Here is a 115,343-nt window from a genome sequence, read left to right as displayed (position 1 = left end):
CACTGCTGGGGGATTGATCTCTTGCCGGACGGTACCGTGTATATGGGAAGCACGCAGGGGTATTTTTACAGACTGAAGCCTGGCTCCTCTGAGTTGGAGAATCTGGGGTTGGCGCTTGAGAGCGAGAGCTTCATTTGGCGGGTAAAGGCAGATGTCGATGGAGTCGTATATGGGGGGACTTTTCCGAACGGAAAATTGTTTGCCTATGACCCGAATGCGAACAGCTTCCGGGATTACGGTCAAATAGTGGAGGGGGAGAAGTATCTTCGCAGCATCGCCATTATCGGAGATACATTGCTTGTTGGGATCGGTACGCAGCGCGCAGCATTTGTAGCGATTGACAAGCTAACCGGGGAAAAGACTGTAATCCCTCTGCCTGTTGACAAAATAGATGGTGAGACGGTTTATGACCTAAATGTAATTGGTGACCTGGTATTCGTTAAGCTTAGTCCTTCCAATGTGCTGTTGGTCTACAATTGGACAGAGCGGCAGTGGGTGGATCGAGTGGAAGGCGCAATGGGCTGGGATGTATCCAGACCGCATCCGGAGACGGGGCAAGTGTATTTTGTTCAGGCTGGACGGTTGGCTGCGTACCATATAGCGGAGCGAAAAGTAACCCAGACCTCGCTTGAATGTGATCAACCTGCCAGAGATTTCGGCTGGATCCAGTGGCAGGATCAGACGGTATACCCGGGCTGGAGCTTGATCAGCGTCATGCAGGACGGCAACTATTGGATCTATAATCCGCAGACGGATCGCGGGGAGATTCGGGAGACAAAGGTTCCCGGGCAAGAGAACAAACTCCAGAGCTTCGCCATCGATCAGCACGATCGCCTGCTTGTCGGGGGATTCTTCGCTGGGGGCTTCGCGATCTATGATCACAAGCGGGATGAAATAACCGAGTATAAAAGCGTAGGACAGCCAGAAGGGTTGGTCGAATTCAAGGGCCAAGTGTATCTCGGCGTGTATCCCTACGCGAAGATTTACCGATACGATCCAGGAAGCGAGTGGCAGCTGGGCAGCAACCCATCCCTGCTGTTCTCGCTGAAGGATCGGGATCAGGATCGGCCGTTCGCGTTCGTACCGGCTGGAAGAGAGCTCGCGATCGGGACTGTGCCTTTCTATGGCCATCATGGGGGAGCGCTCACCCTGTATGACCCTGAGACTGGGGAAGTGGACTTGCACCGGCATGTGGTGGAGAATCAGAGCTTGATCAGCCTCACCTACAGAGAGGGGATCATCTACGGAGGCTCGTCCATCCACGGAGGATTGGGAACGAGTCCAGTGGAATCGTCTGCCCGAATTTTCGCTTGGGATACAGAGACGCGTAAGAAAATCGGAGAGGTCACCCCCGTAGAGGGCTCTAGCTCTATATATGCTCTTACCTTTGATGATCAAGGCTATCTGTGGGGACTCTCGGAAACTCATTTGTTCAAGGTGGACCCGGCGGGATTGTCCGTCCTGGAGACGATCGATCTGAACAGCTTCCTTCCGGAAAAGCCCAAGCAATGGTACGGCTGGCATGCCGGCAACCTGTGGTTCCGATCAGACGGTTACTTGTACGGCAACATTATTGGCTCCTTGTTCCGATTCTCTCCGGCCACACGTGATGCGGCCCTGCTGCAGGAGAATGTCGGTCTTAGTATAGCGGATCGAGCCGGGAATCTGTACTTCAGCAGACAGACTGAGCTGTTCGTGATCGATGCGTTAGAGCAGTAAAAAGGGGTAAATGGTTAAGGCTCATCCAGATGAATGGATGAGCCTTATTGTGCATGGGATGCACACTTGTCGCACATAGGCTGATTAGTTAGCAGAAGTGTTGCTGCTTAGGTCCTGCCTCTTATGAGCTCCTGTTCCTGGCTGCGCCTGCGGCCTTGCTAATCGTGGCCAGTTGGATAATAGTGGCTCGCCGCCAGATAAGCCATGTTACTATTGGAAATTTGGGCCATTTCATCACTCGGGCACTAATTAGCCAATCCCACTATCCCCAATTTCCACATTGGGAACCAATTTTCCTCAAAACCAAGCTAATAACCAGTAGTAAAACAGGCTATCTTAGAAAAAGTCGTCTTTTCCGCTCCTATAACCTATACTAGCACTGGCTAACTGATCTCCTCTGGAACTAATTAGTAACTAATTGATTCGTAGATCGAGAGACATCTTACTTGTGCTGCGAAACTTCCGTCATGAGTCGGGCACTTGTTGTGCCGCTCCGGACTTGAACATGAACGCGCCCGGCTGCAGTCAGGAAGGAGAGGTCGAGATCCGGGACATTCGGTGCCACAGCAGGATCGATCATGAATCCTGTCCAACCGGCATCCGACGGACGCAGACCCAGAATATCTTCAATCAGAACGGGAATCGGCGAGCTCGCCCATGGATGACACAGGCTGGTATTGGCCTTCAGCTCCTTGGACCAGCTCTCGTAGCAGGTCGTCGCTCCTTCGCGGAGCATTTGTGTCCAGTAACCGTAAATGGTCACTGGTCCGTACGGCCCTTGCAGCTCGTGCGGCTCCTCGGTGACGAATAGCGAATAGACGAATTCCCGCTCCCCCGCTTGGGCTAATGCCTTCAGGTAGAAGAAGGAGAAATACACGCCGCACGATAGCCGTTTCTGTTTAAGGAAGCGAACCACGCTATCGCTCCCGCCTGCTGGAAGCATGTCGAATAGCAAAGGCAGCGTATTAGCGTGCATGGAGCTGTGCTGCGAGTGCTCTGCGTCCGCGAATAGTCCTGTCTCCGGCCGCCAGAATACAGCTCGGAATGCTTCTAGTACGCGCTGCTTCTCCGCTTCTGCTTGAGGTTGCCCAAGGAGAGATCTAATGGCGTCATTGGCACACAACGCACCGTAGTAAAAAGCGTTAACCACATTATGGCATCCGTCCGCTACAGGCTTCGTCAGCTCAAAGTCGTAGCCGTCCCGCTGGTTGAACGGCCAATCGACAAGGTTCCATTTGTCGCCTACATTCTCCAATAAGCCGTCGCCCCGCTGATAACGGGAGAAATAGCGGAGGATCCCCTCGGATATAGGCGCCATCTCTCGTAAAAATTCCATGTCGCCGCTATGCTGATAGTAGGTCAACAGCTGCTGCGGCCATTGAAGCGAGTAGTCGGCAATTTCTTGCATAAAGTGACCCGGTGATACGGCCATCATCCCTTCACAAATAACCGTACTTGCAGCGAAATCCTCAAGAGCTTTGCGATACATGCCCAGATCGCCTGTCAAATACAGGTGGGAGAGGGCTGTTACGGTATTGTCACCTAGATATTGTCCCTTTTCGCGTGACGGGCAATCGGTGTAATGCTCCTGTGTGGCGTACTGAACGCCTTTCCGGCAAATCGCCCATACCTCATTCAAGGTAGGGTCATTCGATGAGAAATCACAGGCTTGCTCCGGAAATGGATAATGACGCACAATGGCCGCAAAGCTCTCTGGTACAATAGATTCCCCAGAACCAAGCACCTCGACATAGCGAAATGCTTTGTAATCATAATACTCCAGCTCATCACCCTCATCCCGCCCCGATAACGTCCAGGTTTCCCGGTAAATGCAGTTGCATCTTAGCTCATCCCGCACATCCAGTTTGCAATCTTCCTGCAGCTCTTCGCCGCAGCGTATCTCAATCTGTTCACCGGCTACACCGCGAGCGCGCATGGTGAAGCCGCCCGTAATTTCTTGGCCAAAATCAATCCAATAACGATTCGGCTCCCGCTTGATCACCTGTTCAGGATTAACACGGTACACAGCCACAGTTGGGGTGTGCTGCATGACGAGCGTGTGATCGTCATCCAAGCGCTCGCTCACAGATTTCCAACTGGAGTCATCGAAATGAACTTGCTGCCAATCCAAGAGCTGCTTGCGGGCATCGATCGACTCGAGAAACTGTGTTTCATAGCCAATGGTGGGGGCATTAGGACCTCCATACTGATCGGCCTCGGTATAACACCAGCTAGTGTCTGTACCTAGGAGAACATCACCATCACAATTGACAAGCTCAGCTAGTAGACCCTGTCGGTAATCCCCGCTTGTGAAGGCCCGGTTCACCAGCCCCTGATAGTAGACATGGACCGCGATCACATTCTCTCCTTGCACGAGCACCTGCGAAAGGTCATACCTATTATAATAGTAACGGAAATGATAGCCTTGCGAAGGCCCTTGTCCAATGAATTGCCCGTTCACATACAGCTTGTAATAGTCATCGGCCGTAATGTCGAGCCACAAGCCGCCATTCTGCTCCGATAGGTGCACCGTTCTGCGAACCAACATATGGACATTGCGAAGATTGGGATCATGCTCGGGTGCCGTCCGGGGCTCCATTTCCTTGCGCAGCAGATCCAGTGGGGGGAGTGCAGCGAATGCGGGATGTGTAATCCAGCGTGCAACCCAGTTTTTCTCTTTCATGTCATTAACCTCCGCTCGCGGTTTTGGTTTCTTTCTTTTATAATAACCTGACTTTATACTAAGGGAAGAAGAGTACGAATTCTAGAATGATATGGCTAAAATAATAGGATGATCTGCCAGCGGAGGTGATGCGCCCTGCATCGATATGAGAATGTGCAATTTATGGATCACGATGATTTCTTGTTTCATATTTTCCAGCATCGCATAAGTAACCGTACAGTTGACCCGCACTGCCACGAATTTGTGGAGTTCATTTACATTTATAATGGTAAAGGCAAGCATGAGTACCAAGGGACAACGTACGAGGTAGCTGCTGGAGATGTCTTGATCATTGAGCCGGAAGCCGTACACGCTTATCATGTGGGAAAGAATGAGCGATTGGAAATATTCAATGTTCTGTTCCATCCTTCTTTTTTCTCCAAAGAGCTGGGTATTCTGGCCAAAGAGTCTTCATTCGTGCAGTTCTACTTCCTGGAGCCTTTCCTGCGCGCCTCGTCACCTATTCCGTCTCACCTGCACCTGATTCCTACGGAGCGAATAACCCTGCAGCTTTTAATAGAACAAATGATGGCAGAGTATAAGGATAAAAAGCATGGCTACAAGGTCCTGTTGAAAACGAAGCTGATGGAATGTTTCATCTATTTGAGCCGCTGTTACTTACGCCGCGAGCAGGCCTCCTTAACCAAAGAAGCAAACGAGCAAGTATTAATGGAACAGGTCACACGTTTTGTACAGGCCAATTTCGATAAATCTATTACGCTGGAACAGATGGGGCAGTTGTGCGGAATGAGCGAGTCTGGGCTTCGTCATAAGTTCAAAGCACATACCGGAATGTCGCTTCTGGATTACCGCAATAGCGTACGGATTGGAGTCGCGAAGCAGCTTTTACAGCAAACAGACTGGCCCGTCTCCGAGATTGCGTTAGAGATCGGCTTCAACGACATTAGCTTCTTCAACCGGGTATTCAAGCATTATTGCCAACAGTCACCGAGACAGTACCGCATGCAAGTGCTGGCTGTTGGTGCTGATGAGAATGAATAAAAGCTAGAGCAGGTGACAGACGAAAGACACCGGATCATGAGGCATCCGGTGTCTTGTTAAGTTATAGCAGATTAACAGGTTATGCTAGTAACCAGACTAGATAACCCGATGAGCTGGGTCGTCTGGAAGTTTCCTCCGATGTTCTGATTGTCATAGGAAGTCAGGTAGAACGATACCTGAGAGCCGTTTGGCAGGGTGAGCTGAGTCCATTGATTGAGACAGGGTTGTGCTTGCTGCTGATTGGTGATTGCCACACCATTGCATACTAATGACAAGGAGGCGTTTCTCGGCAGGTAGCCTGTTGCGTAGCTGAAATCGACGGAGGTTAGGTTAGCCTGCAGTGAGGTACCGTTGGTGAATTGAATCGTTGCCCATTTGTTCACACATCCGAGGATATCCGTTATGTTCTGGCGTTGCCCGTTATAGGGCTGTGAGTAGTAGTTATTCGACAAGGATAAGTCTCCCCTTTAAGTTCCATGATAAATTCTAATAACTGCAAGTTAACGCATCAATTAATCGCAAATCGATCACATAGTACATCCATATGAAGCCGTTCCACCGGAAGCCTCCGATCGAATTAGCGCCTATGAAAATCGGGAAATACCAGAACTGATCGCCATAGGTAAGCCATACATAAGTAAAGCGGAACATACAGCGAATGGTAGCGCCAGGGTCTATTATGGCATTTGCGGATAGGTTGGATTGGGAACGCGTCTTGACTTTTTGGCAGGCATTGAGATGGTCCTCCTTGGTAAAGCATATATGTTATTTCTATGCAGGAGGGTAGACGAATGTCACGCATGCTTAATTGAAAAACAAATGAACGCGGATACCAAAAAACCTTAGACCCTTGCTTGGGAGTCTAAGGTTTATATGTGTGGGGAGTTCGGAACTGAATCATGATTAACAATCAAGAACAGATAATAAGTTCTTTAATCAACCTTCGGAACAGCTAATCCAAGCCCATCAGCTATGCGTTGTCCGAAATCCGGATCAGCCTTATAGAAGTGGCTAATCTGTCTGAGCTTGATCTCATCCTTCTCAACAGGACTCATTGCACCTACAATATTGTTCACAAGACGGGTGCGCTCATCCTCACTCAATAGACGGTACAGGTCACCTGGCTGCGTGTAATGATCATGATGATCGTAAGCGACACTGTCTGCCGTGCCAGAAACCGCAAAAGGAGCAGGCTTGTGCTGCGGTGCTTCAGTCGGGCCGCCGTAGCTGTTAGGCTCGTAGTACACAGAACCGCCGCCGTTCGCATCATGACGCATCTGGCCATCCCGCTGATAATTGTTCACTTCATTATGAGGACGATTGATCGGCAACGACTGATGATTGGCACCGACCCGGTAGCGATGAGCATCTCCGTAGGCGAACAAACGGCCTTGCAGCATTTTATCAGGAGAAACGTCGATTCCAGGTACCAATGTTCCAGGGGAGAAGGTAGCTTGCTCCACTTCTGCAAAGTAGTTCTCAGGGTTGCGGTCCAGCACCATACGACCAACCTCTTGAAGAGGGTAATCCTTCTGAGACCATACCTTCGTCACATCGAACGGATCGAATCGATAAGTATCGGCATCCTCAAGCGGCATAATTTGCACATATACCTTCCATGAAGGGAAGTCGCCGTTCTTAATAGAGTTGAATAAATCCTCTGTATGATGATCTGGGTTCTCACCTGCTATACGTGTGCCGACTTCTTCCGTTAAGTTCTTAATTCCTTGCTCGGTCTTGAAATGATATTTGATCCACACGCCCTGACCCTCCGTATTCACCCATTTGAAGGTGTGGCTGCCGAAGCCGTGCATATGGCGAAATGTTGCTGGTATGCCGCGATCAGACATCAGAATTGTAACTTGGTGCAAGGACTCCGGGGACAAGGACCAGAAGTCCCATACGGCATTAGGATTTTTCAAGTGAGTGGCGGGATGACGCTTTTGGGTATGAATGAAGTCAGGGAATTTGATCGCATCGCGAATGAAAAAGACCGGTGTATTATTGCCAACCAAATCATAGTTGCCTTCCTCAGTATAAAATTTCACTGCGAAACCGCGCGGATCACGGACGGAGTCAGCCGAGCCGTTCTCTCCGGCCACGGTGGAGAAGCGGACGAATAGAGGCGTGCGCTTGCCGACCGCGGATAAGAAATTTGCTTTTGTATATTTCGTTAAGTCCTGCGTTACTTCAAAATAACCATGAGCACCTGCACCTTTGGCGTGTACGACGCGCTCAGGCACACGCTCTCTGTTGAAATGAGCTAGCTTCTCTAGAAGGTGGACGTCTTGAATTAATGTAGGGCCGCGTGAACCTGCTGTCATGGAATTCTGGTTATCACCGACAGGTGCGCCAGAGCTTGTAGTGAGATCGATTTTGTCGTTACTCATAATACAATTCACCTCATAAGTTAGAATAGTTACAATACATACTATGATAGCAAGTAACAAAATAAAATCAATACTTATTTATAATAATTCTAATTTAATAATTATTTCATAGTACTCTACAGCAGGACAAGGTCCCTTTTTTGCACCCAGACTGAGTGAGAAATGTACGAGTTTTTTACATAAATTTTGCATTAATATAATAGGGAGGTGAGACAATAAAATCCAGATAGTTGCAGCAACAGCAGCACCTATAGCCATTTCTGTTAACAAAATATCGCAGGTACACGGTGACTTCATTTTACAAACTATGGTATGATTATGGACGGAGTTTCAATTCAGAAATATAAAGGGAGAGTCATATGGAACAGTCAGCCGTTCTGCAAAGAAGAAATCGACTCATGGTGTTTATTCTATGGTTTTCATTAATGCTCGGCATTGCCGTTAACCTTGCAACAGATTCTTTGCCCATGAATACGATTGTTCTAGTCGTCGTAGGCGGAATTATCGCCATTCTTGTAACGGTGCTCGTCTGGCTACGCATTTTGGTTGAAGGCCTCAAGTATCTGGTAGCATTATCGCTAGGCGTTATATCCTTCCTCATGATCTCTACTACAGATAGCTTCGCAACCTACTTGCTTGTGTATTACAGTCTTGCTGTGACCACGCTTTACAACAACTACCGACCCATCTTTCTTTCAGGCCTGTTCGCCCTATTCTTCACTAACTATTTTTTCATTACGGAACGAGATACTTTATTCGCAGGGTTCAATGATGAGAGTCAGTTGACATTCAATCTATTCGTAGTCTTAATTACAGGAGCGCTGATGGCTTCAGGAGTGTTCGGGGAGCGGCTGCGTAAAAGTGCATTTCAAGGCTTTCAGGAAGCAACTTCAGCGCAGGAAAGAACGGCTAGAACTTTGCATGTAGTGAGCCGCACTGCGGAAGCATTGGATCGATCGAGCAGCGGTTTGAAGGAGAATGCAGATTCCGTTGGGATTATATCGAGGGAGATGACCACGGCATTCACGGAGGTTGCGAGCAGTACGGAACAAGTGAATGCGAATCTATCCTCGGCGAATGGTTCCATGCATAAGCTGAATGAAGGCACAGCCTCTATTGTAGATTCCACGGCCGTACTCCGAGAATTGTCGGCTTCGAACGCGGAGTTGACGGATTCCAGTATGAAGCAGGCGAATTTGTTAGGGGAGCAGATGAGCAAGGTCAAGGGAATCATGGATACCACGGTAGTTCTGATGGGCGATCTGAATGAACAGAACCGCTTGATCGGGGAGTTAGCCAACACGATTAGCGAGATTACGAATCAGACGAATCTTTTGGCCTTGAATGCAGCCATTGAGGCTTCACGCGCAGGAGAGCATGGCCGAGGTTTCGCGGTGGTCTCCTCCGAGATTCGTAAGCTGGCTGAGAATGCCAAGCGATTCACCGAAGAGATTACCGGCATTCTGGAAGGCATCTCCAGCAAAACCGAGCACGTAACGAGTCAAGTGCTAGCGGGTCAATTGTCAGTTACAGCCGGTCGCGAGGCATCGATCGAGATGGAGCAGTCGATGCGTGAAATGGTGTGCAATACCAAGGAGTTGGCGGAGCGTTCGGGGCTTGTTGCGGATTCGGTCAATAATCTTCGAGCATCGTCCCAGCATATTTCCGCTGAGATGGAGTCGATCTCGATGCTGACCGAGCAGAACATGGCGACCGTCGAGCAGATTCTGGCAGGCATGGAGAATCAGGATCGCAGGATTCGCGGCATTGTCGACGGAGTGCATGAGGTCGATTCGACAGCGAAGGATTTGAAGGAGAAGACGGCTTGAGCCAATGCTGTGTAATACTGTGGGTGATTTATACATAGGCGGACCGATTGCGGTAAGACTGCTTCATGCGGAGCAGGCTTGTGCGCAGTCGGTTTTTTGTTTTAACGTCACAACTTAGCTCATGTGGAAATCAGTTAGCCAGTGCTACTATAGGTTATAGGGGCGGAAAAGACGGCTTTTTCTGGGATAGCAAGTTTTACTACTGGTTATTAGCTTGGTTTTGAGCATAAATGGGTAACAATGCGGGAATAAGGGATAGTCGGATTGGCTAATTAGTGTCTGAGTGACGTAATGGCCCAAATAGCCAATAGCAGCATGGTTTATCAATAAGCGGCGTGTTATTAGCCCTCCCTGAATCAATAATTGGTAAAATAATGTGCTCTAGGTGATAATAAGAGATGTAGGCATTAAGAGTGGAAAGGGTGTTTCAAATGTCCTCCATCATTCATTCGGATACGAATATCGGATTAGTGAAGTTAAGAATAACGGATCTCAAGCGATCCCTTGCATTTTATCAAGAAGTAGTTGGTCTTAAGGTTCTCAAGGTTGAAGGTCATACCGCGGAGCTTACAGCAGATGGCTTGAAGCCGCTAGTGCTGCTAGAAGAGATTGCAAGTGCAGAGGTACCGCCTCGAAGAAAATATGCAGGGTTGTATCACTTCGCGATCCTCGTGCCGGATCGGCAATCGCTAGGATTAGTACTAAGGAATCTGATCAGCAGTAAGATCCATATCGGGCAGGCGGATCATCTGGTGAGCGAGGCTCTATATATTGCAGATCCTGATAACAACGGAATCGAGATTTATTACGATCGCCCTCGGAGCACGTGGAAGCGTGATGCTAACAATCATTACATGATGGCGGTTGATCCCATTGATTGGGACGGCTTACTTGCGCTGGCTGGGGATGAGGCTTGGAATGGACTGCCTCAGGGTACGACGATTGGGCATATTCATCTGCATGTTTCCAGTCTGAGCGAAGCGAGAAAGTTCTATACGGAGGTGTTGGGATTCGAAGTGGTAGCACACATGGAGAATTCGGCCCTTTTCGTGTCTGCGGGACAATATCATCATCACATTGGGTTGAACATTTGGGCGGGAGTAGGTGCGCCATTAGCTCCAGTAAGCGGGGCGGGGCTTGCCTATTATACGATTGTTGTGCCAGATCACGAGGCGTTAGAGGCGGTGCATAACCGGTTGACGAACGCGGGCGTCGCAGTAGAGAAGAGCGGGGGATGGCTAGTTTTCAAGGATTCGACTGGAATTGAGCTCCACCTCGGGGTAGCAGGAGCTTAGATACCTTATAAGCTCTCCGACAAAAATAATAGCGCCTCGATTGGATTAACGAAGAAGCCTGTCCCGTTACTCCAATCGATGGCGCTATTTGGCGTGCTGAACCTTACTTCTGCAGAGCTTGTGCCACCGTTTCCTTAAGTGGGGTAAAGGAACCGATCAGCTTCTGCAGATCATCTGAAGTCCGAGCTGTCTCACCGTCTGCAATCGCCTGATAAATGCTCGCGAATAACACGGCAACAGGCTCAGGCAATCCGACACCAAGCAGAATGTTCTTCTGTTCTTCGAAGGAAACAGCTTGATGCACGACAGCTGTACCCGTAACCTCCGTTACTACACCAGCAAGCTCATCGAAGCTCCAAGGCTGATTGGAAACAAGATTGTAGATCTGGTTCTCATGGCGGGCGCCAGCCAACACCGCTGCTGCTGCTTTGGCTAGATCACTTCGAGTGGCCGTATTGAGCGTGCCGCGTCCAGTATTTGTGACGATGGCACCATGCGCTACGGATGCGGCCAGATCTGGATTGACGAACACGTCTGTATATAACGAGTTGCGAAGGAAAGTATAAGGGATGTTCGTAGTGCGAATAGCATGTTCGGTAGCGAGATGCACCTGTGCCAGTGAGACTTTGGAATCCTCAGCAAAGGCATAGCTCGTGTAAAGGATATGCGGTACCCCTGCATCACGTGCGGCTTTGACCACATTAGCATGCTGCACAATTCGGAGCGTATCATCCGTGTTAGGACTGGAGACGAAGAGCAGCTTGGATGCTCCGGCAAAAGCCTTCACCAGTGATTCCGGGTTCTCATAATCCCCATAACGTACTTCAACGCCTTGCTCAGCAAGAGAGGAAGCTTTCTCTACATCGCGAGCGACAGCAACGATTTGACTAGCTGGGACCTTGTTGTTCAGCAAATGCTGAATGACTTCTCCTCCAAGCCCGCCTGTAGCACCAGTAATTATGATTGACATTGTAATCATCCCTTCTTAAATTAGATTCGATTCGAGAGGCTAGAATATAACCAGCCAAGTGTTTCAACGAGGCGCCTGTACCAGCTAACTATTCGAATTGTTGTAACCAACACGATTACAACAGTAGCAAAAAAATTAGCTCTTTGCAGAGCCGATTTTTTCAGTTAATCCATCCACCAGATGCTGGAGCTTCGTTTGAGCCAAATGCTGTTCCATGAGGAATTGCGCTTGACTCACATTCGTGCGCAGAACCGATTCGATATTAGCGCCAACGGGGCATACCGGATTAGGATGCTCATGAATGTGGAATAGCTCGTCTTTCTCGACAACCTCAACCGCACGATATATATCCAAGAGCGAAATCTCACTCGGTTCTCGCCGCAGATAAGTTCCGCCGATGCCTGCTTTTACATCCACTAACCCTGCTTTCTTCAAACTGCTGATGATTCTGCGAATAATAACAGGGTTCGTATTCACGCTCTCAGCGATGAAATCAGATGTAAATGGCGTCCGGTTCATGGCAATGAGTGACAAGATATGAACGGCAATGGAGAAACGGCTGCTTATCTTCTTCATAGGTTTTCGCCCTCTCGATGTAATCATTATAGTTACAACATCATGGAGAGTCAATTCACAAACTTTCCCTGCAGTAATCCTGAGCATTTATTTTCCGAAAAGAGACTTGTATTCTCCATAGCCTTCCGCTTCCATTCGATCCAAAGGAACGAACCGCAACGCCGCAGAATTAATGCAATACCGCAGTCCATTAGGCTTCGGACCATCATGGAACACATGCCCCAAATGGGAATCTGCATCCTTGCTGCGCACTTCGGTGCGAATCATATTATGCGTAATATCTACATGATCCGAAACACGATGTTCTTCTACTGGTTTCGTGAAAGAAGGCCAGCCGCAGGAAGAGTCGAACTTATCCAATGAGCTGAACAGCGGTTCGCCCGACACGATGTCTACATAAATTCCGGCTTCCTTGTGATCCCAGTACTCATTCTGAAAAGGACGCTCGGTACCATTATTCTGGGTCACTTCATATTGGAGCGGAGTAAGGCGTTTCTTCAATTCATCGCTTTTCTTGTTATCCTTCCAAAGGTCCTTCAGGAATTTCTCACGCCCGGATCCCGAAAAGTAAGCTTTATAGCGGACAGGATTTGTTTTGTAATAATGTTGATGGTAATCTTCAGCCGGATAAAAGGGATGCGCGGGTACAATGGGCGTAACAATCGGTTGCTTGAACACACTGCTGTCAGCAAGCTGCTGCTTGGATTGCTCGGCTAATTGTTTTTGCTCTTCACTATGATAAAAAATAGCGGTCTTGTAAGACTGTCCCCGATCATTGAACTGCCCGCCGGCATCAGTAGGATCTATGGACTGCCAGAATAGCTCCAGAAGCTTTTCATAGGAAAATTGGGCGGGATCGTAAGTGATTTGTACGGCTTCATAGTGTCCTGTCGTTTCCGAGCAGACCTCTTTATAAGTAGGATTGACTACATGTCCGCCAGTATAACCGGAAATCACCTTGATAATTCCAGGCTGCTCATCGAAAGGCTTCACCATACACCAGAAACATCCGCCAGCGAACGTAGCTAATTCGTAAGATTGATTCTCGGAATTCATATTGCAATCAGCTCCTTTACTATTAATACAACCATAACATGGACAGAATGTAAAATAAGCAATCTGCCTAAACGCTTGATGTTGACAATGTGAACTGTAACAAATATAATAACAGTAAGCAAGCGGAAGGAAGAGGTGAGCACAGGGTGAACAGTGAATTTACGATTGCGGTACACAGCATGGTATATCTTACTTATAGACCGGATCGTATGGCCACTAGTGATAGCATAGCCCGCAATGTGAACACTCATCCGTCGCGTGTGCGCAAAGTTATGAGCTGCCTGCGAAAGCACGGCTATATTGCTACGAAGGAAGGGATCGGCGGTGGATATATTCTTAACTGCAGCCCGGAACAGGTTACGTTAGCCGAGATCTATCAGGCAACCTCGATCGGCTCTATGAAGCCGGGATGGTGTTCAGGCAATGAGGATGAAGCTTGTGTGGTCGCCTGCAATATGTCAGAGGTGATGGATCAAATATTTTGTGAGAGTGAGCAGCATCTGCTTCTGTATTTGCAGCAAATGACGATTCTAGACGTGCATGAGCGAGTACGTATGGCGCAATTGCACAAGCAATAACCTTTTTTTGATCAATCTGTCACTTATTTAATGACAGTTGAAATAGATTTCAATTGAGAGGGTGAATGAGAATGGAAGTGACAACGTTGATAAGAGTAGGGGATTGGGTTAGCGGTACGTCTTCTTTGGATGAGAAATTTATTGGTTTCGTCGAGTCAACGAATAATGGCGGCGGTTTGAAAGTGTGGGTGACTCAATGTGACTTGGAGTCTACGGTTGGAACATCGATCGACGCCGTGTTTGCCAAGGTAAAGAAGCTGCCAGACTCTTCACCTGAGACTCCGGATGAGCTGCGTGCTCTCATTGAACTTGCCTTGATGACGCATGATCAGGAATGGTTTCAGGAGCTTAGTGCTAAGCTAAGTACACCTGCATTTAACACGACTCCTGGCAAACATTTTGTTGGATATAATGATACGGTTACAAACCCAATTACAAATAGATTAAAAAACTAAGGAGCGGATTAGAATGGCTATTGTAAAAACTACAGATGCATCTTTTAAAGAAACGGTAAAAGAAGGATTAGTATTAGTGGATTTCTGGGCGCCTTGGTGCGGACCTTGTAAAATGATTGCGCCGGTTCTCGAAGAATTGAATGACAAAGTAGGCGATTCGGTAACGATAGCCAAGCTGAACGTCGATGATAACCCGCAAACCGCGGGCGAGTTTGGAATCATGAGCATCCCGACTTTGAAATTGTTCAAAAATGGGGTCGATGTAGCTACCTATGTCGGGTTCCAAGGGCTTGCCCAGTTGGAAGCGGCTGTTAACGAGCACCTGCAATAATACAAAGAGAAAGAGTGGAGAGGACTACAACGAGTGAACCCAAAATACAATTCTTTATTCGACGGATTCGTCTTTAAAAGCGGCGTGAAAGTAAATAACCGCATCTTGATGGCACCGATGACCAACTTCGCCTCTAACGAAGATGGATCGGTGTCGGATTCCGAAGTAAACTACTATGCTCGCCGATCGGGCGGGGTCGGCATGGTAGTTACAGCCTGCACATATGTAACCCCGAGCGGGAAAGGATTCCCCGGTGAATTCGCCGCGGATCGGGATGAGATGATTCCGAGCTTACGACGATTGGCAGCATCCATTAAGGCACAGGGGGCCAAAGCAGTCCTGCAAATTTTTCATGGGGGTCGAATGACTCCTCCGAATCTGGTGCCTGATGGTGATGTAGTGAGCGCGAGCGCCGTTGCTTCGGAACAAAATGCGGGCGTAGTGCCTAGAGCGCTAACGGATTCGGAAATCGAAGCGATCGTTCGTGACTTTGGTGAAGCGACCCGACGGGCCATTGAGGCCGGGTATGACGGGGTTGAGATTCATGGAGCTAACGGGTATTTGATTCAACAGTTTTTCTCCCCGCATTCTAACCGTCGTGAAGATCGATGGGGAGGCGATGTGCACGAACGGATGGCTTTTCCGCTAGCTATCGTAGAAGAAGTGAAGCGGGTAGTATCAGAGCACGCCAAAGAGCCGTTCCTTGTTGGTTACCGATTCTCGCCTGAAGAAGTGGAAACCCCTGGAATAACCATGGAGGACACATTACTGCTTGTGGACGCATTATCCGATTGCGACCTTGACTATCTCCATGTATCCTTAATGGAGTTCTGGTCTAGTCCAAGACGTGGAGTAGACGAGTCCAAATCACGTTTGGAATGGATTGTTGACCGCGTAGGGGGTAGGGTACCTGTTATCGGTGTAGGTTCGATCCGTACAGCGGACGATGCTCTTAAAGCTTTGCAGACGGGAGTTCCGCTGATCGCGCTTGGTCGAGAGATCATCATGGAGCCCGACTGGGTTCAGAAAATAGCTGATGGCCGGGAGTCCGAGATCAAGACCTCATTGACGCCAGAAGATCAGGACCAACTCGTTGTCCCTGACGCATTATGGAAAGCTATCGTAAATGCGCCGGGATGGTTTCCAGTTGTTCGTGAAGAAGCTTCCAAACTATAAATCGATCGTTAGACCGTTCTCTGGGAACGGTCTTTCTCTTTTTTAGCCATTAACCCCTCAGAATTTCATAATCTATTTACATAAACATGACAAACTTCACCCCCAATTAATGAAAATTGTCACTATTCCAAATGTCTTTTTTTCGTTATACTGAGAAACGTTAAAATAATATCCATAGTTTGGAAGGGGAAACGGAAGGAAATGACTTGGCTTACGAAATGGTCTTTTACGAACAAAGCAGCAGTAGGATTACTGGTAGTAATGGCGCTTATCATTGGTGCCTTCAGCTATACGACGCTGCCCATGGAATTCATGCCGGAGGCAGATAATCCGCAGGTTACGATAACGGCGTTGGGGCAAGGACAAGATGCCCGATCGATGGAAACGAATGTAACGAAACCCATAGAGAATGCGGTCCAGCTTGTTAAAGGCAAGAAAGAAATGCTCTCTACATCCGGAGATGGTTACGCGAGCATTAATCTATTCTTTGATGGCAAAACCAATATGAAGGAAGCGGCGCAAGAAGTGCAGAAAGCCGTGGACCAGCTGCAATTCCCGCCTGGAGTGATGAAGCCTTTCGTGCTTCAATTGAATACCTCCATGATCCCGGTATCCCAGCTCACCATTGCATTCGAGGATGGGCTGAGCGATAAAAACATCAAAACAGCAGAAAATAACATCATCCCGGAGCTGCAAAAAGTTAAGGGTGTAGCAAGTGTAGCCTTGTATGGAAAAACAGCACCAGAAATTACGGTAAATGCAGATCCGAAGAAACTGGCGGACAAAGGCATTCCTCCTCAGGCGCTAATGGGCGTGCTGCAAGGCCGCAACGTATCCGCTTCGATCGGTGAACAGACGATTGGCGGGCAAACAGGCAACATCCACGTGAGTGCAGAGATCAACAGTATCGATACGTTGAAGAAGCTTCCGATCGTTCCAGGTGTTGCTTTGCAAGATGTAGCCACTGTGGAGCTGAAGCAAGATCAAGAAAGCATCAGCCGCTCCAACGGCAAAGACGTTCTTTTCGCGGTTGTGACTAAAGAAGCTGACGCCAATGCGGTAGATGTCGGTAATAAAGTACAAGAAACCATTGATCGGATCAATGAGGAAATTCAGAACGTAGAAACCGCCGTAGTGTTCAGCACCTCAGATATGGTCGTAACCTCGGTCAACAGTATGATGCAGGAAGTATTGCTGGGTGCATTATTCGCAACAGTTGTCATTCTCTTGTTCCTGCGTAATTTCCGAGCTACGCTGATCACCATTGTATCGATTCCGCTTTCTCTAGCGGTAACGTTATATTTGTTGAAAGTTTCGGGAGTTACATTAAACATTGTAACGCTTGGCGGTGTCGCGGTAGCAGTTGGGCGGCTAGTCGACGACAGTATCGTAGTGATCGAGAATATTTACCGTCGTTTGCAAAAGGAGCCTTTCACGCGTGAAATGATTATCAGCGCAACCAAGGAAGTTGCAAGAGCAATCACGTCTTCCACGATTGTAACGGTCGCCGTATTCTTGCCCATGGGTCTGCTTCGCGGTGGATTGCAGGCTTTCTTGCTGCCTTTCGCGTTGACCGTAACCTATTCCTTGCTTACTTCTCTAGTTGTAGCTCTAACCGTAGTTCCTTTGCTAAGCTCCTGGCTGTTGAAGAATTCGCAGATGAAAGAGCATAAGCCATCCAAACGGTTTACCCGCATCTTACATTGGAATCTTCGGTACAAATGGCTAACGTTGGTGCTCACTGCAGTTGTGTTCGTTGGTTCGATCGCAGCCTATACAGCTATGCCAAAAGGCGCACTCAATGCATCCGATGCCACACATGTAGCTGTTCAGTTAATATATCCGAACGATGTACCGGTTGAAGAAGTGCATACGAAGGGCAAACAGCTTGAGCAGGAGCTTATAAAGCAAGAGCAAGCCCAAATTGTCATGATGCAGTCCGGTAACAGTGCAGATGGAGCCAAATGGGGGGCTGCCACCTCTCCGACGCAGGTCGATTTCACGGTTGAGATAAAGGAAGGCGCGGATGCACAAGTATTTATCGATTATGTAAGGTCTCAGAAAGATAAATATGTGAATGCAACATTGACCGCTAATGAAATGACCATATTCGGGGCCAGCTCAACCAACGAATATATAGATATCGTCGGGGAAGACCTGACAGCGATTCGTACCGTTGCGGAAGAAGTTATGGCTAAGGTGAAAACGGTAGACGGAATTACCAAAGTCACAAGCAACATGGACCAGACGAAGCCGGTATTTGCATTCCGAGTAGATCCGATTCAAGCTAATGCTCAGGAAATCGCGGGACAGCTCAGTTCTATGATGAGTCCAATGCCGATCGGTCAAATTAACCTTAATGGGACCCAAGCAGGTGTTATCCTTAGCCCTATGCTTCAACCGAAATCCGAGAAGGATTTGACTGGGATAACCATTACGACCGCAAGCGGCCCTACGCCGATAACGAATGTAGCAAAATTCGAGATTCGCCAGGAACCTACCATGCTGTATCACAAAGAAGGAAAAACTTACACGAGGGTTACAGCTGAAGCAGATCCGAAGAAAGTATCCGAGATTGGGGCAAACATCAAGAAGGAAATGGATACAATCACCGTTCCTAAGGGTGTGGAATTAATCGCAGGCGGGGCCTCTGTCAGTCAGGGAGACGACTTTGCTGATCTTGGGTTGACAGCACTTATTTCCATCGGACTGGTCTATCTGATCATGGTGCTTACCTTCAAGACCCTTCGCGCTCCACTCGCGATCATGTTCTCCTTGCCGCTAGCTGCCATTGGCGCCGTGCTTGGATTGATCGTGTCAGGGGTTAACCCGGACTTCACCGCTATGTTTGGCGCGCTGATGCTGATCGGGATCGTCGTGACGAATGCGATCGTATTGATCGACCGAATCAAACAAAACGAAGAGCACATGTCGATTCGTGAAGCGATCGTCGAAGCCGCGGCGACACGGATGCGCCCGATTCTGATGACGGCCATCGCTACGATCTGTGCCATGCTGCCACTAGTGTTCGGTCACTCCGAGCAAGGCAGCATTGTATCGCAAAGCCTGGCGATTGTAGTGATCGGCGGCTTAACCGCTGCTACGCTTTTGACGCTTATAGTTATACCTGCGATTTATGAGTTGTTCTACTTCCGCAAGTCCGCGAGACAACGTAAGCAGCCTGCTCAATCTTCGACTCACACTGCTGCATAATCCTAATAGCAGCAGCTCCGTAGCGCCCTGTGCATATTCTTTGCACGGGGCGTTTTTTTTATAGAATTAATAAGTTTTTCGGGCGGAATGATTGCTGTAGCGCGGAAAATCCGCTTTGCGAGGTGACTCAGAGGGCGGAACGATTGCTGTAGCGCGGAAAATCCTCTTTAGAGGTGACTCAGAGGGCGGAATCTTTGCTGTAGCGCGGAAAATCCGCTTTACGAGGTGACTCAGAGGTGGAACCGTTGCTGTAGCGCAGAAAATCCGCTTTACGAGGTGACTCAGAGGGCGGAACGATTGCTGCAGCGCGGAAAATCCGCTTTACGAGGTGACTCAGAATGGTAGGTGAGACGTGCAAATAGATGCTAGTGAGGTGCTTGGTAGAGTTAGTGACTGGCTGGATCACTTTAAGAGGAGAAACATGAAGGATTCGCAGGTTCAGGACGTAAGTAGTGGAGATGGACGAGTTTTAATGCGTTGAATTGCTTTAATGAGCTAAAGTAGATGTCGAAGAATTATACATAGATAGGCAAAATGAGCCTCTTTTCAGCTGTAGATGTATAAAATTTCGACATCTAAGCCAGAAAAGAGCAAGGAATGGGGGTAAATAAAGCTGATTCCAATCAAATGCAGCGTCAGATGTACAATTCTTCGACATCTAGGCGCTTAAATGAGTCATTTTTAGTCGTCTATGTCGAATTTTTATACATCTAACCTTATAGTTGGGTATTAGAACCGATTTAAAGATGTGCCTCTAGTAAATCTGGAGGCAGAGCACATGGGAGAACGTAACTCCTTTGATCCAAAAGTCGAACAAAAGGGGCAGGAAGATGGAGTGGAAAAGCGTCAGCGGTCGCATTTGAATCTTGGGTTCATACCGATAAAAATATAATCAAGGAACCGAAGTTCAAGAGCGATTGGAGCCCATCTTACTGCCCTCCCGCGCGCACACCTGAACTCAATCGCTTAGGAATGCTGGAGTGATCTTCTCCAGCTAAATTTAATAAATATTTTTTGATATTACGAGCCTTGTAGTTGGGTGTTAGAACCGCTTTGAAGATGTACCTCTAGTAAATCTGGAGGCAGAGCACATAGGAGAACGTAACTCCTTGATCCAAAAGTCGAACAAAAGGGGCAGGAAGATGGAGTGGAAAAGTGTCAGCGGTCGCATTTGAATCTTGGGTTCATACCGATAAAAATATAATCAAAGGAACCGAAGTTCAAGAGCGATTGGAGCCCATCTTACTGCCCTCCCGAGCACCAAATTGGACTCAATCGCTTAGGAATGCTTAGTGATCTTCTCCTGCTATTTTTCTAAATTTAATAATTTTTCTCTGATATCACGAGCAGGGTATTGATAAATGATGGAGTATGAACTTAAAATGAACATTAATGAGAATTTGCGAGAAAAGGAAGGAATAGCGATTGTATAGAACCTACACCACTTTGCTTCAGTCTATTTTCCACCTGACCTCGGATGGTATTGTCGTCGTAGATTTAGAAGGACGTGTTCTGGAAATTAACAAAAAATTTGAAGAGCTCCACGGGTGGACAAGGGAAGAAGTAATAGGGAAAGTGTTGCCCATGACTCCGGAGAATTACAGGGCAGAGGCATATGAATTATACAAACGTATAATGAATGGAGAACAATTCTCGGGCTTAGAAGCGGTCAAACTACGAAAAGATGGAAGTACGTTCTATGCGGATGTCACGATTTCGCCTGTCAAGGACGAGTCGGGAAACATCATCGCTTTTGTGGGTGTAGAGAGGGATATTACAGAGAAGAAAAGAGCAGAGCAAGAATTGAAGGAAAGTGAGGAACGCTACAGGATTTTGGTGGAAAGCTCGCCAGAACCTATTCTCGTTTACACGGATTTTAGGATTGTTTTTGCTAATTCTGCCGCGGCGGCACTTATGGGTACGGAGACACCTGATGTGCTGATCGGTCAACCCATATACCGCTTTGTACATCCTGACTATTTGGCTAATTTGGCCGAGCAGGACGTAGAGTTATTCAAAGATGGCAAAGCAAGTGAATTAAGGGAAAAGAAAATGATCCGGTTTGATGGAAAAGTAATAGACGTCGAGGTAAAAACGGTAGCTGTGAATTTTGAGAAAAACTTGTCAGTCCTTTTGTTATTCCGAGATGTAACGGATCGCAAGCGTGTAGAAATGGAGCTCTTGGAGCGTGAAAGGCAGTATAAACGTGTACTCAAGCTATCCCCGGAACCTATTGTCCTGCATAGGGAGGGGATCGTGCAATTTGCTAACGATATGGCCATTAAGCTTTTTGCTGGAAACAGTTTAGAAGATTTTGTTGGTCGTTCGATATTTGATTTTATATGTCCAAGCTATCATTCTTTTATAACGGAACGTATGAATCAACTGGTTCAGACGGATGATTACCAGGATTTTATTGAAATGAAAGTTATACGGCTGGATGGTACTTTATTGGATGTTGAGGTATCGTCAATTTATATTCACAAGTATATTGGTTATCCCATCATTCAAATTGTAATTAGAGATATGACGGAACGTAAAAAGACCGAAGAGATGATTCGAAGATCGGAAAAGCTGTCTGTGATCGGTCAATTGGCTGCTGGAATTGCACATGAAATTCGGAATCCCCTAACTTCTCTGAAGGGGTTTACTCAACTGTTGCAATCAAGAAACGCGCCCTATGTCGATGTCATGATGGGGGAGCTAGAGCGGATCGAATATATCGTGAATGAATTCATGACGCTTGCCAAGCCGCATATTGCCCGACACAGTGAAATCAATATTCAAAGTTTGGTTGAGAATGTAGTTCTTTTCATGCAGCCGCAAGCTCTTCTATATAACGTGCAATTTAGCCTTATTATGGAAGAGAACATGAACCCCATTCGCTGTGATTCCAATCAGATCAAACAAGTTGTCATGAACATCCTGAAAAATGCCATGGAATCTATGCCGGAGGGCGGAACGATCCAGGTCACTACCAGACGTACAACCAATCAAGGCATACTCATACAAATAGTCGATCATGGGACAGGTATACCGGAAGATAAGCTGTCTAGATTAGGGGAGCCGTTTTTTTCAATGAAGGAGAATGGCACTGGTCTCGGTTTGATGATTTGTCAGCGGATTATCGAAGCGCATCATGGTAAAATGTCCATACAAAGCAAGCTGGGTCAGGGAACCGCGGTAAGGATTGAATTTCCCAGCCAACCGATCGAGTAGAAAAATCCGAAGATTTGCGTTATGTCTGGGATTATAAGACAATAGAGTGGAACGCAAGTAGAGAACTAGTATAGGGCAGGTAAATGATCATGAATGATATGTTGAATAAATATTGCGCCAAGACATTCGGCAAGACGGGGGTTATTATCGAGATTGGGAAGGTGAGCAAGATAACGAACCGGACGATACATGTCGATTGGGGCACGAAGACATGGATCTATCAGAATAAAGACTTTCGTTGGACTCCTCTTACGAAGGAAGAGTTCGAAGAGAGGTACAAGAAGCCTAAGTTTTCTGATGGGGCGCTAATGCGAGCTCAGGAGCTTGGTCTGGAAATCACATACAAGTAAACATGAACGGCGAGAGTCCTGAGCGAACAGGGCTCTCGCCGTTTGCTGTGGGGCGTGTAGTCGCCAATAACTGCGGAGAAGCAGACTGTGTGAGATCCACGACCGTACCGCAATCAGATTAAATTTCCCTTATCGAATACTGGGCTATTTCGGAGCTTTCACTCCCGCAACCGCTGGACACAACGGTTCCTGATATATACACATCCACTTCATATTCACCTGTCCGGGTACCGTCCTGCGACTTGTATTCCCAACGCACACGCGCCTCATCGTTTACTCTTTTGAGCACGGTTACTTTTTTATGATAATCAATCCACGCCCAGCCTTCCCGGATGAACAGCTCCCTCTCCGCTACTTGACTGAAAGCATCGATACCTGCTAATCCCCGATATTTACCAGCGATATCCGAGAAATCTCCTTTATGAAGCAACACGTGATCAAGGACCTCGACCGTAATCTGACCCCAATAACGTCCCTCTGGAAAATCAATCAGTGTAGGCGCATGCCGATGTCCGCCTATATGGCTAGTACGCCATACTCGGATAGGATTCTCTAGAGAGGAGGTGTATTGATGCTCTATTTCCTTATAAATCGTATACCCGAACTTTCCACAGCACTGATCGTGACTGCCATGGGTGCAGACGAATATTTCCCTGGCAGAGGCGGTAGAGGGTCGTGCAAATTCCCCGAACTCAGGCAGTCTGGATTCGTCTATTAGCAGCACTTGCACCAACTCGTTCAGTCGATCATTCGCTACAACAAACTCTAATTTGTCATATCTTGCGCGAGGCTGCTCTGTAAGACGCATATCAAATACTCTTGTGAACCCTGAAGGTGTAGATTGTGAATCGGAGCAGAAGGCCTGCAGACGGAACTTGCATCCTTGATCGGCGCAGTGCTTCAGAGTCTCGTTTAGTCCTGCCGGGAAATGAGCCGATTGCTCCACATTATGGCTCCAAGGTAGAGGTACTTCAACGAATATATAACGGGAATGACCTGGCGCGGAGCCAATGGGATCTTCCAGATTGTGTCTGGATCTGACCGAACAATAATCAGGCTGTATAAAAGGATTCGCTGTATTTGAAGAAACAGCCGCTTTCTCATCGGGGGTCATAAAAGGACAACTCCTTGTTTGAATGTCCGCGTGGGCACTCGGTTTCATATATAACTATACCATGAATGGTGCTTCATTCGTATGGTCGTAAGTTGGGTTGTAAAATAGAAGTATTTTAACGGATATTTTTTGTTGGTTGAAAATCTTTTTTACAGGTTGATCATAAGCCGAGTGCTCTAGTACAATATGAGAGGAAAGCAATAGGAGTAGGAGCGAGGGGAGTCGAACGGTGGACAATAGAATTGTCACAGAAAATAGGTTACCTGGAACATTGGATTGGCAAATCACACAATTTCATTACGATTATCCCGCGTCCATGCAAGCAAGCCCGATTATTCGCGGACTTCGGTCCTCTGCAATTGAAGGATTTGCTTCAAGAACCAGTGTATATCCAGGAGAGACGATTGATTTCAAAATAAGTGTAAGTCAGAGCAATAGGTTCGAAATAGATATATACCGATTAGGTTATTATCAGGGATTAGGCGGAAGGCATATGACTAGCCTCGGGACATTCCAGGGCCAGACGCAGCCTGTGCCGATGGAGTCGATAGAACGATTGCGTGAATGTGAGTGGGAGACCTGCACGACTTTGCGAATTCCGGATGATTGGATAAGCGGTGTATATTTGGCCAAGCTCACTCTTCATGCTGCTATTCAAGCGCAAAGCTACATCGTCTTCGTTGTCAAACAACAAAGGCAACAGAAGACGGATATTCTGGTGCAGGCAAGCGATCTGACCTGGCAGGCTTATAACAAATGGCCTGGAATGAACTCGATCTATGACGATGGCTCACCGGATATGTGGTACCAAGGCACGAATGTGCGGGTCAGCTTCGATCGGCCTTACGCGAAGTATTGTCAAATTGTCGAGGCCCCCTTGTCATGCGGATCGGGAGAATTCCTGTTATGGGAATTTCCACTCGCTTACTGGTTGGAAGCCGAAGGGTACGAGGTCGCTTATTGTTCCAATCTGGATACGCATTATGAACCAGAGCTCTTGAAGAGCTGCCAGGTGTTCATATCCGTCGGTCATGACGAATATTGGACCCGTCAGATGTATGAAAATGCGACTAGCGCAAGAGATGCTGGCGTTAGTCTGCTCTTCCTTTCCGGGAATGCACTGTACCACGAAATCGCTACTTATGAGAAGCCGGCAGAGGACAGGTTCCGTTCCTTTGCTCGCGGTCGCTATTTCACAGATGAGCGTGAGCTGATGGGATCGAGCAGCTTCGGCCCGGGGTATGGAGACTGGACGGTCAGTAAGCCGGAGCACTGGTTGTTCGAGGGGACCGGCATGAAGGCGGGGGACAGTATTCCAGGGTTGATTGGATGGGAGTATCACGGCTATCCTTTCAAAGATATAGAAGGGTTAGAAATCGTGGCTTCCAGCCGCTTGGTGGGACAAGCTTTCTCTGATGTCGAGATTCATGGATTAGGGGTACGTGAGCAGGGAGACGGATTACATTCCGCCGTTATCTACCCGGGTCCGCATGGCAATTGGGTGTTCAATGCGGGTACGATCTGGTGGGCGGAAGGGTTAAGCAATCCGCCCGGGCATGTCCCGGCAATGGGCTCTTATGGTCGGACACAAGGACTTGATCGTCGAGTTCAGCAGATGACTCGCAATCTGCTGTCCCATTGTTTGAAGCGATCATAATCCGCGCTGAATTGTTTCACTTCCCTTAGATACGGGTAATAAGAGTGGCTAGTCCAAACCCTTTTAAGGAGTGATTCAGAATGGCACAGAACCAAGACAGGAACCAGAACGACCAAGGTATGAACCGGGATCGGAACCAGAATGGGAATATGAGCCGGGAAGAAGCAGGACGCAAGGGCGGAGAAGCTACATCGAGCAATCATGACCGTGAATTCTATCAGGAGATCGGTCAAAAAGGCGGGCAATCCCGCGACAATCAGAACAATCAGCAAAAAGATGATAAAATGTCTCGCGAAGAGGCAGGTCGTAAGGGAGGCCAATCCCAGGACAGGCAGCAACGCTAGGCCTCTATACTTAGGCAGCGATCGTGCAGGATAAGAAATGAGAATACAAACAGAAGCCTCCTACCCGCAATTCAGCGGGCTTGGAGGCTTCTTGGCCGTTCCTGTATGTTCAAGCGATATCGGCTTGCAGCTCCTTCATGGACGGAGCTTCTCGATAGATCGCTAGTGATTCCATTCTAATCGTGTGTAGAATTCCTTGCTCCGGCTCTGCTGATAATAACCGTTCTGCATACAGCCAGGCATTCTCTTCGATCTGCAGCATGGTAAGTGTGCGTTCCGATGGCGTCAGATCTTCATCGAGCTTGCAGCAGAGTTGGTCCAACTGTAAATCCTCTGCATGGCCTAACTCGTGAGCGAATATGACACTGATATATTCCTCCAACCGATCCAAGGAACCGAATAATCGGAGACACTGCTGTCTGATCGTATCCTGATATAAGGTGATGCTGTGTGTTGCCATGCGGTACTTGCCGCCGATCAGTCTAGAATTGGGGAAACGTCCTTCGAGGTTCACGCTCACCTGGCTTCCCGATCGAATCAGAAGCCTGTTGACCACCCGAACGAATAACTCTTTATCCAGTCTTGCTCACCTGACTCTCTAAGAAGTTAAAGTGCTGTATGCGGTAGACGAAGGGAACACCATTAGTCCAGCTTTGATTAACGTATGTTGCTCCTATTATCTTATCAAATTTCGTGCGAAAGTAAAGGAATGATCCCTGTTAGAGATCAAATTGTTCAGGAGGCTTATGTTTTTCTAGAAACGCCAAGAACCTCTGGATGATCTATCCAGAGGTTTCCTGATTTTAAACACAAGGAACATTTATTCGCTTGATAAAGTTAGCTAATCCGATCAAGACCCTTGCTTCGGAGCATCGAACGAATGAACCTTCGTCCAAGTGGCCCCACCATCTTTGGTTGTATACATAACCGAAGGCTCCTTGTTATCAGTGACAATCCACCAGCCTTGCTTGGGATCGGCAAAAGCAATTTGAGCGTCCCCGTAGCCCGGGAATGAGGCAGGTCCATTGGTCCATGTTTTACCGCCGTCGAGCGTCCATCCGATTGTATTCGGATTATCGCAAGCAGGGCAGGAGCCGCCCATGAAGGCCGCTTTTGGATCGATTACATACAGAGGACCGGGTTTCGATCCTGTGTTCTTCGGCCCATCATTGTAATTAAGCGGAAAGCCTGGTGCTGGTCCGCCCCCCGCAGTAGAATTCGCAAGCACCGCCTGCCATTGCCCACCCCCATCTAATGTGTGGAACAAAGAATAGGATGTTTGAGTCATACCAGAACCGCCTGTTAATTGTACCCAAGCATCTTCCTTGCCAGCCGAACGAATGACCACTCCGTTAATCGTAGCAGCGGTTTCCCGAGATAGGACGGTCTTCCAAGTTCGACCGCCGTCAATCGTGGCTTGCACTTCGAATGTATTCAAAGAATTGGGACTTTGCGTAACCGTCCAGCCATGCTCTTTGTCATGGAAGTAAGCGTCTCCTATGGTCTGATCAGGCGTTATAAGCTTGTTCCATGTTTTCCCGCCATCTGTAGTTCGTGCGTCCGCGCTGAATGCTTCATCGGTAGATACGAAGTGCAGGAATCCGCCATTCGGCATACTGCCTACAAGCGACCATTGCTTGCCGCCATCTATTGTGTGCAGTAACTGGCGTAACTCTGGCTTGCTCGGGTCAGGACTAATGGTTGCCCAGGCATCCTGGCTGTTCAAGGCGAAGATTTGCTGGATCGTTCCCTTCCCCTGATACTGCTTCCGCCAAGTTACTCCGCCATCATCGGTTCTGGAGATCCAGCCTTCGCCGCCTGTCCAACCGGACTGGGGATTAGCAAGTCTTATAGCGGTAACTTTACCTGTTGTCTGACTAATAACAGTAGAGCCTGCAGGTGTCGCAATAGGGGTTGAAGTCGGAGACGCCGAAGTTGTAGGAGTCATAGCACTGCCGGAAGGACTTGGCGAGCCAATGGGTGGACTTGCTGTATTTTCTCCAGTATTCGGCCCTGTCTGCTCCCCATCACTTGTACAACCTGCCAATAGGATGAACATCACACTTAACATCAGAATGGCCATTTTTTTGTAAATGCGGATCATGGGGGTTCCTCCATTCTATTTGTCTCTTATACTTTTATAACCTTACAGACGGGTTTTTACTCACATTAGTTGCTGTATTCGAACCCAATCCTGTCTCTACATCATTGCTCACAAGATCTAATTCGCTTATAAGTGTTTGACTAAACTATAAACAATATTGTAAAATGTCTATAAAATAACTACTAAATGATAAGGTGTGTTTGGTATTGGATTACTCGGAGTTGTTCTGGAATGCCTCGATGGAGGAATTGAAACGCGGTTATGTGCAGACGGATGACCATTATATAAGCTTGTTATGCGGCAAAACCATAGAAAAGGGCATCATCTATCCCGAGGACGGGGTGCTGTATGAAGCAGAGAAATACATGCAGGTCTATATCCGGAAGACGCATGGATCCGTATTCGACTATTTGACGAAGCTGGATAAGAAATTGACTGGGCTTACCGAGCATCAGAATAGCTTGCTTCGTTTATTTTATCAAGGGAAGCACGATGCAGAGGTTCAGAAAGAGCTTGGCATCGGCAGCGCCTCAACGATTCGCAATCACCGTTTTGTGCTGAAGGAGAAGGAGAGGCAATCGAAGGTGTTCCTGGTCATGATGGAGCTGCTGAAGGAGAAGGACGATCACGCTCCTGCATTTGTGAATCTGCACCAGACCGCCAAGATGGTGGATCAGCGTTACAATGTGACGGCAGCGGAGAAGCAGCGAATATTGCAGAAGGCTTTTCCTGATGGACTAGACGGTCCTTTGAAGACATTCGATTTGCAGGAAAAGCATAGATACATTGTACTGCGGGAGATTGCAGGCCGTTTCCAAAGAGAGCACCAGTACACAGAGAAAGAAACGAACGAGATTATAGCGCCTATTTACGAGGACTACGCCATCATTAGAAGATTCCTGATCGAATACGGCTTCATGGACCGGAAGGACGACGGTAGCGTGTATTGGCTCAAGACCTAATTATAAGAGAAGAGGAACGTGTTATGAACCGAAGAAAAGAGTTGCAGCAGCAGTATAAAGAAACGAAGATTGAAGCAGGAATAATCCGCATAACGAATACGAAGAACGGGAAGGTGTTTCTGACAGGAACCAAGAATACCCGAACGATAAACGGCATTGAATTCTCCCTTGGTATGGGGAGCTATATCAATAAGGAGCTTCAGCAAGAGTGGAAGGAATATGGTGCGGATGCCTTTGTGATTGATGTTCCAGAGATTCTGGAGATCAAGGAAACCGGCTACTTCGACCTGGAGGACGCATTGAAGAAGCTGGAGGACAAATGGCTGGAACATCTGCAGCCGTATGAAGATCGAGGCTACAATAAGCGCAAGCCCTAAACCAACGAATCACCCCTGTTTGTAGCGGATGGCTGCGACAGGGGTGTTTTTTTTAAGTTTTCTACAATTGCCAAAATGTTCTATACTGAATACAAAGAAGACTGTTGAATGTGAGGTTGGGGGAACTAAATGAATCTTAGGAAGTTTCGTTATTTGCATATTGCTGATGATATTCGCTCGCAGATCAAGGCAGGGTATTTGAACCCTGGGGATTATTTAAGCTCTGAGAAAGACTTATGTGTGAAATACGATTCCAGCCGTAATACACTCAGACAAGCCCTTGATTTACTTATGAAAGAAGGGCTTCTGATCAAGATGGTCGGGAAGGGGACGATTATAGCCGATCTGCCGAATCGTGTGGAGAAAGATCAACAATCGCTGCTTGTTCTGTGCCCCAGTTCCTCCAAATTTGCCGATCAAGTGCTGTATAAGCTGATAAAAGATTTCACAGACGCTTATCCCCGTGTAACAGTTAATGTCTTCCGTACGGATGAGATGAACCGAATGGATGTGAAGCGATGGCTGGAGCTTGGAATTCATCCTGATCTGTTCCTTATCTGGGACCGGGATTATTTCGAGGCGGACTTGAATGACTATTTGCCGCTTGCGGAGGTCAAGAATAATCAGACGACAGACTATGGCCGGTTAAACGAAGCCTTCGTAACAGATGGTGTACCGTATGCAATTCCTGTAACGTTCTCACCTGTGTTTCTGGCATGCAACCGCGAAGTATTCCAAGAGCAAGGCATGGCGCTGCCGAATAAAAGATGGTCGTTTGATGAATTTGTGGAGGTGGCCAAATCTCTGAATGAGGATTGTAACAGTGATGGCATCATAGACCGATATGGGTTCGGCATGTCAGACTCGTGGAGCAGATGGCCTGTGCTTGCTTTTGCCAATGGCTTCCGATTCGAGCGAACGGCAGAGGGGGAACTGGCTGAACGAGGTCTTGTCAGTTCACTCAGATTGTTGCAGCGCATGCTGTATCAGGACGGTATCGCACCAATTGCCGCAATTGGCGACTACCAGTTCATCCATGACATGTTCGAGGAAGGAAGAATCGGGATGCAGCTCGCCACGATCTTCACTACTCCAATATTCAAACAAAAGGACCGGTATCACGTTGCGCCGCTTCCTTCAAGCTCCGATAATCAAGGAGAGCAAGGCGGAAAGCTGCTTATTGCCAATGCCTTTATGATCTCGAGATATAGCAAGAATGCGGCCATGGCCAAACATTTTATTCGATTTGCGGTATCCTGGGGTTTTCAAGAAAAGATGATTGAGGAAACAGGATTTCTTTCCACATGGGACAAGTTGAATCAAAGAATGCTCTCTGACGAAGAGGCAGCAGCCCTAAGCGTAAGTGAAGAAGGGGTACAAGCTTCCCTTTTCTTGTCTCAGATTCTACCGTCAAGCAGAGCATTTGCAGTTATCAGCCGCAAGCTGAAGCCGTTCTGGGCAGGGATGCAGACACCTGAAGAAGCAGCACAAGCCATTCAAGACATTTATTTGCAAGAAAGTGAAATCTGAACATTGACGGACCTTTTGAAACCGTTTACTATGGGTATAGGTACCAAACCTATACCATTTTTGTGTTCACAAAAATATGTGGGGGGAGCGGCGGTTGTGTTCTTCAAAACGATTGGAATCAAGTAAAGGGAGGATGGAAGAAAATGAAGAGATTTATGATCAGAAAAGCTCTTATGTATTTCTTATGTATTTGTATCATGATGTCTGTGGGCTACACAGGCGGTGTAACTTCAGTGGCGGCTGATAGTCCCGCCCCACAGCCTGCTCTGGTTAATCCGGGTTTTGAGCTGCCAGTAGTGGGAGAAAGTATTCCTGGTTGGAGTAAAACCTTGGGAACTACTGGAAGCGTTTCCGTAACTTCTGCATTATTTCGTAGCGGAGCGAGCAGCTTGAAGATTACGGATAATGATGCTGGAAGCTTTAAAGTGGAAAGCGATAAGGTGGAAGTAACAGCGGGTACTGTCTATTGGTTTTCTTCCTGGGTTTATTTAGAAAGCTCAGCCCCTGGCATACAATTGAAAGTAAACTTTTACGATAGTCTAAATAATCCTTTACCGTTGAGCACATCGATGAATAGTCAAAACATGACAGCTTCTAATTCTGGTAAATGGCAAAGATTTGCTATAAAAGCAGTAGCACCCCTTAATACTAATTATGCTGCAATTGAGATACTTACTGGTGTAGCACCAGTAGGAACTATTTACGTGGACGACATTTCATTTGAGCGTGTGATATCTGTTTCGAAAGAAATTCCGAACGCTGGATTTGAGGAACCTGCAACAACAAGTGTTCCCAACTGGACACCTCAATTTGGGGGGGCAGGCAAGCTAGGGACCGTGAGTGTGGATCAAACAACGAAATTTTCGGGAACATCTAGTTTGAAGATCGATGACAAGGATACAACCGCTTTATTTGGTTCAATGAGCGACAAGGTGGACGTTACCCCAAATACTAACTATTCTGCCTCTGCCATGTTGTATTTGGAGAAGTCTTCCGTACAGTTGCAACTCGTATATTTTGATACTAATGGAGTGAACCTCAATCCTAATCCTCCAACTGCTATCTTTGAATATGTGGGTCCATTCAAGCAATGGCAGCAAATCTCTGTTAGCTCAGTTGCACCGGCTAATGCAGCAAAGGCAGCTATTGTAATAGCATCGGCAAGAAGTGGTACAGCATATAGTTACTGGGACGATTTCAAGATCGAAGAATTGAAACAACCAGTAGCAGCAGTGGAGCCGCCTCTCGGAACTTTTGCTGCGCTACAGAATCCGAACTTCGAGCTTCCGCTTTCTGACGGCTTCGTTCAACACTGGAAGAGCTTGAATGGAACCCAAGGAATTGCTCTGGATTCGAACACGAAGCTTGAAGGCGTTCAAAGCTTGAAGCTCGACAATCCTTCGAGTCAGCCTATAGGCGTCATGAGTAACTACGTTACCGCAAATGTCGGCAGGAATCAGACTGTTTCCGCAATGGTATATGGAACAGGTGTAGCAGCAGCTGAGATTCAATTGAACTTCTATGATCAGGCAAACCAGTTGCTGGATCAAGCCAATCAGACGTTGACTCCTGCGATCGGCAGCTGGACCAAGCTGTCGGTTACTAAAGCAGCCCCGGCTAATACGGTAACAATAGCCGTTACCTTGAAGAACTCCGGACAAGGCACACTTTATTATGATCAAGTGGAATGGACGGAAGAAATTCCTCCTGCACCTCCTGCGCCAAAGTATTTCGTACCGAATGGAGGCTTTGAAGCTCCAACAACGGGCAGCAGCATTCCCAACTGGAAAGTAAACTCAGGGTTAGCATCGGTAAGCAGCTTGGAAAAGAAAGAGGGACAACAAAGTCTTTTTGTGAGTAATGTAAAGACAACCGGTGCTGGTATCAACATGGAAAGCGAATTAATTGATGTTCAGGAAGGGGCAACTTACCGTCTCGGCACTCAATTCTACCTGGAAACAGGTGCGCTTGAGGGGTTGTATGTGTATGTGTATGATCAAGCAGGGAAAATCGTGAAAAGTGCGGACGCAAAAGATTTTCACACTTACTTAAGTGCCTCGACACCTGCGGGGGAATGGGCTTACACAGAGAAGCTTTTCACCGTTCAGCCTGGGGGTGTAAAACTTAAGATTTCGTTGATTTCGGGGAATAAGAAGACATACTCGTACTACTTGGACAACATTAGTGTGACCAAAGCTGTCAATAATGGAGATTTCGAGCAAGCTGTTGTTGACAATACGATCCCAGGCTGGAAAAAATATGCCCCTGCAACAGATGGCAGTACATTCGGAATTACAGGGGATATGTTTAAAACCGGCGCGAAAAGCATGTATATTCAAAATGAACCAGGAAAGTTCCTTAATGTCATTAGTGATTTGATCGAAGTGGAACCAGGTGCGGTTTACACAGCATTAGCTGATACGTTTATCGACTATGGTTCTGCAGATATGTATGTGCGTTACTTTGACAAAGACAAGAAATATCTTAGCAAGCAAGCATGGAGCATTAAATCAGATCCGGCGGCCTCATGGTTCACTAATACGGTTACTGCAGAAGTCCCGGCTGAAGCAACTTATGCTGCCGTCATGTTCGCTGGCAGCGCTAATAAAACGTTTAAGTATTACGTAGATAACATTAGATTGCTAAGAGGGACTCACGTCGTAGCAACGACTATTCCTCAGAATTCGATTGTAAAAGTAGGCCAGGATGTTGGCGTTCAAATCCGGAACGTTACCCTTATGAGGGGGGATACTGGAAAAGATACGAACGGGCGTGACGTCATTTATTCGGTAGCGGTAGGCGTACCTGCCATATTCACGGTTATAGACATCGAGACTCAGCAAGTGGTCAAGAGTATGCCAATGCCGGACGTGACTGGAGCTTGGTCGGTTACGGTTGCCAATGATGGTACCGTCTATCTAGGCGGATACAATCTGGGACTGCTGTATCGTTATTTCCCAGCGACAGGTGAGCTGAGGAATCTAGGTCATCCATTACCGACCAAGGATTCGGTCTTATATCCAATGGCAAACGGTAAAGACGGTAAAATGTACGGAAGCACTTATCCTACTGCGAATTTGTATGAATATGATCCGGTAACGAATAAATTTACTGATTTCGGGACGTTGTCCTCACAGAGCAGCGGTGAACGTTGGACTCGTGTCGTTGTATACGATCCAGATACGCATAAAGTTTACGCTGGGGTTGGGAACCAGGCGCGGCTGGTCGAGTATGATTTTGCAACTGGCGTAAAGAAGGATTTGCTCCCATCCAAATACAGCAATATTATCTCGGTGTACGATCTCAATCTGGTAGGCGGCAAGCTCTTCGCTAAGAAGGAAGCAAACAATGCGAATGAGATGTTCGTACTGAATGCGGCGACCGGAGAGCAAATTGAGGTTACAAATGCCGATACTGGCGCCAAGATGTATGATGTGCCCATGTTCTCCAGAGGCGTTTCACCGAAATCACCGATTGCAAACAAGATTTATTATGCAGCTGCTGCCGGAGCCCTGTATTCGTACGATCTGGACACCGATACGATTCAATCCTTAGGAGCTAGCATAGATGGTGCAGCAATTGGATATGATTTTGTCCAGCTTCAGGAGGAAGGCTTCCCTGGGTACAGTCTGGTCGGTTTGACTGGAAATGGCGGCAAAATGTACAAATACAATCTGCAGACGGGTAACGTTAAAGTTACCGAAATCCAGATTCCTGCAGAGCCCGTGAACATTCACGATATTGAGAAAGGTCCAGATGGAAAAATCTACACATCGGGATATTTGTCAGGCAATGTTGGTGTGCATACTCCTTCTTCAGGTCAATCTATGTATCTTAATGGCTTGGGTCAGCAAGAGGGAATTACGGTTATCGGGAACAAAATATATTATGGGCTTTACCCAGATGCAAAAATTTACGAATATGATCTTTCCAAGCCTTGGAATCGTACGAATTCAGATAAGTTGAACCCGGTTGTTATTTTTGATCTTAAAGAGAACGCAGCCATACCGGGATATACGCTTCAGGATCGGCCATTCGGAATGGCAGGCTCGGAAGACATGAATAAGCTGTTTGTGGGTACTGTTCCGAAAAATGGACTATTGGGTGGCGTCTTGGCCGTCTATGATTTGAATACGCGAGGCAAACCGGACGTGTATTGGAATCTGGTTCCGAATCAAAGTATTATTTCGCTAGTGTACAAGGATGGCAAATTGTATGGCGGTACTTCCATTCATGGAGGACAAGGCGGCACCCCTTTAGCGAATGAAGCGGTACTCTTCGTCTGGGATGTAGCTAGCAAACAGATCGAGCATCAAGTTGTTCCGGTGGCTGGCAAACAGGCTATCACAGCTCTACACATCGGACCAGACGGCAACATCTGGGGATTGGCCAATGGAGCGTTGTTCGTCTACGATCCAGTACAGAAGCAAGTGATTTACAGTAAGAATGAGTTTCCTGATGCAAGCGGCCGTTGGATCGACGGATCCATGGAGACAGGGACAGATGGTAATGTATATGCAACTGTGGCCGGAAGGTTTTTCAAGGTAGACGCAGCCACCAAAGCAGTTAGTGTGTTGGCGACTCAAGTAAAGAAGCTCGCGCAGGATGATTTCGGAAGCTTCTATTTATACAGGGATCCAGAAGGGCCGAACCTTTATAAGTATAGTGATCCTAATCTTGTTGTGAAATTGACAGGAGCGGAATTGACTGTTCCAACTACTAATCTCAAAGTTGGCGAACATGTACCTGTTGCCTTGAAGGGTATACTCGAGAAGGGCAGGACCACGAAGGAATTATCAGGTGCTGTTGTGACGTATACAATCAGCGATCCGACTTCCGTAACGATTGCAAACGGACAAATCGAAGCTAAACGCTCCGGCACTGTGCAGGTTACGGCTCATGTAACGATGGCCGATCGAAGTGTGCAGAGCAACAGCATAACATTGACCATATCGGGCATCGCCACTTCGATCTCCGTAGACAATGCCGTAGGCGTCTACAGCGACGTAAGCGAGCTCCGGGCCGTTCTAACAACTGCCGAGGGAGATCCTATTACCGGTATGCGGGTCGAGTTTACCGTAGCGGGTCAACACGCAGGTGATGCGGTAACCGATGGTACAGGAACGGCAGTCGTTCCTTACTTCGTAAATGACGGCATCGGCTCCGGATCGGAGACCGCAAGTCTAAATGTACGTGCGGTGTTTATTGATCCGGCCGCCTATTACGAGGGCAGTTCGGCTGAAGGCACGTTGACAATCAGTAAGGAAGAAGTCGCAATTGAATATGCGGGCGAATTGGTACAACCGACTAGCGGTAGTGTAATGCTGACTGCGAAGATCGTCCAACAGGCAGACGGAACGCCAGGCATTGTGACAGGGCTTCCTGTACGTTTCGATGCGGTCGTAATTACACCGGACGGATCGAAGGTGCCGTACACGAGCGATGCACTTCGCATGGTGTATACAGCAGCTGCGGATGGAGTTGTCACGGCGAACCTCCCATTGCCTGAGGGTGTTTATGAAATTACGGCAAAGCTTGAAATGAACGGGTATTACAAGACTGCGTCGTCGATGGCAGCAACTGTAGCCGTATTCGACCCGAGTCAATTGAATACAAGTGTTAAAGCTCAACTCGATTTGTCTGCCGGGAATGCCACAATCGGTGTCAAGGCTATGAAACTCCACGTAGATCTTGATGTCGCTTACGATGGATCGACCTCGAAAGCGGTTGTGACCGGCCGGATGTTCGCGACGCCTCAAGGGATCAGCCTCACGGTAACGGGGACCCAATGGGCTGTCGTAACGAACTCAGGACTGTTTATGCAATTTACGGCTTCAGATGAAACCGGAGCCATCTACACCGTACAAGTGACAGGCGCGAATGTGAAGGGCGGGAACAACAAATCTCTGCATGTTAAAATATGGAATGGTGTCCAGGTTAACGTGCCCCCTGCCTTCGAATTTTAAACAAGCATAAGCAAACCTCTACAGTCCCATTTCTCAGGGGAGATGTAGAGGTTTTTTTCAAAATATCAGAAAGTATAAAATTCATCCTTTTCTGATATTTCTTCGCCAAACGGACGCCGCCTTATAGGACGGCAAAGCCGTTTATGCTTGTGGTATAATGAACACAGGTAAACTCTAGGAGGCATATTAACGCATGAGAAGGCAAAGTAATTCCAGCTCCAACCCATCCAATCGCAAGCAACAACGCGGCCCAAGCAAGCCCACCGCGCCACCAAAACGTTACACAGTCAAAGAACCATCCGAATTGCTTACCTTCCTGCTTGCTAACATCACCAATCAGGGGCGGAATGCAGTGAAATCCTTGCTGGCACACGGTCTTGTAAAGGTAGACGACAAGATTATCAAGGTATACAACTATAATTTAATCCCTGGGCAGACGGTATCCATTGTAAAGGGACAAGCGGCTGCAGAAGAAGCACAGAAGATGATCGGACTGACCATCCTGCATGAGGATGCCGACATTCTGGTCGTGCAGAAGGACGCAGGCCTCCTGTCCATCGCTACAGCGGAAGAGAAGGAATTAACGGCCTACCGTCAGCTTACGGCCCATGTGCGCAGTAAAGGGGATTCCAATAGCCGCATTTTTATTGTACATCGGTTAGATCGGGATACATCAGGGGTGATGATGTTCGCGAAAAGTGAGAAGGTTCAGCAGATATTGCAGGATTCGTGGCAGGAGCTCGTAAAAGAGAGGACTTACGTAGCGTTGGTGGAGGGCGCCGTTAAGAAATCGGAAGGAACGATAAGCTCATGGTTGAAGGAGAGTAAGACACTTAAGATGTATTCAAGTGCTTACCCTAATGATGGGCAGCATGCAGTGACTCACTATAAGGTCATTCAATCGAATCGTGAATTCTCCTTGCTAGAGGTTAACCTGGAGACGGGGAGGAAGAATCAGATTCGCGTCCATATGGAAGATATCGGGCATCCGATCGTAGGGGATAAGAAGTATGGTTCCAAAAGCAAAGCCATTGGGAGGCTCGGTCTTCATGCGCGCGTGCTTGCCTTCCAGCATCCAGTATCAGGGAAGCTGCTGCGCTTCGAGACCGCTATACCCAAAGTGTTCCAACGTCCATTCAAAGAGATCTGATTCATTCTGCTAAGGGTACATGAACTTGTAGCCGATCCCCCAGACGGTCTTAATATAAGTAGGCTGCTTGGGATTGTCTTCGATCTTCTTGCGCAGATTCGTCACGTGAACGTCAATGGAGCGTTCGTTGACATAAGAATCGATGCCTCGAATGGAATTAATCAGATCGTCACGGCTGAACACCTTACCGGGATGCTGATAGAACAGCTTCATGATCTCAAATTCGGAGAATGTAGTCTCAATCACCTGATTATGGATATAAATTGAGCGGCGCTCCAGATCGATGCGAATCCGGTTAGGGTTCTGGGCCTCAACCGTCTCTTGAGCGACCGCCAGCTGAGAGAGCGATGAGTTGTACAGCTGCGCTCGGCGGCTTGTAGCCATAATACGGGCCTTCAACTCTTGCATGCTGAACGGCTTACATAAATAATCATCCGCTCCTGCAGTTAAGGCCTGAATTCTGTCGCTGACTTTGGAATTCATGGAGATGATGATGATAGGAATATTCGTCATTTCGCGAAAAGTGACACATAAATCCATTCCATCTGCGTCCGGAAGGACGAGATCGAGCAGAATGATATCCGGCATGAATGTATGAAAAGCGAGCAGCCCTTCTTGACCCGTGGCCTCTCGTTGGACAATAAAATTCTCTTCTGCAAGGTACATACTTAACATGTCGCCAAAAATAGTATCATCTTCTATTATTAGAATCTTCATTTGGGTGACACCTCAATTTGTTTAGAAACTTAATTCTTTTCTAACATTTCCCTCTTATGTTCTCATTATATAGACTCTTGGTAGGATAGTCTATCGAAAAACAGTCAGGTATCAGTAGAGTGTGAAGGAAGTGTTAGGAGTGTTGGGGCTATCTTCACCATAAAAAAGCTGCTCCTGGGAGCAGCTTATCATTCAAAAACTAGCTTATTGTCGAGTTAGAAATTGGACGCATACGGGCTTGGACACCTTTAGGACATCGCCAGTCGGCTGCAGTTTTCCGGTCTCCGCATCTCTTGCGAAGGTAATGACGTCATCTGTGTCACGATTAGCAACCAATAGAAACCGGTTATCCGGAGAAAGTCCGAAGTTGCGCGGATGCTTGCCGATTGTAGCTGCATGCTCCACAAGGCTCAGCTTGCCTGAGGATGCTTCTATCTCATACACCGCTATACTGTCATGACCCCGGTTGGAGCCGTATAGGAAGCGTCCGTCGGAAGAAATGTGAATGTCGGCGCAAGCATTGTCCCCTGTATAATAGTCCGGTAAGGTCGGGACAGTCTGAATTTCGGATAGCTGTCCCAGCTCGGCATCATAGTGGAATACGGTAATAGTAGAATTAAGCTCGTTAATCACATAACCGCAGGATAGTGTAGGATGAAAAGCGAAATGACGCGGACCAGCGCCCGGTGCTAATGCAACCTCTCCATGCGGGATTAGCTTGAACTGCTGTAGATCTAGACGGTAAATCACAATGCGATCCATCCCCAGATCGGGGACAAGGACAAATCGATTGGCGGGATCCGCGTAGGCCGAATGAGGATGAGGCCGATCCTGCTGAGGTCGGATGCTGGAGCCGCTATGCTGATGAACATCTACATGGGGTCCGATCCGTCCATCTTCCTGTAAGGGGGACAAACCGACAAGACCGCCTGAATAGCTCGCAACAAGAGCAAATTGTCGGGAACGGTCCAAGCTGATATGACAAGTTGGAGCCGCAACACTAGCTTCATCATTGAGAAGGGATAGCTTGCCCGTCTCAGACTCGATGTCATAGGCCCGGATTGCCCCGCTGCGTTTCCCGTCTGTAATATGCTCAGACAACGCGTACAGCTTCTGTTTGGGCTGATCAATAGCAAGGAAAGTAGGGTTTTGTAAGCCGCTTGTTTGTTCAATAAGAGTCAGACTGCCGGTTTGCTCGTTGAATGTGCAGGTGTATAATCCTGGATTGGCAGCCTCGGCGTAGGAGCCGATATAGGCGAATAGGGTAGAAGATTGCGGTTGTTGTACACTCATGAGATCACGCTCCTCCAACAGTTGTGTGCAAGTTCATTATCGCAAATCCGGCTTTTTCAAGCAAATATGGTATACTTTCCAATGAAAATCAATTCAGAAAAGACATACGCAAGAAGAAAGGAACGAAACATGATACGTTTTGGTGTGATTGGCACGAATCGCATTACGGAAGAATTTATCAAAGGTGGTTCAGAGAATAGTGATTTTACTCTAACTGCCGTATATTCACGGACAGAGGAACGTGCCCAGCAATTCGCCAGGAAGTTTAACGTCCCTAACCTATATACGCAATTAGATCAATTTGTCGCCAGTGATGCCTTTGATGCGGTTTACATAGCTAGTCCGAATTCATTCCATGCTGAACAGGCTATTCTTTGTATGAACCATGGAAAGCATGTATTGTGTGAGAAGCCAATTGCCTCTAATGCACAGGAGCTGCGCAAGATGATAGAGGCGGCCGAGCATAATCAAGTGTTGTTGATGGAAGCAATGAAGTCTACACTGTTACCCAATTTCATTTCGATTCAAAAACATTTGCACAAGCTCGGACCGATCCGTCGTTATTTTGCAAGCTTCTGCCAATACTCTTCTAGGTATGATGCCTACAAACAAGGAACGGTGTTGAATGCGTTTAACCCTATCTTCTCAAACGGATCATTAATGGATATTGGAATCTACTGTATTTATCCCTCGGTAGTGTTATTCGGCAAGCCTGATTCTGTCCAAGCCAATGGCCTGCTATTAGAATCGGGTGTAGATGGAGAAGGCAGCCTGCTTCTTAAATACGGGAAGATGGAGGGGGTGATCCTGCATTCGAAAATATCGCAATCACATGCTTCCTCCGAGATTCAGGGCGAGGAAGGGACGCTGATCATCGATAAAATCAGTCAGCCCGATAGGGTGGAAATCCGTTATAGGGATGGTTCAGTAGAGGAGATCACCGAGCCTCAATCTGCTCATAATATGGTTTATGAGATTACGGAATTCATTGAACTACTCAAGCAGGGGAAGCAGGAGTCGCTCACTAACTCACATGCCAATTCAATGGCAGTCATGGAGATTATGGATGAGGCTCGTCGACAAATGGGACTTGTTTTCCCGGCCGATTCACGATAAAGTTGATGTAGGAAAAAGTTGTCTCCTGGAGACCCTATGATGGCATAATAGGAATAGGTGAGGTGATTACAATGTCAGAAGAAACGAAACAACCACAAGCTGGACAAGATACGCAGGACGGACAAGCAGCACAAGAGCCTAAGAAGAAGTCGCTTGCAGAAGCCGCCAAGGAAATGTTGGCCCAGAAGAAGAAGGGCAACAGCGGTCAGACGAATCATCAGAAATCGGGAAGCAGTGGCGGTCCAGTGATGAAGAGTCAACACACGAACAAACCTACTAACACTCGTCGTAAGATGGGCAGCTCCTAGATCGAGGGCTGGAATAAGTATGAAGAACCGAAGAGTGGCTGAATCGAGGATTATATCGATGAGGCTGCTTTTTTTTGAACAATATTTATAAGTATATGGGCTGAACTCAACCAACAAGAACCTGGCGGACAGCCAGGTATCTTAATAAATAGGCTATGTTATACTTTGTTGTTGATTTTCTTGATTAAGCTCCCTCGGTATGATTTGATTTTCTCTATGCACTATGAGCAGTTAGATATGATCATCGATATTGCTAAACGCTATGCACAAAAAATTTCGAATGGCTTCCTACAAGATCAAGGGCAGGATAAGTGCAATAAGGAAAGTAAACATACAGTACAGAACAATAAGATATGATTGGAACCCTTATACAGTCTTGTCTAATTGGAAACTATAGCTAAAAACCACCATCGGCAGCCTTAGAACATTATTTTCATGTTTTAGGCTGCCGTATTTTGTTGCTTATTGCGTTGTTTGTAATTTTTCTGGGTCCAGCATATTGACAATATAGGGTAGGGGGCTATACTATTATTTCTGTCGATACATAATCGTTGCGTAAATTATTGGGCTCGGAAAGACGGCCGTCACGAGCTTTTTTATAAACATAACTATTATGTATCTAAAAGAAAAGGAGGTAGTTATTATGGCAAATCAAGCACAAGTGGCAGGCGCACCCGACGCTCGTCGATGGAAAGCCTTAGCGCTATTATGTCTGGCCAATTTCATGGTTATTATGGATACGTCCATTATTGGGGTAGCATTACCTGCTATTAAAGACGCTCTTGGGTATACACAAGCAAGTCTTCAATGGGTTTTTAACGCCTACGTAATTTTCTTTGGAGGTTTTTTGCTACTTGGTGGTAGACTATCCGATTTATTCGGACAACGTCGCATCTTTATGCTTGGATTCCTTATCCTTACTGCAGCGTCATTACTAGCAGGTTTAGCGTGGAATGAAGGTTCCTTAAATGCAGGGCGTGCATTACAAGGGTTCGGGTCCGCATTAATTGCACCGGCTGCACTAACCATTGTCATGATTTTATTTAACGGGAATCCGAAGGAACTCGGTAAAGCACTAGGTTTTTGGGGAGCATCGGCAGCTGCGGGTGGAACAGCAGGTGTGTTCTTAGGAGGTGTGATTACAGAATGGTTAAGTTGGCAATGGACATTCTTAATTAACGTTCCGGTAGGCATCATTGTTCTCTTGGTTTCATCTGGCCTCTTGTCTGCTGGAACACGGAGAAAAGGTAACGTCGATATTATGGGTGCATTGTCGGTGACGGCTGCCCTAGTACTTGCGGTATATGGGATTGTAACTGCAGAGCATAACGGGTGGGGATCCTCGACAACTTTCTGGATATTAGGTATCGCAGTAGTTTTATTTATCTTGTTCCTTATCATTCAATCGGTGAAAAAAGATCCCTTAGTGCCTCTCCGTATATTCTCCATTCCAAACTTGTCAGCCGGTAATATAGCGTTGATCGCACTTTCCGGTGCCTGGATCCCGCTATGGTTTTTCCTCAACCTATACTTACAGCAGGTGTTAAAGTTCTCTGCTTTTGCAGGGGGACTTGGCTTACTCCCAATGACGGTTTTAATTATGATTCTCATGGTAGGTCTAATGGGGAAAATGATAGCCAAATTTGGTTTTAAATTCAACCTTGTACTAGGGTTAATAGCTCTTTCCGCTTCATTGTTCATTTTTGCAGGGAATACACCAATTGACGGAAATTTCATCTCACATGTGTTGCCTGCTTCATTGCTTGGTGCTTTGGGAATGTCACTTGCTTACATCCCAGCAACTATGGCTGCAATGTCAGGTGCGAAACCAGAGGAAGCAGGTCTCGCATCAGGTTTGGCGAATACCAGTTATCAGATAGGATCTGCGATCGGTCTGGCGGCTATGGTTGCAATCGCAGCTGCAACAACCTCATCAAACGACGCTGTGGAACAGGTCGCCGCTTTAAATATCGGATTTCAAGCAGCGTTTTTCTGGTCTGGAGTAGTGGCTGCAGTAGGTGCATTGCTTGTTGTATTGTTTATTCGAACTCCAAAGAGTTAAGACAACAGTCCCTCTGACGGTATGTAATACAATTACAGGCTAAATTGGTCAAACTTATGTTTGGCCTCTTTTTTATTTAGGTGTTGATGGAATAAAGTAACCCTATACGGAAATTGAGGCACATATACACGTATGGTATAGTAGAAAACAAAGGGGAGTGATACTCAATGGATAAAGATATAGAGCAGTCGCATGGTAACAAATCCGATGAAGAAACCCATTGTTCTACTGATGGGGCAGGACGTAAAAGCCATCATTCCGATAAAGTGAAGGCCAGTCTTACGAATCGATTGAAGCGCATCGAAGGACAAGTTAGAGGAGTACAAGGTCTTATTGAAAAGGACGCGTACTGCGATGATATACTGAACCAAATTTCATCTATACAAGCTGCGTTAAATGGAGTAGGAAAGCTATTGCTGGAACATCATTTGAAAAGCTGTGTGATGGAAAGAATCCAAGGGGGCGATACAGAGGTCATTGAAGAATTAATGACAACCATGAATAGGCTCTTGAAATAATCGTGCAGAACAAACATCAGAAATGATGTTTTTTAATCCAATCATTAATAGGGTACAGGGGTATACTAAATTATTGTTGACTTATATAGGGTAGTGGGGTATTCTATAGTCAAAGGAAAACATTATCTAAAGAAATGGAGAGGTCAAATGAAGAAGACTATTATTCTGTCAGTTATACTCGCTGTAAGCTTACTTTCCGCTTGTGGCAACACAAGCTCAAAAGAAGGAGTGAATCATGGTTCTGGGCATGGGGGGGAACATAGTGAAGGAAATAAGACGGAAAACAAAAACACACAACCGGATAACTTAAATGCTAAGTTCATGCTCCCCGCCGGACAAACAAAAGCAAACGAAGACACGGAGTTAAAGATTCAAATAACGGATGATAAAGGAAATCTGGTCAAACAGTTTAAGGAGACTCATGAAAAGCTTCTGCATCTCATTATCGTTGATGACAATTTAGGATACTTTAACCATATTCATCCGGAGTACAAGGGGGATGGAAATTTCATAATAAAAACCCAGTTTCCGGCAGGTGGCAAATACAAACTATTTGCTGATTTCGCCCCAATGAATGGCTCAACAGTTACCAAAAGCGAATGGGTGAATGTGGAAGGGAAAGCAGGAGAGCATGTTTCATTGAAGCCTGACACTAAAATGGTCAAACAAGTGGCGGGCAAAGAAATAGAACTCCAACTAAGCGGAACTAAACCGAATCAAGATGTGAACTTGAATTTTAATATACGGGATGCTCAAACCAAGCAAGGCATTCAAAATCTGGAGCAGTATCTAGGTGCTGTAGGTCACGTGGTAATTATATCTCAAGATGCCAATGAGTATTTGCACGTACACCCATTGGAGGAAAAAGCGAAGGGGCCGGATGCCAAATTCGGAACATCATTCCCGAAAAGCGGAGTATATAAGATTTGGGGACAGTTCCAGCACAAGGGAGAGGTTTTTACAGCTCCTTTTACAGTTGATATAAAATAACGGAGATCAAGCTGGAGGGAAGAAATCATGGGAGAGAAAACAAAGATAGCCGTTTCACCATCCATTCAAGTTGGGGGAAGTTTGTTTACTCCAGAGCAATTAGCTATGATTGGGACTTTAGCTGGTCCGAACAGCAAGATTGAAATGACTCCTTTCCAACAACTGTATATAGAAATCGAACAAGATCGAGTCGAAGATGTAAAGAAAAATCTTGAAAAGGCCGGATTGGGGGTTTACCCGTCAGGATTTACCGTAAAAAGGCTTATCGCTTGCAATTTCTGTAAGGGGGCTGAAGAAGCCGGTTTATTGACAGCATGTATATTGAATAAAGCAATCGTTGGAATTGAAACTCCAACTCCTATCAAAGTAGGCTATGCAGGCTGTGCGCTCGGTACCAGTGAGCCGCTGCTCAAAGATATTGGAGTTGTAAAAATGAAGAATACATTCGATATCTATGTTGGCGGTGATCCTAAAGGACTTAAGGCATCGTTCGCGAAGTTGCTTTTGTCTGGAGTCGCTGAGGAGCAGATCGTGCAAGTTGTTACTAAAATCATAGCTTATTATAAAGAACATGCTAAAGGTAAAGAAAAGTTCAGTAAGTTTGTTGACCGCATAACACTGGAAACTTTAAAGCAAATCATGGATTAAGAAAAGCTTATTAATAAGACACACGTTGCCGCGGTGATAAGACATTTCACTTGCATAGGGTAGTGGGGTATAGTATAATGCTATTGAGGAGGCGAGAAAAATATCAATTCACATGAAGTCCATAGCTGTTGTAGATACGGATCCTCATTGTTGCTCCGTAACTGAAGAAAGACGAAGTCATCATTCAGATAATATTAAGGAAAACCTAAATGTCCGTTTAAACCGTATAGAAGGACAAATAAGGGGAGTTAAAAACTTAATTGATAAAGATACCTATTGTGATGATGTGTTGAATCAAATTGCTGCGGTTCAATCTGCATTAAACAGCGTCGGTCGTATTTTATTAGAAGGTCATATGAAAGGCTGTGTGGTAGACCGCATCCAATCGGGTGATCAGGAAGTTATTAATGAATTGCTTATCACTGTAAACAAACTTATGAAATAAACCAACTTTCAGGAGGAATAAACAATGAATAACGTTATATTAAAAGTTGAAGGAATGTCTTGCCAACATTGCGTGAATTCTATTGAAGGAGCTTTAAAAACGATTGGGGCTCAGGGCAAAGTAGACTTGACTTCTGGTTCTGTTGCCGTGGAATACGATAATGCTAATCTGGAGTTAAATAAGATCAAAGAGGCCATCGAAGAACAAGGGTATGATGTTGTGTAAGAAGTAGTTAACAGCAAGTAATATTCAGTTGGGTTATCGGATGGAGGAGTTAGAAATGGAAAAGATACAAGCCATAGAACAACAACAAACGACTTTGCAAATCACTGGTATGACTTGTGCAGCTTGTGCAAACCGGATTGAAAAAGGATTGAATAAACTGGAAGGCGTCGCTGACGCTACAGTTAATTTTGCTCTTGAGCAGGCTTCTGTTACATTTGATCCAGCGAAAACGGATTTAACACAAATGGAAAAAAAGATTCAGTCGCTCGGATACGACACGGTAAAGGAAAGCATTGAATTTCAAATTACCGGCATGACCTGCGCTGCCTGCGCTACCCGCATCGAGAAGGGGCTGAATAAGCTGCCGGGTGTAGGAAAAGCAACAGTCAATCTTGCGTTGGAAACCGCTCATGTGGAATATACGCCGACCCGCGTGTCTGCTGAAGATATGATGAAAAAGGTGGCGCAGCTCGGATATCAAGCGGCTCCGAAGCAAGAACAAAAAGCCAACGGGGATCACCGGATTAAGGAAATCAAGAAGCAGAAGCGCAAGTTGATCGTTTCCGCCGTTCTTTCATTTCCGCTGTTGTGGGCCATGGTCAGTCACTTTTCATTTACTTCATTCATCTGGTTGCCCGATTTGTTTATGAATCCCTGGTTTCAACTGGCTTTAGCTACTCCTGTACAGTTTGTGATCGGAAAACAGTTTTACGTAGGGGCGTATAAGGCTCTTAGAAACGGCAGTGCCAATATGGATGTGCTTGTTGCACTTGGAACATCCGCGGCGTATTTTTACAGTCTTTATGTAACGTTTCAAACTTTGGGGGGACAGGGTCACCATCAAGTAGAGCTTTATTATGAAACAAGTGCCGTACTTATCACGTTAATCCTTCTTGGAAAAGTGTTTGAAGCCCTCGCCAAAGGTCGTTCTTCCGAAGCTATCAAAACATTAATGGGCCTTCAAGCAAAGACCGCTCTGGTGATTCGCGGCGCTGAAGAGTTGATCATACCGGTAGAAGATGTTGTGGCCGGGGATATCGTCGTTGTGAAGCCTGGCGAAAAAATACCGGTTGACGGAGCAGTCGTAGAAGGTGTCTCAGCAGTGGATGAATCGATGCTGACAGGTGAAAGTATCCCGGTAGAAAAACGCGTAGGCGATACCGTAATCGGTGCTACGATTAATAAAAACGGGGTTCTCCGCATCAAAGCGACTAAGGTCGGTAAAGAAACCGCCCTGGCTCAAATCATCAAAGTGGTGGAGGAGGCTCAAGGATCTAAAGCTCCTATCCAACGAGTAGCTGATGTGATTTCAGGCATTTTCGTCCCTATCGTCGTAGGAATAGCTGTCGTTACATTCCTCGTCTGGTATTTCGCTGTTGATCCAGGAAGCTTCACAGGCGCCCTGGAAAAGGCAATTGCAGTTCTTGTAATAGCTTGTCCTTGTGCACTTGGGCTCGCAACACCGACATCCATTATGGCAGGTTCAGGCCGTGCAGCGGAGTTAGGGATACTCTTTAAAGGCGGAGAGCATCTGGAAGCTACACACCGAGTAGATGCCATAATTTTGGACAAAACAGGTACGGTAACAAAAGGTAAACCAGAGCTAACAGATGTACTTCCTGCAGACGGTGTTGAGAAACTTACGCTTTTGAGATACGTAGGTGCTGCAGAAAAAAATTCCGAGCATCCGCTGGCTGAAGCGATTGTGGCGGGTATCAAAGATCAAGGCATTGAAATTCCTTCTGCCGAACATTTTGAGGCTATACCAGGTTTCGGAATACGAGCTGTCGTTGAAGGCAAAGAACTGCTCATCGGTACACGCAAATTGATGGCCAAGTATGATATTCAAGCGGAGTCTGCTTTTGATACCATGAACCGTTTGGAGGAATCGGGCAAGACGACGATGTTGGTCGCTATGGATGGGGTCTATGCCGGCATGGTTGCCGTAGCAGATACGATCAAAGAAACATCCAAAGAAGCCGTGCATCGCTTGAAAGAGCTTGGAATCGATGTGATTATGATTACCGGAGACAATGAACGAACTGCCAATGCCATAGCGGCACAAGCGGGGATCGATAAAGTTCTCGCAGAAGTACTACCGGAGGGTAAAGCTGCTGAGGTAAAGAAGCTGCAGGATGCAGGTAAAAAGGTAGCAATGGTCGGAGACGGGATCAACGATGCGCCTGCACTGGCTACTGCTGATATCGGGATGGCAATCGGAACAGGTACAGATGTGGCAATGGAGGCCGCTGATGTTACGCTCATGCGCGGTGATTTAACCAGCATTCCAGACGCCATATTTATGAGCAAGAAAACGATGGCCAACATTAAACAAAACTTGTTTTGGGCGCTGGCCTACAATGTCATCGGCATACCTATTGCTGCACTGGGCTTTTTGGCCCCATGGTTAGCAGGAGCAGCAATGGCCTTAAGTTCTGTATCCGTCGTATTGAATGCGCTAAGACTACAAAAAATCAAACTTCGAAAAGTCTAAAAGTAGACTAGATAGAAGGCATTAAAAAGAAAACCGGGAGGGAATCCTGTGGTGATTGATATAACAGACCAATCTTTCCAGGAAACGATTCAACAAAAAGGGTTAGTCATCATTGAGTTTTGGGCCCCATGGTGTACCTATTGTAAACAACTTGAACCTATACTTGATGAACTGGACTTAGAATTTGCGGGAAAAGTTCGAATTGCTAAAATCAATGTAGAGACGGATTCAGAAATATCTACACGTCTGAATGTGTTAAGTTTACCAGCTTTGTTTATTTATAAAGACGGCACTCTTGTGGGGAATGTTACGGGATTTGTGCCTAAGAAAACACTTGAGGAAGCCATTCATTCTTTGATTTAATTGATTTATTCTCAATACTATTTGTTAGTTGGAAAAGGGGACAAGAACGAGCGGTCCTCTTTTTTGTATTTGAGATAATGAAACGATTTCTACATCATTTCTACACATGTTTTTGATAAGGTCAGAATGGGTAAATCGATTCCCGCGGAGGACTGCAATGAAAACAATATTAGTTGTTGATGATGAAGCTAAAATAAGAGATGTCGTGGTCTCCTACCTTAAGAAAGAAGGATATACATTGCTGGAAGCTGAATCAGGACATGAAGCGTTGAAAATGATCCAAACCCAACCGGTCGATTTTGTTATTCTGGACCTTATGCTGCCGGATATGGATGGGGAACAGGTTTGTCAAACCATTCGTCAAATCAATTCTGTCCCCATTCTCATGCTAACGGCTAAGGTATCGGAGAACAATCGGATCCGGGGGTTGTCCATAGGGGCTGATGATTATTTAATCAAGCCCTTCGACCCACGGGAGGTTGTGGCACGGGTCAGAGCTATCTTGCGCCGATCAGACGATAATCATTTACTTGCAGATCGCATGGAGTTCAACGGTGCACATTTAGTGATTGACTCCCAGAAGCACAATGTATATTGCGATGGGCAACAGGTTAATTTAACCCCGAATGAATTTAAATTGCTTCTCGTGCTGGCTAAATATCCTCAGCGTCATTTTTCGAGAGAGGAGCTAGTAGAAAAAGTGCTTGGTTACGACTTTGAGGGTGATAGTCGAACGATTGACCAACACATCAAAAATATCCGACAAAAAATCGAGCGTGACCCGAAGTCTCCGCAATATATTGTGACCGTATACGGAACGGGATACCGCTTCGCAGGTGGGATTACATGAATAAGCGTCTGCATACCCGTTTAGCTTTTATCATCATTGCCATAGCCGCGGGAATTGTCATCATAACAACGGTCAGTATCATTGTGGAAACGCACTATCATTTCTCCTTGTATCAAGAGCAGACTACGGGCATGAATCATGATCTTCCACAGTTAGATTATCATTTGGAACAAGCGTTAATCCAAACGATTCTATTGACTTGTGTTTTCTCTATCATCCTGGCTTCTTTGCTTGGCTTCTATGTGGCCAAACGGATCTCATCTCCGCTTGTTGATATGAAACGTGTCGCACAAAGAATGACAAAAGGCCAATTGGGGGCACGAGTCGTTATTACTGGAAGAGACGAGTTATCGGATTTAGGATCGTCTCTAAATGAGCTGGCCGCGCAACTACAAACACAAGAAAATTTGCGGATGACCATGACAGAAGACATTGCTCATGAACTTCGCACTCCTCTAACAACGTTGAAAAGTCATATGCGCGCACTGGAAGATGGGGTATGGGATCCGACTCCGGAACGCATCCATTCCTGCTATGAAGAAATCGAACGGTTGACGCAACTGGTGACGGAGCTTGAAGATCTTACCCATGTGGAATCACCGGTCTTTCGATTAAAGCTAGAAGAAGAGTCGTTAGAGGTGATAATTGAAAAAGGGATAGCATTAGTTTCAGCGTCCTTTGCAGAGAAAAATGTCCGACTCATTTCAAGTATATCGGATATTCGGCTTAAGATTGACCATAACCGCATGATTCAAATACTGGTTAATATCCTTAGCAATGCTCTTCGATACACGCCTGAACAGGGAGAGGTGCGAGTCTCTGCAATACTAGAACAACAGCATGTACTCATCAAGATCCAGGACACAGGTCCAGGCATTTCCCAGAAGGATTTACCGTATCTATTCGAGCGTTTTTACCGCGGGGACAAGTCACGAAATCGGAGAACAGGCAGCAGTGGTTTGGGATTAACTATTGTCAAACAACTTGTTTCTGCACACGGTGGGCAGGTTTGGGCGGAAAGTAGCGAAGGTGCCATTTTCTATATTCGACTGCCCAAATAAAATTAGTCTTATCTACACAAGATCTTCAAAAGTAGTTGATACACTTAACCAGAGTATGGTTTAGAAATATGAGGAGACATTCGTAGAAGGTCTTTTTATTTTACAAAGGGGGGGACTTATCCTGAAAAAAATGATCCTGCTAGTCTTAATTTTTGTGTTTTCTATAGGAGCCACGGCATGTTCGAAGAAGAACATGGAAGAACAACATGAGTCCCATGATGCGGAAAGCACCAGCACAGCTTTTATGCATATCCATGGCTTGGGCTATTCCAGTGATGGGAAACAACTTTTTATTCCGGTACATGACGGGTTAAAAATATACGCAGATGGCAAGTGGACGGAAGCTCCGGGAGAGAAGCATGATTACATGGGCTTCTCCATGGCAGATAACGGATTTTACAGTAGCGGTCACCCGGCACCAGGTACAAAATATAAGAATCCCTTAGGGCTTATTAAAAGCACTGATCAAGGCAAGTCGATTACGGTTCTCGCACTAGAAGGAGAAGTTGATTTACATGGTATGAGTGTCAGCTATCAAACCCATACCCTCTATGTGCTTAATCCTGAACCCAACTCTAAAATGAAGCAGGCAGGCTTGTTCTATAGCAAGGACGAGGCAAAAACATGGACGAGCAGCCGCATGGCCGGTCTTCAGGGACAGGTTACTTCTCTCTCGGTGCACCCGACACAGGATTCTATGGTTGTCCTTGGTACCTCATCCGGGGCATATCTTTCAAAAGATTATGGTCAAACGTTTTCCGTTGTATATGAAAGTCCGGTTTCAACAGTTGCCTTTACGAAAGCAGGGGATTTATTGATCGGTACTGCAAAACCTCATACAGGACTTGTGAAAGTAAATGTTGAGACAAAACAACCACAAGTTATCATCAAAACCCCTGTACAAGAGATCGAAAGCATAATATACGTATCAGCAAATCCCGTAAGTTCAAATGAACTCGCTATAGCAACGGAAAAAAAAGATGTATATATCTCAAGCGATAGTGGCGTCACATGGCAGCAAATCGCAATCAAAGGAAAACCTAGTAACATAAAGTAGGAGGGCATTTTATTATGGAAAAGTTAATAAAAGTCGGGATCGTCTCCTTGGCTACTGCTTTAGTTTTATCGGGTTGTTTTAACAAAACGGATTCTACTTCTCAACACAATATGGGGGATATGGGCAAGCAGGCAGGTTCTGCGAATAGTCAACCAGCCGCAGCGGCGAACACACCATGGGTGGCATCGAAAAATACGACACGCATCAATACAAATGACCCGGCCGAGGCTGCCGTTCTGATTTCGAAAACCTTATGGATGGCAACAAATGACGATAATCGTCCTGGAGGCGTCGTACTTGCGAATCCGAAAGACTGGCAAACAACACTTGTTAGTGCAGATTTAATTCATCATCCTAATAACGGCCCTGTTCTTTTCGTGAATAAGGACGGCATCCCAGATGTGACCCTTAATGAGTTGAATCGTTTGAAGCCCAAAGGCGTGGAAATGAATAAGGGCATCCAGGTTGTTCTAGTAGGTGATCTGGATCCAAAAGTAGAAGAGCAAGTTAAAGGACTGGGATTCAAGACCGATAAGATAGAAGGCGGTAACCCCGCATCTGTTGCAAAAGCGGTTGATGCCTATTATACCAATGTAACGAAGGAAAATCCGCCGTCAGTAATTGTAGGTTCACTGGATAGTCAAGAATATACGATGCCGGCAGTAAACTGGATTGCCCACATGCCTGAGCCGCTGCTTTATGTAAAGAAGGATGAAATTCCTCAAGAAACAGTGGATGCATTAAAGACACGAGACGGAAAAGCAAATATTTATGTTCTTGGTCCCGAATCTGAAATATCAGCAAATGTGATAAATCAGTTGGGCCAATATGGGAAAGTGGTTCGTATTGCTGGCAACGATCCCTATGAAAATGCTATTGCATTCGCGAAATATAAAGATCCCGTAACCGGATTTGGATGGGGGATCACAACACCTGGACACAATTTCTCTTTTGTCAGCAAAGATGCTGCAGCTTTGGCCCTTGCTGCTGCGCCATTTTCCCATCTAGGAAAACATTCGCCACTGCTATGGACGAATAAAGATAAGATGCCAGATTCCGTAATGACGTATGTAATGTCCGTTGAACCGAAATATAAAAACTCCCCAACGGAAGGACCTTATAATCATGCCTGGATTACAGGTAGTGAAGATAGTCTGTCCGCAGCGGCACAAGGAGAAATCGATTCAATGCTTGAGATCATATCCGAATCTGGAGAAAGCCACGGGGGAGGCCACGGCGGCAGTACAAATACGGAAACACCGCCAAATACTAGTGGAGGAACCGGCGGTCAAGATATGTCTACCATGCCAGGAATGAAGCATTAATTTCGGTAGACTATAACTAAAGTGGGTAATATTGAAGATGTCCAATAAAAGGAGGAATTCCAATATGTCACATGAACAATATCAAGCTTGTATTGAAGAGTGTATCCGGTGTATGCAGGCTTGTAATCACTGTTATGATGCTTGTCTCAACGAGGATCATGTATCCATGATGAAGGAATGCATTCGATTAGATCGGGAATGCGCGGAAATTTGTGCTTTTGCGGCACAGGCTATGTCCCTTAACAGCTCTTATGCTAAGGAGATCTGCCGTATCTGCGCCGACGTTTGTGAGGCATGCGGGAATGAATGTAAAAAGCATGACCATGAGCACTGCCAACGATGTGCTGATGCCTGTTTCTCCTGCGCAAAGGCTTGCCGGTCAATGGTAGGTTAGAGCAGGATAGTGGTTTCGATGAGATGAAGCCAAAACCATAAAACCGCTCAATCGTTTGAAGTTATGTAAACAATGTATTACAAGACTCTAAATAAAATAAATGCAAGCTTATGTGGACTTTGCACATAGTGCTTGCATTTATTACTATAAATGATTCTAGTGACACGGGAACGAAGGCAGCAACGTGATTTCCGGACACGAATGCTCATTCTCCCAATTGCTCACGGCTTGATAGCTGACACCTAACCGACTGGCCAGTTGCCCCTGCGTCAGTTAGTTGAATCAGCAAAAGAAAAACTCAACCAAAAGTTGAGTAATCAAAACTCTTTATAATATCTAAAACTTGCCGTTACAGACAGTGCGGAGAACCGTACCACAATTCATTGAACTAACGGATGACGATAGTTTAGAAACAACCGCCTTATGATACGGCGGTTGTTCTTTTGGTCAGAAATCAACAATCAAAGATAACAGAGCCAATAAATAAATAAATTCTTTCCAATAAAAGCAGACCGCATCTGTTCCCGAAGCTGGACCTAACACAAAAGAACCGCTGGAGAAATCGCCCAGAAGTTCTTTTGTTTCTTGTGTACCTCGCTTCATGAGTGCACGGCCGCATACAGCTGTGCCCACAAACCGAGTCCCATCTGTGACAGCACCCGGTAACCGCCGCGCTGAAGCTCCACGCCGCCGGCATTATGTTGAGCGACTCCCGAGAGGAGGCCATCCGGCGTCAGATACGCCTCCAACGCTTGAAGGCTCTCTTCTGCAGCAGTTATATAGGCCGGAGGCAGCAGCCCGCGATTAGCGCCGAGTGCCAACGCCGCTGCTATTCCTGCCGAGCCGGACGTGTCGATGCCCGTATCCGGTTCGTCAAGGAAGCACGACCACAGGCCGTCAGGTTGCCGCCAAGAGACGGCTGCTTCGGCAACGCGGGTTATTTCGAGCGCTAGACCGCTTGTCTCTAATAGATGGGCATATTCGGAATCCGCCAACTCAATCCACGTCCGCGTCATTCCTAGCATATACCAGGCGTATGCGCGCGCCCAACTGCGAAAGGAATGCGTCCCCGACCGTTCGTCGTACCGCAGGTAGACATGTCGGTCCCGAACCAGCGCATCGCGGCGTATCAGCAGCTGGCGTATGGCTTGCTGTGCCAGATCCTCGCGGCCCAATCGCGTGGCGATCGCCGCGAGCGGATAAGCAACCGTGTAAGCCCCCTCCGCCGTTACCATATGGTCATCGATCACAGCTCCTTCGCCGCCGTTCATGCCTCTCGCATCCCAGAAGGCCACCGCCTCTTGTACGACCGGATGATCCGGACGGTGCTTGACGATGACGGCGAGCGGCAGCGTCGCCTCGATCGTCGTGAATGAACCGTCTGCCCGGCGGCCATGAAGGTCCTCGTAGATCAGCCGTCCCTGCGGATCGAGATATTGGCGCAGATGCGCATCAATCGTCGAATCCATCCGATCCGCGCCGAGCACCTGCCGCAGCGAGTACAGACCGTCCAGCACACATCCTTCCAGCCAACCGAATGGCTGCAGCGATGACAGCGATGTGATGCGATCCAGCGCTAGTTCCATTCGTTGGGTGCTTCTGTCCGAGTCTACCAGCAGATGGGGGGCGAACAACGCGCGGTCAGTGTCGCCGCCGAGCTCGTTGAATATCCAGAGCGGCTGATCACCTCCGCTCAGGTTGAGCCGCACGCCTTGTCGCAGCACAGCCTCTGTCTGCAGGTCGGTCAGGACAAGCTCGAAAGGCTGGAACGTGTATGCATACCGGATATCCAACGAACCAACAAGCTCCCCGGAGCCGCGTAGGTACACCTCGACATATTGTGCTTCTCTATAATCCAACGCGACCGTTACCCGCAACCGGCTCTCCATAAGGATCGGCCGCGGGATAGCCGAACCTTCGCCTGCGACTTCAGGCCAATCGAGCTGCAGCCCATCTCCGCTGTCTCCCACCGGAACAGCCGACCATCCCTGCGGGAGCCGCTTGCCGTCCGGCAATCGAGCCATCGACGGCTTGACAAGCCGCGCAGCCAAATACATGGGTGAATCCATATGCTTCACTCCTATTTGGATTGCTCCCGATACTGACTGGGAGTTACCTTCACTATTTTCTTGAATATGCGATTAAAATTCGAAGCTGTACTATACTGCAGCTTCTCAGCAATATCCGATATTTTCATATCTGTATCCTTCAGCCACTTTTTGGCAATCTCGATTCGGTACTGGGACAAATACTCTGTGAAATTGATGTCAGTATCTTTTTTGAACACCCGGCTTATATAACTCGGGTGATAATTCAGCCGTGAGGCGAACAACTCGATGCTAAGATCCTGATCATAATTCCGATGAATTTCGTCGATTATCTCCTTGGAAATATTGATTTCCTGCTTCCGCTGACGTTCCTCCATCCAGACCAGCAGCGGTGTTAGAATTTGCCTCTCGAACCAATCCTGAATTTGTTCGGCAGAATGCATCCGCAGCAGCATGTCAGTTGCGAAGATGTCAGTATGGAACACTTCTTGTACAGATGCCCCGGCATCCTGTACAATGCCCGTCAAATTGTTGAACAGTCTACCCAGGAACGTTTGGTAGTCATAGTGATTAACATGATTCTCACAGAGCCTCGCCACAATCTGATTCAAGCTGTCGATTGCTTGTCCCTTGTCCAGCTGCCGGACCGCCTCTAATAGCCGGAATTCCAATTCCTTCGGATAGCGGAAGTGATGCGATGTATCTGGCTGCACCTCATCGATAAACAGGATCGATTCCTGTCCGAGCCGGGTGCGGTACGCCAGTGCATCGAGACATTCCAGGTGGGCCTGAGGCGCCTGAACGAAATTGCTGTAGCTTCTGCTAATTCCTATGCTCACCTTTAATTTCAGATAATGCTTGACGTTGTAACGGATGCTCTCTGTATGGTGGAATACGGTAACCTTGAACGGTGTATCGCTATCCGTCGGAGCGCCGATGAACAGGAGCAGACACTGGTTCTGTATGACCGGACTCAGCCTCATCCCTTGCGGGATAATCTCCTCCATCATATTGTGAATCGCATAAAGAAGCAGATCCAGATCTTTCTCTGAATAGGGGGTGTCATCTAATGTATCTACTTGAAGGGCGATCAGGCACCATTGATCCCAGTTGACCGGATATCCGTATTTCTCCAGTTGCTCTTCCAATTCATGTGGGCGAATACTGCCTAGCAGCAGCTTGAAGACGTAGAACTCGCGAGCCTGCCTGTTGAGGCTCTCGACCTGATCGGTTAATCGGGTCTGCGACTGGACCATATGAATGACCTGATCGTTGATATATTGCAGCTCGTTGCCCTTCTGTTGCCGGATATCGGGCTTCATGAAACGATAAATGCGGTGGATCGGCGAGTACATTCGATGCGACACGGAAATAGAGACGATGACGACGAGCAGGATCAGAATCGCAACAGAAATAATCGTATACCCTTTGATGTTCTGAGACTTCTCCATTAGACTGTTCAACGGTGTGAGAGAGATGTACGTCCAGTTGGTGTATTGTGAGCGGTTATAGATGACCCCATACTTCTCGCCATCAATGTCATAGGTGAACAGTCCTTCTGGCTCCTGTCGGTTCGATAGCTCCACATAGTATGGTTCATCCCTGACATTCGTCCCGATCCGCTCAGCATCTAAGTGGGACAAGATATATCCGTCGGTATCGAGAATCATCACCGCTCCTAATTGTCCGCCCCCGGTCAACCGTTTGCTGATTTCAAGCATGGGAATGTTCACCGCAACCAGTCCATAGGGATCGGATGAATTTAGTGGAATATGCTTGATTAACTGCAAGGCATAACCCATTTCCTGATCCCTGACCATCTTCCAGTAGGAGAGCTTCCGATCGTCGCGATAGGCGGTCAGACGATCCTTCAGCCGTAGCAGATTCTCATCCTGTGCACTCGATGCGCTCCGATTCTCCATGGGGTAGACCACGCCGCCATCGATCAGCCAATTTTTGCGGAAGCTGATCAACTGCACATCGTGGACGCCGAGCTCGAACACTTGGATTTGCACCAGCTTATAGATCAGGCTGTCGAACAGCTTTTTGTTCTCATACTCATAAGGAAGGTCCAACACCGTCGGCATGGACACCGCACTCGTCGTAACCGGTCCGCCGATCATCTGGGTCGCTAGAGTATCGATCGTTTTGAGACTGGACTCCGCTTGTTCCTTATTCTGTTGCAGGATTAGCCGGTTGCCGGTTGTTACTTCGTCCTCCACGATGTCAGCAGACTTGTTGTAGGACAGGTAGCCGAGCAGCAGCAACGGTATAATTCCAATGATGCAACTGATCAGAACAAGACTCATAAAGAAGCTTGATGTCTTCCATCGTTTCATACCTGTCTCCCGCCTCGCCATGAACTGATCATAAATTTAGTGACACCATCATACCACATGCAGTGAACAGCACGGAGGGGATTGCTCCGAATGTCGCAATCCCCACGGTGAGCTGCTGCTTATTTCTGCTTATACAGTCCCGCCAGCTCTGTAGCGACTTGAGTGCCGCCGGCTTTTTTCCATTGCTCAATAGCTGCATCCAGCCCGGCTTCGTCGATCTTACCCAGCACATACTGAATCCTTGCATCAGTCAGGATCGTTTTCAACTGCTCGCCTTTCTCCATTTCCGTCGGTGAGATCAGTCCGTTGGATGGATCCGCCACGCTAACGGCAGCATGCTCTTCCATTCTTTTTTTGAGCATAGTGTTCAGCTTGGAGTCTCCTGGAGGATACATGGCGGCGTTGTTCACGATCAGGTTCTTCAGGTCGTCGATATTGAACTTTTGATCGCTTGGCTTCACTTCATTCTCGCTGACCAGCTTGGTGAACTCCGCCGTCGCCGCGGGACTGTTCTGCGTGTCGAAGTAGCGCAGCACCTGCTTTAGTTCGGCTTCCGTTTTCACACTCGTTTTGGGAATCATACCGCCGCCCCAGTGCCCGGTTCCGGAGAAACTTTTGCCTGCGATCGGTTGTCCGGCTGTAAGATCAAAGAAGTTTTTGGTTTCTTCCATCTGGAGGTAATAGTACGGTACGACTGCGTCCAACGCTTCAATGGTCACCCCGACCTTGTTGTTATAAAGGTCTTTTCTCGCCTCGTTGCGGACAACCACAGGAAAGTTTTTGTTTACAAGGTCTTCCTCATACAATTTTCGGACGAATTTCAAGCCTGCCCGATATTCAGGAGTTTCCATGTCCTTGACGAATTTACCGTCTTGGTTTTTCCAGTTGTTCGGAGCCCCGTGCCAGGCGAATATATCCGGTGGGATTACCCCCTCGTAGAACAAGATGCCATAAGTGTCATTCTTGCCGTTGCCGTCCGGGTCTCGATCCTTAAACGCTTTCAGCATGCTATAGAATTCATCGATGGTCGTTGGCACTTTCAACTGCAGCTTGTTCAGCCAGTCTTCGCGGATGACGACACCATTGCGCACGAGCGGGCGGGGGCGGGGAATAATGTAGGTCTTCCCGTTGATCTTAAGATTGTCTATGACTTGCTTGTCGAATTTCTTCAGATTGGGAAATTCGTCCATATATTTGTCGAGCTCCCAGAACATGCCGGATTTAACGCCGTTCAGGACCGCTGTCGTGAACGGGTTGTCGACCATAATAACCTGCGGCATCTCACCGGACGTCATAGTCACATTGAGCTTTTCGCTGTATACATTGTGTGGAACATAAGTAATATTGAGATCAGACTTGGATATGCGCTCCGTTTCCTTCACGACGGCTCCGTCGTCCTTAGGTGCGGTGTTGGAGAGGTAGGCATTCATCATTGAAACCTTTACAATTTCCGGTATCTGGGCTTTATTGGCCGTCGCAGTCGGTGTGGATGTGCTGACTGTGTTTGTTCCACCCGAATCGCTGCAGCCTGACAGAATCGCAGTACCGGTCAGCAATACGCTTAGCGGCAACCCCCATATTTTAACCCCTGTTTTTCTTTTCACTGCTAATTCCTCCCCGTGTTTCTATTGTATCAAAGCGTTGAAAATGTATCAAAAGATGAGGACGATGAACGCCGCCATCCGATGACCCTAGTTTAACCAGAGGTAGAGATTGTCTGCTTGCATCTCCAGCTCGCCTTTCTCCAGGTTCTCGTTATTCGCTGCGCCCTGCTCGAGCTTGCCCCGCCGCAGCTTTACATCTGGATCGACGAGATGCTCGCCTGTGAGCAGATCGAACTCCCAACCATGCCACGGACAGCGCAAAATCTCGTTTTCCCGGCCGACCCGGTATTCATAGACTTGCGAGGGCAGGCGCGTTCCGGTTATAGCTCCCTTGCATACCGGAGCAGCGAAGTGCGGACATACATTTCGCCAAGCGAAAAATTCGCCCCGTACCTTGAATATTCCGAATTCAATGCCTTTCACTTTAACTATTTTGCAAGTACCTTCGGCAATTTCGTCCCGCTTGGCTACCCAGTGTTTCTCCATTGTTTATATCCTCCTATCCATCATCCCTTGACCGAGCCCAGCAGAACTCCCTTGGCGAAATGCTTCTGCAAGAACGGATACACCATCAGGATCGGGAACGTAGCCACCGTGATGACCGCCATCTTGACAGTATCGGGTGGAATCGACTGCTCGCCCTCCACTACTCCTTGTTCCACGAATCCGGCCTGAGATACCATCACGATTTGTCTCAGCAGAACCTGTATTGGCCACTTCTCTGAGTCATTCATGTAGAGGATGGCGTGCATATAAGTGTTCCAGTGGAAGACTGCGTAGAACAGAATCAGCGTTGCAAGAGCAGGCATTGACAGCGGGATCATGATTCGGAAAAGCATGCGAAGATCGCCGCAGCCATCAATTTTGGCCGATTCCTCAATCTCCTCCGGCAGACTCTTGAAGAAGTTGATCAGGATGATCAGATAGAACGGGATGATTGCACGCGGCAGCATGAGGGACCAGTAGGTATTTAACAGCCCTAACTCCTTGACCACCAGATAATCCGGGATAAGTCCCCCTTGAAAAATAATCGTGAACACGACTAGAAACATAATTACCCGGCGAAAGTGCATCCGGCGTCTGGACAGCGAATACGCGGTAAAGGCTGTGAACGCCAGACAGATCAGTGTCCCGATGACGGTGATAAAGACGGTGATGGCTAAGCTTTTCGGCAAGGCATTGGTTGTAAAAATGTATTCGTAGGCTTTCAGTGAAAACTCGGTCGGGAACAGCAGGAAATCAGTCCGGTTGTATTCGGCTGCAGACGCGAACGAGCTGGAGATAACATGAATGAAAGGCACAATCGTCACAAGTGAGATGAGAATGAGCAATATTCCGTTGATGGAGTCGAATAATCGACTGCCGAGACTTCGGTCTATCATTAGAAAATACCCTCCTCACCGAATTTTTTGGCCATCCAATTGGAGATCGTCACCAGAATCAATCCGACGATTCCTTTGAACAGACCTACCGCCGTCGCGTAGCTGAGCTGGCCGTTGATCAGACCGACCCTGTACACATAAGTGTCGAACACTTCGCCAACCTCGCGATTAAGCGAATTAAGCAGTACGTAGACATGCTCGAAGCTCAGATCCAGCACATCGCTCAGCCTAAGCAGCAACAAAATTACGATTGTACTGCGGATGCCGGGAAGCGTGATATGCCAAATCTGGCGCAGCCGATTCGCCCCGTCGATTCTGGCGGCTTCATATAACTCGGGACCGATACCCGCTAGCGCGGCCAAATAGATTACCGTCCCCCAGCCGCTGTCTCTCCAGATTACCTGCAGAATGTACATTGGTCGGAACCAGTCTACATCCATCATGAAAGAGAACTTCGCAAATCCCCACGTGGAGATGAGCGATTGGAACAAGCTGTCCTCCGATTCGAAAATCACAAAAAACATGGAGACGACAACGACCCAGGACATAAAATGCGGGACGTAAATCAACGTCTGAATGGATCGTTTGAACCACTGCAGGCGCAGCTCGTTCAACATAAGAGCCAATATAATCGGTGCCGGAAATCCGATAACCAGATTATATAAGGACAGCATGAGTGTGTTGCGAAGCAGCTTGAAGAATTCCGGCTCGCCGAACAATCGTTCGAAATGCTTGAAGCCGACCCAGTCGCTGCCCGTAAATCCCGTGAACGGATGATAATCCTGAAACGCGATTATGATGCCGCCCATTGGTAAATACTTGAAGAGTAAAAAGTAGAGCAGACCCGGCAGGACGATAATGTAAAGCCAACGATCCCGCCGTATATCCTTCAGCATCTGGAGCATATTTGCATTCATGGCGATTCTCCTTCATGCGAAGAAGGGCGGCCTTGAAGCCCGTATAGCTGGGCGGCGTTGAGTGCCTGCACTTTCACTCGGATATCGCGGGGCAACGGCGCCAAAGCCAGCTTGGGATGGTCAAAATCCCAATGCGGATAATCGCTAGAGTACATGACCATGTCTTCGCAGCGGCACATCCGGAAAATTTGCTCCAAATGCTCCGGCTTCTCCGGCTCTTCAATCGGCTGTGTGGTCAAGTAGATATGCTCCCGAATGTACTCCGAGGGCAGCTTCTTCAGCCAGGGCGTTGTATCCCGAAGCGCTTTGTAATTTTTGTCCATGCGCCACATGAGATGCGGCAGCCAGGCAATCCCGCCTTCGATCCCTACGAATTTCAGGGCGGGGAATTTCTCGAACACCCCTTCGCATACAAGGCTGTTGATGTGCCCTATATAGTTGGTCGGCAACCCATTATGCCATTCCATATAGCGCGACGGATAACCGGAGGGCGTCGGGGATCCCGAGATGCCTCTGCCCTCGGTGCCCGGATGGATAGCCACCGGTAATCCGTGTCGTTCTGCTGCCTCATAGATGGGATGATAAAATCGTTGGCCGAACAGGGAGCGCGCCCCGCTGCACATTACAATTTGCACGATATCCGGATGACCGCCCATCCGTTCGATCTCCTTGGCTGCGGACAGAGGATCGGCATGGTTGATTACGATTGAGCCCTTGAATCTCGGACTCGCGGACAGCCAACGGTCCACCAGATAATCATTGTAGGCGGACACCACGGCATTGCCATAGTCCACATCTGGATTCAATGACATTTCAAGCGTGTTGGAGCCAGTCAATATGGCATAGTCGATGCCGTATCGATCCAGATGATCCTTCACCATATAGTCCGGATCGCTGCCGGATGGGCCGCCGCTGTCGGGGACAGCGTCTCTGCGCAGCACGCCTACGGTCGAGAAGTAAGGCTGGCCGACACCTGTGCCCACCCCCAACCATTGTTGATGCCACGGCTTCGCCATATATGGCAATAGATCCTTTGGATTCTTAATGATGTTATGAACATCCGTATCGATCAATTGCGGCAGCTCGCCCCCATTAATGGAATCCGCACTCATCGTTTGCACCTCTTTCCCTGTGATGTTCATCACTTTCTCCCTCATCGTAGTGGAGAGAATCGGTTGCAGGCTATAATCAATTCGTGACAACCTGCAGTTCCTTGCCAGTATTGGACTTTTGCCCGTTCACTAATCAATTGCGACACCGGAAGAATCAATTTGTGACAACATGTGTGACCCTAACCAGGTTGCATGTTCTTCTTCAAATTGCATTTATCCATCTATTTTCAGTATAGTCAATAAAAAAACGCCCCTGATTCATCGGATGATGAAAGAGGGACGTGCTTAATATGCGAATTCGATAAACGCCATTAAACTTGGCTAACTGCAGTGACAGGGTCCGAATACTGATCCCGGATCTTCAATATTTCTTGCAGGTTGTCGAAAAACACTTCCACCAGCATCGGATCAAAATGTTGACCTTGCTCCTTGCGGAAGAAAGCCAATATATCCTCTAGCGGCCAAGCCTTCTTATACACCCGGTCGCTGCCTAGCGCATCGAATACATCGGCAATTGCGGTAATTCTTCCGTAGATATGGATTTCTTCGCCTGCCAAACCGCTCGGGTAGCCCAGGCCGTTATACTTCTCGTGATGCTGATGGGCGATAATGGCCGCGGCCTTGATAATATTGCGGTTCGAATGGTTCAACATGGCATACCCGTGCGTGGAATGCTGCTTGATGATCTCGAACTCTTCCTCTGTGAGCTTGCCCGGTTTGTTCAAGATTGCATCAGGTACTGCTACTTTTCCGACATCATGCATGGAAGAGGCAAGTCGGATCAGCTCCGCTTCTTCTTCAGAGAGTCCGCAGCCTTGTGCCAGGAGCTTGCAGTATTCCGCAACACGTTTGACGTGATAGCCGGTTTCCTTAGATCTGGTCTCGGCAATTTCACCCAAAGTAAAAATGATTTCCTTCTGGGTAAGCTCGACTTCCTCATTCAAATATATATTCTCAAAAGCAACCGATACATTAGAGCAATAAATCTCAATTAAATAACGGTTCCATTCGTTTAACTTCTTGGTACCTTCAAAGTAGATGACATTTTCCATGCCGGTTTTGCTTTGGAAGTAGCAGCAGAAATGATCATCGTAGAAAATGCTTTTCTTTTGCCGGAAAGTTTCATCAATACTTCTAACGACATGGGCCGGGACCACATCCTTGACATTATCGGATTCATTGATGGAATAATCGCCAATTGCGGCGAGGACGTAGAATTGCTCATGGCCTTTGGTAACGGCAAAGCTGTTGCAATGCAACGCATTTTTGCACAAATTCAAGATAGAGGTGAGCTGCGTTAGAACGCCAGAGGCGAAGTTTTTCATCGATTTTGGTTCGAACAAGTCTGCAGAGGACTGGATAATTTTCTCCAGACCGATCTTGTTATTCTCAATGACCATAATATCGCGATAAGAACGTAATGAGGCCATAACGGTCGTAAAAAGCTTCTGCGTTGTAAGCTCTGTTTTTTCCTTGTAATCGTTGATATCGTAGTTGGTTATGACCAGCCTTTCCGGAGCTTGACCAGGCTGGCCCGTACGAAGAATGATGCGAACCGAGCTGTATTTTAGTTCCTCGCGAATGTATTTCACAATTTTTAGTCCGGAATCGTCCTGATCCATCACTACGTCCAATAAAATGATAGCGGTATCAGGATTGTCGCGAATAACCGTAATGGCATCTGCTTCAGAGTAGGCGCTAATAAATTCCAGACGTTTCCCGTCAAATTCAAAATCACTCAAGACCATCTTGGTCAAATGATGAACTTCATGGGCATCATCGACGATAATTAGCTTCCATTTCTCTTTTTCAAGACGACTTCCTTCCAGATCATTCTCGGCTTCCTCATCGGCAAATGTAAGCAGATCCTCTTGTTGATCACTGACCATGGGCTGTGTACTCCTCACGAATTGGTATTTGAATCCGGAATATAGTGCCTGCTCCTTCGGTGCTTTCACATTCAATCGTTCCATCTAGAGACTGAGTAACAAGATTATACACAATATGCATACCGAGACCCGTTCCGCCGCCGCCGCGATTCGTGGTGAAGAATGGATTGAAGATTTGACTCACGATCTCAGAAGGCATACCCTTACCGTCATCGGAATAATGGATGGTTAATGCAGCAGCTTGTTTGGTAATTGTGATTGAAATATGTCCCTCATCATGGTCGTCAAAGGCATGGATAAGCGAGTTCATAATAAGGTTGGTTATGATCTGAGACACCGCACCGGGATCTGTGTATACTACAATGTTCTCCTGGCCGTGAACCGTTACTTGATGCTTCGTTTTCTTCAGGTTGGGCTGGAGACTTTTAAGGACTTCTTGTACGTACTCTTTCATAGAAAAGCTTCGCTTCGTCTCAACCGATCGATCAACGGCAACCTGCTTGAAGCTTTTGACAAGCTCGGAGGCGCGCTGAAGATTCGTTTGAATCATCCCGGTAGTTTCACTTACGGTCTTAAGGTATTCGTCCAAATCGGATCGTTTCATCTTATTGGACTGATAGACGGATAGAAACTCCTTGGACTTCTCATCCAGATACGAAGCTGCCGTGACGCCAATCCCGATTGGGGTGTTGATTTCGTGGGAGACACCTGCAACCAGATTCCCAAGGGCAACCATTTTCTCAGATTCAACGAGTTGCTTTTGCGTCTGCTTAATCGTGTTCATCGCTTGTTGTAACTCGGTGTACCGACTTTCTTGATTATGTACCATGTCATTGAAAGCCGCCGCTACTTCATTAATTTCGTGGCTCGCATTCAAGTTGATTTTCTTATACGGCGAACCTTGTTTGACTGAAACGGCTGCATGACGAATGTTCAGCAAAGGGTGTATAAGCAGCTTGCGAATGATGAACCACAGGGTGAGCAGAAGCAGTGTTGTAATGGCCAGACCTACCAGTACGATGAACTGGATGCGATTCTTGATAAGCGCCGCATTGCCCGAAGTGTTAAGAAGGAGCTCGATCGCTCCTACGGTAGCACCGTCTTCTTTTAGTGGAGCAGTAAGCAGACCTTTGGGAATACCGTCCTCATCTCTATAGAAATTCGACACCTGTCCAGCCATATCCGGCAAGGTAGTCAAAAGATCTGGAGGGGATGGCTGCCCAATCCGATTCCGATCGGTCGAGGCGAGAATGGTTTGTTTCCCGTATAAAGTGAGCTGCAGAACATCTTGATTCTTATATTGAATATAGTCAAAAATTTGCTGGACGTCTTCGACGGAGTGAGATTCCTCGTATCTACCATTGATAGCAATCGTCATTCCATTCAGCTGGCTGACATAGGTTTCCTCTACGGATTCCTGCAAACTGTAGGAGTCGAAGGAGACGATGATGGACATCAAGAGGACCGTCACGCAAGTGACCAGAATTATGATCCGGGTTTGTAGGCTTAAGTTACGAAACACAGCTGCTCTCCTAGTCGCCATTATTTGATTTCGAAATCGATTTCTTTGGTTACATCAAAAGGTGTATGGTCGTTATTATGTAGGGATAGTTTAATATGGTGTTTGCCGGGGGCGAGATCCTTGAACACGGTATCTACGTGCGTTAGCAAGACCTTTTCTCCATTGTCCAAATACATATGCGCATGCCCTTCACCCTCTTTGCGCGCCTTACCCATATGCTCTTCAGAGATATGTATATCGGTAATGACTTTCACTGTGACTTGATTGCCGGACACAGTAAGCTGAACATCCAGCTTCGGCTTGTGATCGTGCTCGGCCGCCGCTCCTGAGGTAGGTGAATTGTTACTGCTGCACGCTGTTAGTAAAAGACATGTGATGGCGAAAACCACATACCATTTTCTCAAGGTTGACCCCCCAATCAGATGAATGTATAGGTACTTCGGTGCAATGCTTAAGTACTAAAGTTATGTATATTACTAATTATAAGTCCTAACAATCTATATGCCAAGCAATCGTTTCCAATTGGTAGAGTTGGTTTGTAACATGTGAAATAGTCCTTTTGTTGGAGGGCGGCTTTTCTTAAAGTAGGTGAAGGCTGGCATGTTTCTCATGGAGCCGGAAGGTTCTAACGCGTTGCACACCGCTGGCTTCGACTAGAAATTGTTTATCGACCAGTCGACCCAGAAGTTTTCGGGCATATCTGCGCTCGATGCCTAGCAACTGGCAGACGTCGGAGGAGGTGAGAGGTGTATTCTGCTTCATTGTATATCGCAGGATTTCCTTCTCTAGTGCAGGAAGTCCTGTCCACTCTTCACGCTCACCAAGGAATCGTCCTGCCCATTGTTGAACAATTTGCTGGCAGCGTCTTGGACGATCTTTAATATCATCGTAGGAGAATCTGATCACAGTCCAGCCATCCAGGATAAGATGATTCTGACGCATCAAATGATCGGCGAATTGACCTCGATTAATATCGCGCCAATGTGGACCGTACCCATCAATTTCAAAGCATGCTCGAAAAGGCGGACGAAGAAAGGCAAAGTCTAAGTAGCGTAGTCCATCCTTAAAATCTTTAATTTCAAACTCGGGATATAGATGATCAAAATGTCCAAAGGCAGGCCACCAAACATGCTCCAGAAACATTTTCTCGGCGTGACCAAGTCCTTGTTGCAAGCGGCGTAAGTTTTCACCATCGCGGTTGATTAAGTGCTTCTGTAAGAACTCCTGGTAAACCACTTCAAAATAAGTTTTTTTGTCCATTTGTACCATAATCAATTAGCCTCCATATACTCGATTGGTTGGGAAAAATAAAAACACCACTCAATCCCTGCTAAATGCAAGGATTCAAGTGGTGTGTGCTTCACGACCAACAAGTATTAAATTTGTTAATTGTTATTATATGGAATTCCGGGAGTGGAATCAATGTTTTAATGATACTTTGTCGGATTATTTTTAAAGTAGGTACCTGCGAGGTACCTAACGGACGCCAAGTGGTGGGTGAAACATCGAATAGGTGCATGGGAGGTACTTAACTAATCAGATTAGTGCAATGAAGGGGGGGGATGAGACATTAGGTACCTGAGAGGTACCTAATGGTCGCCGAATGGTGGGTGAAACGTTGAATAGGTGCATGGGAGGTACTTAATTGATCGGATTAGTGGAATGAAGGGGGTGGAATGAGACATTAGGTACCTGAGAGGTACCTAATGGTCGCCAAGTGGTGGGTGAAACGTTGAATAGGTGCATGGGAGGTACTTAATTGATCGGATTAGTGCAATGAAGGGGGTGGGATGAGACATTAGGTACCTGAGAGGTACCTAATGGACGCCAAATGGTGGGTGAAACGTTGAATAGGTACATGGGAGGTACTTAATTGATCGGATTAGTGCAATGAAGGGGGTGGGATGAGACATTAGGTACCTGAGAGGTACCTAATGGTCGCCAAGTGGTTGGTGAAACGTTGAATAGGTGCATGGGAGGTACTTAACTAATCAGATTAGTGGAATGAAGGGGGTGGAATGAGACGTTAGGTACCTGAGAGGTACCTAATGGTCGCCAAGTGGTTGGTGAAACGTCGAATAGGTGCATGGGAGGTACTTAATTGATCGGATTAGTGGAATGAAGGCAGAGAAATGCAGCAATAGGTACCAGAGAGGTACCTATTGGATGCCGAATGGTGGTTGAAACAGCGATTAGGTGCGCGGAGGTACTTATTGCTTAAGGATTGTTCAGCGCAATTCGGCGAGGTCGAACTCTGGCACAAGGCCTTCCTTCATGGCGCGGCCGAGCAAGGAGGTTATAGCTGCGTAGCCGTTGTCGCCTAGGTTAGCGGTAAACTCATTAACATATAAGGCAATATGGGCTTGAGCCACTTCGCGGGACATCTCCTGAGCATGATGCATCACGTATTCTTGTGAGGCTTCAGGGTGTGCCCACGCGTACTCGACTGAGGCCTGGATCCAATCCGTGATTGCAGATAGATCTAAGGAGCGCTTGGCGATAATAGCTCCGAGCGGAATAGGGAGGCCGGTATCGGATTCCCACCAGCTGCCTAAGTCTGTCATGAGAGTTAAGCCATAATTCTGGTATGTGAACCTGGCCTCGTGAATAACCAGTCCAGCATCAATCTTCCCATCGCGCACGGCTGGCATAATCTCGTGAAATGGCATGACGACGATTTCACCAACGCCACCCGGCACATTCTGAGCAGCCCACAGCCGGAACAGGAGGTAGGCAGTGGAACGCTCGCTGGGCACAGCAACTCGCCGGCCGGATAGCAGCGATGGGTCGCTTGATTTGACAGCACTGCTTAAAGTTAACAATGAAGAGTCGCTAGATCCCGAAACTCCGTTGCCGATCAACACGAGGGGACCGCAGCCTCTGCCCAGCGCTCCTCCGCAAGGCAGCAATTTGTACTCGGGGAGCATCCAAGGGAGCGCCGCATAAGATACTTTCATTATATCGAGTTCATCGGATGATGCCGCAAGTGTATTCGTAATATCGATGTCTGCATATGTAACATCGAGCTCAGGCGCACCGGGAATTAACCCATGGGCCCATGCATGGAAGACGAAAGTATCATTCGGACATGGCGAGTATGCAATCTTCATTCAAATACCTCCTTTATGGACGAACTCGCTGCTGCAAGCGCGTCTAAAGCATCTTTGATCCGCCAGGCGGACCTGTCGCGCGGTCCGACGGCATTGGAGATGCCGCGGATCTCCAGCACCGGCAGCCCGTGCAGCTCGGCAGCTATGGCCACGCCATAGCCCTCCATCGCTTCGGCTAGCGCCCCCGGCACGCGCGCCGCGAGCCTTGCCGCGGTCGCCGCGGTCCCCGTTACGGTCGTGACCGTAACGATGGGCCCTAGGCGCGCCGGCAGCCCTGCCGCTTGCAGCGCGGCCAACACCTGGGCAGCGAGGCTGCCGCAAGCTTGCACGCGTGACGAGCCGAAGCCCAGCTCGTCCACGCTGCAGAAACCCTCCGGGGTCTCCGCCCCCAGGTCAGCGGCAATGATCTCACTCGCCACAGCGAGTGAGCCGACTTCCGCCTGACCGGCAAAGCCACCCCCGATCCCCATGCTCACCACCACGTCATACGGGTGGTGGCGGTCAGCAGCAAGCGCCTTCGCCGTGCTTGCTGCAGCCGCGGCCGCCCCTACACCGCCGGCCACAACAGCAAACTTAGGCGCGCCGTCAAGTCCGCGCAGCACGGCATCCCTCTCCGCCTCGACGGCAGTCATGATGAGGATGCGCTTTTCTTTTGGCATAACAATTTCAGTCATTTTGCCCTTCGAATCTATAGTCATCATTAGAAGCTCCTCAATGAGTGTAAGCTCGACATAGGATTAAATTTTGAAATTAGTATAGTGCAGCCTATGAGTTTATGCAAATAGATTACATATGTAAGACTGCTTTTGTATAAGGATTTACAACCTATTGACATCTAAATTACGAACATAATCACCAGAAATCATACTTCCTATAGGGATTGATGGCACAATTTAATTATGGTAAGCTTTCTTCCAAATGGATTCAATGAGGGGGTCTCACCCATTCTTCGCCGCCGCAAAAGTGTTTTTGTGACCTTATGGCTTTCTTATATATTAATTTTGCTTATTCCGGTAATCGTATCTGCTGTACTGTACACAAGCATGGAGAAAACAATGGTGGATAACGCCAACCGTTCGAATCTGGCCATGTTGGAGCAAGTGCGTCAAGTAATGGACAATCATTTGCTGGAAATTGACCAGATGACGGTCCAAATCGCTACCCATCCGAAGCTGCAAACGCTGTGGAACATTAAAGAAGCGGAGCAATACATCCAGTACAACGATGCCGTCCTCGCCCTCAGAAATATTCGCAGCGGTACGGGCTTTATTGACGAGTTCTATATCCACATGCGGGATACGGATACGATTATTTCCCCTTCAATGAAGACAGATGCAAAGACGTTTTACACGGATCTGTATCCTTATCAGAACAAGGATTTGGCGCAAGTTCGTTCGGAATTGTTGTCAGGGTATCATTTCAAGACATTCTGGCCGGCAACGTCTATTAAGATGGGCTCCGTCACGAATGTAATTGCAAGCGCTGTCTCCCTGCCGCTCGGAGAGAACGAGAATGTGTGGGGAACGTTGGTCATGCTCATTGAAGAACAGCAAATATTTGATTTGCTTAAACAAATCGAATGGGTCAACAGCGGGGATATGTTCATATTGGACTCTACCGGGCAGGTTATCACTTCGACCAATCGAGTGTACAAGCTGCCTGACGGGCTGCGAGAACAGATCACCGGCTCGAACGGCTATAAGTCGTATGATGCCAAAGACGAGAGGGTCATGCTTTCGTATACGACGGGAAATAGCGGATGGAAGTATGTATCTCTTGTTCCTGAGGCGGTTGTACTCGAACGAGTGAATGAAATCAAGGGTTGGGCGCTTGTGATGTTAGGACTTGTCATCTTTGCAGGTACGGTAGCTGCTTACTGGATGGCGAACCGCAGTTATAGTCCGATTCGAGATATGGTCTTCACGCTTATGAGTGGCAAAAATTCGGGGAATCCCGTATTGAACGAATATGAGTTTATCAAAACCTCTATCGCAGAGACGATTGCCGAAGGGAAAGAACTGAAGGAAAAGCTCGTGGGTCATATTCCTGTTGTCCGCGCTTATTTTCTTACCCGATTGTTGAAAGGTCAGGCGGAGCCGTCCTCAATGGATGATCGTTCCCTGGAATTTATGGGGGTGCGTTTCCCTAGTGATCATATGTGTGTCATCTTGATAGAGGTCGACGACAGCAGCCAATTCCGGATTAGTGACAGCGAGCAGGACTGGGCGCTTACCCGGTTCATTCTGTTCAATTTGAGCAGCGAGATCATTGGGGATCAAGGGTATGTCATTGAGACCGATCGGAATCAGCTTGCTCTTCTGATCAATATGGTGGATGCGTCAGATCTGGCCAAAAAAGATCGAGATGAACGCATTCTCGAGATTAAGCGAATTACTGAGGATCGGTTCAAGATGAAAATCTCTGTGGCGGTCAGTTCCGTTCGTCAAGGAATATCGGAGACAGGGCGTTGCTACAGCGAAGCGCTCAACGCGTTGGATTACAGAATTATTCACGGGATTAGCTCGATCATCCATTTTGAACAGATTGGCAATATGGAACGGACATTCTACCATTACCCGATGGAAACTGAAACGCAATTGATGAATTATGCCAAAAGCGGAGATTATGAAAGCGCTGTAAAGGTGCTGGATGAGCTGTATCAGCAAAATGTTGTCTCGCATGGGGTCACACCTGAGCTGGGCAAATGCTTGTTTTTTGACCTGTTAAGCACGATGCTGAAGGTCATGAACGCACTCAAAATCGATGAAAAACGTTTATTCGAAGACGTATCCGATCCGATCAAACATATTGTGAATAGTCCATCTGTTGAAGTGATGATGAATAAGATTAAATCCCTATGCCGATTCATATGCGACAGCGTACGCGAAGCGAGAACGGATCAGAACGAACGGCTGATTGATCGGTTAATGCGTTATATCCAGGACAATTACGCTGACAATTCTTTAAGTCTGACTTCGATCGCGGATCATTTTGGGATGACTCCGCAGTATGTCTCCGGTTTTTTCAAGAAGCAGCATGGCCAGAACTTGACGGATTATATGGTGGAAATCCGAATGAATCAAGCGAAGCTCCTGTTGGCTGATCCTGGGCTAAACATTCTTCAAGTCGCTCAGCAGGTAGGGTATGCAACCGATATCGGGTTCATTCGAGTGTTCAAGAAAATAGAAGGCATTACCCCAGGAAAGTACCGTGAAATGCGGCTCCAATCGAACAATCTGAAGGATGGTTAGTCGCGTGTAAATCGGTTTATGCAGAATCTGAAGGTTGGTTTATTAGTCGGTACAACAGATAATAGGCATACCTCGCGTGATCTTTTATAGTGAAAATGCAGACGGCGATCTGCAAATCGAAATCATTATCCGGGAGGGTCATCAAAAGTATGGTAAAGAAAATGAAAGTGCTTACAACATCTGTTATAGCGGCTTCACTTATGGCAACATTGTTGGCGGCTTGCGGGGGTAAAGAAGCAGCTCCTAATGCGTCGAGCCCAGCTCCATCATCCGGAACCAACACAGCAGCTCCAAAGGATGTTCCGAACCCGAAATCACTGACTTATTGGGTAGCATTGAATGGTAATGCAGCAGCATCGATGAAAAGCTTCAGCGAAATCGGAGCCTATAAAGAACTAGAGAAAAAAACTGGCACTAAGGTAGAGTTCCAGCACCCGCCAGTCGGCCAGGAGAAGGATCAGTTCAATCTGATGATTGCCTCCGGCACATTGCCTGATGTAATCGAGTACGGCTGGGGCTCTGCACCCAAAGGCCCGGATAGCCTGATCAAAGATAAGCGTATTATCCGTTTGAATGAATTAATTGAGAAGAACGCCCCTAACTTGACTAAGCTTCTGAAAGAGAAACCGGAATTCCGCAAAATGATCACAACAGACGAGGGTAATATATATGTCATGCCGTTCCTGCTGGGCGATGATTTGCTCGGAGTCGTTAACGGCCCAGTGTTCCGCAAGGATTGGCTGGATAAATTGAATTTGCAAGCGCCTAAGACCATTGCGGACTGGGAGAAAGTACTGACTGCATTCCGCGATGGCGATCCGAACGGCAACGGTAAGAAGGATGAAATTCCGTATTTGTACAGCCTGGGGGATACAGACTTCAATAACAACCTCATCGGAGCATGGGGCATTACAAGCGAGTTCTACCATGAGAACGGTCAAGTGAAATATGGTCCGGTCCAACCACAGTTCAAGGAATATGTAACCACCATGGCCAAATGGTACAAAGATGGGCTGATTGACAAAGACTACGCAACTACGGACGGTAAACTGAAGGATGCCAAAGTATCGAACAATCAGCTTGGCGCATTCACTGGGTATGCAGGCAGCGGCGTAGGAAAGTACATTGACTTGATGAAAACGACTAATCCGACCTTCAAACTCGTTGGCGTGCAATACCCTGTGTTGACAAGTGGCGGCAAGTCACTCGGTCAATTCACATTCCCGTTCTCCGGGATCGGTGCTGCTGTAACGCCGTCTGCTCAGAATCCGGATCAAATCGTGAAGTGGCTTGATTATAAGTTTGGCACAGAAGGCCATATGCTGTTCAACTTCGGTATCGAAGGGGAAAGCTACAAATTGGAGAACGGCTATCCGAAATACACAGATGCAGTCATGAAAAACCCGGATAAGCTACCGATCGCACAGGCCATTGCCAAGTACGCAATTGCTTCATGGAGCGGTCCGATTCTTCAAGACAAACGTTATATCGAGCAATTGTACGTACTTCCGGAACAGAGTGATGCGCAGAAGGCTTGGATGCAAGCCGATCACTCGAAGCTGATGCCTCCAATTACGTTAACTGCGGATGAGAGCTCGAAGTCAGCATCGATCATGAATGATGTCAAAACGTATAGGGACGAAATGGTGAATAAATTCATCATGGGTGCTGAACCGATGGAGAACTTCGATAAATTCGTGAACACAATCAAAGGCATGGGAATCGACACGGCTATCAAATCGCGCCAAGCAGCACTTGATCGCTATAACAGCCGCAAATAAGACAGCCATGACAGAAGTTCTTTGGCCAACCGGGGGAGAGTGCTCTCCCCTGATGGCGAGGGACTATTACCAAAGATACGTATCGTATCATTAAGTTAGGAGGGGCTTTATGTCCATCATTGCCAAAGAGCCGCAAACCGGCCCCCCAAAGCCGAGAATTGATAAAAATGCTTTAAAATACCGCGCTTTACGGGATTTAAGAATCAATAAGTATGTGTATTTAATGCTTTTACCTGTTGTGGCTTATTACTTCGTGTTTTACTACATTCCGATGTACGGCCTCCAAATCGCTTTCAAAGATTTCTCCCCAGGTATGGGTATGCTCGGAAGCCCTTGGGTAGGCTTCAAACATTTTACCGACTTTTTTGACAGCTTTTATTTCTGGCGATTGCTAAGAAATACAATGTTGATCAGCTTCTACGAGCTGCTTTTTGCTTTCCCGGCTTCGATTATTCTAGCTCTGCTCTTGAATGAAATCCGCAGTGTTATGTTCAAGCGGGCTATTCAGACGATCACCTATATGCCGCATTTTATATCCATTGTTGTCATTTCAGGGATGATGGTGGATTTTCTCGCAAGAGACGGTTTGATTAACAATGTGCTCGCATGGTTCGGCTTCGAACCCATTGCCTTTCTAAGAGAATCCGGCTGGTTCCGAACCATCTTTATTGGATCAGGCATCTGGCAAAATATAGGTTGGGGCTCCATCATCTATTTATCTGCCATGTCTAGCCTTGATCCCTCATTATATGAAGCGGCAAAAGTAGACGGAGCAAGCAGGTGGAAGCAAACGCTGCATATTACGCTTCCAGGCATTTTGCCTACTATAGTCATCCTGCTGATTCTGCAGATCGGCAGCTTTATGGCAGTGGGTACGGAAAAGATCTTGCTCTTGTATAATAGTTCAACGTACGAAACAGCTGACGTCATAGGCACATTCGTATACCGCAAAGGTATTCTCGAAGCAGACTTCAGTTTCAGCGCCGCAATTGGCTTATTTAACAATATTATTAATTTCACATTGCTCGTGTTGGCTAATGCTATAAGCAGAAGAACAACCGATGCCAAGCTGTGGTAAGGAGGCGATACGGATGATAAAACGAAGTATGGGAGAAAAGATTTTCGACGGGTTTAATGTTACGTTCTTGGTCCTGCTGTCGGCATTCACTATTTATCCATTCTTATATGTCTTGTTCGCCTCTCTCAGCGATGCGACTTATGTGGTTCAGCAGAGAGGGTTGTTCTGGTACCCAAAAGGCTTCAATATCGAGGCCTATAAGCTCGTGTTTGACAATCCGGCGATTATTTCAGGTTATCTGAATACGTTTTTCTATGTGATTGTAGGTACTTGCCTTAATATCCTGATGACCTCACTCGGTGCGTATGCATTATCCAGGGAAAGTGTATTGTTGAAGAATCCTATTATGTTCATGATTGTATTTACAATGTTTTTCAACGGCGGATTGATTCCGACTTACTTGCTGGTCAACGAATTGGGCATGCTGGATTCCCGCTGGGCCTTGATTATTCCAAGCGCGATGAGCGCCTATAACTTGATTATTATGAGAACAGCCTTTCAAGGCATCCCTGTCAGTCTGGAGGAGTCTGCGAAGCTGGATGGAGCCAATGATTTCACGGTGCTGTTCCGGATTGTGCTTCCATTATCCATGCCGGTTGTAGCGGTTATGATCCTATTCTACGGGGTCGGGCATTGGAATGGATGGTTCAATGCACTCATCTACTTGCGTACCCGTGATTTGTATCCGCTTCAGCTGATCCTAAGAGAAATCCTCATTACGAACAGCACAGACTCGATGATGACCGGAGTTTCCGGCGGTGAACGGGCGCAGATAGGTGAAACGATTAAGTATGCGACTATTATTGTGGCGACTGTGCCGATTCTGCTGCTGTATCCTTTCCTGCAAAAATATTTCGTCAAGGGTGTTATGATCGGAGCTATTAAAGGGTGATTGGTTGTTAAAAGATGAAATACCACATGACACAAAAATGCCCTCCTGGTGTAACCTGGAAGGGCATTTTTTCGTTCAAAAGGGAAGTGGGGGGGGGCTGTACCGATAGTAGTTTAATGACATTTATACAATCCCACCTTATCCCGAAAGCGATGGCTAATACCAAACATTTTCACCATAATCCAACTTACTGGTTTTCAGCTCCTGCAGCTCGACAAAATTGCAATACGAGTGATAGATATGTTTGCGCATAATAGTCTCCGCCTCGTCGGGATTTCTCCTCTTCAAAGCGACGATCAATTCCCAGTGGTCTTCCACTTCTCTTTCCTTCGAAGATCTTGTTCCTAACATCCGGTTCACCAGAGCGACCTGGAAGGTTATTAATTTATACATGGAAAAAAGATGATTATGATTGGAAAGTCTGATAATTGTCTCATGAATATGTAAAGAATCCTCCAGTAGATATTGCACGGAATCATCTGCAAGCTTGGCCTTCATCCTATTAAAAAAAGTTTCCAGAGCTTCAATATCCTCATCAGTGGCATGTTTTGTAGCCAAGCGGATTGCTAAACCTTCTAGCATGGAACGTATCGTGTAAATTTCGAATACATCTTTCATTACCAATGTTGCTACGGAAGGCCCTATATTCGGAACAATAGTAATAATCCCTTCCCCTTGCAATTGCCGCAAAGCTTCCCGAACCGGTGATTGGCTGAGTCCCAGTTCTCTGGCTAACTTGGTTTCCACGATGCGATCTCCGGGATTCAATTCCCCAGATAAAATTTGTTTCTTAATGATATCAATTAATACTTCGCTCACGTTTTGTTTTTGAAAAGTTTGTTTTCCGATGGTTTCTCCCATGTGAATCATCCTTTTTTCGTTATGGATAATTCTTTTAACAGATCATTACAATTTAGAACTTTTTCCATCAGGTCCTGACGGGTATAAAAATAATGACAGCTCGCTTCAAACCCGATTTTTGAATCCTCCCCCATCAACTGAGCATGGGCTCCTGCCAGTTTCCGCTCCTCGATCAGAATTTGCCGCATGGTAGCTGCCAATTCACTCTTTTCTGAACCTTCCTCCAATGGATTCCACTTTTCCCTTAGCCGAATGAATTCCGTTTGGTGCCAAGCGCTGCAAAAATGGTGGTAGGTGGCTAAAGCCATTCTTTGCATCTCACGGAACTGTACAAGACTATGCGGCTCTGCCTTTGTTTCTACAGCTTTCAAGAGGATCAAGCCTTCACGCCAGCCCATCACAATCTTCCGCAACTGCTCGGCAAATATTTCTTCGGGATAATTGCCCCGCCAAGATTTCAAATCATCATAGGGGAAACCAACCATGGTCGCGTTGTATCCCGTCGGCTTCAAATACAATCGATTGGCAGGTCCGGCGTTTTGCGGGCCTGTATATAAGATCGATCCGGAAAGGGGGAATTCATGAAACGCTTGACTGAATTTATCCCAAGCCTCGGCGATGACCGGGCCGACCTCCGTTCCAAACTTGAGGACAGCAAACGTTTGAGTATCCATCGGAGGTTTTCCCGCTTCGTTCCAATAATAATGGGATGCATATTCCAGTGTCATGGATGGATATCCACCCAAAGTCCAGCTCAACATCAGACCGGTGACGCTTGTTTCTGCCAAATTATGCAAATGCTCTTTAATTAAAGGGATGACTGGAAGATACGGAATAGCAGCACATTCCCAGGAAGTGTTAAATTGCACCTTGGCGACTGTTGTCAACTTACGAGATGCTGCCATCTCCCAAAATCCTTTTGATTTGGTACTCGGTCCGACTTGGGAAATGGAATAATCCGATAACTTGGATGGGACACCACCTATTTGGGTTTCAAGCTCAAATTCACTTGTTGACATCAAACTAACGTTCGCAGGCAAATCATTTACCGTCTGCTGCATGACCTCGGGAGTCCAGCCGCGATAATACGTATACCCCCAAGTCCAGCAAAGAACCTTGGCTTGTTTATTCACACTGTATATGCCTTCGGCAATCATCCGGTTGACTTCTGCGACAATTTCATTTATCGGTCTCTGTGCACATATCGGGCAGTTGGTAGGTGCGTTAGGATAGCTCCGGGAATAGCAATTTGTCAGATTCTCGGACATCGTTATGGTGAGAACACCCGCAAGCTCCGATACTTGCCTGAAGAGCTCGGCACACGATTCCCGCAGATAGCTCAGTACCTCCGGTTGAGAGGTGCATAAGCATGCATATCCATCCAATTCATGCCCTTTCCATTCGGGGTGCTGTTCGAAAAAAGAAAGGGGCATCGATCGTGGTTCATTTAAATACAAGTAAACACCAATTCCATAGGATGCCGCTCTGTCGACCAGCTTCCGTAGGTTTTCCAAGCGAATCTCCCAGTGAAGACTTCGTTCCGGTGCTTCACTCCAAGGAATTAATTGGTATAAGATCCCCTGCAGCCATATTCCGTTGATGCCCAAATCACTTAACCTCTCTAGCAGCTCATCCGGGTATGGATCAAGCTCTGGCTCCAACAAAGGATCGCCATACACGGCAAAATGGGAATAGTTGAACCTCAAATCGTACCGGGTCATCCGCTCTATATAACCCTTGGTAAGATAGGGAGCTCGGCGTTCAGTCATGACTTGTACCAAATGCTGGAGCCCTCTCCATACCCCGATTTCATCGCAACCGTTGATCGCTATATGATCCGGACCGATCATCAAGGAGTGACTTTCAGCGGGGAGATGATCCCCGAAACGAACCGATAGTTCAATCCGCTTCGTACAAGTCGAATCTTGATCATTATGAAGCTGAATGCCAAAACGCTTCTGTACCTTATCGATGAACCGCTTGACAAATATATCTAACCGGCTATTTGCCGCCGTTTCACTAAACGTTACTCCCCATTGGTCGTCCAAACATATTTCTTCCGCTTCCGCCCTAAGGGGGGAAGAGTCTATAATTACAGACTCTTCTCCTTGAAGTTCATTAAGAAAAGTAAAGGGTCGCTCCGCTAAACCGAATCCGAATTCCTCTCGCATCTGCTCCATATCATATTTAATTTCCGCTGTTCGCTGCTTCTCTTGCTCCGTCAAATCACTGTACACAATCGTTTTCGCATCCGGTTTAAAGTTACCTAATTTATGAGAAAGAAAATCATCCTCTTTAAGAGTAAAGCCAAGTTGCTCTTCGGACCACCCCAGCAAGGTTAACAATTGGTCGTAAGGGAGGAGATGCCAATTAGCTCGTATAATCGTAATGTAACCTCGTTCTAACCATTCCTTAGTCACATCCGCAGGGGTTGGTAATCCCATACCCTCCGCTAATGCGATGACGTTCTCTACAGATGTTTGCAATACATCTGCCAATCTGGCTTCATCAACCATCCCCCAATTTTTCCAAACGAAAAGCTGTTGTCTGGTGGGGAAATGGGGATATTCAACCGGTTCATTCTTGACATCTAGTAAGTTCCACTTCATGGCTGCACATCTCCTATGTTCCATTGTTGGATACGCGTAAGATCAAATTTCTGCTTCTGGATCAATTGAAGTCCGGCAAATCGATTAATTCGGTAGTGTTGAAAAAGTACCGTCGTTATTCCGATTGCCAGTTCCGAAAGATGTCGATATTTCTTCGCTGAAAATACCTTTACTGGTTCCACCTTGAAAACAATCGTTGCCAGTAATGAGGTTATCCGTGCTGCCCGAGCTGATTCTAAGTCCATATAGCGCCTGATTTGTTTGGGATCTGAACGTATTTCCTTGAATATAATTGCGGTTCGTTCCAGACGTCATCATGATATTGGCGTAACTCCCTACGGATGAGCCATTATTCATACAACTATTTCCTGAAATCGATGAATCAGAAGTATTGGATAAGTAAATACCATACTGACCGTTTCCCAAACATTGATTATTCTGAATATTAAGCTTGGAAGCCTTCGTAGTACGTATTCCGGTGTTGCGATTCTCGTTGCATGTATTGGTACTGATGCTAACCCGTTCACCTTGGGTTAAAGTATTCATATTGATACCGGTTTCATTAAGGTTGCATACATTTCCTGTCACTACCGCATTCCTGCCGGAGTCGATCATAATACCGTACTGTTTATTATCGTAACAGTTATTGGAACTGACAACGATATCATGGGCGTGATTGATATAAATGCCATGATACATTTTGCTTCCGGTGCAAACGTTGCTCGTGACCGTTCCGTATGATTCTACTGCAATTCCACCCACCAGCGTGACGTCAATGCTAATGCCGCCGTTTCCATTATTCCGGCATACATTACCATGAACCGTAAAATACTTGCAGTATCGCGATACGACAATTCCATACGCCAACTTGGTTCCATCCACATTATCCGAGCATAAGTTTCCAGAAATGGTCCCCGTATGAGCCACATCGACAGTTATGCCATGACCAATATTTTCATTGCAAATATTGCGCGCTATCGTGTATTCCGAACAAAAAAGCAGGAGGACACCAGAAACCAAACACCGGGTAATACGGCTATCTTGCAGAGTCATTCGTTGTGAATGTGTGGCGAGAACTCCGAATCTGCAGGACTCAATAGCTGCACGTTCTATTACTGTATCTATAGTCTTATAGATACTTTGAACCAGATGCACTACCGGATTTGCATCAGCTTTCCCGACGATATGAATTCCGCTTTGATGTGAATTTTTAATCTTTACGTCACAAATTCTAATGTTCTTGACATCCTTTATGTTGGCCAAGATTTTGATCGCTTCTTGCTCGTTGATATTTCCCAGATTGGTTGTATTCTCTTTATTCATGTCCACAGTCAAACCACGAATGGTGATATGCGAAGCGTTATTGATAAATAGCCCAGTCGAAATGCATTCGTTAGTCGCTTTTAAAACAGCATTCTCTCCTTCAAGACAAACATATTCCCGAATGGTTATGACTCCGGAGAACAAATAGGTTCCGGGGGAGAAATAAACATTGGTTTGCAACAATGAAGCTGCATTAATTGCCGCTTGAATAGCGTTCTTATCATCTGACTGGGCATCCCCTTGAGCTCCCCACCATTGCGGATAAAGAACAGGCAGCTTTTTGTTCAGACGGATGGTTCCCGGACCATTGAATATACGGAATACGCCTGCATCGATCAACCCGGATATCGTAACATTAACCCCGTTATCTGGGGACAATACTGCTCCTTGATCGAAAAACAACGTAAATGCTTCAGGAAACTCAACGTTCGAGCTCATTTTATATATTCCTGCTGGAAAATATAAAGTTGTGGCGGGTCTACCAACTTGTTCAGCTATAATATTGTTCAATACAGGGCTGTCATCCGAGGTTCCTTCTCCGGCTCCGCGATTCTTCACATTAATCCAATCTGTAAAGCGTATATTCCCAAGCTTCTCTCCATGCTTCTCTCCATACACTTGTCCCGTTACCGTTTGGGTATTTGCCCCTGCAAAACCGCTATCTGCTAGAAATGAACCCATGGCGGCCGCAACTCCTACAGTTCCGATCTGCTTCAGTACATTTCTTCGGCTTAATAGTTTCCGGGAAGTTCGTTCCTGTAAAGCTTGTTCAGATTCCGTAGGCATTTTGTCCATATTCCATTCCTCCTGGTAAAAAAGTTTTGGGATGCATCTCAGGTTTTTCCTTGAACTTACTTTGCGTTAACCGTAAGAATATTCTTATTAATTGCTTCCTCTACATTCCTTATGGATGTATTCAGGTCTTGAGTACCTTTGACATAGGCTTCTAACTCTTTGTTAATAAATGGCTGATTCGCATACTTACTACGAATGGGCGCCTCAATTCTTTTACTTTTGAAGATACCTGCTATATTTTTCCCAATGGTCCCTGGCAAATCCTTGGCGAATGCCTCCGCGAATTTTGCGTCTTTCAATGGCGATACTCTTCCTGTTTTTCGGGTCATCTCCATCTGTATTTCGTCGGAAGTTATAATTTCAAGCACTTTCATCGCAGCATCCTTGTTCTTGGCAGTAACAGGAATCCCGAAGAGATGCGCATCCACATCCGTGTTGATTCCTGGTTTCCCCGGCATACTAGGGTACTGAGCCACATCCCAGTTCAAACCATTCTTCGGTGCATTTTCCATCAGAAAGCTAATTCTATTCACAGTAGGATACATGGCTAAGGTCTTGTCTTCGAAAAAATCCTTATTGCCTTTTCCCGTCGTAACTTCACCTGTACTTGTCATATTGCCTGGTATCGAAAATGCTTTCTTGTAGATCTCAAAGACCGTCCGCCAGTTATCATTATCGACCGTTGCTTTATTCGTCTTGTAATCGACGCTATCAATCCCCAACACTCGGGTTAGACGCGAAGGCGTTTCAGGATCAATCCCACGGTATTTGATACCACTGTCTTCACGTGTCACTTTTTTACCCAATTCGATCACATCGTCCCAAGTCAAACCATCTTTCGGATAAGCGATACCGAATTTATCGAAGATATCTTTGTTATAATAGAGCGCCGTGAAATTAACAGCATAAGGGATCGCCATCAACTTCCCTTCAAATGTAAGTGACTTGACAATCTCAGGGCTGAACCGTCCCATGTCAATACCATGTTTCTTGACCAATTCCCCCAAATCCGACATAAAGCCATCACTACTATAACCAAGTATGTCACCGTTGTGGGTGACGACGAGATCGGGAAGCACCCCTGCGTTCATCAATTGAGGGAGGGTGCCCGTTACCCTCTCAACCGTAATATAAGGGTACTTCTTCTTCAGTGGCTCGATGATCAGCAGGTTTAAGTCAGCGTCCGATATGTAACTTGTGGTCGCATTGAGCGTGACCGTGACCGGTTTCTCCGGTGCTTGCGGTGTAGGTGCCGGACTTTTAGTAGGAGTAATATTCCCTTCAACCTGATTACTGCTTTTACTACACGCGGACAGCATAATAATAAATATCAGCATCAATCCAATAGCCAAAACTGATTTTTTCTTCAACATATTTTAGCCTCCTATGAGTTGTTAATTTAAATAATAGAAATCGATTACTTTTAAGAACGAATCTGGGCTTTATTGGCCCGCCAATGCAATAGTGGAGCGGCGTACGAGCCGGGTGTCGGAGAGTAGACGATCCGATCTTCGAGATGCATCAGGTAGCGTCCCGACGAGGTCTGCAGCTTATTTTGTCGATGGAGAGTCGGGAGGAGGCGCTGCGCATGTTTAACCAATATTTTGTCGAGGATAGAAAGCGCTTTCATGTAGTCCAATTATATTACACCCCTTACTAAAGTAATTACGATCGTCGTACTCGATTATGTACCTTATTATTCGCAATTTGGTCACCTATGCTCCTTCCTGTTAAAATAATTTGCAGAGTTGATCATGCAACCGTTCCCGTTTCACATAATCTAATATAGACTATAGATTATATATACATAATACGAAATATAAATATGTTAAGTCAACTATTTAGTTTTCGAAGCCGTGGGGAGTCGTATATGTTACTTCTCACACACGCGACTCCATCTCCATTGCAATCGAGGTTACTTGCTATAACATGGATCTCATTAATAAAATGGAGCAGGTGATATTCATGAGAAATATGTGAAACCCATAACAGAGCCCGCAAACCGCGGGCTCTGTTATTATTATCTATTAAGCTTTTTCCGGTGTTAAGTATGCATTTCCGACATGATCCGGTAACTTCTATTAACCAAAGTGAAACAGCGCCTACGATTGTCTCCAGATACCGCCGACCCTTCTCCTCGGTAGCCAAGTTGGCGGCATCCGTGAAGCCGCTAATCCCTGTCAGTTCCTCATGCAACTGATCATGTTCGGTTATATACGGTCGGCTTCACTCTGGATGAGAGTATCATTTTTGAACTGCAACGGACTGACACCTGTGGTCTTTTTGAAAACTCTGCCGAAATAATGGATGTTACAAAAGCCGGTCTTCTCAGCAATTTCTCCTATGGTCCATTCCTGGTTCACGATCAATTGCTTGGCATTGTTGATGCGGACGTTGGTTATGTATTGCGTTAGAGTGACCCCAATCATTTCTTTGAATGTCCGGCAAAAATGAGAAGGGCTCATATTGACTAATGCGGCCAATTCGCCCAGGGCGAGCCGCTCGGAGGAATGTGCTTCAATGTAGTCCAATACAGGACGGATCGGAGCATAGTTGTTGGAGAGGGGCAGTACTTCCTGTTTGAAGTGGCGCAGCATAGCGGTTACCATGCGGTAGATGGACGACTTGATCGCCATCTCATAGCAAATGTCTTTGACAGCGAATTCTCGATCTGATATCTCGATGCACGCGTTCAATTCCGGCCACAGCGGATGGTTGGATGAGAACAAATTGTGTCTGTGACCCGTCCCAATGAACAGCGAGTATAAATGTCTCGTTTCGAACCCTTCCAGTAAGTTCGTAATGAATAACCGGTCGAAGATCATGCCTTTGATCCGACTCTCCGTTCCCGAAAGAGACTGAAGGGTATGCACCTGTCTGCTGTTGATGTATATAATGTCCTCTTCAACAGCGGTTATCGATTTATTATCAAGCGTGATGAGAGCCCGTCCCTTAACGATTTTGATAAATTCGAGGTGATCGTGCCAATGTGTATTTACAAGGTATCCGTATCGATTGGGAACTACATCCGCCATCCGAAAAGGAAACCGTTTCCCGACAGAAGGATCGTGTCTTTTGTCCATTACATGCATCAGAGAACTACCCCTTCCGTTGCGATGTCCTGCGTTTTCCATTGTAACAGTTCTAACCCAATGCGTCGATTGCCATGCCCAATCGCATCGAGCAAAATCAGACCAATAGTGCGCAATCGAGTATATAGCGGAATTTGTCATGCTTCGATTAGGATGGTGGTATGCGATCCGCTGCTAAGATCGTTAATCCGATTTCATTCTTCTTAAAGGGGAGACCTGTAAAATGACACAAACAAGAATTTCGAACAAGATCGGAATTGGGATATTAGGCACCGGGAAGCGGGGCATTCATTTTGGAGGCACCTATTTCGGTCGCCATCCAGAATGCGAAATCGTTGCCCTCTGCGACATCCAGGAAGAAAGTCTAGAAGTTGCTAGACAGAAGTTAGGCGATATTCCAGCTTCAACTGTACTGGACGAGTTTTTGCAGGTTCCTGGATTGGATGCGGTTGTCATTTGCAGCAACGACCATGTACATGCCGAGCATGCACTCGCCGCATTAAAGGCCGGCAAACATGTGTACCTGGAAAAGCCCATGGCGCAGACTATCGAGGATTGTGACCGGATCATCGAAGCAGCCATCGACGCGGGACGCGTATGCATGGTCGGGCTGGAGTTGAGGTACTGCACCCTTGTGGAAGATATGAAGGCCATCGTCGCGTCCGGAGCAATCGGATCGATCAAGATCGGCTCCGTCGTGGACAACGTTTCCGTAGGGGGCGATTACTACTACCACGGAGCGAGAAGGCGCAAAGAGTATGTCAAAAGTCTTATTCTAGAGAAGGGAACCCATTCTCTCGATATTACAAACTGGGTCGTCGATGCGTCTCCCGTGAAAGTATACTGCTCCAGCGGACTGGATGTGTTCGGCGGCGAGCAGGCCAATGACAAAAGATGCCGAGATTGCAAAGAAAAGGCGAGCTGTGACTACTACGTTGACAATGAGAAAGGGTTGCAAATGGATTATGGCAACGTCCTGCTCAAGGACGATTTGTGCGTATACGCTGAAGAAATCGATACCCATGATAATGGCCTCGTTCTGATCGATTACGATAATGGTGCACGAATTTCCTATATGGAGTGCCATTTCACACCAGAATATTCAAGGGAATTCATGTTCATTGGAACTGGCGGCAAGTTGTCTGCCTTTTACAATAACGAGCAAGATTTCAAAATCACGGTCATGAAGCGACACTCCACGGAGGTGGAAACTTATTACCCCGATCGCAGGCCGGGCTCACATGGCGGTGGCGATGACGCAATCGTGCAGAAATTCGTGGAACTGGTGAAGAAGGGCGAGCCTGCCATGCCCGGAATTCAGGGGGCGAGAGACAGCGCGGCCATCGCCATTGCGGCTGCCGATTCGGCAGAGTCCGGCATGCCAGTCACGATTAAAGTAAATGATCGGATCAGTCAATTAGAAGTCAATAGGTAATAATAGTACACAACAAACATGATGGAAGAAGCCGGAAGGATGTCCGTCGATCTGGCTCAAATGAAAATTATACAACCCGATCTGGTTCGCACCGGAGTCGGGTTATCGTCATTGTTTCCTGCACTAAGCCCTGATATCTTGAAGCTTTTGGGAAGAGAGAAGTGACAGTCGTTCTTGCGACTTGAATAAAGCCGTCGATAGATGGTTATGAGTGACTACACCACAATCTCTAGTAGCGCCGCCTTTTCTTTTTAGTAACTGGGTATATGTAAGGTAGAAATAAATTGTATAACAATGATACGATAGGAGCATATATGTTTATTATAAGCAATAAGAGTGGAAACCGGGCACGACAGGTCATATCCCATATCGAATCGCCTGACAGAGGGGGTCATAACATTGTCAAGGAAATGGTTAGAGCAAGAAGGAAGCCGGTGGGTAGACCAGCAAATTATCACGCAGGACCAATATCGACGATTACTAGGATTATATGAGGAAAAGAAGCATGCAATAGGCGTACTTCCGGTGCTCGGAAGTGTGCTCGTCGGATTAGGTATTCTAAGCTTCATTGCTGCAAATTGGCAGGATATCTCTCAATGGTTAAGGCTGTTAATTGTCATCGGAGCCATGGCGGGATTCTACGCAGCAGGGGAACGAATACTGGCGAGAGGGCATGAGAAACTGGGCATCGCCATTGTGGGGTTAGGGTTGATCTCGTTCGGAGCAGGGATTGTGTTAGTGGGCCAGATGTTCCATCTGGTGTCGTATACAGCAGGCTCCTTTATTATATGGGGGACCGCTGGAGCGCTGCTCACTTATATTTACCGAAGTCATTACTTGTTCTTCATCAGCCTGCTGATCTTCAATTGTGCACAGCTGTATAGTACCTCTTCGTTTGAATCTTTTAGTTACATGGCGTTCATCATTATGACAGCAGGACTAGGGTATTATGTGTTCAGGCAGCAGAGCAGTCTGCTTACTTGGTTCCTTAGTTTGAGCGTTTTGCTCCATGCCTTGTTGTTAGTAACATCAAAAGACTGGAAGGTGATTTGGTTCCTCGTCCCAGCAATGGCTATGTATGCGGCTGGAGACTGGGTTCGTAACCGGACCAAGCTGACAGCTGTCCAGTCAGCCCCTCTGCTAGCTGCCTATTTAATCGGGTTATTCCTGGTATTGTTCGCAGAGGAAGGCCCTAGGCGGTGGCTTCAGGAGGATGTCCTGGCTGACGCCTGGTTCTATCTGCCGGTCATGCTGATCTTGTTCGCTGTGTCAGCCGTTGGGAAATGGCGTCATAAACGGGAGACCAGCGCATTCGAGTGGGTGTTGTTCCTGCCTATTGCCTACCTGCCGGCTAAGACTGTGGAGTTCAGCATGCTGATCGTTCTATTCTTGTTCTCGCTTTATGTATTATGGCGTGGTTATGCCGAAGAATGGCGGCTCAAGATTAACATTGGAACGATTCTCTTTCTCTTCTCAACTATGATTGCCTATGGGAAGCTGACATGGGATTTCATGGACAAATCGTTGTTCTTTATTATTGGCGGTATTATGCTGCTTGTTCTGAGCTGGTTGCTAAATCGACGCAGACGTCAATTCTTAGATGACTCCAAGGAGGGATAAGCAGATGAGAACCATATGGAATGGAATGAGGCGTTCTCGCCGATTGCTGCTGTTGGTTGCTTTGCAGATCTTGTTCTTGCTGGGATTGTCTGGTTCCTATTATGCGGCTGGCTGGTGGGGTGATGAGATCCGCTTACAGACCGTGCCTGTTGATCCGAGGGATTTGCTGTATGGAGATTATGTCATCCTCAATTATGAGATTAGCTCGCTTAAGCCGGAGCTGTGGCAAGAAAGCGGGGAGAAGCCCGACAACGGGGACGTTATCTATGTTGCGCTCAAGCCTGACAATAACGGGATCTATCGCCCTATTGGCGCGTATGCTGACAAACCGGAAGTGAATGGTGATGAAGTGGTCCTGAAGGGTCGAGTAAGCTATTCCTGGAACGAAGCAATTACCGTCAAATACGGTCTGGAGCGATATTATATTCCAGAAGGAACCGGCGCAGAGTTGGAGAAGCAGACCAGGGATACGGTTGTGCAAGTTAAGATCGCCCCTTGGGGGCAGATGCGTATTACAGGCTTGGAGCTGTAAGATTAGCTTGTTGAAGATCATTCCATTTGGGGAATGGTCTTCTTTGATTCACATTATTGTACAGAAAACGTAACTTCTTGATCCAAAAGCAACAGCGATTGTAGCCCATCTTCCTGCTCTCCTACACGTCTAACTGAACTCAATCGCCAAGAAGCGTTGGAGTGATCTTCTCCAATGGTTTTTTCCTTACTATAACAGCTTACACGGAAAGGTTTAAACCGTAATAGGTTGCATTCTGACGTTATGTCCCATAGAATTTGAGAGAGCCCTTGTTTCAGAGGGGGTGTTCGTTACTGTCGATGTTAACCTTGTAGTCTATGGAGGGTGTCGTTTTGTCTGTTTCTCCAAAAAAGCCTGGATTCAAACAAAAATATGATTACTTGCTTCAACACTTAAGGACAAGAATACTATCCAGCGAGCTGAAGCCTGACGATTATCTCCCATCGGAGAATGATTTGGCAGAGCAATTCCATATAAGCCGACCTTCCGTCAGGAAAATAATTGCCGAGCTAGCGCAAGAAGGATTGGTAGAAACGGTTCATGGTCGCGGCAGTATTGTAAGAGGTCCCGATATTGGCGGGGGCCTTATTCGACTTAAGCTTTACTGGTACTCCCCTTCCCCGGAATACGCCATGATTGAGCGTATTGTTGCAGGCTTTAATGAACAGTACCGACATATCAAGGTAGACATTGTTCCCATTGACATAGAGCATTATTACAGTGGGGTCTTGCTGAGCGAGGATCAACCGGATCTCATTGGCTTCAGCAGTAACTCCCTGATCAGCTTGATGGAGCAAGGGATCGGGCAAATATTGATCCCTATTGATCAATTGCAGATCCAGCCTGAGATTGATACATGCCACAGTAGATTACTTCGATCGTTAACCGCAGATAAACGGCTATACGCCGTCCCGGTTGCATTCTCACCAATCGTCTTGGTGTACAACAAAGCATTGTTTCGAAAGGCTGGCGTAGAGCTGCCGAGCAACGAGTGGAATTGGGAAGATCTGCTGGAAGCGGCTATTCAATTGACCCAGTCGTCCGGGGAGCGGGTCGAGCAATATGGCTTTGCTTTGTCCGCTCCGAATAACCGTTGGCCTCACTTCGTATTTCAGAATGGGGGACAATTTGTTCGAAACGGCAGATTTATCTTGAATAATAAGAAGCTGTTTGAAGCGGTTCATTACATTCAGGATCTAATATTCAAGTACAAAGTAAGCCCGCTCTACACCATGGGCAGCACAGCAGAAGGAGACGAGTTGTTCGAGAGAGAGAAGGTCGCCATGGTGATGACAACGTATTATTTTCTGGAAGGCTTCAAGAAATCTGGTATTGACTGGGATCTCGTTTCCTTTCCTCGAGGCAGACAGAATGCTTCCTTCGTAACAACAACTGCCCTTGGGGTAGGGAAGAATTGCAAGTATCCGGAAGCAGCAAGTGTCGTAATTCGATATTTCCTATCCGAGCCAGTACAGGCGCAGATTAAGCAGAGTTCTTTTTCCATTCCCGCACATAAGCAGGTATCGCTATCGAGAGATTATCCGCATCCACATATTCCGGGCGAAGGATATTACGCGTTCGAGCATGTCATAGATTACGCCTTCTCGATGAATGATCTCGGGCTGCCATTAGCGCAGTACGTGGAGATGCGGAAGAGAATGTCGCTCGTGTGGTCGAATATGGAAACGGTTGAGAATGTGTGGAAGGAACTGGGTGAGCAGTTTAAGTAAGGATTTGCGGCATATCAATATAGGGAGCACTCTTCCGAAATTGGGGGAGTGTTTATTTGTTTTTGCGAGTAATAAATGGTTGTAAATCAGATGTAAACGCTTTATAATTTGAGTGGGTTAAGATGTAATTTAGATGTAAATATTATTAAATTTTCATTAGGGAGGAAGGAGCAGGAGAAGTAGTTTAGGCAGTTAAATAACTCAATTTGTAGGAGGACATTTAATGAATGCGATTACAAGACAAGTGATGGCATGGAATAGCGGGTTGGCTAAGCTGCTGATACTTGCTCTGTTGTTAACCCCGTTCGCGGGAATCATCCCGCCAGTTCAAGCCGCAGTTGTGGGTGATACAACTACATACTCTTTTCCTAACTTGGTTTCGAATCCGAATGATCCCAATTGGAGTATCGTTGAGAAGATTCCATCAGAGATGAGGCTGACCGCGACCAGCTTCCAGATGATTACCAATCAGACAGGAGCAGATGTGAACGGGGAGAAATTAACGATTCAATTCCAGGTGCCTGCTTCGGGATATTATGACTTGAATCTTACCGGTTGGAAAAATTCCGCCGGAGGAAAAGCAGATATTCTCGTCGACAATCAGATGGTATCCCCGGCGTACAGCTTTTATGCCTCTGCCCAGACAACTGCTGCAACGAGTTCGCTTGCTGCAGATATGTATCTCTCCAAGGGAGCGCATACGCTAACTTTTCTGGCCAATGAAACAACAATGCTGACGTCGAACAGCAGGTACTATCTGTATTTATACTTGACCAATTTCCAACTCGTTTTGAAACAGACGGTTCAGGAATTGTCAGAACTACGGCTTGCTTCCAATAAGAGCGCCATTGTTGTAGGTAATCAGGCACAGCTTACGATGACTGCGCTTATGACCGACGGGACATCCATCCTTCTTTCCCAATTGGAATCGGTTACCTACACTAGCAGCGATGACACAATTGCTACAGTCATTCCAACTTCTACTGGGGCTACTGTTACTGGAGCGGCTCCAGGCCAAGCTACAATTACGGCAACGGCGTCCTATCAAGGTGTATCCAGACAAGGTCAAATCTCAATAACTGTGGAGAGCGCGAATGCCATTACTTATTTATTCAACAAGCTGCCTTCCAGTGTTCCTTTTGATCCCAACTGGCATGTAGCAGACAAAAATCCGACTACAATGAACGTTACTGCGACCAGTATTCAAATGATCAACAACGCCGCTGTAGCAACGGTGAATGGGCAGTTTATCAAGATGAACTTCTATGTCCCTGAGAGCGGTTACTATGATGTGATGTTGAATTCGTTCAAGAATTCGGCTGGCGGTAAGGCTGACATCCTGCTGGATAACCAGGTAGTTTCCTCTGCTTTCAATTTCTACAACAGCACTTCGCAGGCACCGTCTGTCAGCAAGCTGGCTGACTTCATGGAATTGCGGAAAGGAATGCACACCATCACCTTTTCAGCTGTTGAAACAGTCAAGCTGCCAAGCAATAGTAGATATTATCTTTATTTATATTTGACTGATCTGAAACTGAATCTTAGAGAACGGATTGTTGAATTGAAGGAAGTGTCACTCGAAACGTCCAAAACCAGGCTCGCGGTTGGTGACAGTTTACCTGCAACAGTTACCGGCAAGCTAAGCAACGGTCAGCCTGCAGACCTCAGTGCGGCTGACAATATCACCTACTCAAGCAGCAATAGCGGAGTTGTCACGATTAATGGCAGCGGTACTAGCGCGACGATTACGGCTGTGGGCTTGGGGCAAGCGGATCTTACCGCATCAGTCACGCTGAACGGTGTCACGGAAACTAAGAACGTGAGATTCATTGTTGGAGAATCCATCAAGTACAACTTCAAAGAGCCTGTAACCTCAAAGCTTGAAGAAACGGGCTGGGAGATCGTCGATTCCAAGGTTCCTCCAGGCACAAGCACGATCCGACATCAAGAGTATGGGATTCAAGTCCAGGCGACTGAGGTTGGTCAATATGTAACGTTCGACATCCTGGTTCCGGAAACAGGGATTTATACGGTTAACTTGAATGGAGCCGGCGCATCAAGCGGAGCCATTGCAACCCTTCTCATCGATGGGGAAGAAGTGGGTGACTATAACTTCTACAACGCGGCCTACATCAAGGAAAAAGGCCAGGTTGCATTCCGAACATTGGAGTTAAGCAGCGGGGTTCACAAGCTCACCCTTAAGGTTAAACAAAGGGCAGGGTATTTCCATATGTACCCAGGAGAACTGGAATTGGTACAAGTGGAGCAAATGCCTGCATTGGTAAGCGCTGCACTTGAAACTAACAAGCAGGAACTGATGATAGGACAAACTGCGAAACTAGCCATTCGCGGAACACTTAGCGATAGCTTCACGTACAACTTGAATAAAGTGCAGAGCGCTGACAAGACGTTTACAAGCTCGGATTCTGCGATTGCAGTCGTAAGCAATGACGGAACTGTAACGGCTAAGCAGCCTGGTGCTGTTACGATTCAAGCAACTGTAGTCATGGGTGGAGTCAGCAAATCGGCTAGTGTGAATATGGCAGTTAACGACAAGGTGCTCGGAATCGTGGACGTAACCGCCGATAAGACGCAGCTGACAACAGGAAAGACCGCAAAGCTAACTGTTGCAGGCAAGCTTGCAGACGGGACAGCTGTTGATATCTCCGATGCTGTAGTCGTCTATTCGAGCTCGGATTCCAATGCAGCATCAGTCTCCCAACAAGGTGATGTTACTGCCCTTGCGATAGGCACGACTTCTGTCGCTGCTGATGTTACGCTTGGAGATACGACCGTTCGAGGAACGGTAACGATCGAAGTGATCGCCCCCATTCTAGAATCGATTACGGCTAAGTTGACCGAGACGAGCTTATATGTCGGTGATATCCGTAAGATTTATGTGGATGGGCTAATGAACAGCGGAGATAAGGCCGACCTGAGCTCAGCAGAGATAACCTATACAAGCAGTGCCCCACAAGTTGCTGTTATCGAGAATGGCTTCGTGAAAGTGAAGCAGCAGGGGACGGCAGACCTTACGATCTCGGTTAAGCTGGGTACTGTTACGAAGACAGCCAGTATTACGATTACCGCTACTGATGTTACGAGCAGCAAAACCAGAACGACCTACTATTCAGCCGCGAAGGTAGAAGCAGCCAGACATAATGCAGACACCTACAATTGGGCAGATAGCGAAAGAGACGGAGCGGTCTCTAAAGCTGAGAAGTACTTGGCCTTAGGACATGAAGCGATCTGGAATGCGGTAACCCCACAGAGTATACCGAGAGGTTATGCTGTTAACCAAGCCAAAGGCAGCCCTGTGACCGGGCTAGAGATCAACAAATATGGGAATTATCCGTATTCGGCAGATCCGATTAACGAACCTTGGAAGATTACCGATCCGAGCAGCGGCTATAAGTTCCCTACAAACGACTTCGGAGCTTATTATAAGAGCGGTCTGGATCCTAACGGAACTTTCGATCCTAAGCTGGCTGATAGAAGCTTGTTAGTGAACACGCTATATCCTGAAAAAGGCCCGACATGGGGAGTAGATGACGGGTATGGATGGGTCGATGAGTCAGGCAACCGTTATACGTTCATTGCCTATTACACACACTGGCATTTGTGGCATGGCGGACTTATCAATCAAGCGATAACGTCTTTCAGGGATGCTTATGTATACACAGGGGACATCAAGTATGCCCGTGCTGGAACTATATTATTAGATCGGATCGCAGATGTATATCCAGATATGGACACGAGCCAATATGCGAAGGCTAACGGTTTTCTGAACAGTGATGGCGGAACGGGTATGGGTAAAGTCATCGGCAGCATCTGGGAGACGGGGTTGGTTAGAGAGTACCTTAGCGCTTACGATGCTTTCTTCCCGGCGATGGATGATGCGGGGGCCATAGCATTTCTAAGCGGCAAGGCTGATCAGTATGATCTAAGCGTACTGAAGAAATCTGCAGCCGGAATTAAACGCAACATAGAAGATGGGATCATCCGTCAAATATACCCTGGCGTGCAGAGTGCAAGAATACATGGAAACAACGGCATGCATCAAAGCACACTTGCCATGGCTGCCATAGTTATGGATACGCTGCCTGAGACAAAGGAATGGCTGGATTTCAACTTCCAAGCGGGCGGGCTAGTATCAGGGCCGTACCGGGTGACTGGCGGCAACATCTCGACTACGCTTGTGAACGATGTTGACCGTGACGGCGCCGGGAATGAAGCTTCTCCGGAATATAATAAATATTGGTTGGGTGCCTACCAGAATGTAGCGGATATATTGGATGGATATGATAAGTATCCGGTAGCCGATCTATATCAGAACGTTAAGTTCCAGAAGATGTACTCCGCCCAGCATCCGCTTATGCTTAGCGATGTATATACAGCTTTGATCGGAGATGCAGGGACGACAGGCGGACCGATCAACTATCTTGATAAAGCACAATATATCAAGGCATTCGAAAAATTCGGAAGTCCTATCTATGCCCAGTTGGCTTATTATTTGAACGGGAATCAGAGCAGCGGGATTCACAGCAATATTTATTCTGCGAACCCTGAAGCGATCGCAGCTCAGATTGAGCAAGTCATTCAAGAGCATGGTCCGTTAAAGCTCGAAAGCGGTGCGTTGAACGGTTATGGATTCGCCGCTCTTAGAGACGGCGAGAACATGCGAAGATTCTCCGGTGTAGGATTCAACTTCAGCCAGTTGGAAATAACCGAAGCCACGACGAATTACCAGGTTTTTGAGAACAGTGGAACACTGCAATTCAATGCGGAAAGTGTGGGTCAGAAGATTGGCTTCGCATTTGACGTGCCAAAGACGGATACCTATGAAGTGAACTTGAGGCCGTTCAAGGCAGCAAGCTACGGGATTTACCAGATTAATATCGATGGGGTGCCTGTCCGGACCTTCGATTTCAGCGGATCAAGCGGTGCTTCTTCCAAGGTGGAAGTAATTGCAAACCTTCCGCTCTCAGAAGGCAGACATGTGATCAGCTTTGAAGGAGTGGGAAAAGCCGAAGGCGCCACTAATTATAAGCTGGGTGTCATTCAATTGCAGCTGTTCGACGAAGCGGCCCAAGCGGTTAAGAATGACCCGAACAATGTCAATACAATGCGGGATGCTTGGATTTATTATGGCCGCAATACCGGCCACGGCCATAAAGATACGCTTAATCTGGGTATGCATGCCTACGGGCTTGATCTGTTGCCGGAGCTTGGCTATCCGGAATTTGCAGATTTCACTGTGCCGAGACGGTCGGAGTGGGAGAATCATACGATCAGTCACAATACGGTATTGGTCGATCGCGCCAAGCAAGGCAATCAAGTGGTCGGGCAGCCTGCTCATTTCGACGATACAGACCGCGTGAAGCTGATCGATGTTGCGGCAGCAGACAGTGTGTACCCGCAAACTGATCTTTATAAGCGTACGACAGCCATGATCAAGGTTGATCCTTTGAACTCATACACCGTAGACTTCTTCCGGGTGAAGGGCGGAAATGATCATCACTTCAGCTTCCATTCTGCAGAAGCGGCTGTCACGACGGAAGGATTGAATTTGACGCCTCAGGCGACAGGATCGTATGCAGGACCAGATGTAGCATATGGTGTCCGGCCATCCGGCGATAGTGTAGCTGGATCAGGCTATATGGGGAGCGGGTTCCATTTCCTCAAAAATGTCACCAAGGATACGGCTCCGGCTAATCAGTTCAGCGTAGATTGGAATGTAAAGGATACATGGGACATATACGGCAATGGAGCCAAAGCTCCAACGGATGTACATCTCCGGTTGACGATGCTATCAGACGTATCCGATGTTGCGCTCGCTGATGGAATTCCACCAACGAACAAGCCAGGGAACCCTGCAAGCTTGCGATATATGATTGCGCATCGAACAGGAACGAATCTGCAAAGCAACTTCGCTTCCGTTATTGAACCGTATAAAGGTGAACGTTATGTGGACTCGATTCAGGCAGTGTCTGTGAAAGCGAACGGAGTTGAAGTGACTAACGAGCTTGAAGTAAAAGCTGTTAAGGTGCAGTTAAAGAATGGGAGAACGGATTATATTGTCAGTTCAATGAATCCGAACACTTCCTATCTGATTGATGATAAGGTGATGTTTCAAGGCGTATTCGGCGTGTATTCCGAGCAGGATGGGCGCCAGGTTTACGGATATGTACAAGAGGGCTCCGTGATCGGAAGATCTGATTCTCCTCTTATAACCAATGCAACATCCAAAGTTACAGGAACAGTAACTGATTTCACCAAGACACTCAGCATGGAGAATACGATTACGATTGCAGCCAATTTGAATGGTGTTGACCTTGGCGAATTGCGGGGGCGCACGATATATATCCAGAATGACGGCACTCGGAATGCGGCGTATACCATTCAATCTGTGACGGATTTGGGTGGGGGACAGATTAAGCTTGGAATTGGAGATATAACTACGATTCGAGGTTATGTCGATTCCACTGACTTCTCCAAGGGCTTTAATTATGACCTCGCTGTTGGAGCACTTTTCAGTATTCCGCTGTCTGTGGAGGCTGAACTTATTGAGACGACTGCCACAGTAACTGGTGAGCAGAAGCAGGGCTGGTATATCGGGAATACCTCAGTTGTACTGAGCGTATATGATAATCCTGCTAACGTATTAAGAACGGAATACAGCCTGGATGAAGGAGCCAACTGGATTCCTTATTACGCACCCATCCAATTCAATGAAAATGGCGAGCATACGTTGAAGTATCGTTCAGTCAGTCGAAGCGGCACTACAGAAACTGCGCAGACTCTGCAGATTCGAATAGATAGACTTGCGCCATCGACAATAGTTGAGGTGAATGGGGCATTAGGACAGAACGGTTGGTATATCTCGGACTCTTCCGTCATACTCACAGCTGTAGATCCGCAGTCAGGAATAGAGTCTACACAATATTCGTTGACCGTCGTGCAAAGCCCGCAAGCGAGCACTGTCACTCAGAGCACATATGGTCCGAGCGCTCAAACACCGACACCTTCTACTCAGGGATATGTACCCTACACAGGTGCGATCCAACTGAGTGAAGGGGTGTACACGCTTCAGTTTAGATCCAAAGATGTTGTGGGCAATATCGAACAGGAGCAGCAGATTACGGTAAAGGTTGATAAGACAGCTCCGGCGATGGCGCTTCTAGCTAACGGAACTCTATTGACAGAGGGTGCTATCTTCACGGATGAACAACCTATCACGTTGACCTTACAGTCTGATGACAATCTATCAGGGGTTGAAGCCGTAACTATTAAGGTAGACAATACGGCTTATGCGCCGGGAAGTTCGTTGGACTGGGCAGGCAAGCTTGGCGCTCACGAGATAATCGTAACGGTGACCGATACAGCAGGTAACCGAACGGAAATTCTGTATCACGTAACCGTAAATGTCACGCTCGATTCTTTGATTCAATTGTTATCTCGTTATGAAGTTGAGAACCAGCTAAGCGGCCCACTCGTGAACCAACTTGGCAATGCAGCTAACCAAGCCAAGCATCATTACGATATGGAAAGTAAACAAGCAATCAAGCATCTTGAAGATCTGCTCAAACATTTGAACAACGATTCCATGCAAGGTAACGTTTCTGCAGCAGCGAAAGCCGCTATAGAAGCTGATGTATCCGCATTGATTGCCAGTTGGTCGAATCTGGCTTCAGGCGAATAATGATCAAGTGAGCTATAATTCTGTAGTACAAAAGAAAACTGCCGCCCTTTCGGGGCCGCAGTTTTCTTTTTACATTTAATACAATAAAAGGAGTCAGATATAAGACCTAGCTAATTACAACGCAACCATTGTGCGTTTCCTCTGCTCGAATACCGCCCATTCCTTGAAGCCAATCTGCTTCAGATATTCGCGCACCTCATCGAATTCGTCCGCTACACGCTCCGCAACATGGGAATCAGATCCGAATGTCGGCTTAACTCCGAAGTAACAAGCTCGCTCCAACACCTCGTTAGAAGGATACCAGCCTCCGCATTCCTTGCCTTTACCAGAGGTGTTGATCTCAATAGCAACGTCACATTCGGCTATCGTCTGAAGAGTGCGATCTATGATTGCAGTTGGGATGCTGCTTATTTCTGGTTTGTAGCCCTTGATGGCATCGATATGTCCGAGAATATCGAACATTCCGCTTCTTGCTGACTGTGCGACAACCTCGAAATGTGCCTCCTTGGCTGTTAGCAGGCCTGCCTCATCAATACCATCCCAGCGCGTTCTATCGAAGATTCCCCGACCGCCAGAGAAGTGAACGGAACCGATAATATAATCGAAGGGATACTGTTTGTAAATGCTTCGATACAATTCGACATGCTGCGGGAAATAATCGGATTCCACACCGAGCAGGACGGTGATCTTATCGCGGTATTCATTTTTGAGACGCAATACTTCTGCAACATACTCAGGGAACTCGCTCTTTCCCATAGCAATACCCGGTCTGAATTGGTCCGCTTCTTCCCCGAAGTAGGGAGAATGATCCGATATTCCGATATAAGTCATTCCGCGTGCTATGGCCGCTTCAATATAATCGCGAATCTCCCCTGCGGCATGACCGCAACGGTAATGATGCGTATGGAAATCAAACTTCATTTCGAATGGCCTCCAGTCCTATCTTCTTTTAATAAAAGCTTTGCTTCCTATTGTACCACAAATGAAATACACCCTAGGTGCTGGTATGCGATATTGTCTTTACATGCATACAGGTGCGTAGTATATTTGTAAGTAACTTAATATCGTGACCTAGGAGGAGCCTGTCAAACACGGGCTCTTTCTGTTTTTTGGCGGGAATAATGGAAATTCTACACTTAAAATATGCCAGGGAGGCAATTATGGATCAGCAGGCATTGATAGCAATTGGACTGTTTCTAGTCGTCTATGGATTTATAATTGTGGAGAAAATACACCGTACCATCATAGCGATGATAGGTGGATTATTGATGGTTATGTTAGGGATAGTCGATCAGACAACAGCCATTCATCACATCGATTTCAACACATTAGGGCTGCTCATCGGGATGATGATTATAGTCAGCGTTACAGCAGAGACAGGTGTTTTCAAGTATATGGCGTTGGTTGCAGCGAAGAAAGCAAAGGGGAATCCCGTTCGTATTATGCTGGCATTAGCCATTATTACGGCAATTGGATCCGCGTTTCTGGACAACGTGACAACCGTGCTGCTGATGGTGCCTGTCACGTTCAGTATAACGCGACAGCTCAGGGTTCCGCCGTTTCCCTTTCTCTTCACACAGATTATTGCGGCCAATGTAGGAGGGACGGCCACTTTGATTGGAGATCCGCCCAATATTATGATCGGGAGTGCCGTGAAAGAACTGACCTTCATGGCTTTTATCAACAATTTGGCACCTATTGCGATCATCATCATGCTTGTATACTTGCCCATCTTCGTGTTCTTGTTCCGCAAACAGCTGCATACGACCCCTGAGTTGATGCAAGGCATTATGCTGTTGGATGTGCGTCAGGCGATTACCGACCGCAAGCTCCTTGTCAAATGTTTGACTGTTCTGGGATTAACGATCACGGGATTTTTCCTGCATCAACTGCTGCATTTGGAGTCTGCAACGGTCGCTCTGGCAGGAGCGTTCTTGCTGCTCTTGATAACAGGGGAACATAAGATGGAAGAGGCTTTTACCAAAGTAGAATGGATGACGATTTTTTTCTTCATTGGCTTATTCGTTCTGGTATCCGGGTTAATCGAAACGGGTGTAATTGCTAGGCTTGCCGGGCAAGCAATTGAGCTAACCGGCGGAGATGTGTTCGCAACTTCCATGCTTATTCTCTGGTTCAGTGCGATTGCTTCCGCCTTCTTGGATAACATTCCATTCGTTGCTACTATGATTCCGATGATTCAAGAGATGGGGGCCAAGGGAGTTGATAATCTGGAGCCCTTGTGGTGGAGTCTTGCTCTGGGAGCTTGTCTCGGGGGGAATGGGACCCTGATCGGGGCTAGCGCCAATCTTATCGCAGCAGGTATGTCCGCTAAGGAAGGACATCCGATCCGTTTCGTGGCCTACTTGAAAGTAGGGTTTCCCTTAATGTTGATATCAATCGTTCTATCCATGGGTTATATATATTTGAGGTATTTAATGTAGTAAATGATAATCGGAATACAACCACATAAAAACCTGACCGAGTTATCGGTCAGGTTTCTTTGATGCCTTTTCACTGCATTGGATCCGGAACCAAGTTTTGTTCCATCAGTTCCTTGTTCGTCTTCATTTTTTTCATATCATCGCCGAGCTTCTTCATTTCTTTCTCCGTAGGTGCCATAGAACCGTTGGTCGTTTCCGACAGCTCTATGGAATGCGAGTCCTGATAGAAGAGCTGCTCCAGCTCGAATAATTTGGTTAGCGCCGCATTGCGTATGCTTCTCGGGATGGATTCGCCGCCTTGGAAATCTGCTTCCTCGAACTTGACGATCGTATCTCCCTGCTCACAGCTGTGCGTAGTTAATATAAGCGGATAGGTTACATTAGAGGCCTCATCAACGATGACAAGCTTGTACATCGCTCGCTCTGTATATTCAATACGCTCTAATCCGAGCTCCGACAGTTTCTCGTATACCTCGTCTTTGTTCATATCCATCCCTCCTCAGCCTAGCGAAGTAAATGCACTTCACCGAAGCTTCATAATCTGAAGCATTCGCGGCGTATTCATCACTTTAGTTCTGCCTCGTATCCGTCGAATAGCCGGGTGACGAATCAGCAGACCGGTTAGTAGCGGTAGATGAGCTAACGGATGTGTTCATAGCGTTTTCAGACGCTTTTTGCTGCTGCTGCCTGTTCTCCTTGGCTTGCTGAAGCGACTCCATGACCACTTGCTTGCTTTCCTTTGCTCGTTCGAGCAGATCGGAGGCTTGGCTGCTAACAGTGCTAGCTATTTCCTTACCTTTTACTCCCACTGTTGAAGCAAGCTCTGTTGTTTTATTAGATACATCCCGGTATCTTTTGGATAAATCTTGTCTCATCTGGGCACCGCTTTTTGGTGTCAACAACAGTGTAGTTGCCGCTGCAATTGCTCCTCCTATAACCATTCCCATCATCATACCACCGCGTCTAGTTTCTGTAGCCATCCTAATCCTCTCCTCTTCTCATAATTGTGTTGATTGTTTAATAGTCCTATGTAACCATCTTTTCATCTTTTGAATCAATGTGGTATAACTACAAGTAGGAGTGGAAGTTTACACAACCCAAGAAAGGGATTTCAGATGAGTATCATAATTGTTGACGATAATGCTACCAATTTGTTAATCATTGAGAAGATATTGCGGAAGGAAGGATACGAGGATCTGATCCTGGCTTCCTCTGCAATGGAGCTGTATGATATTTTGGAAATCGATTCAACCTGCACGAAGCAGGAAGTTACAGTGAATTTAATATTGATGGATATGATGATGCCAGAGATTGATGGGCTAGAGGCTTGCCGACGTATACAGGAACAGGAACGGTTTCGGGACATTCCTATTATATTTGTAACTGCGCTCGGGGACTCTAATAAACTGGCAGAAGCTTTGGACGCTGGAGCGAGCGATTATGTAATGAAGCCTATTAACAAGGTTGAATTATTAGCGCGTATTCGGTCTGCCTTCCGATTGAAGATGGAGAAGGACTGGCATAAGGAAAGAGACAAGAGAATCAAATACGAGCTGGATCTTGCCAAACAAGTGCAACGAAGCGTATTAAGTGAACCGATCCGAGATGGGAAGATAGAAATTGCAGCTATATATCAACCTTCTTCGGAATTGGCAGGTGACTTCTATGCTTGGCATCGCATTAGTCCGAACCGTTATGGAGTAATGCTTCTCGACATGATGGGGCACGGAATTTCTTCATCCTTAGTGTGTATGTACATTTATTCTTTCTTGCAGCATACCATATTGCGCATTTCCGATCCGGAAGAAGTCATGCGGGAACTGAATCGGCACATGAATCAGCTGCATATGTCGGATGAATTGATTCAATACTACTTCACAGCCATCTACCTTGTTATAGATACGGAGCAAAAAACAATCGAATATGTTAACGCGGGTCACCCCGCTGGAATCATTGAGGTGGATGGTGAGATCCGGACACTAAATGAAGGCTGTTGTGCGATTGGCTTTTTCGACAATATCGACATTCAAAAAGGAATGATCCGATACAAGGATAAGATTAGGGCTGTCTTGTTTACAGATGGACTGATTGAATGGATTGGGGATGATCAGGAAAGTGGAACGAATATGCTGTTGCAGACCTTACAAAAAAGTTCAAGCTGGGTTCCAGATGAACTGATTGGACGTCTAGTTCCAGAAACACTGACGGCTAGCCAACAAGACGATGTGTGCTTAGTTGTAATTGAATCCACTTAGACAAGGTTCCCAGACTCGGTATTTTGTGTATCTACATTAATGAAATGAAACAAACACGCTTCTTATCTTGCTTATTTAGGATAAGGGGCGTTTTTTGCTGTTTCAACGCATCTATATGAGTTTATAAGGGAATATACAAGCTACCAGAAAAGGGGATAGTCATATGATGACCACAGCAACTGCTACTAGCGCAGAACAGGTTAATGTCAGCTTCATCTCAAATAGATATCCAAGCTACAAGCAAGCCAGAGATGCTGAACTTCAAGTATGGGAGCCGAATGCTAAGCAAGTTTGTGTAGTAGGTCCATTCAATGGCTGGGACGGAAGATGGCACGTTATGGATGAATGTGACGGTGTATGGTCCCTTGCAATCCCTGAGCTTGAAGAAGGAACCTTTTATAAATTCGAAATTACTACACAGGATAATGAAGCCTATTTGAAATCGGCAGCGTACGCTTTTCCTGCAAAACTTTTGTCTGATGCAGGGAGCGGAAGGGGGATCATCGTATGAGAAGCCTGAGCATACTCAGTTTAGTCGTCGGAGGGGTAATCGTATGGACAAGCTTGTCATTAGGAGGGGATGCGACTTACGAAGCATCGCCTGCTGCAGTGGCAGCGGAAACGTCCTTGACAACAGTAGACCAGTCGAAACCTGTATCAGACACTACACGGGCTGCTCTTGTTACTCCGGATCCAACGTCTACTATAACACCAGCGCCTGCGCCTCCTGCCGTTCAGACCCCGTATAGTCTGCAAACCGTAGAAGGCATCTCTCTAAGCTACGATCAACAGGATGTAATTGAACACCTAGGTAAACCGGCAGGCGTCACGAATGACGATTATAATATTGGTTTTCAAATCTTTCATTACCCTCAGATGAAAATTGGTTTCAGTGAAGGTTTGGTCGATTATGTTAAAGTAATGGCATCCGCAGGCACCATTTCCATAGACGGCAATACGATTCCGATTACATTGGAAGCTGTAGTAAGTGAATTGGGTGAGCCAGATTTTGTAGCGGAGGATGGGCTTGTATTCAAAGGTCCGCAAGCGGTTATTAAAGTGTTTGTGGATTTGGAAACCCATGAGTTGACATCTATTGATTATTTTCATAGAACAAGCGCATGATAAAGGATAGGAAAACAAACAGCACTTGTGCGTACTTTAAGATATTGATACTATGCTACTATAAACCTTTGTCCCGGGAGTGATGGCAAATGACAATGCAGAAGTTTAATATTGATTGGCAAGAAACTAGGGAAGAGGTTGTCCTTCACCTCAATGGCGAGCTGGATTTATCTGCAGCACCTGAACTCCGTACTGCATTGGAAAGAATCGTGAACAAAGCAGACATTATACTGGTTTTGGACTTGCAGAGATTGAAATACATTGACAGTACGGGGATCGGTATTATTGTATCCGTCTTGAAGATTAGAGATGAGATCAATGCGCCATTTCTTGTTAGAAATATTCCGCCAGCCATTAGAAAACTGTTCGATTTAACAGGTATCTCCGGATTTCTTATTGAAAGGACGTAATGAACAAGCATGAATAACATTCGCTTACAAATACCCGCTCAGGCGGATTATCTCGATGTAGTTCGATTGTGTCTTTACGGAATTGCAAGCAAGGTCGGATTTACATACGAAGAAATTGAAGATATGAAGGTGGCGGTAGCGGAAGCTTGCAACAATGCAGTCCTACACGCCTATCCAGACAAGAATGACGGAGTGATTGATATTCAATTCGATTGCGATGCTACCAGCATCAAGGTCGTTGTTAAAGACTACGGTGTAACCTTTAATCACTCTAATGCCCTCCAAGAAGCAGCTCCTATTCGAGGCAGTGAAGCCCGGGAGTTGCAGGCTGGAGGTTTAGGCATTTATTTGATGCAAGCCTTGATGGACGAAGTGAGCGTTCAATCCGAACAGGGCACACAGGTCACGCTTACCAAATTCAGAGCCGAATAACAGCACGGATCAACGGTAAAATTTGCCGCCTGATCCGTGTTTCTTTTTTTTCTGGGCGCGATTCAAAATTACATTGACGGGGTAAAGAAGCAGTATACTAAAATGCCTAGAAGGATAAACAAACAATACTTGAGGAGGGGATCGTTATGATTCTGGAAATTAGCTTGGCCGTTGTAGCGCTTGCGTTCGTCGTTCTAGTATTCTACCTAGTGCAAACTCTAAAAACCTTAAATGGTTCACTCGATGAGATTCGAGGTACAATGGTTCAGATGAAAGGGGAATTAACGCAAGTCAGCTCCGAGGTGAAAGATGTCCTCTATCATACGAACCAAATGGCTGTTGATGTGCGTGCCAAGCTTCAAGATTTGGATCCGTTGTTTAATTCAGTGAACGATGTGGGCAAAGTGGTGAATGATTTGACTTCCACCGTCAGACACTCGGCTGAAGCGGTTACGTCCATTATTGATAAGGGAAACCGTAAGGTGCAAACGGCAAATCCTAGCAAAATCAGTGCGATCATGAACAGTATACCGGTCGTGATTGACATCTGGAGAAGCTTGAAGAGCCGTAAGAATCAATCTGTTACTACATTATCCAAATTGAATTAATCGAACAGATTGCAACTTTACTATAATGATTTGGGAGGAATATCATCTTGAACGCGACTAAAACATTTCATTTTACTAAACAAACGAATGAGTTAGAAAATACGGTTATACTAAATGGGGATCTTGATCTTTCCGTTGCATCGGATCTAGCAGAGGAATTGAAGCCGTTGATTGCGGAACAGAATCGCGCTCTCGTCCTGGATCTGCAAGAACTGCAATATATAGATTCAACTGGGATTGGGATTATCGTATCGATCCTGAAAGCTAGAGATGCCATGCGTGCACCCTTTGCTGTGACGAATATTCCCCCGAAAATAAAAAGATTATTCGATCTAACAGGGATAACGAAGTATATCTTACCGCTGCCAGCTCAGAATTCCTAGGAAGGGAAAGAACAATTGTATGAACAACTCCATTGTAAACCTAACGGTTCCGGCGCGACCCGAATACCTAGATGTTATAAGATTAACTTTATACGGTCTTGCTTCCAAGGCCGGATTCTCTTTTGAAGAGATCGAAGATATGAAGGTGGCTGTTGCAGAAGCATGCAATAATGCTATTCTTCATGCGTACAAAGGTCGTGACCCTGGTAATGTGCATCTCCGCTTCAAGCTCGCTGAACAGGAGATTACGATTCATGTGAAGGATGAAGGGAATAGCTTTAATTATGAACACGTTGCTCATAAAGCCGCATCCTTGCACAATCAACCGCTAAGTGAAGCTAGGGTAGGAGGGCTTGGAATCTTCATGATGCAAGCACTTATGGATCATGTGCAAGTCCATACGGATGGCGGCACGGAGGTTATTCTTACCAAGCGTCTAAGTAGAAAAGAGGAAATGGCATGAGTTCTAATGCAGCTTCACAGCCTCAAATTGAAACGAACCCTTATTTGAAAAAATATCAGGAAACGGACTGCAACGATGCAGCAACAGAACTGCTTATTCATTATGAACCAATCGTGCGTATGGCAGCAGGTAAAATGTCGCGCAGCCGTCCTGATTTATACGAAGATTTGTTTCAGGTAGGCCAGATGTCGATGCTGCGTTTGTTCAAACGTTATGATGCCACGATGGGCATCCCGTTCGAAGCTTATGCTATGAAATGTCTGATTGGCCACCTGAAAAATTATTTGCGCGACAAATCCTGGTACATCCAAGTACCCAGAAGAGTGAAGGAAAAAGGACTGCTCGTGCAGAACGCAATTGCGGATCTCACGATTGAATTGGAACGATCCCCGCGTGTGGATGAGATTGCGGCACACTTGGAGCTGTCCGAGGAGGAGACAATCGAGATTCTGGCGGGTCGTGATTATTATCACTATACTTCTCTTGATACGCCTCTCTCAAGTGAGGGGGACAGCGGTGCTACCATCGGGGACTTAATCTCGGTGCAAGGCGATGAATATGGAGCTCTGGAGAAAAAGCTGGATCTGCAGCAAGCTATGGAACAGCTCAAACCGGAGGAGCAGAAGGTGCTCACCCTTGCTTTTAATGAAGGATATTCGCAACGTAATATAGCCGATCAATTAGGGATTTCACAGATGAGTGTGTCCCGGATACAAAGCAGGGCCATTGCCAAGCTGAAGGAACACTTGCAAGACAATCCTCTCTATAACAAACCGTAATGAACCTTGAATGGTTCAAACCCGCAGGATCGGTTTATATACTCGTATACCTACTAAAGGCGGTGAGTTCCGATGATTGTCAAACACAAAATAAGTCTAAAAGATTGTGATGTATTGGTTTGCGATAATGAAGATGCTTCTTATCTGGTAAGCATACAATCTTTAACCAATCCGCTAGGACGCGGTAATGTATTGGACACTTTCGATGACGAACAATTAGCCTTACAGGCTGCGGAACGCTTTCACTGGATGTATACGATAGCTAAGGAAAACGGGTATTATTTAAAAGAGAACTGCTTCATGAAGCCTAATAAAGAGCAAATTCATATTAGTATTATGAAAGACGGCGCAATAACAAAGGAACAATACGTTTTACGGCTGCAAGCGTAGAAACGGGCGAAGGCCCGTTTTTTTGCGTGTGCATTTTTTATCGGCAAGGTGGATCACTTAATTTTGGAAATCTAGCAGCAAGGGGATTTGTGGTATAGTTGGACATGGATGCAATCGGTCAGGACTCACTCGGTGTATCGGGAGGAAGCTATGAGAAATAGGTTACATTTAGGAATTCGTACCAAAATCATGCTTGGGTATATTTTAGTTATTTTATGTCTGGGCGCGACCATTATGTTAGTCATGGATCGGATCTCTGACAGGCAAGATGCAATCAATTTCATAACCTCACATGATATGAATGTGCATGATTTACTCAGTGAGATTGAGAAGAATGTGCTTAATATGGAGACTGGTCAGCGAGGATACGTGATTACTGGAGATACGCGTTACCTGGACCGGTACAATCAAGGAAGTCAATCCTGGCTTGTAAATTATAATGCTCTTCATACATTAATGAGTGATAATCCTGTTCAGCAGGGCAATCTGGAGAAGATTAAACCTATTATCGAACACTGGATCACGAATTCCGGCGAACGTGTTATAGCTCTCAAGAGGCTTAACAATTCTGAGGAACTTGCGGAATATTTCAAAGAAGACCCAGGCCGCAATGACATGAATAATTTACGCAGCCAGATCGAATCGATCCGAGTGGCGGAAAAGAAAATGACAGATTCACGTGCTGCTCATTTATTGCAGGATTACGAGAATATCAAGATTATATTGTTTGCCATCCTGTTCATCGTAGCCGCGATATCCCTTCTGGTTTCCCTATTTATATCAGGTGTCATTGTGAAAACGATCCATCAAGTTGTGGGTACAGTAAAGCGAATTGCGAAGTCCGACGGGGAATCGAATGAGCGTATTTATGTCCAAACTAATGACGAGATTAAGGAACTGGCGGATGCCACGAATCATTTGCTAGATTCTCTGGAGGAAGAGGGCTGGGTGCAGACTCGAGTGACGGAGGTCGCTCAGATGTATCAAGGGATTCATCATGTTAACGAGTTAGCGGAAGTTATTATTAACAATCTGACTCCCATGATCGGAGCTTCTTACGGAGCCATCTATTTGAATAAGAAACACAGCGGGCAATCGTTCTATGTGAAAGCAGCAGCCTACGCAGATTCGGGTAACGAGGTCAGCTTCAGATCGGGCGAAGGACTAGTAGGTCAGTGTGCCGTGGATAAGAAGCTGATTCTGTTGAAGGATATTCCCGAGACATACGTACAGATCCATTCGGGGCTTGGACAAGCCTCACCGCGCAGCTTATTACTTGTGCCTGTTCTGTATGAGAATAATGTGGAGGCCGTAATTGAGCTTGCTTCCTTCGATATATTTGATTCCAAACACGTTAAGCTGCTTGAAGAGATAGATGGTACGATCGGTTCTTCTATTGTAAATGTACTGGGTCGTATGGAAGTGGAACGATTATTGAATGAGTCGCAAATGCTGACTGAGGAGCTGCAAGCCCAATCTGAGGAGCTGCAGGCTCAGTCCGAGGAGCTTCAGATGCAGCAGGAGCAGCTGAGGATGAGTAATGAGTTCCTGGAGGAGCAGAACCAATCCGTCGAACAAAAAGCGTTAGAGCTAAAGCGAGCGAAGGACGAGCTCGAGGAGTATTCTACTCAGCTTGAGCGCAGCTCCCAGTACAAGTCCGATTTCCTGGCGAATATGTCGCATGAATTGCGTACGCCGCTTAACAGCATATTAATCTTATCGCAGATGTTATATGAGAATGACCAAGGCGGTCTCTCTAAGGAAGAAGAGGAATATTCCCGTGTAATCTATACAGCGGGCAAGGATTTATTGACACTTATTGACGATATTCTCGATTTGTCTAAGGTAGAGGCAGGGAAGATCGAAATTATGGCGGATGAGGTGAACATAACTGAAATCCCTCAGCTCCTGAAGCAAGTTTTCGATCCGATCGCGGCGCGTAAGGGGATTGCCTTGAATATGAGGATCGATTCCGATGTGCCGGCTGTATTCATGACGGATGGCCTGAGACTGCAGCAGATCCTTAAGAACCTGTTGTCGAATGCGTTCAAATTTACCGAAGAAGGATCGGTCACATTCCGCATTAGTAAGATAGAAGCTTCTGAAGTAACGGATCGCTTACCAGTCCAGGAAGGAGAATTGGTTGTAGCGTTCTCTGTTACGGATTCCGGAATCGGGATCCCGAAAGACAAGCAAAAAATAATATTCGATGCCTTCCAGCAAGCTGACGGCACGACTAATCGCCAATATGGCGGAACAGGTCTGGGACTTTCCATCTGCCGTGAATTCAGCAAGCTTCTAGGCGGCTTCCTGACGGTAGAAAGTACGCCTGGTAAAGGAAGTACGTTCACCTTATATTTAACGCAAATGAAGGAGACGGTTATCCCGAAAGGGCTTATCTCTGAATCAGCCGCTGCCTTGGAGCGTCCTATTCTTCGGACTTCACCTAGTTCAGAGGTTGATGAAGATATGGCTTCCAGTTTGAATGAACAATTGAATACGGATGCAGCTTCTTCCGAGCCCAATCCGGAAGAGGAATTATCAGAAGATTCCTTTTTCGAAGGAAAAAGTATACTCTTGGTTGATGATGATGCTCGTAATGTGTTCGCGCTTGTGACTGCGCTAGAAAATAAAGGCATTGAAGTTAGGACCGCAAGTCAAGGCCTTCAGGCTGTGGAAATCCTGAATGACAATCCTGATGGGTACGATATCGTTCTCATGGATATTATGATGCCTGTTATGGACGGCTTTGAAGCGATGCAGACCATCCGAAATGATCTGGGTCTGAAGGATCTTCCGATTATTGCCCTGACGGCCAAAGCCATGAAGAATGCCAGAGACCAATGTATGGCTGCTGGCGCATCAGACTACATTAGCAAGCCTCTAAATATGGATCAATTATGTTCTTTGATGCGGGTATGGTTGACGAAGCAGGTGAAACATTGAGTGAATCTAACTGGATAGAAGGCGTGAAGCCTCAGGATCAGCCGGACAATGAGTTGGAACAGATTGAAATCGGACTTTTGTTGGAAGGAATCTACCGATGGTATGGCTTCGATTTTCGGCACTACGTTCGCGCTTCCTTGCGCCGGCGAATCCTGAATCGACTCAGGTTGGACAATTTACCGACCATTACTGCCTTGTTGGATAAACTGCTGCACGAGCCGAAATATATGAATATAATATTGAATGACTTCTCCATCAAAGTAACGGAAATGTTCCGAGACCCCAGCTTCTTCCTGGCATTTCGCAACCAAGTTGTCCCCCATCTGCGAGAACTGCCTGAGATCCGAATCTGGCATGCTGGCTGTGCTACAGGTGAGGAAGTATATTCGATGGCTATCCTGATGGAGGAAGAAGGTCTTGCCGAGAAGACAAAGATCTATGCCACGGATATGAATGAGATTGCGATTGATGCCGCGAAGAGGGGGGCATTCCCCTTGAAGCAAATGCAAATTTTCACAAAGAACTATTTGGAGTCCGGGGGCACCGAGGCTTTTTCTGAATATTATACGACTGACCATCAGTATGCTTATTTTGCTTCCAGGCTAAAAGAGAATGTGATGTTCGCCCAACACAATCTGGCGACGGACCGTTCATTCAACGAATTTCACGTCATCATATGCCGGAATGTCATGATCTACTTTGACGGGATTTTGCAGAATCGGGTACATGACTTATTTTACAACAGCTTAACGCCTGGCGGCTTTTTGGGATTAGGAAATAAAGAGTCGATCCTGTTCGTGGAGAATTCATCGCATTATGTGGATTTTGTGGCGTCCGAGCGTCTGTACCGAAAAGTTTAATGGATTAATAATCTAACCTCTGGAGTAATTGCTCCGGAGGTTTTTTCATTTGAAGCAGTAAGGCTAAACATCCTTTTGACTAGGTACTAACCGGATCGATATTGTTTCACTGCTAGGCACGGCGGGTAATAGAAACTATGAAACACTAATCTAAATAACTGAAGAGAAGCGAGGTGTTCTACATGTTATCATGGGCAGCATTATTTCTTATCGTAGCACTTGTAGCCGGTGTATTCGGATTCTTCGGAATTGCATCTGCCGCTGTAGGGGTAGCTAAAGTATTATTCTTCGTCTTCCTGATCTTATTCGTGGTATCCCTCATTATGGGCAGACGCAGAAGCACTAGCTAGAGATTAAGAAAGCTCAAGGAGGAACTCTATATGAATAAGTTTACTAAGTATAGTGTAGCAACTAGTGTGAATGAAGCGCAGGAAACGGTTCGTCAGTACAACAAGGAAGGCTTCGATCGGGACCATATCTTCGTGCTGACACATAGTAAGGAAGGAACCGATTATGTAGCCAATTACACGGGGGCGGATAAGATTGGAGTGTCAGAAGAAGGCGTGCTGACGTCCCTTGCGAACATATTCCGTTCGCGCGGTGATGAGCTGCGTGCGAAGATGCAGTCTCTTGACTTGCCGCAGATTGAAGCGGAGCGTCTGGAAGAGGAGCTCGACCACGGCAAGATTGTTATCCTTGCATCCAGCCGACGCTAAGGTATGAGAAACCTATAGAAACCGCTATTGTAGCGGGTTCTGTAGGTTTTTTTGTGATTTCACGCCAGGATTTATACGAGAAAACAAAACCCAACACAGATAAGCCATGTTACTACTGTCTATTTGGGCCATTTCATCACTCGGCACGAAATAGCCAATCTGGATATCCCTTATTTCCGAATTGTGTACCGAATTTCCTCAAAACCAGTCCAATAACCAATAGTAAAACTTGCTAATCCAGAGAAAGCCATCTATCCCGCCCAAATAACCTATACTAGCGCTGGCTAATACATCTCAACAGGACCTAAGTTGTAACTTTGCGATTAACTAATTCACCTCTCTGCGATCCACAACGTGACGACCGTCACAAGAAACAAACCTAAAGGAAAGCAGAAACCAATCAGCGCATGTATGGCTCGGTAAGGCTCCGGCCTGCGTGACAGCCATAGATCGAACAGAAAATATAACAAAGCGGCAAGGATGCCAACATAAGAAAGGATGCAGCCGAATAATAGGTGCAGCCCGGCATGAAAAACTTTTTTCATTAGAGGACGGTTAAGAGCTTGCTTACGGGCCAGGTTGGCTACGATGTAATCACTGATGAGAGAGGTGAGACTGCCATAGAGGAGCAGCACGGGAAAGCTGATTATCAAGTAGATCGGAATCACTCTCCACACATCAGCAAAGTATCCTCCTATGGATTGTGGATCTACCCAGAGATTAGGCTCAGCGAGTGCGAAAAGAATGGCGAACAAACAGGCAGATAGGCAAGCGCTTATAACTTTTCTGGCGATCAGCGGTTTAATCCGAACGGACATGGGGTTCCCTCAATTCGTTGTGAATAATGGCCGTAAAGTAATTATTAGAAAATTCCACATTTTTCTTGCTGATTCCTCCCTTGGATTTATAATGGAAGAGAATCCAAGGATGAGGGGTGCAAATATGCAGGCGGACATTGTGATCAAGAACGGTTTAATTATCGACGGTACGGAGAAGGAACGGTTCAAAGGCAATGTAGTTATCAAGGATGGCAGGATTATAGCTATTACGCCTATTGAGCTCACGGAGAATACAGAGTGGGAGGCTCGGGAAGTAATTGATGCGAACTGGAATATCGTATCGCCCGGATTTATCGACTCCCACACCCATTCCGATCTGATGCTGCTTTGGAATCGTCAACACGCAGCAGGGTTATGCCAAGGCATTACGACCGAGGTTCTTGGACAGGACGGACTTTCTTATGCACCGCTAGGGCGTGACAACCTGGAGATGTATTACAAATTTCTGTCCGGATTAAATGGAAGTCCAGACATCCCCTTGGATTGGTCCTCGGTGAATCAATTCCGCATGAAATTCGACGGTACCGTTGCGATCAATACCGCTTATCAGGTTCCCCACGGAGCATTAAGGCTGGAGACTGTAGGAATGCAGGATGTTCCGTTAGTTGGCACTCATTTGGCCAAGGCAAAGGACCTATTGGATCAAGGGCTGAAGGAAGGCGCGGTTGCTTTCTCGACCGGACTGAGCTATTATCCAAACTCCTTTTCGGATACCGAAGAGATGGTGGAGCTGTGCAAGGTTGTAGCAGCCAATGACAGTGTCTACGTAACCCATATCCGCACTGTTTTTCGCGAAACTTACATAGATCCAGTATTAGAATCGATTGAGATTGCTGAGCGTTCAGGAGCAAAGCTGCATTTCTCCCACTATCGTACGAGTATTCCGACTGCAGGACAAGTGCATTCTATTATGAAAGACATTGACGCAGCACATGAACGCGGTGTGAGTGTCTCACTAGAGCTATACCCTTACCCATCAGGGAGCGGTCATGTGGTCATCTTTATGCCACTCTGGTCGGCTGTGGGAGGGCGTGACGCGATGCTGGAGCGGCTTGCAGATCCAAAGCAGAGAAAGCGGCTATGCGAAGGCCTTGAACAGAACACGCTCCCTTTGCGAGGATTCTTCACTCATCTCCCAAAGAACTCTCAGTACATTGGCCGTGCATTCATAGATGTGGCAGAGGAGCGGGGACAATCTGTCTCAGATATGCTCTGCGATTTGTTGTTGGAAGAAGAGCTTGAGGTAGGTCATCACGATTCAACCAAAGCCATATTCGAATCCGATGAGGGCTGGGACCGATTTAATCAGGATTGCTTGGACCTTTTATCGCGGCCGTATTACATGGTTGGGTCAGACAGCATTCCTGTAGGGAGGAATCCACATCCCCGAGGCTTTGGCACGTACCCTAGACTTTTAAGATTTTGCCGAGAGTATGGCTTCCGTCTGGAGACCATGATTAACCGGATGACGAAGGTGCCTGCAGATCGGTTCGGTCTGGCGGATCGAGGGCAGTTGAAGGCTGGCTACGCGGCGGATATTGTGATTTTCGATAAAGATCGTGTGACGGACACCGCTACCTACCAGCTTTCGCGCAGTGCCCCGATTGGAATATCACATGTCCTAGTGAACGGTCAAGTGGCTGTTCGCAATGAGAAGGTTACATCTGTTTTTGCCGGAAGGGCTTTAAGCAGAGGATAGAGGCAGGATAGCGGACCGACTAAAAGCTGTGTTAAAGAAGAAGTCCTAGTCAGAATGAAGTAACCGTTAGCAGTATTGAACCTTGTACCGCGTTTGCTGCGTATTACCTAGTACAAGGGAAGGAGCGTATCATCTGGATGAATCAGACAGAAAGCAAAGAGCAATTAGAAGCGGAATTGCGTGAGATTATACAGTGGGAAAGCAAACAAAAAGATATATGGTTCTGGGAGAAGCTTGGCCGTCTGCCGTTTCTATTGCTCGATAAAGTCACACCCAAGTTCGTGCAGGAGAAGCTTGGGGTTGCCTTGAATGAAACATTCCTGTTAAGGCTAAGAAACAGTCTTTGCTAAAAAAGGAGCGCCTCGGTATGATGGGTTTGTCCAAGGGTTACATACCCAACACCATCAAGGAGGCGCTCTTAT

92 protein-coding genes and 1 pseudogene (1 of these 93 running past the window's edge) are annotated in these 115,343 nt (G+C 46.7%); 59 read left to right on the top strand and 34 right to left on the bottom strand.

All coding sequences use genetic code 11. The annotated features are described in order from the left end of the window. Positions 1-1,719: the 3' portion of a WD40 repeat domain-containing protein gene (locus AC58QD_RS28050; RefSeq protein ID WP_497338350.1), read on the top strand. 189 nt of this gene lie to the left of the window's left edge; 1,719 of the gene's 1,908 nt are visible here — the last part of the coding sequence; its start codon lies off the left edge, out of view; it ends in the stop codon at positions 1,717-1,719. 442 nt (positions 1,720-2,161) lie between these two features. Here AC58QD_RS28050 and AC58QD_RS28045 read toward each other — a convergent pair whose 3' ends face one another. Next, a complete protein-coding gene (locus AC58QD_RS28045) occupies positions 2,162-4,402 on the bottom strand; it encodes a family 78 glycoside hydrolase catalytic domain (protein ID WP_497338348.1) in 2,241 nt (746 codons plus the stop codon). A 162-nt stretch (positions 4,403-4,564) separates the two neighbouring features. Between AC58QD_RS28045 and AC58QD_RS28040 the strand changes: the two genes are divergently transcribed. Further along, on the top strand, positions 4,565-5,443 hold the full coding sequence (locus AC58QD_RS28040) for an AraC family transcriptional regulator (RefSeq protein WP_497338347.1): 879 nt from the start codon (positions 4,565-4,567) through the stop codon (positions 5,441-5,443). 71 nt (positions 5,444-5,514) lie between these two features. Here AC58QD_RS28040 and AC58QD_RS28035 read toward each other — a convergent pair whose 3' ends face one another. Both AC58QD_RS28035 and katA read right to left on the bottom strand, forming a co-directional pair. Continuing rightward, entirely contained in the window at positions 5,515-5,895 is a 381-nt protein-coding gene (locus AC58QD_RS28035; RefSeq protein ID WP_497338345.1) for a hypothetical protein, read from the bottom strand. A 480-nt stretch (positions 5,896-6,375) separates the two neighbouring features. Continuing rightward, the gene (gene katA, locus AC58QD_RS28030; RefSeq protein WP_497338343.1) at positions 6,376-7,833 is read right to left on the bottom strand and encodes a catalase KatA; all 1,458 of its coding nucleotides are present in this window, start codon (positions 7,831-7,833) and stop codon (positions 6,376-6,378) included. Positions 7,834-8,192: 359 nt separating this feature from the next. On the opposite strand from katA, the gene AC58QD_RS28025 reads away from it, so the two are divergent. Continuing rightward, complete coding sequence (locus AC58QD_RS28025) at positions 8,193-9,662, top strand: methyl-accepting chemotaxis protein (protein ID WP_497338341.1); 1,470 nt, start codon at positions 8,193-8,195, stop codon at positions 9,660-9,662. A gap of 431 nt (positions 9,663-10,093) precedes the next feature. Beyond that, positions 10,094-10,957 (top strand): VOC family protein, encoded by an 864-nt coding sequence (locus tag AC58QD_RS28020; RefSeq protein ID WP_497338340.1) that lies wholly within the window; start codon positions 10,094-10,096, stop codon positions 10,955-10,957. A 103-nt stretch (positions 10,958-11,060) separates the two neighbouring features. Here the strand turns inward: AC58QD_RS28020 and AC58QD_RS28015 are convergent, their stop codons facing one another. From AC58QD_RS28015 to msrB, 3 genes are all read right to left on the bottom strand, one after another. After that, a complete protein-coding gene (locus AC58QD_RS28015) occupies positions 11,061-11,927 on the bottom strand; it encodes an SDR family oxidoreductase (protein WP_497338339.1) in 867 nt (288 codons plus the stop codon). Positions 11,928-12,062: 135 nt separating this feature from the next. Beyond that, entirely contained in the window at positions 12,063-12,503 is a 441-nt protein-coding gene (locus tag AC58QD_RS28010; RefSeq protein ID WP_497338338.1) for an Rrf2 family transcriptional regulator, read from the bottom strand. Between the two features lie 87 nt (positions 12,504-12,590). Continuing rightward, positions 12,591-13,559 (bottom strand): peptide-methionine (R)-S-oxide reductase MsrB, encoded by a 969-nt coding sequence (gene msrB / locus AC58QD_RS28005; protein ID WP_497338337.1) that lies wholly within the window; start codon positions 13,557-13,559, stop codon positions 12,591-12,593. 146 nt (positions 13,560-13,705) lie between these two features. Here msrB and AC58QD_RS28000 point away from each other — a divergent pair, with 146 nt between their 5' ends. The 7 genes from AC58QD_RS28000 to AC58QD_RS27970 all read left to right on the top strand — a co-directional run bounded on the left by AC58QD_RS28000 (position 13,706) and on the right by AC58QD_RS27970 (position 22,881). Then, positions 13,706-14,137: an RrF2 family transcriptional regulator gene (locus tag AC58QD_RS28000; protein WP_497338336.1), complete on the top strand. Its 432-nt coding sequence runs from the start codon at positions 13,706-13,708 to the stop codon at positions 14,135-14,137. Between the two features lie 71 nt (positions 14,138-14,208). Further along, entirely contained in the window at positions 14,209-14,592 is a 384-nt protein-coding gene (locus AC58QD_RS27995; protein ID WP_497338335.1) for a hypothetical protein, read from the top strand. Positions 14,593-14,605: 13 nt separating this feature from the next. Continuing rightward, the gene (gene trxA, locus AC58QD_RS27990; protein ID WP_497338334.1) at positions 14,606-14,923 is read left to right on the top strand and encodes a thioredoxin; all 318 of its coding nucleotides are present in this window, start codon (positions 14,606-14,608) and stop codon (positions 14,921-14,923) included. 33 nt (positions 14,924-14,956) lie between these two features. Continuing rightward, positions 14,957-16,099 (top strand): NADH-dependent flavin oxidoreductase, encoded by a 1,143-nt coding sequence (locus AC58QD_RS27985; protein ID WP_497338333.1) that lies wholly within the window; start codon positions 14,957-14,959, stop codon positions 16,097-16,099. A gap of 201 nt (positions 16,100-16,300) precedes the next feature. Beyond that, positions 16,301-19,312: an efflux RND transporter permease subunit gene (locus tag AC58QD_RS27980; protein ID WP_497338332.1), complete on the top strand. Its 3,012-nt coding sequence runs from the start codon at positions 16,301-16,303 to the stop codon at positions 19,310-19,312. 1,425 nt (positions 19,313-20,737) lie between these two features. Then, positions 20,738-22,531 (top strand): PAS domain S-box protein, encoded by a 1,794-nt coding sequence (locus AC58QD_RS27975; RefSeq protein ID WP_497338331.1) that lies wholly within the window; start codon positions 20,738-20,740, stop codon positions 22,529-22,531. Between the two features lie 89 nt (positions 22,532-22,620). Then, the gene (locus tag AC58QD_RS27970; RefSeq protein ID WP_497338330.1) at positions 22,621-22,881 is read left to right on the top strand and encodes a hypothetical protein; all 261 of its coding nucleotides are present in this window, start codon (positions 22,621-22,623) and stop codon (positions 22,879-22,881) included. Positions 22,882-22,999: 118 nt separating this feature from the next. Here the strand turns inward: AC58QD_RS27970 and AC58QD_RS27965 are convergent, their stop codons facing one another. Further along, complete coding sequence (locus AC58QD_RS27965) at positions 23,000-23,995, bottom strand: ferredoxin family protein (protein ID WP_497338329.1); 996 nt, start codon at positions 23,993-23,995, stop codon at positions 23,000-23,002. A 229-nt stretch (positions 23,996-24,224) separates the two neighbouring features. On the opposite strand from AC58QD_RS27965, the gene AC58QD_RS27960 reads away from it, so the two are divergent. After that, entirely contained in the window at positions 24,225-25,652 is a 1,428-nt protein-coding gene (locus tag AC58QD_RS27960) for a N,N-dimethylformamidase beta subunit family domain-containing protein (RefSeq protein ID WP_497338328.1), read from the top strand. Positions 25,653-25,732: 80 nt separating this feature from the next. Continuing rightward, positions 25,733-25,996, top strand: coding sequence for a KGG domain-containing protein (locus AC58QD_RS27955; protein WP_497338327.1), 264 nt, complete (start codon positions 25,733-25,735; stop codon positions 25,994-25,996). Between the two features lie 109 nt (positions 25,997-26,105). Here the strand turns inward: AC58QD_RS27955 and AC58QD_RS27950 are convergent, their stop codons facing one another. Beyond that, a complete protein-coding gene (locus AC58QD_RS27950) occupies positions 26,106-26,516 on the bottom strand; it encodes a hypothetical protein (RefSeq protein ID WP_497338326.1) in 411 nt (136 codons plus the stop codon). Positions 26,517-26,846: 330 nt separating this feature from the next. Next, on the bottom strand, positions 26,847-28,100 hold the full coding sequence (locus AC58QD_RS27945; RefSeq protein WP_497338325.1) for a WD40/YVTN/BNR-like repeat-containing protein: 1,254 nt from the start codon (positions 28,098-28,100) through the stop codon (positions 26,847-26,849). A gap of 206 nt (positions 28,101-28,306) precedes the next feature. Between AC58QD_RS27945 and AC58QD_RS27940 the strand changes: the two genes are divergently transcribed. From AC58QD_RS27940 to AC58QD_RS27920, 5 genes are all read left to right on the top strand, one after another. Beyond that, on the top strand, positions 28,307-29,062 hold the full coding sequence (locus AC58QD_RS27940) for a DUF2087 domain-containing protein (protein ID WP_497338324.1): 756 nt from the start codon (positions 28,307-28,309) through the stop codon (positions 29,060-29,062). Positions 29,063-29,085: 23 nt separating this feature from the next. Beyond that, complete coding sequence (locus AC58QD_RS27935) at positions 29,086-29,439, top strand: GIY-YIG nuclease family protein (RefSeq protein WP_497338323.1); 354 nt, start codon at positions 29,086-29,088, stop codon at positions 29,437-29,439. Between the two features lie 129 nt (positions 29,440-29,568). Further along, entirely contained in the window at positions 29,569-30,969 is a 1,401-nt protein-coding gene (locus AC58QD_RS27930; protein WP_497338322.1) for an extracellular solute-binding protein, read from the top strand. A 143-nt stretch (positions 30,970-31,112) separates the two neighbouring features. Further along, positions 31,113-36,935, top strand: a complete 5,823-nt coding sequence (locus AC58QD_RS27925; RefSeq protein WP_497338321.1) for a carbohydrate binding domain-containing protein — start codon at positions 31,113-31,115, stop codon at positions 36,933-36,935. Between the two features lie 193 nt (positions 36,936-37,128). Continuing rightward, positions 37,129-38,085: an RluA family pseudouridine synthase gene (locus AC58QD_RS27920; protein WP_497338320.1), complete on the top strand. Its 957-nt coding sequence runs from the start codon at positions 37,129-37,131 to the stop codon at positions 38,083-38,085. Positions 38,086-38,094: 9 nt separating this feature from the next. Here the strand turns inward: AC58QD_RS27920 and AC58QD_RS27915 are convergent, their stop codons facing one another. Beyond that, positions 38,095-38,802: a response regulator transcription factor gene (locus tag AC58QD_RS27915; protein ID WP_497338319.1), complete on the bottom strand. Its 708-nt coding sequence runs from the start codon at positions 38,800-38,802 to the stop codon at positions 38,095-38,097. A gap of 204 nt (positions 38,803-39,006) precedes the next feature. Further along, the gene (locus AC58QD_RS27910) at positions 39,007-40,095 is read right to left on the bottom strand and encodes a lactonase family protein (RefSeq protein ID WP_497338318.1); all 1,089 of its coding nucleotides are present in this window, start codon (positions 40,093-40,095) and stop codon (positions 39,007-39,009) included. Between the two features lie 129 nt (positions 40,096-40,224). On the opposite strand from AC58QD_RS27910, the gene AC58QD_RS27905 reads away from it, so the two are divergent. The 15 genes from AC58QD_RS27905 (at position 40,225) to AC58QD_RS27835 (ending at position 53,951) form a co-directional block, all read left to right on the top strand. Next, on the top strand, positions 40,225-41,211 hold the full coding sequence (locus tag AC58QD_RS27905) for a Gfo/Idh/MocA family protein (RefSeq protein ID WP_497338317.1): 987 nt from the start codon (positions 40,225-40,227) through the stop codon (positions 41,209-41,211). A gap of 71 nt (positions 41,212-41,282) precedes the next feature. Further along, complete coding sequence (locus AC58QD_RS27900; protein WP_497338316.1) at positions 41,283-41,519, top strand: hypothetical protein; 237 nt, start codon at positions 41,283-41,285, stop codon at positions 41,517-41,519. Between the two features lie 643 nt (positions 41,520-42,162). After that, entirely contained in the window at positions 42,163-43,581 is a 1,419-nt protein-coding gene (locus AC58QD_RS27895; protein ID WP_497338315.1) for an MFS transporter, read from the top strand. Between the two features lie 167 nt (positions 43,582-43,748). Further along, positions 43,749-44,099 (top strand): metal-sensitive transcriptional regulator, encoded by a 351-nt coding sequence (locus AC58QD_RS27890; protein WP_497338314.1) that lies wholly within the window; start codon positions 43,749-43,751, stop codon positions 44,097-44,099. A gap of 147 nt (positions 44,100-44,246) precedes the next feature. Further along, positions 44,247-45,089: a DUF8832 domain-containing protein gene (locus AC58QD_RS27885; RefSeq protein WP_497338313.1), complete on the top strand. Its 843-nt coding sequence runs from the start codon at positions 44,247-44,249 to the stop codon at positions 45,087-45,089. Positions 45,090-45,116: 27 nt separating this feature from the next. Beyond that, positions 45,117-45,737 (top strand): nitrite reductase, encoded by a 621-nt coding sequence (locus AC58QD_RS27880; RefSeq protein ID WP_497338312.1) that lies wholly within the window; start codon positions 45,117-45,119, stop codon positions 45,735-45,737. 112 nt (positions 45,738-45,849) lie between these two features. Next, positions 45,850-46,182 carry a metal-sensitive transcriptional regulator gene (locus AC58QD_RS27875; RefSeq protein ID WP_497338311.1) on the top strand — a complete coding sequence of 111 codons (333 nt, stop codon included), beginning with the start codon at positions 45,850-45,852 and terminating at the stop codon, positions 46,180-46,182. A 24-nt stretch (positions 46,183-46,206) separates the two neighbouring features. After that, positions 46,207-46,407: a copper ion binding protein gene (locus AC58QD_RS27870; protein ID WP_497338310.1), complete on the top strand. Its 201-nt coding sequence runs from the start codon at positions 46,207-46,209 to the stop codon at positions 46,405-46,407. 55 nt (positions 46,408-46,462) lie between these two features. Continuing rightward, positions 46,463-48,901, top strand: coding sequence for a heavy metal translocating P-type ATPase (locus AC58QD_RS27865; RefSeq protein ID WP_497338309.1), 2,439 nt, complete (start codon positions 46,463-46,465; stop codon positions 48,899-48,901). Positions 48,902-48,949: 48 nt separating this feature from the next. After that, entirely contained in the window at positions 48,950-49,264 is a 315-nt protein-coding gene (gene trxA / locus AC58QD_RS27860; RefSeq protein ID WP_497338308.1) for a thioredoxin, read from the top strand. A 157-nt stretch (positions 49,265-49,421) separates the two neighbouring features. After that, positions 49,422-50,114 (top strand): response regulator transcription factor, encoded by a 693-nt coding sequence (locus tag AC58QD_RS27855; protein ID WP_497338307.1) that lies wholly within the window; start codon positions 49,422-49,424, stop codon positions 50,112-50,114. Continuing rightward, positions 50,111-51,175 carry a HAMP domain-containing sensor histidine kinase gene (locus tag AC58QD_RS27850; protein ID WP_497338306.1) on the top strand — a complete coding sequence of 355 codons (1,065 nt, stop codon included), beginning with the start codon at positions 50,111-50,113 and terminating at the stop codon, positions 51,173-51,175. Before AC58QD_RS27855 ends, AC58QD_RS27850 begins: the two co-directional genes overlap by 4 nt. 193 nt (positions 51,176-51,368) lie before the next feature. Further along, a complete protein-coding gene (locus AC58QD_RS27845) occupies positions 51,369-52,232 on the top strand; it encodes a F510_1955 family glycosylhydrolase (RefSeq protein WP_497338305.1) in 864 nt (287 codons plus the stop codon). 14 nt (positions 52,233-52,246) lie between these two features. Further along, a complete protein-coding gene (locus AC58QD_RS27840; RefSeq protein WP_497338304.1) occupies positions 52,247-53,557 on the top strand; it encodes a cell wall-binding repeat-containing protein in 1,311 nt (436 codons plus the stop codon). Between the two features lie 64 nt (positions 53,558-53,621). Continuing rightward, positions 53,622-53,951 (top strand): four-helix bundle copper-binding protein, encoded by a 330-nt coding sequence (locus AC58QD_RS27835; RefSeq protein WP_497338303.1) that lies wholly within the window; start codon positions 53,622-53,624, stop codon positions 53,949-53,951. 156 nt (positions 53,952-54,107) lie between these two features. Here the strand turns inward: AC58QD_RS27835 and AC58QD_RS27830 are convergent, their stop codons facing one another. The 14 genes from AC58QD_RS27830 to AC58QD_RS27765 all read right to left on the bottom strand — a co-directional run bounded on the left by AC58QD_RS27830 (position 54,108) and on the right by AC58QD_RS27765 (position 70,575). After that, entirely contained in the window at positions 54,108-54,224 is a 117-nt protein-coding gene (locus tag AC58QD_RS27830) for a helix-turn-helix transcriptional regulator (RefSeq protein ID WP_497338356.1), read from the bottom strand. Between the two features lie 326 nt (positions 54,225-54,550). Further along, positions 54,551-56,020, bottom strand: coding sequence for a glycoside hydrolase family 88 protein (locus AC58QD_RS27825; protein WP_497338302.1), 1,470 nt, complete (start codon positions 56,018-56,020; stop codon positions 54,551-54,553). Between the two features lie 11 nt (positions 56,021-56,031). Next, positions 56,032-58,338, bottom strand: a complete 2,307-nt coding sequence (locus AC58QD_RS27820) for a helix-turn-helix domain-containing protein (RefSeq protein WP_497338301.1) — start codon at positions 58,336-58,338, stop codon at positions 56,032-56,034. Positions 58,339-58,457: 119 nt separating this feature from the next. Next, positions 58,458-59,942, bottom strand: a complete 1,485-nt coding sequence (locus AC58QD_RS27815) for a type 2 periplasmic-binding domain-containing protein (protein WP_497338299.1) — start codon at positions 59,940-59,942, stop codon at positions 58,458-58,460. 87 nt (positions 59,943-60,029) lie between these two features. Next, positions 60,030-60,428 carry a Rieske (2Fe-2S) protein gene (locus AC58QD_RS27810; protein ID WP_497338297.1) on the bottom strand — a complete coding sequence of 133 codons (399 nt, stop codon included), beginning with the start codon at positions 60,426-60,428 and terminating at the stop codon, positions 60,030-60,032. Positions 60,429-60,448: 20 nt separating this feature from the next. Continuing rightward, entirely contained in the window at positions 60,449-61,324 is an 876-nt protein-coding gene (locus tag AC58QD_RS27805; protein ID WP_497338296.1) for a carbohydrate ABC transporter permease, read from the bottom strand. Next, a complete protein-coding gene (locus AC58QD_RS27800) occupies positions 61,324-62,241 on the bottom strand; it encodes an ABC transporter permease (RefSeq protein WP_497338295.1) in 918 nt (305 codons plus the stop codon). Before AC58QD_RS27800 ends, AC58QD_RS27805 begins: the two co-directional genes overlap by 1 nt. After that, complete coding sequence (locus AC58QD_RS27795; RefSeq protein ID WP_497338355.1) at positions 62,238-63,353, bottom strand: amidohydrolase family protein; 1,116 nt, start codon at positions 63,351-63,353, stop codon at positions 62,238-62,240. The genes AC58QD_RS27800 and AC58QD_RS27795 overlap by 4 nt, the downstream gene beginning before the upstream one ends. A gap of 311 nt (positions 63,354-63,664) precedes the next feature. Further along, positions 63,665-65,242: a DUF3369 domain-containing protein gene (locus AC58QD_RS27790; RefSeq protein ID WP_497338294.1), complete on the bottom strand. Its 1,578-nt coding sequence runs from the start codon at positions 65,240-65,242 to the stop codon at positions 63,665-63,667. After that, positions 65,232-66,764, bottom strand: coding sequence for an ATP-binding protein (locus AC58QD_RS27785; protein ID WP_497338293.1), 1,533 nt, complete (start codon positions 66,762-66,764; stop codon positions 65,232-65,234). The genes AC58QD_RS27790 and AC58QD_RS27785 overlap by 11 nt, the downstream gene beginning before the upstream one ends. Before the next feature lie 20 nt (positions 66,765-66,784). After that, entirely contained in the window at positions 66,785-67,168 is a 384-nt protein-coding gene (locus AC58QD_RS27780; RefSeq protein ID WP_497338292.1) for a hypothetical protein, read from the bottom strand. A 175-nt stretch (positions 67,169-67,343) separates the two neighbouring features. After that, a complete protein-coding gene (locus AC58QD_RS27775) occupies positions 67,344-68,033 on the bottom strand; it encodes a putative endonuclease domain-containing protein (RefSeq protein ID WP_497338291.1) in 690 nt (229 codons plus the stop codon). Positions 68,034-68,992: 959 nt separating this feature from the next. Further along, positions 68,993-69,874 (bottom strand): 1,4-dihydroxy-6-naphtoate synthase, encoded by an 882-nt coding sequence (locus AC58QD_RS27770; protein WP_497338290.1) that lies wholly within the window; start codon positions 69,872-69,874, stop codon positions 68,993-68,995. Beyond that, on the bottom strand, positions 69,871-70,575 hold the full coding sequence (locus tag AC58QD_RS27765) for a futalosine hydrolase (protein ID WP_497338289.1): 705 nt from the start codon (positions 70,573-70,575) through the stop codon (positions 69,871-69,873). Before AC58QD_RS27765 ends, AC58QD_RS27770 begins: the two co-directional genes overlap by 4 nt. Before the next feature lie 354 nt (positions 70,576-70,929). Here AC58QD_RS27765 and AC58QD_RS27760 point away from each other — a divergent pair, with 354 nt between their 5' ends. The 4 genes from AC58QD_RS27760 (at position 70,930) to AC58QD_RS27745 (ending at position 76,876) form a co-directional block, all read left to right on the top strand. Beyond that, positions 70,930-73,125, top strand: coding sequence for a helix-turn-helix domain-containing protein (locus AC58QD_RS27760; protein ID WP_497338288.1), 2,196 nt, complete (start codon positions 70,930-70,932; stop codon positions 73,123-73,125). A 149-nt stretch (positions 73,126-73,274) separates the two neighbouring features. Further along, the gene (locus AC58QD_RS27755) at positions 73,275-74,906 is read left to right on the top strand and encodes a type 2 periplasmic-binding domain-containing protein (protein WP_497338287.1); all 1,632 of its coding nucleotides are present in this window, start codon (positions 73,275-73,277) and stop codon (positions 74,904-74,906) included. 109 nt (positions 74,907-75,015) lie between these two features. Then, on the top strand, positions 75,016-75,984 hold the full coding sequence (locus tag AC58QD_RS27750) for an ABC transporter permease (protein WP_497338286.1): 969 nt from the start codon (positions 75,016-75,018) through the stop codon (positions 75,982-75,984). A 13-nt stretch (positions 75,985-75,997) separates the two neighbouring features. Further along, positions 75,998-76,876 (top strand): carbohydrate ABC transporter permease, encoded by an 879-nt coding sequence (locus AC58QD_RS27745; RefSeq protein ID WP_497338285.1) that lies wholly within the window; start codon positions 75,998-76,000, stop codon positions 76,874-76,876. 156 nt (positions 76,877-77,032) lie between these two features. Here the strand turns inward: AC58QD_RS27745 and AC58QD_RS27740 are convergent, their stop codons facing one another. The 5 genes from AC58QD_RS27740 to AC58QD_RS27720 form a co-directional block, all read right to left on the bottom strand. Next, positions 77,033-77,737, bottom strand: a complete 705-nt coding sequence (locus AC58QD_RS27740) for a GntR family transcriptional regulator (RefSeq protein WP_497338284.1) — start codon at positions 77,735-77,737, stop codon at positions 77,033-77,035. A gap of 5 nt (positions 77,738-77,742) precedes the next feature. Next, the gene (locus tag AC58QD_RS27735; protein WP_497338283.1) at positions 77,743-80,346 is read right to left on the bottom strand and encodes a glycoside hydrolase family 20 zincin-like fold domain-containing protein; all 2,604 of its coding nucleotides are present in this window, start codon (positions 80,344-80,346) and stop codon (positions 77,743-77,745) included. Between the two features lie 84 nt (positions 80,347-80,430). Further along, positions 80,431-82,464, bottom strand: a complete 2,034-nt coding sequence (locus tag AC58QD_RS27730) for a NosD domain-containing protein (protein WP_497338282.1) — start codon at positions 82,462-82,464, stop codon at positions 80,431-80,433. 56 nt (positions 82,465-82,520) lie between these two features. After that, on the bottom strand, positions 82,521-83,837 hold the full coding sequence (locus AC58QD_RS27725; RefSeq protein ID WP_497338281.1) for an ABC transporter substrate-binding protein: 1,317 nt from the start codon (positions 83,835-83,837) through the stop codon (positions 82,521-82,523). An 837-nt stretch (positions 83,838-84,674) separates the two neighbouring features. After that, a complete protein-coding gene (locus AC58QD_RS27720; RefSeq protein ID WP_497338280.1) occupies positions 84,675-85,556 on the bottom strand; it encodes an AraC family transcriptional regulator in 882 nt (293 codons plus the stop codon). Positions 85,557-85,779: 223 nt separating this feature from the next. Here AC58QD_RS27720 and AC58QD_RS27715 point away from each other — a divergent pair, with 223 nt between their 5' ends. The 5 genes from AC58QD_RS27715 (at position 85,780) to AC58QD_RS27695 (ending at position 98,575) form a co-directional block, all read left to right on the top strand. Then, positions 85,780-86,991: a Gfo/Idh/MocA family protein gene (locus AC58QD_RS27715; RefSeq protein WP_497338279.1), complete on the top strand. Its 1,212-nt coding sequence runs from the start codon at positions 85,780-85,782 to the stop codon at positions 86,989-86,991. 399 nt (positions 86,992-87,390) lie between these two features. Further along, a complete protein-coding gene (locus AC58QD_RS27710) occupies positions 87,391-88,611 on the top strand; it encodes a DUF2157 domain-containing protein (protein ID WP_497338278.1) in 1,221 nt (406 codons plus the stop codon). Positions 88,612-88,615: 4 nt separating this feature from the next. After that, positions 88,616-89,143 carry a GDYXXLXY domain-containing protein gene (locus AC58QD_RS27705; protein WP_497338277.1) on the top strand — a complete coding sequence of 176 codons (528 nt, stop codon included), beginning with the start codon at positions 88,616-88,618 and terminating at the stop codon, positions 89,141-89,143. 332 nt (positions 89,144-89,475) lie between these two features. Further along, positions 89,476-90,873, top strand: a complete 1,398-nt coding sequence (locus AC58QD_RS27700) for an extracellular solute-binding protein (protein WP_497338276.1) — start codon at positions 89,476-89,478, stop codon at positions 90,871-90,873. Positions 90,874-91,096: 223 nt separating this feature from the next. Next, positions 91,097-98,575, top strand: coding sequence for an OmpL47-type beta-barrel domain-containing protein (locus tag AC58QD_RS27695; protein WP_497338275.1), 7,479 nt, complete (start codon positions 91,097-91,099; stop codon positions 98,573-98,575). 114 nt (positions 98,576-98,689) lie between these two features. Here the strand turns inward: AC58QD_RS27695 and AC58QD_RS27690 are convergent, their stop codons facing one another. Beyond that, positions 98,690-99,496, bottom strand: coding sequence for a histidinol-phosphatase (locus AC58QD_RS27690; protein ID WP_497338274.1), 807 nt, complete (start codon positions 99,494-99,496; stop codon positions 98,690-98,692). 239 nt (positions 99,497-99,735) lie between these two features. Here AC58QD_RS27690 and AC58QD_RS27685 point away from each other — a divergent pair, with 239 nt between their 5' ends. After that, the gene (locus AC58QD_RS27685) at positions 99,736-101,016 is read left to right on the top strand and encodes an ArsB/NhaD family transporter (protein WP_497338273.1); all 1,281 of its coding nucleotides are present in this window, start codon (positions 99,736-99,738) and stop codon (positions 101,014-101,016) included. Positions 101,017-101,086: 70 nt separating this feature from the next. On the opposite strand, the gene AC58QD_RS27680 is transcribed toward AC58QD_RS27685, so the two are convergent. Together AC58QD_RS27680 and AC58QD_RS27675 are read right to left on the bottom strand one after the other, a co-directional pair. Then, the gene (locus AC58QD_RS27680; RefSeq protein WP_497338272.1) at positions 101,087-101,503 is read right to left on the bottom strand and encodes a hypothetical protein; all 417 of its coding nucleotides are present in this window, start codon (positions 101,501-101,503) and stop codon (positions 101,087-101,089) included. An 82-nt stretch (positions 101,504-101,585) separates the two neighbouring features. Next, a complete protein-coding gene (locus tag AC58QD_RS27675; RefSeq protein WP_497338271.1) occupies positions 101,586-101,996 on the bottom strand; it encodes a YtxH domain-containing protein in 411 nt (136 codons plus the stop codon). A gap of 135 nt (positions 101,997-102,131) precedes the next feature. On the opposite strand from AC58QD_RS27675, the gene AC58QD_RS27670 reads away from it, so the two are divergent. The 14 genes from AC58QD_RS27670 (at position 102,132) to AC58QD_RS27605 (ending at position 112,383) form a co-directional block, all read left to right on the top strand. Then, a complete protein-coding gene (locus AC58QD_RS27670) occupies positions 102,132-103,271 on the top strand; it encodes a SpoIIE family protein phosphatase (protein ID WP_497338270.1) in 1,140 nt (379 codons plus the stop codon). A 163-nt stretch (positions 103,272-103,434) separates the two neighbouring features. After that, entirely contained in the window at positions 103,435-103,782 is a 348-nt protein-coding gene (locus tag AC58QD_RS27665) for a hypothetical protein (protein WP_497338269.1), read from the top strand. Further along, complete coding sequence (locus AC58QD_RS27660) at positions 103,779-104,396, top strand: hypothetical protein (protein WP_497338268.1); 618 nt, start codon at positions 103,779-103,781, stop codon at positions 104,394-104,396. The genes AC58QD_RS27665 and AC58QD_RS27660 overlap by 4 nt, the downstream gene beginning before the upstream one ends. 89 nt (positions 104,397-104,485) lie before the next feature. After that, the gene (locus AC58QD_RS27655; protein WP_497338267.1) at positions 104,486-104,806 is read left to right on the top strand and encodes an STAS domain-containing protein; all 321 of its coding nucleotides are present in this window, start codon (positions 104,486-104,488) and stop codon (positions 104,804-104,806) included. 9 nt (positions 104,807-104,815) lie between these two features. Then, a complete protein-coding gene (gene rsbW / locus AC58QD_RS27650; protein WP_497338266.1) occupies positions 104,816-105,238 on the top strand; it encodes an anti-sigma B factor RsbW in 423 nt (140 codons plus the stop codon). 146 nt (positions 105,239-105,384) lie between these two features. Then, positions 105,385-105,846: a DUF948 domain-containing protein gene (locus AC58QD_RS27645; protein ID WP_497338265.1), complete on the top strand. Its 462-nt coding sequence runs from the start codon at positions 105,385-105,387 to the stop codon at positions 105,844-105,846. A gap of 47 nt (positions 105,847-105,893) precedes the next feature. Beyond that, the gene (locus AC58QD_RS27640; RefSeq protein ID WP_497338264.1) at positions 105,894-106,229 is read left to right on the top strand and encodes an STAS domain-containing protein; all 336 of its coding nucleotides are present in this window, start codon (positions 105,894-105,896) and stop codon (positions 106,227-106,229) included. 19 nt (positions 106,230-106,248) lie between these two features. After that, positions 106,249-106,692, top strand: coding sequence for an anti-sigma B factor RsbW (gene rsbW, locus AC58QD_RS27635; protein WP_497338263.1), 444 nt, complete (start codon positions 106,249-106,251; stop codon positions 106,690-106,692). Beyond that, positions 106,689-107,471: a sigma-70 family RNA polymerase sigma factor gene (locus AC58QD_RS27630; protein WP_497338262.1), complete on the top strand. Its 783-nt coding sequence runs from the start codon at positions 106,689-106,691 to the stop codon at positions 107,469-107,471. The genes rsbW (AC58QD_RS27635) and AC58QD_RS27630 overlap by 4 nt, the downstream gene beginning before the upstream one ends. Before the next feature lie 72 nt (positions 107,472-107,543). Beyond that, complete coding sequence (locus AC58QD_RS27625) at positions 107,544-107,861, top strand: hypothetical protein (protein WP_497338261.1); 318 nt, start codon at positions 107,544-107,546, stop codon at positions 107,859-107,861. Between the two features lie 150 nt (positions 107,862-108,011). Next, complete coding sequence (locus tag AC58QD_RS27620) at positions 108,012-110,807, top strand: CHASE3 domain-containing protein (RefSeq protein WP_497338260.1); 2,796 nt, start codon at positions 108,012-108,014, stop codon at positions 110,805-110,807. Next, positions 110,780-111,667, top strand: a complete 888-nt coding sequence (locus tag AC58QD_RS27615; RefSeq protein WP_497338354.1) for a CheR family methyltransferase — start codon at positions 110,780-110,782, stop codon at positions 111,665-111,667. The genes AC58QD_RS27620 and AC58QD_RS27615 overlap by 28 nt, the downstream gene beginning before the upstream one ends. A 182-nt stretch (positions 111,668-111,849) precedes the next feature. Continuing rightward, complete coding sequence (locus AC58QD_RS27610; RefSeq protein WP_497338259.1) at positions 111,850-112,017, top strand: DUF1328 domain-containing protein; 168 nt, start codon at positions 111,850-111,852, stop codon at positions 112,015-112,017. A 30-nt stretch (positions 112,018-112,047) separates the two neighbouring features. Continuing rightward, a complete protein-coding gene (locus AC58QD_RS27605) occupies positions 112,048-112,383 on the top strand; it encodes a YflT domain-containing protein (RefSeq protein WP_497338258.1) in 336 nt (111 codons plus the stop codon). A 332-nt stretch (positions 112,384-112,715) separates the two neighbouring features. Here the strand turns inward: AC58QD_RS27605 and AC58QD_RS27600 are convergent, their stop codons facing one another. Further along, positions 112,716-113,060, bottom strand: coding sequence for a hypothetical protein (locus AC58QD_RS27600; RefSeq protein WP_497338257.1), 345 nt, complete (start codon positions 113,058-113,060; stop codon positions 112,716-112,718). Between the two features lie 67 nt (positions 113,061-113,127). On the opposite strand from AC58QD_RS27600, the gene AC58QD_RS27595 reads away from it, so the two are divergent. Beyond that, on the top strand, positions 113,128-114,921 hold the full coding sequence (locus AC58QD_RS27595; RefSeq protein ID WP_497338256.1) for an N-acyl-D-amino-acid deacylase family protein: 1,794 nt from the start codon (positions 113,128-113,130) through the stop codon (positions 114,919-114,921). 137 nt (positions 114,922-115,058) lie between these two features. Then, positions 115,059-115,235 (top strand): annotated as a pseudogene (locus tag AC58QD_RS27590) (EcsC family protein); the annotation flags it as partial. Between the last annotated feature and the right edge of the window lie 108 nt (positions 115,236-115,343).

This window comes from Paenibacillus sp. J2R1T-4 (genome assembly GCF_059692235.1).
Note: the sequence above shows the minus strand (reverse complement) of the source record. Positions and strands in the feature narration are given on the sequence as shown.

What these genes read in the sequence shown, in the direction of transcription:
- trxA (WP_497338334.1), top strand. Translation starts at nt 14,606, where the DNA reads ATGGCTATTGTAAAAACTACAGATGCATCTTTTAAAGAAACGGTAAAA.
- AC58QD_RS27675 (WP_497338271.1), bottom strand. Translation starts at nt 101,996, where the DNA reads ATGGCTACAGAAACTAGACGCGGTGGTATGATGATGGGAATGGTTATA.
- AC58QD_RS27745 (WP_497338285.1), top strand. Translation starts at nt 75,998, where the DNA reads ATGATAAAACGAAGTATGGGAGAAAAGATTTTCGACGGGTTTAATGTT.
- AC58QD_RS27915 (WP_497338319.1), bottom strand. Translation starts at nt 38,802, where the DNA reads ATGAAGATTCTAATAATAGAAGATGATACTATTTTTGGCGACATGTTA.
- rsbW (WP_497338263.1), top strand. Translation starts at nt 106,249, where the DNA reads ATGAACAACTCCATTGTAAACCTAACGGTTCCGGCGCGACCCGAATAC.
- AC58QD_RS28015 (WP_497338339.1), bottom strand. Translation starts at nt 11,927, where the DNA reads ATGTCAATCATAATTACTGGTGCTACAGGCGGGCTTGGAGGAGAAGTC.
- AC58QD_RS27905 (WP_497338317.1), top strand. Translation starts at nt 40,225, where the DNA reads ATGATACGTTTTGGTGTGATTGGCACGAATCGCATTACGGAAGAATTT.
- msrB (WP_497338337.1), bottom strand. Translation starts at nt 13,559, where the DNA reads ATGAATTCCGAGAATCAATCTTACGAATTAGCTACGTTCGCTGGCGGA.
- AC58QD_RS28025 (WP_497338341.1), top strand. Translation starts at nt 8,193, where the DNA reads ATGGAACAGTCAGCCGTTCTGCAAAGAAGAAATCGACTCATGGTGTTT.
- AC58QD_RS27835 (WP_497338303.1), top strand. Translation starts at nt 53,622, where the DNA reads ATGTCACATGAACAATATCAAGCTTGTATTGAAGAGTGTATCCGGTGT.
- AC58QD_RS27870 (WP_497338310.1), top strand. Translation starts at nt 46,207, where the DNA reads ATGAATAACGTTATATTAAAAGTTGAAGGAATGTCTTGCCAACATTGC.
- AC58QD_RS27930 (WP_497338322.1), top strand. Translation starts at nt 29,569, where the DNA reads ATGAATCTTAGGAAGTTTCGTTATTTGCATATTGCTGATGATATTCGC.
- AC58QD_RS27805 (WP_497338296.1), bottom strand. Translation starts at nt 61,324, where the DNA reads ATGATAGACCGAAGTCTCGGCAGTCGATTATTCGACTCCATCAACGGA.
- AC58QD_RS27865 (WP_497338309.1), top strand. Translation starts at nt 46,463, where the DNA reads ATGGAAAAGATACAAGCCATAGAACAACAACAAACGACTTTGCAAATC.
- AC58QD_RS27625 (WP_497338261.1), top strand. Translation starts at nt 107,544, where the DNA reads ATGATTGTCAAACACAAAATAAGTCTAAAAGATTGTGATGTATTGGTT.
- AC58QD_RS27765 (WP_497338289.1), bottom strand. Translation starts at nt 70,575, where the DNA reads ATGATGACTATAGATTCGAAGGGCAAAATGACTGAAATTGTTATGCCA.
- AC58QD_RS27965 (WP_497338329.1), bottom strand. Translation starts at nt 23,995, where the DNA reads ATGACCCCCGATGAGAAAGCGGCTGTTTCTTCAAATACAGCGAATCCT.
- AC58QD_RS27615 (WP_497338354.1), top strand. Translation starts at nt 110,780, where the DNA reads ATGGTTGACGAAGCAGGTGAAACATTGAGTGAATCTAACTGGATAGAA.
- AC58QD_RS27980 (WP_497338332.1), top strand. Translation starts at nt 16,301, where the DNA reads ATGACTTGGCTTACGAAATGGTCTTTTACGAACAAAGCAGCAGTAGGA.
- AC58QD_RS27800 (WP_497338295.1), bottom strand. Translation starts at nt 62,241, where the DNA reads ATGAATGCAAATATGCTCCAGATGCTGAAGGATATACGGCGGGATCGT.
- AC58QD_RS27775 (WP_497338291.1), bottom strand. Translation starts at nt 68,033, where the DNA reads ATGGTACAAATGGACAAAAAAACTTATTTTGAAGTGGTTTACCAGGAG.
- AC58QD_RS27725 (WP_497338281.1), bottom strand. Translation starts at nt 83,837, where the DNA reads ATGTTGAAGAAAAAATCAGTTTTGGCTATTGGATTGATGCTGATATTT.
- AC58QD_RS27695 (WP_497338275.1), top strand. Translation starts at nt 91,097, where the DNA reads ATGAATGCGATTACAAGACAAGTGATGGCATGGAATAGCGGGTTGGCT.
- rsbW (WP_497338266.1), top strand. Translation starts at nt 104,816, where the DNA reads ATGAATAACATTCGCTTACAAATACCCGCTCAGGCGGATTATCTCGAT.
- AC58QD_RS27720 (WP_497338280.1), bottom strand. Translation starts at nt 85,556, where the DNA reads ATGCATGTAATGGACAAAAGACACGATCCTTCTGTCGGGAAACGGTTT.
- AC58QD_RS27825 (WP_497338302.1), bottom strand. Translation starts at nt 56,020, where the DNA reads ATGGATTCACCCATGTATTTGGCTGCGCGGCTTGTCAAGCCGTCGATG.
- AC58QD_RS27770 (WP_497338290.1), bottom strand. Translation starts at nt 69,874, where the DNA reads ATGAAGATTGCATACTCGCCATGTCCGAATGATACTTTCGTCTTCCAT.
- AC58QD_RS27690 (WP_497338274.1), bottom strand. Translation starts at nt 99,496, where the DNA reads ATGAAGTTTGATTTCCATACGCATCATTACCGTTGCGGTCATGCCGCA.
- AC58QD_RS27855 (WP_497338307.1), top strand. Translation starts at nt 49,422, where the DNA reads ATGAAAACAATATTAGTTGTTGATGATGAAGCTAAAATAAGAGATGTC.
- AC58QD_RS27755 (WP_497338287.1), top strand. Translation starts at nt 73,275, where the DNA reads ATGGTAAAGAAAATGAAAGTGCTTACAACATCTGTTATAGCGGCTTCA.
- AC58QD_RS27645 (WP_497338265.1), top strand. Translation starts at nt 105,385, where the DNA reads ATGATTCTGGAAATTAGCTTGGCCGTTGTAGCGCTTGCGTTCGTCGTT.
- AC58QD_RS27935 (WP_497338323.1), top strand. Translation starts at nt 29,086, where the DNA reads ATGAACCGAAGAAAAGAGTTGCAGCAGCAGTATAAAGAAACGAAGATT.
- AC58QD_RS27895 (WP_497338315.1), top strand. Translation starts at nt 42,163, where the DNA reads ATGGCAAATCAAGCACAAGTGGCAGGCGCACCCGACGCTCGTCGATGG.
- AC58QD_RS27850 (WP_497338306.1), top strand. Translation starts at nt 50,111, where the DNA reads ATGAATAAGCGTCTGCATACCCGTTTAGCTTTTATCATCATTGCCATA.
- AC58QD_RS27620 (WP_497338260.1), top strand. Translation starts at nt 108,012, where the DNA reads ATGAGAAATAGGTTACATTTAGGAATTCGTACCAAAATCATGCTTGGG.
- AC58QD_RS27920 (WP_497338320.1), top strand. Translation starts at nt 37,129, where the DNA reads ATGAGAAGGCAAAGTAATTCCAGCTCCAACCCATCCAATCGCAAGCAA.
- AC58QD_RS27730 (WP_497338282.1), bottom strand. Translation starts at nt 82,464, where the DNA reads ATGGACAAAATGCCTACGGAATCTGAACAAGCTTTACAGGAACGAACT.
- AC58QD_RS27790 (WP_497338294.1), bottom strand. Translation starts at nt 65,242, where the DNA reads ATGGTCAGTGATCAACAAGAGGATCTGCTTACATTTGCCGATGAGGAA.
- AC58QD_RS27680 (WP_497338272.1), bottom strand. Translation starts at nt 101,503, where the DNA reads ATGAACAAAGACGAGGTATACGAGAAACTGTCGGAGCTCGGATTAGAG.
- AC58QD_RS27760 (WP_497338288.1), top strand. Translation starts at nt 70,930, where the DNA reads ATGGTGGATAACGCCAACCGTTCGAATCTGGCCATGTTGGAGCAAGTG.
- AC58QD_RS27715 (WP_497338279.1), top strand. Translation starts at nt 85,780, where the DNA reads ATGACACAAACAAGAATTTCGAACAAGATCGGAATTGGGATATTAGGC.
- AC58QD_RS28040 (WP_497338347.1), top strand. Translation starts at nt 4,565, where the DNA reads ATGGATCACGATGATTTCTTGTTTCATATTTTCCAGCATCGCATAAGT.
- AC58QD_RS27740 (WP_497338284.1), bottom strand. Translation starts at nt 77,737, where the DNA reads ATGGGAGAAACCATCGGAAAACAAACTTTTCAAAAACAAAACGTGAGC.
- AC58QD_RS27810 (WP_497338297.1), bottom strand. Translation starts at nt 60,428, where the DNA reads ATGGAGAAACACTGGGTAGCCAAGCGGGACGAAATTGCCGAAGGTACT.
- AC58QD_RS27735 (WP_497338283.1), bottom strand. Translation starts at nt 80,346, where the DNA reads ATGAAGTGGAACTTACTAGATGTCAAGAATGAACCGGTTGAATATCCC.
- AC58QD_RS27970 (WP_497338330.1), top strand. Translation starts at nt 22,621, where the DNA reads ATGAATGATATGTTGAATAAATATTGCGCCAAGACATTCGGCAAGACG.
- AC58QD_RS28020 (WP_497338340.1), top strand. Translation starts at nt 10,094, where the DNA reads ATGTCCTCCATCATTCATTCGGATACGAATATCGGATTAGTGAAGTTA.
- AC58QD_RS27955 (WP_497338327.1), top strand. Translation starts at nt 25,733, where the DNA reads ATGGCACAGAACCAAGACAGGAACCAGAACGACCAAGGTATGAACCGG.
- AC58QD_RS27655 (WP_497338267.1), top strand. Translation starts at nt 104,486, where the DNA reads ATGACAATGCAGAAGTTTAATATTGATTGGCAAGAAACTAGGGAAGAG.
- AC58QD_RS27605 (WP_497338258.1), top strand. Translation starts at nt 112,048, where the DNA reads ATGAATAAGTTTACTAAGTATAGTGTAGCAACTAGTGTGAATGAAGCG.
- AC58QD_RS27910 (WP_497338318.1), bottom strand. Translation starts at nt 40,095, where the DNA reads ATGAGTGTACAACAACCGCAATCTTCTACCCTATTCGCCTATATCGGC.
- AC58QD_RS28045 (WP_497338348.1), bottom strand. Translation starts at nt 4,402, where the DNA reads ATGAAAGAGAAAAACTGGGTTGCACGCTGGATTACACATCCCGCATTC.
- AC58QD_RS27885 (WP_497338313.1), top strand. Translation starts at nt 44,247, where the DNA reads ATGAAGAAGACTATTATTCTGTCAGTTATACTCGCTGTAAGCTTACTT.
- AC58QD_RS27595 (WP_497338256.1), top strand. Translation starts at nt 113,128, where the DNA reads ATGGCGAACAAACAGGCAGATAGGCAAGCGCTTATAACTTTTCTGGCG.
- AC58QD_RS27900 (WP_497338316.1), top strand. Translation starts at nt 41,283, where the DNA reads ATGTCAGAAGAAACGAAACAACCACAAGCTGGACAAGATACGCAGGAC.
- AC58QD_RS27685 (WP_497338273.1), top strand. Translation starts at nt 99,736, where the DNA reads ATGGATCAGCAGGCATTGATAGCAATTGGACTGTTTCTAGTCGTCTAT.
- AC58QD_RS27875 (WP_497338311.1), top strand. Translation starts at nt 45,850, where the DNA reads ATGAAGTCCATAGCTGTTGTAGATACGGATCCTCATTGTTGCTCCGTA.
- AC58QD_RS27890 (WP_497338314.1), top strand. Translation starts at nt 43,749, where the DNA reads ATGGATAAAGATATAGAGCAGTCGCATGGTAACAAATCCGATGAAGAA.
- AC58QD_RS27610 (WP_497338259.1), top strand. Translation starts at nt 111,850, where the DNA reads ATGTTATCATGGGCAGCATTATTTCTTATCGTAGCACTTGTAGCCGGT.
- AC58QD_RS27925 (WP_497338321.1), top strand. Translation starts at nt 31,113, where the DNA reads ATGAAGAGATTTATGATCAGAAAAGCTCTTATGTATTTCTTATGTATT.
- AC58QD_RS27660 (WP_497338268.1), top strand. Translation starts at nt 103,779, where the DNA reads ATGAGAAGCCTGAGCATACTCAGTTTAGTCGTCGGAGGGGTAATCGTA.
- AC58QD_RS27840 (WP_497338304.1), top strand. Translation starts at nt 52,247, where the DNA reads ATGGAAAAGTTAATAAAAGTCGGGATCGTCTCCTTGGCTACTGCTTTA.
- AC58QD_RS28010 (WP_497338338.1), bottom strand. Translation starts at nt 12,503, where the DNA reads ATGAAGAAGATAAGCAGCCGTTTCTCCATTGCCGTTCATATCTTGTCA.
- AC58QD_RS27945 (WP_497338325.1), bottom strand. Translation starts at nt 28,100, where the DNA reads ATGATCCGCATTTACAAAAAAATGGCCATTCTGATGTTAAGTGTGATG.
- AC58QD_RS27750 (WP_497338286.1), top strand. Translation starts at nt 75,016, where the DNA reads ATGTCCATCATTGCCAAAGAGCCGCAAACCGGCCCCCCAAAGCCGAGA.
- AC58QD_RS27665 (WP_497338269.1), top strand. Translation starts at nt 103,435, where the DNA reads ATGATGACCACAGCAACTGCTACTAGCGCAGAACAGGTTAATGTCAGC.
- AC58QD_RS27845 (WP_497338305.1), top strand. Translation starts at nt 51,369, where the DNA reads ATGGAAGAACAACATGAGTCCCATGATGCGGAAAGCACCAGCACAGCT.
- AC58QD_RS27820 (WP_497338301.1), bottom strand. Translation starts at nt 58,338, where the DNA reads ATGAAACGATGGAAGACATCAAGCTTCTTTATGAGTCTTGTTCTGATC.
- AC58QD_RS27795 (WP_497338355.1), bottom strand. Translation starts at nt 63,353, where the DNA reads ATGAGTGCGGATTCCATTAATGGGGGCGAGCTGCCGCAATTGATCGAT.
- katA (WP_497338343.1), bottom strand. Translation starts at nt 7,833, where the DNA reads ATGAGTAACGACAAAATCGATCTCACTACAAGCTCTGGCGCACCTGTC.
- AC58QD_RS27705 (WP_497338277.1), top strand. Translation starts at nt 88,616, where the DNA reads ATGAGAACCATATGGAATGGAATGAGGCGTTCTCGCCGATTGCTGCTG.
- AC58QD_RS27630 (WP_497338262.1), top strand. Translation starts at nt 106,689, where the DNA reads ATGAGTTCTAATGCAGCTTCACAGCCTCAAATTGAAACGAACCCTTAT.
- AC58QD_RS27880 (WP_497338312.1), top strand. Translation starts at nt 45,117, where the DNA reads ATGGGAGAGAAAACAAAGATAGCCGTTTCACCATCCATTCAAGTTGGG.
- AC58QD_RS27995 (WP_497338335.1), top strand. Translation starts at nt 14,209, where the DNA reads ATGGAAGTGACAACGTTGATAAGAGTAGGGGATTGGGTTAGCGGTACG.
- AC58QD_RS27670 (WP_497338270.1), top strand. Translation starts at nt 102,132, where the DNA reads ATGAGTATCATAATTGTTGACGATAATGCTACCAATTTGTTAATCATT.